The organism is Georgenia sp. Z1491 (genome assembly GCF_057652395.1).
In genome coordinates this window covers 3134359-3249701 of record NZ_CM172729.1, presented here as the reverse complement: position 1 = coordinate 3249701, position 115343 = coordinate 3134359, and the positions used below count along the sequence as shown (strand labels likewise).

The 115343-nt window shown below is 74.4% G+C and carries 101 protein-coding genes, 1 tRNA gene and 1 pseudogene (1 of these 103 running past the window's edge); 71 read left to right on the top strand and 32 right to left on the bottom strand.

Annotation, left to right across the window (positions count from 1 at the left end):
• On the top strand, nucleotides 1-364 hold the end of the coding sequence (locus tag AC24HA_RS14910; protein ID WP_425707812.1) for an acyl-CoA dehydrogenase family protein. 809 nt of this gene lie to the left of the window's left edge; 364 of the gene's 1173 nt are visible here — the last part of the coding sequence; its start codon lies beyond the left edge, outside the window; the stop codon is at nucleotides 362-364.
• 3 nt (nucleotides 365-367) lie between these two features.
• On the opposite strand, the gene AC24HA_RS14905 is transcribed toward AC24HA_RS14910, so the two are convergent.
• Entirely contained in the window at nucleotides 368-1219 is an 852-nt protein-coding gene (locus AC24HA_RS14905; RefSeq protein ID WP_425707813.1) for an aldo/keto reductase, read from the bottom strand.
• Between the two features lie 122 nt (nucleotides 1220-1341).
• On the opposite strand from AC24HA_RS14905, the gene AC24HA_RS14900 reads away from it, so the two are divergent.
• The gene (locus AC24HA_RS14900) at nucleotides 1342-1914 is read left to right on the top strand and encodes a GNAT family N-acetyltransferase (RefSeq protein WP_425707814.1); all 573 of its coding nucleotides are present in this window, start codon (nucleotides 1342-1344) and stop codon (nucleotides 1912-1914) included.
• Between the two features lie 174 nt (nucleotides 1915-2088).
• Here the strand turns inward: AC24HA_RS14900 and AC24HA_RS14895 are convergent, their stop codons facing one another.
• A complete protein-coding gene (locus AC24HA_RS14895; protein WP_425707815.1) occupies nucleotides 2089-2751 on the bottom strand; it encodes a potassium channel family protein in 663 nt (220 codons plus the stop codon).
• A gap of 112 nt (nucleotides 2752-2863) precedes the next feature.
• Nucleotides 2864-4243 (bottom strand): TrkH family potassium uptake protein, encoded by a 1380-nt coding sequence (locus AC24HA_RS14890; RefSeq protein ID WP_425707816.1) that lies wholly within the window; start codon nucleotides 4241-4243, stop codon nucleotides 2864-2866.
• A gap of 113 nt (nucleotides 4244-4356) precedes the next feature.
• Between AC24HA_RS14890 and AC24HA_RS14885 the strand changes: the two genes are divergently transcribed.
• The 4 genes from AC24HA_RS14885 (at nucleotide 4357) to AC24HA_RS14870 (ending at nucleotide 6600) form a co-directional block, all read left to right on the top strand.
• Nucleotides 4357-5646 (top strand): acetoin utilization protein AcuC, encoded by a 1290-nt coding sequence (locus tag AC24HA_RS14885; protein ID WP_425707817.1) that lies wholly within the window; start codon nucleotides 4357-4359, stop codon nucleotides 5644-5646.
• A 129-nt stretch (nucleotides 5647-5775) separates the two neighbouring features.
• Nucleotides 5776-5991, top strand: a complete 216-nt coding sequence (locus AC24HA_RS14880; RefSeq protein ID WP_425707818.1) for a helix-turn-helix domain-containing protein — start codon at nucleotides 5776-5778, stop codon at nucleotides 5989-5991.
• Between the two features lie 136 nt (nucleotides 5992-6127).
• Nucleotides 6128-6226 carry a 30S ribosomal protein bS22 gene (locus AC24HA_RS14875; protein ID WP_076808172.1) on the top strand — a complete coding sequence of 33 codons (99 nt, stop codon included), beginning with the start codon at nucleotides 6128-6130 and terminating at the stop codon, nucleotides 6224-6226.
• Nucleotides 6227-6381: 155 nt separating this feature from the next.
• Entirely contained in the window at nucleotides 6382-6600 is a 219-nt protein-coding gene (locus AC24HA_RS14870; protein WP_425707819.1) for a glutaredoxin family protein, read from the top strand.
• A gap of 214 nt (nucleotides 6601-6814) precedes the next feature.
• Here AC24HA_RS14870 and AC24HA_RS14865 read toward each other — a convergent pair whose 3' ends face one another.
• Entirely contained in the window at nucleotides 6815-7360 is a 546-nt protein-coding gene (locus AC24HA_RS14865) for a YceI family protein (protein WP_425707820.1), read from the bottom strand.
• A 145-nt stretch (nucleotides 7361-7505) separates the two neighbouring features.
• Between AC24HA_RS14865 and AC24HA_RS14860 the strand changes: the two genes are divergently transcribed.
• The 6 genes from AC24HA_RS14860 (at nucleotide 7506) to ccsB (ending at nucleotide 13302) form a co-directional block, all read left to right on the top strand.
• Complete coding sequence (locus AC24HA_RS14860; protein WP_425707821.1) at nucleotides 7506-8006, top strand: MarR family winged helix-turn-helix transcriptional regulator; 501 nt, start codon at nucleotides 7506-7508, stop codon at nucleotides 8004-8006.
• A gap of 133 nt (nucleotides 8007-8139) precedes the next feature.
• Nucleotides 8140-8925, top strand: a complete 786-nt coding sequence (locus AC24HA_RS14855) for a histidine phosphatase family protein (RefSeq protein ID WP_425707822.1) — start codon at nucleotides 8140-8142, stop codon at nucleotides 8923-8925.
• Complete coding sequence (locus AC24HA_RS14850; RefSeq protein WP_425707823.1) at nucleotides 8922-9518, top strand: TlpA family protein disulfide reductase; 597 nt, start codon at nucleotides 8922-8924, stop codon at nucleotides 9516-9518. The genes AC24HA_RS14855 and AC24HA_RS14850 overlap by 4 nt, the downstream gene beginning before the upstream one ends.
• Nucleotides 9519-9521: 3 nt before the next feature.
• A complete protein-coding gene (locus tag AC24HA_RS14845; protein ID WP_425707824.1) occupies nucleotides 9522-10400 on the top strand; it encodes a cytochrome c biogenesis CcdA family protein in 879 nt (292 codons plus the stop codon).
• Nucleotides 10397-12241, top strand: a complete 1845-nt coding sequence (gene resB, locus AC24HA_RS14840) for a cytochrome c biogenesis protein ResB (RefSeq protein WP_425707825.1) — start codon at nucleotides 10397-10399, stop codon at nucleotides 12239-12241. Before AC24HA_RS14845 ends, resB begins: the two co-directional genes overlap by 4 nt.
• Nucleotides 12242-12267: 26 nt before the next feature.
• Nucleotides 12268-13302, top strand: coding sequence for a c-type cytochrome biogenesis protein CcsB (gene ccsB, locus AC24HA_RS14835; protein WP_425707826.1), 1035 nt, complete (start codon nucleotides 12268-12270; stop codon nucleotides 13300-13302).
• Between the two features lie 27 nt (nucleotides 13303-13329).
• Here ccsB and AC24HA_RS14830 read toward each other — a convergent pair whose 3' ends face one another.
• Nucleotides 13330-13866: a PLD nuclease N-terminal domain-containing protein gene (locus tag AC24HA_RS14830; RefSeq protein WP_425707827.1), complete on the bottom strand. Its 537-nt coding sequence runs from the start codon at nucleotides 13864-13866 to the stop codon at nucleotides 13330-13332.
• A 102-nt stretch (nucleotides 13867-13968) separates the two neighbouring features.
• Here AC24HA_RS14830 and AC24HA_RS14825 point away from each other — a divergent pair, with 102 nt between their 5' ends.
• Nucleotides 13969-14463: a DUF4229 domain-containing protein gene (locus tag AC24HA_RS14825; RefSeq protein WP_425707828.1), complete on the top strand. Its 495-nt coding sequence runs from the start codon at nucleotides 13969-13971 to the stop codon at nucleotides 14461-14463.
• A gap of 16 nt (nucleotides 14464-14479) precedes the next feature.
• Here the strand turns inward: AC24HA_RS14825 and AC24HA_RS14820 are convergent, their stop codons facing one another.
• Nucleotides 14480-15376 (bottom strand): RDD family protein, encoded by an 897-nt coding sequence (locus AC24HA_RS14820; RefSeq protein ID WP_425707829.1) that lies wholly within the window; start codon nucleotides 15374-15376, stop codon nucleotides 14480-14482.
• A 19-nt stretch (nucleotides 15377-15395) separates the two neighbouring features.
• Between AC24HA_RS14820 and AC24HA_RS14815 the strand changes: the two genes are divergently transcribed.
• Nucleotides 15396-16394 (top strand): stage II sporulation protein M, encoded by a 999-nt coding sequence (locus AC24HA_RS14815; RefSeq protein WP_425707830.1) that lies wholly within the window; start codon nucleotides 15396-15398, stop codon nucleotides 16392-16394.
• Between the two features lie 46 nt (nucleotides 16395-16440).
• Here AC24HA_RS14815 and AC24HA_RS14810 read toward each other — a convergent pair whose 3' ends face one another.
• From AC24HA_RS14810 to AC24HA_RS14790, 5 genes are read right to left on the bottom strand one after another with little or no spacing between them, the layout of a single operon-like run.
• Nucleotides 16441-17760 (bottom strand): DUF58 domain-containing protein, encoded by a 1320-nt coding sequence (locus AC24HA_RS14810; RefSeq protein ID WP_425707831.1) that lies wholly within the window; start codon nucleotides 17758-17760, stop codon nucleotides 16441-16443.
• Nucleotides 17760-18968, bottom strand: coding sequence for an AAA family ATPase (locus AC24HA_RS14805; protein ID WP_425707832.1), 1209 nt, complete (start codon nucleotides 18966-18968; stop codon nucleotides 17760-17762). Before AC24HA_RS14805 ends, AC24HA_RS14810 begins: the two co-directional genes overlap by 1 nt.
• On the bottom strand, nucleotides 18965-20200 hold the full coding sequence (locus AC24HA_RS14800) for a DUF4350 domain-containing protein (RefSeq protein ID WP_425707833.1): 1236 nt from the start codon (nucleotides 20198-20200) through the stop codon (nucleotides 18965-18967). The genes AC24HA_RS14805 and AC24HA_RS14800 overlap by 4 nt, the downstream gene beginning before the upstream one ends.
• Nucleotides 20197-20904, bottom strand: a complete 708-nt coding sequence (locus AC24HA_RS14795) for a DUF4129 domain-containing protein (RefSeq protein WP_425707834.1) — start codon at nucleotides 20902-20904, stop codon at nucleotides 20197-20199. The genes AC24HA_RS14800 and AC24HA_RS14795 overlap by 4 nt, the downstream gene beginning before the upstream one ends.
• Nucleotides 20897-22240, bottom strand: a complete 1344-nt coding sequence (locus AC24HA_RS14790) for a DUF7847 domain-containing protein (protein WP_425707835.1) — start codon at nucleotides 22238-22240, stop codon at nucleotides 20897-20899. Before AC24HA_RS14790 ends, AC24HA_RS14795 begins: the two co-directional genes overlap by 8 nt.
• A gap of 95 nt (nucleotides 22241-22335) precedes the next feature.
• On the opposite strand from AC24HA_RS14790, the gene mtrA reads away from it, so the two are divergent.
• The 9 genes and pseudogenes from mtrA to AC24HA_RS14745 all read left to right on the top strand — a co-directional run bounded on the left by mtrA (nucleotide 22336) and on the right by AC24HA_RS14745 (nucleotide 35987).
• Nucleotides 22336-23019: an MtrAB system response regulator MtrA gene (gene mtrA, locus AC24HA_RS14785; protein ID WP_425707836.1), complete on the top strand. Its 684-nt coding sequence runs from the start codon at nucleotides 22336-22338 to the stop codon at nucleotides 23017-23019.
• Nucleotides 23016-24833 (top strand): MtrAB system histidine kinase MtrB, encoded by a 1818-nt coding sequence (gene mtrB, locus AC24HA_RS14780; protein ID WP_487563530.1) that lies wholly within the window; start codon nucleotides 23016-23018, stop codon nucleotides 24831-24833. The genes mtrA and mtrB overlap by 4 nt, the downstream gene beginning before the upstream one ends.
• A 161-nt stretch (nucleotides 24834-24994) precedes the next feature.
• A complete protein-coding gene (locus AC24HA_RS14775; RefSeq protein WP_425707838.1) occupies nucleotides 24995-26701 on the top strand; it encodes an LpqB family beta-propeller domain-containing protein in 1707 nt (568 codons plus the stop codon).
• Between the two features lie 831 nt (nucleotides 26702-27532).
• Nucleotides 27533-28297 (top strand): phosphoribosyltransferase family protein, encoded by a 765-nt coding sequence (locus AC24HA_RS14770; RefSeq protein WP_425707839.1) that lies wholly within the window; start codon nucleotides 27533-27535, stop codon nucleotides 28295-28297.
• Nucleotides 28298-28526: 229 nt separating this feature from the next.
• Complete coding sequence (gene hpf / locus AC24HA_RS14765) at nucleotides 28527-29171, top strand: ribosome hibernation-promoting factor, HPF/YfiA family (protein ID WP_425707840.1); 645 nt, start codon at nucleotides 28527-28529, stop codon at nucleotides 29169-29171.
• A 110-nt stretch (nucleotides 29172-29281) separates the two neighbouring features.
• Complete coding sequence (locus AC24HA_RS14760) at nucleotides 29282-30541, top strand: winged helix-turn-helix domain-containing protein (protein WP_425707841.1); 1260 nt, start codon at nucleotides 29282-29284, stop codon at nucleotides 30539-30541.
• A gap of 213 nt (nucleotides 30542-30754) precedes the next feature.
• Nucleotides 30755-33292 (top strand): annotated as a pseudogene (gene secA / locus AC24HA_RS14755) (preprotein translocase subunit SecA); the annotation flags it as partial.
• A gap of 833 nt (nucleotides 33293-34125) precedes the next feature.
• Nucleotides 34126-35289, top strand: a complete 1164-nt coding sequence (locus AC24HA_RS14750) for an LLM class flavin-dependent oxidoreductase (protein ID WP_425707842.1) — start codon at nucleotides 34126-34128, stop codon at nucleotides 35287-35289.
• The gene (locus tag AC24HA_RS14745; protein WP_425707843.1) at nucleotides 35286-35987 is read left to right on the top strand and encodes a CE1759 family FMN reductase; all 702 of its coding nucleotides are present in this window, start codon (nucleotides 35286-35288) and stop codon (nucleotides 35985-35987) included. The genes AC24HA_RS14750 and AC24HA_RS14745 overlap by 4 nt, the downstream gene beginning before the upstream one ends.
• A gap of 71 nt (nucleotides 35988-36058) precedes the next feature.
• Here the strand turns inward: AC24HA_RS14745 and AC24HA_RS14740 are convergent, their stop codons facing one another.
• Together AC24HA_RS14740 and AC24HA_RS14735 are read right to left on the bottom strand one after the other, a co-directional pair.
• On the bottom strand, nucleotides 36059-36646 hold the full coding sequence (locus tag AC24HA_RS14740; RefSeq protein ID WP_425707844.1) for an Rv3235 family protein: 588 nt from the start codon (nucleotides 36644-36646) through the stop codon (nucleotides 36059-36061).
• Nucleotides 36643-37686 carry a LysM peptidoglycan-binding domain-containing protein gene (locus tag AC24HA_RS14735; protein ID WP_425707845.1) on the bottom strand — a complete coding sequence of 348 codons (1044 nt, stop codon included), beginning with the start codon at nucleotides 37684-37686 and terminating at the stop codon, nucleotides 36643-36645. The genes AC24HA_RS14740 and AC24HA_RS14735 overlap by 4 nt, the downstream gene beginning before the upstream one ends.
• A 174-nt stretch (nucleotides 37687-37860) precedes the next feature.
• Here AC24HA_RS14735 and AC24HA_RS14730 point away from each other — a divergent pair, with 174 nt between their 5' ends.
• Complete coding sequence (locus AC24HA_RS14730) at nucleotides 37861-38376, top strand: hypothetical protein (protein ID WP_425707846.1); 516 nt, start codon at nucleotides 37861-37863, stop codon at nucleotides 38374-38376.
• A 34-nt stretch (nucleotides 38377-38410) separates the two neighbouring features.
• Here the strand turns inward: AC24HA_RS14730 and AC24HA_RS14725 are convergent, their stop codons facing one another.
• Nucleotides 38411-38641: a helix-turn-helix domain-containing protein gene (locus AC24HA_RS14725; protein ID WP_425707847.1), complete on the bottom strand. Its 231-nt coding sequence runs from the start codon at nucleotides 38639-38641 to the stop codon at nucleotides 38411-38413.
• 154 nt (nucleotides 38642-38795) lie between these two features.
• Between AC24HA_RS14725 and AC24HA_RS14720 the strand changes: the two genes are divergently transcribed.
• From AC24HA_RS14720 to AC24HA_RS14710, 3 genes are read left to right on the top strand one after another with little or no spacing between them, the layout of a single operon-like run.
• Nucleotides 38796-39455 (top strand): hypothetical protein, encoded by a 660-nt coding sequence (locus AC24HA_RS14720; protein ID WP_425707848.1) that lies wholly within the window; start codon nucleotides 38796-38798, stop codon nucleotides 39453-39455.
• Nucleotides 39452-41155, top strand: coding sequence for a CpaE/TadZ family protein (locus tag AC24HA_RS14715; protein ID WP_425707849.1), 1704 nt, complete (start codon nucleotides 39452-39454; stop codon nucleotides 41153-41155). Before AC24HA_RS14720 ends, AC24HA_RS14715 begins: the two co-directional genes overlap by 4 nt.
• 7 nt (nucleotides 41156-41162) lie before the next feature.
• Nucleotides 41163-41609: a DUF6912 family protein gene (locus AC24HA_RS14710; RefSeq protein ID WP_425707850.1), complete on the top strand. Its 447-nt coding sequence runs from the start codon at nucleotides 41163-41165 to the stop codon at nucleotides 41607-41609.
• 163 nt (nucleotides 41610-41772) lie between these two features.
• Here the strand turns inward: AC24HA_RS14710 and AC24HA_RS14705 are convergent, their stop codons facing one another.
• The 6 genes from AC24HA_RS14705 to AC24HA_RS14680 form a co-directional block, all read right to left on the bottom strand.
• Nucleotides 41773-44919, bottom strand: coding sequence for an AAA family ATPase (locus tag AC24HA_RS14705; RefSeq protein ID WP_425707851.1), 3147 nt, complete (start codon nucleotides 44917-44919; stop codon nucleotides 41773-41775).
• The gene (locus AC24HA_RS14700) at nucleotides 44919-46115 is read right to left on the bottom strand and encodes an exonuclease SbcCD subunit D (protein ID WP_425707852.1); all 1197 of its coding nucleotides are present in this window, start codon (nucleotides 46113-46115) and stop codon (nucleotides 44919-44921) included. The genes AC24HA_RS14705 and AC24HA_RS14700 overlap by 1 nt, the downstream gene beginning before the upstream one ends.
• A gap of 107 nt (nucleotides 46116-46222) precedes the next feature.
• Nucleotides 46223-47029: a histidinol-phosphatase gene (hisN, locus tag AC24HA_RS14695; protein ID WP_425707853.1), complete on the bottom strand. Its 807-nt coding sequence runs from the start codon at nucleotides 47027-47029 to the stop codon at nucleotides 46223-46225.
• The gene (gene rsgA / locus AC24HA_RS14690) at nucleotides 47026-48087 is read right to left on the bottom strand and encodes a ribosome small subunit-dependent GTPase A (RefSeq protein ID WP_425707854.1); all 1062 of its coding nucleotides are present in this window, start codon (nucleotides 48085-48087) and stop codon (nucleotides 47026-47028) included. The genes hisN and rsgA overlap by 4 nt, the downstream gene beginning before the upstream one ends.
• A gap of 13 nt (nucleotides 48088-48100) precedes the next feature.
• The gene (gene aroA / locus AC24HA_RS14685; protein WP_425707855.1) at nucleotides 48101-49402 is read right to left on the bottom strand and encodes a 3-phosphoshikimate 1-carboxyvinyltransferase; all 1302 of its coding nucleotides are present in this window, start codon (nucleotides 49400-49402) and stop codon (nucleotides 48101-48103) included.
• 60 nt (nucleotides 49403-49462) lie between these two features.
• A complete protein-coding gene (locus tag AC24HA_RS14680; protein ID WP_425707856.1) occupies nucleotides 49463-49957 on the bottom strand; it encodes a DoxX family protein in 495 nt (164 codons plus the stop codon).
• A 135-nt stretch (nucleotides 49958-50092) separates the two neighbouring features.
• Here AC24HA_RS14680 and AC24HA_RS14675 point away from each other — a divergent pair, with 135 nt between their 5' ends.
• From AC24HA_RS14675 to AC24HA_RS14655, 5 genes are all read left to right on the top strand, one after another.
• Nucleotides 50093-50752 carry a sigma-70 family RNA polymerase sigma factor gene (locus AC24HA_RS14675; protein WP_463648022.1) on the top strand — a complete coding sequence of 220 codons (660 nt, stop codon included), beginning with the start codon at nucleotides 50093-50095 and terminating at the stop codon, nucleotides 50750-50752.
• The gene (rsrA, locus tag AC24HA_RS14670) at nucleotides 50749-51069 is read left to right on the top strand and encodes a mycothiol system anti-sigma-R factor (protein WP_425707858.1); all 321 of its coding nucleotides are present in this window, start codon (nucleotides 50749-50751) and stop codon (nucleotides 51067-51069) included. Before AC24HA_RS14675 ends, rsrA begins: the two co-directional genes overlap by 4 nt.
• 162 nt (nucleotides 51070-51231) lie before the next feature.
• Complete coding sequence (locus AC24HA_RS14665; protein ID WP_425707921.1) at nucleotides 51232-51306, top strand: 50S ribosomal protein bL37; 75 nt, start codon at nucleotides 51232-51234, stop codon at nucleotides 51304-51306.
• A gap of 82 nt (nucleotides 51307-51388) precedes the next feature.
• Nucleotides 51389-52249 carry an SDR family oxidoreductase gene (locus AC24HA_RS14660; protein ID WP_425707859.1) on the top strand — a complete coding sequence of 287 codons (861 nt, stop codon included), beginning with the start codon at nucleotides 51389-51391 and terminating at the stop codon, nucleotides 52247-52249.
• A 50-nt stretch (nucleotides 52250-52299) separates the two neighbouring features.
• Entirely contained in the window at nucleotides 52300-53271 is a 972-nt protein-coding gene (locus AC24HA_RS14655) for a zinc-binding dehydrogenase (RefSeq protein ID WP_425707860.1), read from the top strand.
• A 525-nt stretch (nucleotides 53272-53796) separates the two neighbouring features.
• On the opposite strand, the gene AC24HA_RS14650 is transcribed toward AC24HA_RS14655, so the two are convergent.
• A complete protein-coding gene (locus AC24HA_RS14650) occupies nucleotides 53797-54393 on the bottom strand; it encodes a GDSL-type esterase/lipase family protein (protein ID WP_425707861.1) in 597 nt (198 codons plus the stop codon).
• Between the two features lie 109 nt (nucleotides 54394-54502).
• Complete coding sequence (locus AC24HA_RS14645; RefSeq protein ID WP_425707862.1) at nucleotides 54503-58393, bottom strand: multifunctional oxoglutarate decarboxylase/oxoglutarate dehydrogenase thiamine pyrophosphate-binding subunit/dihydrolipoyllysine-residue succinyltransferase subunit; 3891 nt, start codon at nucleotides 58391-58393, stop codon at nucleotides 54503-54505.
• 428 nt (nucleotides 58394-58821) lie between these two features.
• Here AC24HA_RS14645 and AC24HA_RS14640 point away from each other — a divergent pair, with 428 nt between their 5' ends.
• On the top strand, nucleotides 58822-59967 hold the full coding sequence (locus AC24HA_RS14640) for a M23 family metallopeptidase (protein WP_425707863.1): 1146 nt from the start codon (nucleotides 58822-58824) through the stop codon (nucleotides 59965-59967).
• Nucleotides 59968-59981: 14 nt separating this feature from the next.
• The gene (locus AC24HA_RS14635) at nucleotides 59982-60743 is read left to right on the top strand and encodes a glycerophosphodiester phosphodiesterase family protein (RefSeq protein WP_425707864.1); all 762 of its coding nucleotides are present in this window, start codon (nucleotides 59982-59984) and stop codon (nucleotides 60741-60743) included.
• 87 nt (nucleotides 60744-60830) lie between these two features.
• Here the strand turns inward: AC24HA_RS14635 and AC24HA_RS14630 are convergent.
• A tRNA-Arg gene (locus AC24HA_RS14630) sits at nucleotides 60831-60903 on the bottom strand.
• 197 nt (nucleotides 60904-61100) lie between these two features.
• Between AC24HA_RS14630 and AC24HA_RS14625 the strand changes: the two genes are divergently transcribed.
• From AC24HA_RS14625 to AC24HA_RS14495, 27 genes are all read left to right on the top strand, one after another.
• Nucleotides 61101-61616 (top strand): hypothetical protein, encoded by a 516-nt coding sequence (locus AC24HA_RS14625; protein ID WP_425707865.1) that lies wholly within the window; start codon nucleotides 61101-61103, stop codon nucleotides 61614-61616.
• A gap of 101 nt (nucleotides 61617-61717) precedes the next feature.
• On the top strand, nucleotides 61718-63397 hold the full coding sequence (gene argS, locus AC24HA_RS14620; RefSeq protein WP_425707866.1) for an arginine--tRNA ligase: 1680 nt from the start codon (nucleotides 61718-61720) through the stop codon (nucleotides 63395-63397).
• Nucleotides 63394-64791, top strand: a complete 1398-nt coding sequence (gene lysA / locus AC24HA_RS14615; protein WP_425707867.1) for a diaminopimelate decarboxylase — start codon at nucleotides 63394-63396, stop codon at nucleotides 64789-64791. The genes argS and lysA overlap by 4 nt, the downstream gene beginning before the upstream one ends.
• A gap of 214 nt (nucleotides 64792-65005) precedes the next feature.
• Complete coding sequence (locus AC24HA_RS14610; RefSeq protein WP_487563646.1) at nucleotides 65006-66316, top strand: homoserine dehydrogenase; 1311 nt, start codon at nucleotides 65006-65008, stop codon at nucleotides 66314-66316.
• Nucleotide 66317: 1 nt separating this feature from the next.
• Nucleotides 66318-67421 (top strand): threonine synthase, encoded by a 1104-nt coding sequence (thrC, locus tag AC24HA_RS14605; protein ID WP_425707869.1) that lies wholly within the window; start codon nucleotides 66318-66320, stop codon nucleotides 67419-67421.
• Nucleotides 67418-68329, top strand: a complete 912-nt coding sequence (gene thrB / locus AC24HA_RS14600; RefSeq protein WP_425707870.1) for a homoserine kinase — start codon at nucleotides 67418-67420, stop codon at nucleotides 68327-68329. The genes thrC and thrB overlap by 4 nt, the downstream gene beginning before the upstream one ends.
• A 268-nt stretch (nucleotides 68330-68597) precedes the next feature.
• The gene (gene rho, locus AC24HA_RS14595) at nucleotides 68598-70832 is read left to right on the top strand and encodes a transcription termination factor Rho (protein ID WP_425707871.1); all 2235 of its coding nucleotides are present in this window, start codon (nucleotides 68598-68600) and stop codon (nucleotides 70830-70832) included.
• 155 nt (nucleotides 70833-70987) lie between these two features.
• Nucleotides 70988-71206: a 50S ribosomal protein L31 gene (rpmE, locus tag AC24HA_RS14590; RefSeq protein WP_425707872.1), complete on the top strand. Its 219-nt coding sequence runs from the start codon at nucleotides 70988-70990 to the stop codon at nucleotides 71204-71206.
• Nucleotides 71207-71333: 127 nt separating this feature from the next.
• On the top strand, nucleotides 71334-72443 hold the full coding sequence (gene prfA, locus AC24HA_RS14585; RefSeq protein ID WP_425707873.1) for a peptide chain release factor 1: 1110 nt from the start codon (nucleotides 71334-71336) through the stop codon (nucleotides 72441-72443).
• A complete protein-coding gene (prmC, locus tag AC24HA_RS14580; RefSeq protein ID WP_425707874.1) occupies nucleotides 72440-73336 on the top strand; it encodes a peptide chain release factor N(5)-glutamine methyltransferase in 897 nt (298 codons plus the stop codon). Before prfA ends, prmC begins: the two co-directional genes overlap by 4 nt.
• Nucleotides 73333-74019, top strand: coding sequence for an L-threonylcarbamoyladenylate synthase (locus AC24HA_RS14575; protein WP_425707875.1), 687 nt, complete (start codon nucleotides 73333-73335; stop codon nucleotides 74017-74019). Before prmC ends, AC24HA_RS14575 begins: the two co-directional genes overlap by 4 nt.
• Nucleotides 74016-75128: an MraY family glycosyltransferase gene (locus AC24HA_RS14570; protein WP_425707876.1), complete on the top strand. Its 1113-nt coding sequence runs from the start codon at nucleotides 74016-74018 to the stop codon at nucleotides 75126-75128. Before AC24HA_RS14575 ends, AC24HA_RS14570 begins: the two co-directional genes overlap by 4 nt.
• A complete protein-coding gene (locus tag AC24HA_RS14565) occupies nucleotides 75125-75715 on the top strand; it encodes a Cg1360 family ATP-synthase-associated protein (RefSeq protein WP_425707877.1) in 591 nt (196 codons plus the stop codon). Before AC24HA_RS14570 ends, AC24HA_RS14565 begins: the two co-directional genes overlap by 4 nt.
• A 206-nt stretch (nucleotides 75716-75921) precedes the next feature.
• Nucleotides 75922-76740: a F0F1 ATP synthase subunit A gene (atpB, locus tag AC24HA_RS14560; protein WP_425707878.1), complete on the top strand. Its 819-nt coding sequence runs from the start codon at nucleotides 75922-75924 to the stop codon at nucleotides 76738-76740.
• Nucleotides 76741-76817: 77 nt separating this feature from the next.
• Nucleotides 76818-77021, top strand: coding sequence for an ATP synthase F0 subunit C (gene atpE, locus AC24HA_RS14555; protein ID WP_425707879.1), 204 nt, complete (start codon nucleotides 76818-76820; stop codon nucleotides 77019-77021).
• On the top strand, nucleotides 77021-77605 hold the full coding sequence (locus tag AC24HA_RS14550; RefSeq protein WP_425707880.1) for a F0F1 ATP synthase subunit B: 585 nt from the start codon (nucleotides 77021-77023) through the stop codon (nucleotides 77603-77605). Before atpE ends, AC24HA_RS14550 begins: the two co-directional genes overlap by 1 nt.
• Nucleotides 77606-77610: 5 nt before the next feature.
• Entirely contained in the window at nucleotides 77611-78423 is an 813-nt protein-coding gene (locus AC24HA_RS14545; protein WP_425707881.1) for a F0F1 ATP synthase subunit delta, read from the top strand.
• Between the two features lie 66 nt (nucleotides 78424-78489).
• Nucleotides 78490-80121 (top strand): F0F1 ATP synthase subunit alpha, encoded by a 1632-nt coding sequence (gene atpA, locus AC24HA_RS14540; protein WP_425707882.1) that lies wholly within the window; start codon nucleotides 78490-78492, stop codon nucleotides 80119-80121.
• A gap of 3 nt (nucleotides 80122-80124) precedes the next feature.
• Complete coding sequence (locus AC24HA_RS14535) at nucleotides 80125-81018, top strand: F0F1 ATP synthase subunit gamma (RefSeq protein ID WP_425707883.1); 894 nt, start codon at nucleotides 80125-80127, stop codon at nucleotides 81016-81018.
• Nucleotides 81019-81067: 49 nt separating this feature from the next.
• Complete coding sequence (gene atpD, locus AC24HA_RS14530) at nucleotides 81068-82531, top strand: F0F1 ATP synthase subunit beta (RefSeq protein ID WP_425707884.1); 1464 nt, start codon at nucleotides 81068-81070, stop codon at nucleotides 82529-82531.
• 1 nt (nucleotide 82532) lies between these two features.
• A complete protein-coding gene (locus AC24HA_RS14525) occupies nucleotides 82533-82847 on the top strand; it encodes a F0F1 ATP synthase subunit epsilon (protein WP_425707885.1) in 315 nt (104 codons plus the stop codon).
• 7 nt (nucleotides 82848-82854) lie between these two features.
• The gene (locus tag AC24HA_RS14520; RefSeq protein WP_425707886.1) at nucleotides 82855-83274 is read left to right on the top strand and encodes a DUF2550 family protein; all 420 of its coding nucleotides are present in this window, start codon (nucleotides 82855-82857) and stop codon (nucleotides 83272-83274) included.
• 101 nt (nucleotides 83275-83375) lie between these two features.
• Nucleotides 83376-84071, top strand: a complete 696-nt coding sequence (nucS, locus tag AC24HA_RS14515) for an endonuclease NucS (RefSeq protein WP_425707887.1) — start codon at nucleotides 83376-83378, stop codon at nucleotides 84069-84071.
• An 8-nt stretch (nucleotides 84072-84079) separates the two neighbouring features.
• The gene (locus AC24HA_RS14510) at nucleotides 84080-85102 is read left to right on the top strand and encodes a family 1 glycosylhydrolase (protein WP_425707888.1); all 1023 of its coding nucleotides are present in this window, start codon (nucleotides 84080-84082) and stop codon (nucleotides 85100-85102) included.
• Nucleotides 85102-85419 carry a hypothetical protein gene (locus AC24HA_RS14505; protein ID WP_425707889.1) on the top strand — a complete coding sequence of 106 codons (318 nt, stop codon included), beginning with the start codon at nucleotides 85102-85104 and terminating at the stop codon, nucleotides 85417-85419. Before AC24HA_RS14510 ends, AC24HA_RS14505 begins: the two co-directional genes overlap by 1 nt.
• A 92-nt stretch (nucleotides 85420-85511) precedes the next feature.
• Nucleotides 85512-86339 (top strand): alpha/beta fold hydrolase, encoded by an 828-nt coding sequence (locus tag AC24HA_RS14500; protein ID WP_425707890.1) that lies wholly within the window; start codon nucleotides 85512-85514, stop codon nucleotides 86337-86339.
• A 9-nt stretch (nucleotides 86340-86348) separates the two neighbouring features.
• Nucleotides 86349-86822 carry a GNAT family N-acetyltransferase gene (locus AC24HA_RS14495; protein ID WP_425707891.1) on the top strand — a complete coding sequence of 158 codons (474 nt, stop codon included), beginning with the start codon at nucleotides 86349-86351 and terminating at the stop codon, nucleotides 86820-86822.
• 61 nt (nucleotides 86823-86883) lie between these two features.
• Here AC24HA_RS14495 and AC24HA_RS14490 read toward each other — a convergent pair whose 3' ends face one another.
• Entirely contained in the window at nucleotides 86884-88194 is a 1311-nt protein-coding gene (locus AC24HA_RS14490) for a coiled-coil domain-containing protein (protein WP_425707892.1), read from the bottom strand.
• Nucleotides 88195-88397: 203 nt separating this feature from the next.
• Between AC24HA_RS14490 and AC24HA_RS14485 the strand changes: the two genes are divergently transcribed.
• The 3 genes from AC24HA_RS14485 to AC24HA_RS14475 all read left to right on the top strand — a co-directional run bounded on the left by AC24HA_RS14485 (nucleotide 88398) and on the right by AC24HA_RS14475 (nucleotide 92083).
• Nucleotides 88398-89948, top strand: coding sequence for a hypothetical protein (locus AC24HA_RS14485; RefSeq protein WP_425707893.1), 1551 nt, complete (start codon nucleotides 88398-88400; stop codon nucleotides 89946-89948).
• A 4-nt stretch (nucleotides 89949-89952) separates the two neighbouring features.
• The gene (locus AC24HA_RS14480; protein ID WP_425707894.1) at nucleotides 89953-91041 is read left to right on the top strand and encodes a DUF8094 domain-containing protein; all 1089 of its coding nucleotides are present in this window, start codon (nucleotides 89953-89955) and stop codon (nucleotides 91039-91041) included.
• A gap of 124 nt (nucleotides 91042-91165) precedes the next feature.
• A complete protein-coding gene (locus AC24HA_RS14475; protein WP_425707895.1) occupies nucleotides 91166-92083 on the top strand; it encodes a tetratricopeptide repeat protein in 918 nt (305 codons plus the stop codon).
• Nucleotides 92084-92125: 42 nt separating this feature from the next.
• On the opposite strand, the gene glgB is transcribed toward AC24HA_RS14475, so the two are convergent.
• Genes glgB through AC24HA_RS14460 form a run of 3 tightly spaced genes read right to left on the bottom strand, consistent with a single transcriptional unit; the run spans nucleotide 92126 to nucleotide 99827 of the window.
• Nucleotides 92126-95713 carry a 1,4-alpha-glucan branching protein GlgB gene (glgB, locus tag AC24HA_RS14470; RefSeq protein WP_425707896.1) on the bottom strand — a complete coding sequence of 1196 codons (3588 nt, stop codon included), beginning with the start codon at nucleotides 95711-95713 and terminating at the stop codon, nucleotides 92126-92128.
• Nucleotides 95713-97728 carry a maltose alpha-D-glucosyltransferase gene (treS, locus tag AC24HA_RS14465; RefSeq protein WP_425707897.1) on the bottom strand — a complete coding sequence of 672 codons (2016 nt, stop codon included), beginning with the start codon at nucleotides 97726-97728 and terminating at the stop codon, nucleotides 95713-95715. Before treS ends, glgB begins: the two co-directional genes overlap by 1 nt.
• Nucleotides 97725-99827: an alpha-1,4-glucan--maltose-1-phosphate maltosyltransferase gene (locus AC24HA_RS14460; protein ID WP_425707898.1), complete on the bottom strand. Its 2103-nt coding sequence runs from the start codon at nucleotides 99825-99827 to the stop codon at nucleotides 97725-97727. The genes treS and AC24HA_RS14460 overlap by 4 nt, the downstream gene beginning before the upstream one ends.
• 140 nt (nucleotides 99828-99967) lie before the next feature.
• On the opposite strand from AC24HA_RS14460, the gene glgP reads away from it, so the two are divergent.
• Nucleotides 99968-102553: an alpha-glucan family phosphorylase gene (gene glgP / locus AC24HA_RS14455; protein WP_425707899.1), complete on the top strand. Its 2586-nt coding sequence runs from the start codon at nucleotides 99968-99970 to the stop codon at nucleotides 102551-102553.
• 142 nt (nucleotides 102554-102695) lie between these two features.
• On the opposite strand, the gene trpS is transcribed toward glgP, so the two are convergent.
• The 3 genes from trpS to glgX all read right to left on the bottom strand — a co-directional run bounded on the left by trpS (nucleotide 102696) and on the right by glgX (nucleotide 106995).
• Nucleotides 102696-103790: a tryptophan--tRNA ligase gene (trpS, locus tag AC24HA_RS14450; RefSeq protein WP_425707900.1), complete on the bottom strand. Its 1095-nt coding sequence runs from the start codon at nucleotides 103788-103790 to the stop codon at nucleotides 102696-102698.
• Nucleotides 103791-103850: 60 nt separating this feature from the next.
• Complete coding sequence (locus tag AC24HA_RS14445) at nucleotides 103851-104654, bottom strand: alpha/beta hydrolase (RefSeq protein ID WP_425707901.1); 804 nt, start codon at nucleotides 104652-104654, stop codon at nucleotides 103851-103853.
• Nucleotides 104655-104775: 121 nt separating this feature from the next.
• A complete protein-coding gene (glgX, locus tag AC24HA_RS14440; RefSeq protein WP_487563645.1) occupies nucleotides 104776-106995 on the bottom strand; it encodes a glycogen debranching protein GlgX in 2220 nt (739 codons plus the stop codon).
• 170 nt (nucleotides 106996-107165) lie between these two features.
• Between glgX and AC24HA_RS14435 the strand changes: the two genes are divergently transcribed.
• The 3 genes from AC24HA_RS14435 to nudC all read left to right on the top strand — a co-directional run bounded on the left by AC24HA_RS14435 (nucleotide 107166) and on the right by nudC (nucleotide 110556).
• Nucleotides 107166-108380, top strand: a complete 1215-nt coding sequence (locus AC24HA_RS14435; protein WP_425707903.1) for a cysteine desulfurase family protein — start codon at nucleotides 107166-107168, stop codon at nucleotides 108378-108380.
• Between the two features lie 64 nt (nucleotides 108381-108444).
• Entirely contained in the window at nucleotides 108445-109539 is a 1095-nt protein-coding gene (mnmA, locus tag AC24HA_RS14430; protein WP_425707904.1) for a tRNA 2-thiouridine(34) synthase MnmA, read from the top strand.
• A gap of 60 nt (nucleotides 109540-109599) precedes the next feature.
• Nucleotides 109600-110556 (top strand): NAD(+) diphosphatase, encoded by a 957-nt coding sequence (nudC, locus tag AC24HA_RS14425; protein WP_425707905.1) that lies wholly within the window; start codon nucleotides 109600-109602, stop codon nucleotides 110554-110556.
• 44 nt (nucleotides 110557-110600) lie between these two features.
• On the opposite strand, the gene AC24HA_RS14420 is transcribed toward nudC, so the two are convergent.
• A complete protein-coding gene (locus tag AC24HA_RS14420; RefSeq protein ID WP_425707906.1) occupies nucleotides 110601-110861 on the bottom strand; it encodes a mycoredoxin in 261 nt (86 codons plus the stop codon).
• Nucleotides 110862-111093: 232 nt separating this feature from the next.
• On the opposite strand from AC24HA_RS14420, the gene AC24HA_RS14415 reads away from it, so the two are divergent.
• The 3 genes from AC24HA_RS14415 to AC24HA_RS14405 all read left to right on the top strand — a co-directional run bounded on the left by AC24HA_RS14415 (nucleotide 111094) and on the right by AC24HA_RS14405 (nucleotide 114044).
• Entirely contained in the window at nucleotides 111094-113214 is a 2121-nt protein-coding gene (locus tag AC24HA_RS14415; RefSeq protein ID WP_425707907.1) for an ATP-dependent DNA helicase UvrD2, read from the top strand.
• Between the two features lie 167 nt (nucleotides 113215-113381).
• Nucleotides 113382-113606, top strand: a complete 225-nt coding sequence (locus tag AC24HA_RS14410; protein ID WP_425707908.1) for a hypothetical protein — start codon at nucleotides 113382-113384, stop codon at nucleotides 113604-113606.
• A gap of 84 nt (nucleotides 113607-113690) precedes the next feature.
• Complete coding sequence (locus AC24HA_RS14405; RefSeq protein WP_425707909.1) at nucleotides 113691-114044, top strand: WhiB family transcriptional regulator; 354 nt, start codon at nucleotides 113691-113693, stop codon at nucleotides 114042-114044.
• Between the two features lie 154 nt (nucleotides 114045-114198).
• Here AC24HA_RS14405 and AC24HA_RS14400 read toward each other — a convergent pair whose 3' ends face one another.
• On the bottom strand, nucleotides 114199-115224 hold the full coding sequence (locus AC24HA_RS14400) for a hypothetical protein (protein ID WP_425707910.1): 1026 nt from the start codon (nucleotides 115222-115224) through the stop codon (nucleotides 114199-114201).
• Nucleotides 115225-115343 lie beyond the last annotated feature (119 nt).

Genomic DNA, 115343 nt, shown 5'->3' with positions numbered 1-115343 from the left:
CCTGAAGAACGACGCGCCCTACGCCCACGACCCCGACATCCGGTGGCGCCTCGCGGACGCGGCGATCGAGCTCGACGCGATCGAGCCGCAGCTCGTGGCGCTCGCCCGCGACGTCGACGCCGGGGCGGACCGCCCGCTGTGGATGCCGCAGCTCTCCGCGCTCAAGTCGCGGGCGACCGAGACGGCGCTGCGCGTCGTCGAGAAGGCGTTGCGCGCCTCCGGCGGATCGTCGTTCTACACCAGGGCGGAGCTCTCACGCCTGTACCGCGACGTCGTCGCGGGCCTGTTCCACCCCTCCGACGACGAGTCGGTCCACGCCGCCTGGGCGAACGCGCTGCTCGGGCCGGTGCCGTCGAAGGAGTGAGGGCTACTCCTCGCCGAACCGCTTCATCGTGGACGGGTGCATGCCGGTCCGGCCGGCCTCGCCCTTGTCGAGGGCGTCGATGCGCGCGGCCTGGTCGGCGGTGAGCTCGACCGTCAGCGAGGCGAGGTTCTCCTCGATCCGCGCCCGCGAGCTGGCCTTGGGGATGATCACGTGGTCGCGCCCGATGTGCCACGCGAGCACCACCTGCGCCGGCGTCGCCCCGACCTCGGCGGCGACCTCCTCCACCACCGGGTCGGAGAGGACCCGGCCGCGCGCGATCGGCGACCACGCCTGCACGGTGATGCCCTCGGAACGGCAGAAGTCGACGACCTCCTGGTTCTGCAGGTACGGGTGGATCTCGGCCTGGTCGAGGGCCGGCAGCGGGAGACCGGCGTCCTGGATCTCGCGCAGGTGCTCGGGCTGCCCGTTCGACATGCCGATCGACGTCACCAGCCCGGCGGCTCGGGCGTCCACGAGCACCTGCCAGGTCTCGGCCAGCGGGGTGGTCGAGCCCTCCGGGTAGGGCCAGTGGACGAGGAACAGGTCCAGGGAGTCGACCCCGAGGTCCTCCAACGAGCGTTCGATGCTCGCCCGGGCGGTGCCGGGGGCGTGGTTGGGGTTGTCGAGCTTGCTCGTGAGGAACAGGTCCTCGCGTGCGACGCCGCTGTCCGCGATGCCGCGCCCGACGCCGACCTCGTTGCCGTACATCTGGGCGGTGTCGATGTGCCGGTAGCCCACCTCGATCGCGGTGGCGACCAGGGGCGCCGCGTCGGCGTCGGGAATCTTGTAGGTGCCGAAACCGATCTGGGGGATCGCGTGGCCGTCACCCATGACGACGATGCCTGAGGAGATCATGCGGACCATCCTGGCAGGTGGCGTGGCTCTGCGCCGACCCCGGGCGACGAATGAGCGCGATCCGGCCCGGTGCGGGATATTCTCTCGGCCCGGCGGGCGGGCGCCGCCTACGGTCGGGCCCCATGACACAGCCAGTGACCCTCACGCGCCTCGATCCGACCGGCACGGACCGGGAGGAGCTCGTCGCGTTCATGACCGGCAACGAGTTCCCGTTCCACATGGTCGCGCGGCCGGACCGGGCACGGGTGGAGCGGTCGATCGCCGAGGGCGCCTACCGGGACGACGAGCACGACTCGTTCTGGGTCGACCACGCCGAGCTCGGCCGCATCGGCTTCCTGCGCCTGGAGGACCTTGAGGACGACGCGCCGCTGTTCGACCTGCGGCTGGCCGAGCGCTTCCGCGGCCGCGGACTCGGTGCCGACGTCGTGCGCGCGGCGACCGAGCTCGTGTTCCGCAGGTTCCCGGAGGTCCGCCGCTTCGAGGGACAGACCCGGGAGGACAACGTGGCGATGCGACGCACCTTCCTGCGCTGCGGCTTCCTCAAGGAGGCGCACTACCGGGAGGGCTGGCCCGTGGCGGGCGGCGAGCCCGTGGCGTCGGTGGCCTACGCGATCCTGCGGCGCGACTGGGAGTCGGGCACCACCACGACGTTCGTGTGGGAGGACCTGGACCTGCGGGTTTCCACGAATCCCTGAGCGGTGGCCGGAGACGGGAACTCATCGCTCCACCCGTGTCGTCGAGCTGGACCTTGAGGTGCCGAGCATGACCTCAGCACGGTCGAGCTCGGCGCGGCACGGTCGAGCTCGGCGCGGCACGGTCCAGCTAGGTGTCGAGGTCGGCGCACGCGCAGCCGCGTGCAACGCCCCGGCTCACGGTCGGTGGGCGAAGACCTCGAGCAGCTCGGTGTCGCCCGAGACGATGAGGGTGTCCTCGGCATCGATCCGCGTCTCGAGGGTCGTGTACTCGAACGGCTCGCCGGGGGACTTCTTGCCGATGACCGTGATGCCGTAGCGCGAGCGCAGCGACAGCTCGCCGATGGTGAACCCGTGGGTCTCGCGCGGCGGACGCATCTTCACCACTGCGAAACCGTCCTCCATCTCGATGTAGTCGAGCATCCGGCCCGAGACCATGTGGGCCACCCGCTGCCCGGCGTCGTACTCGGGGTAGACGACGTGGTGCGCGCCGATGCGCCGCAGGATCCGCCCGTGCTCGCCGGAGACCGCTTTGGCCCAGATCTGCGGCATCCCCAGGTCGACGAGGTTGCCGGTGATGAGCACCGACGCCTCCAGGTAGGAGCCCACGCCGACCACCGCCACGGGGAAGTCGGCGGCGCCGAGCTGCTCGAGCGCGTCCGCGGAGGTCGCGTCCGCCTCGACCAGCGGGAGTCGGCTCGACCACGTCTGCACGAGCTCGGGGTCCTTCTCGACCGCGAGCACCTCGCGGTCCAGGGACTCGAGCGTGGCCGCCAGGGCCGCGCCGAAGCGCCCCAGGCCGATGACGAGGACAGCGGAGTCCCGGGCCTGCTTGGCCATGAGGGTCCTTTCCGGGGTCGGGCGGTAACGGTCGGTGAGGCGGTTCGGGCGGTTCCGGTCGGGGCGACGTGCTGGTCGGGGAGTCGTGCGGACGGGGTGTCATTGTGGCCGCTCAGCCGATGACAGGACGCTCCTCGGGCATGCGGATGACGCGACGGCGCGAGCGGATGGCGAGCGCCGCCGCGAGCGTGATCGTGCCGATGCGGCCCGCGAACATCAGGGCGGCGAGCACGTACCTGGCCGAGTCGGGCAGGTGGGGCGTGATGCCGGTCGACAGGCCGCACGTGGCGAACGCGGAGATCACCTCGAACAGCACCTGGTCGAGCGTGAAGTCCGTGACCGAGAGCAGGACCAGGGTGGACAGCCCCACGAGCGTGGCGCCGAGGAAGGCGACGGCGACGGCGAGCCGCACGGTCTCGGTGGGGATGCGGCGGCCGAACGCCTCGATGTCCCGGTCGCCGCGTGCCTCGGCGACGATCGCGAGGACGAGGACGGCGAACGTCGTCACCTTGATGCCGCCGGCCGTGGACGCCGAGCCGCCCCCGACGAACATCATCGCGTCGGTCGCGAACAGCGTGGACTGCTGCATCTGCCCGACGTCGATGGTCGCGAGCCCCGACGACCGCGGCGTGATCGAGTGGACGAGCGTGGCGACGAGCCGGTCGGCGACCGGGAGCGCGCCGAGCGTGTCCGGGTTCCTCCACTCGAACAGGACGAGGGCCACGAGCGTGATGACGAGGAGCGCGACGAAGGTCGACAGCGTGAGCTTGGCGTGCAGCGTGATCCGGCCCGGCCTGCGCCGGTGGCGCCACAGGTCGAGCAGGACGGGGAAGCCGACGGCGCCGAGGAACGTGCCGACGACGACGACGAGACCCAGCCACCAGTCGCCGACGTACGGCACGAGGCCACCGTCGAGCACGACGAAGCCGGCGTTGTTGAAGATGGACAGCGCCATGAAGAAGCCGTGCCACAGGGCGGCCGGAACCGACTCGCCGAGGTCGAGGAACCGCGGGACGAGGATCGCGGCGAGCACGAGCTCGATGAGGACCGAGGCCACGACGACGGCCCGCACGAGGGAGCCGACCTCGCCGAGCCCGGTCGTGCCCGTCTCGGACGCGGTGAGCATCCGCTGGGTCAGCCCGATGCGCCGGGAGACCGCGAGGCCGAGGATCGAGGCGAGCGTCATCACACCGAGGCCGCCGACCTTGATGCTCACGAGGATGACCGCCTGACCGAACCCGGACCAGTAGGTCGCCGTGTCCACGGTGGTCAGCCCGGTCACGCACACGGCGGACACCGCCGTGAAGAGGGCGTCGACGAACGGCGCGCGCGTCCCGGTCGTCGTCGCCACGGGCAGCGAGAGCAGACCCGTCATCACCACGACTATCGCGGCGAACACGAGCAGGGCCATCCGTGCGGGGGAGCGGCGGGCGAGGTCGTCGACCTGGTCCCGTGCCAGCGCGAGCACGCGGCCCACGGCCGAGCGTCCCATCTGCCCTCCAGTACCGACGGCCGGGGCGGACCGCCGTCCCGGGCTGCCGCGTCGTCGTCCGGCGCGTGCGCAGCAGGCGAAACACTGCCACAGGCTCGGGGTAGGTTGCGGGCATGGCCGATGGTGCTCTCGTGTGGTCCCCCGACCTCGTCGGGTACAACTTCGGCGTCGGCCACCCCATGAGTCCGCTCCGGCTGCACCTGACGATCGAGCTGGCTCGAGCCCTGGGGCTGCTGGAGCCCGACGTCGTCGAGGTCCTCGAGCCCGAGGTCTGCGACGCCGAGCTCCTGGCCTCGGTGCACGAGCCGGGCTACGTCGACGCGGTGCGGGCGGCCGAGTCCGACGGGGCGACCGACGCGCGGCGCGGCATCGGCGGCGAGGACAACCCCGTGTTCGGTGCGATGCACTCCGCCTCGGCACGGCTCGTCGGGTCGACCGTGACCGCCGCGCGCGCGGTGTGGTCGGGGCGGGTGCGCCGCGCGTTCTCGCTCGCGGGCGGCATGCACCACGCGATGCCGGGCCACGCCTCGGGATTCTGCGTGTACAACGACGTCGCCGTCGCGATCCGCTACCTCAAGGAGGCGGGCGCCGGCAGGATCGTGTACCTCGACGTCGACGCGCACCACGGCGACGGCGTCGAGCGCGTGTTCTGGGACGACCCCGACGTGGTGACCGTCTCCGTACACGAGCACCCCTCGACCCTGTTCCCGGGGACCGGGTACCCGCAGGACGTCGGCGGCCCCGGCGCGCGGGGGTCCGCCGTCAACGTCGCACTGCCCGCCGGCACCTCGGACGAGCAGTGGCTGCGGGCGGTCGAGGCGGTCGCCTCGCCGATCGTCGAGGCGGTGCGGCCCGACGTCCTCGTCACGCAGCACGGGTCGGACTCCCACGGGAGCGACCCGTTGACGAACCTCGCCGTGTCCGTCGACGCTCAGCGGGCGGCCGCCGTGATGTTCGCCGGTCTCGCCGAGCGGTTCGCCGGCGGTCGGTGGGTCGCCACGGGCGGCGGCGGGTACGAGGTCGTCAACGTCGTGCCGCGCGCCTGGTCCCACGTGCTCGGCGTCGTCGCGGGCACGCCGCTGGACCCGGGAACCCCGGTCCCCGAGGAGTGGCGGCAGCTCGTGCACGACCTCGCCGAGGGCGCGGTCGCCACGACGATGTCCGACGCCGACCCGTTCACGGTGCCCGGCACCGACGCGGCGCCTGCGGCCGGCCCCGGCGGCCCGGCGGCACCGACGGCGGAGGCGCCGGCGGGGGGTGGGACGTCGTCGAGCGGGGTCCTTGGCGGGCCGGCCGGCCGGTTCGTCGACGGCTTCGACCCGGAGAACCCGGTCGACCGAGCGATCCTCGCGACCCGGCAGGCGGTCTTCCCGGAGCACGGCCTGGACCCGCTGACGGCGTAGCGCACGTCACGTTCGAGGTCGCGACACGCGCACGGATTGGCCGGGTGGCCCTCGGGCCCGCTATGTTCCTTCCTCAGGAGCCCCACGAGTCACGTGCGCGGCCGGGGGATCATCAGGAGCTGGGAGCACATGGTCGACAGCCAGGGGAGCAGCCGTTTCCTCACCGTCGCCGAGGTGGCGGAGTCTCTTCGCGTCTCCAAGATGACCGTCTATCGCATGGTCCACTCCGGCGAGATCCCCGCCGTCCGCGTGGGACGCTCGTTCCGGGTGCCCAACGCCGCCGTCGACCAGCTCATCGCCGAGGGCCTGCAGGGCTGGGACTCGGCCGAGGGCACCGGCTCCTGACCGCGCGGGTGCTCCTCCCGCGGCCCTGTGGCGGGTCTGACCCGGCCGGCGCCACGCTCCCTCCCGCCACCCGCTAGACTTGCCGGGTTTCCCGGACGCGGACGCGTCCGTACCCGAATCGGACTGAGGTGGACCCGTGGGATCTGTCGTCAAGAAGCGCCGCAAGCGCATGTCGAAGAAGAAGCACCGCAAGCTGCTGCGCAGGACGCGCCACCAGCGCCGCAACAAGAAGTGATCCGTCGCTTCCGTCGTCGATCGGACCCGGGCCCCGCAGGGGTGCCGGGTTCGTCGCGTTCCGGGGAGCGCTCGCCGGCGGTCGCGGCCTCCCCGCAGGCCTGGCTCGGCGGCCCGGCCGGTGACGGGGCGCGTGCGCCCGCGAGGCTCGAGGTCGTGTCGCGCGCCGGCTGCCACCTGTGCGAGCAGACCGCCGCACGTCTCGGACCGATCGCCGAGCGGCACGGGGCGGCCCTCGTGCTCCTCGACGTCGACGCCGACCCCGAGCTCGCGGACCTCTCCGACCACGTGCCGGTCGTCCGGGTCGACGGCGTGGAGGTCGACCGGCTGATGGTCGACGTCGGCCGGGTGGAGCGGGCGCTCGCCGCGCGCTGAGCGGGCCGCCCGGACCGGGCCCGCCGACCGCAGGTCGCCCTCCCCGCCACGTTCGTCGAGCGTGCGGTCGGCGGCCGTCGGGTGTGCCGGCTCGTGCCGCGCACCCGCGTGACCGGGAACCGCACACGCAGCGAACGGCTCGGGGTGGACACGACGGCGGCCGGCCACCCCGGGGTGACCGGCCGCCGTCGTGCTCAGCGGGAGAGGGTCAGGCTCAGGCCTGCGCGGCCGGCGGGACGGCCTCGACCTCGATGGTGATGTTGACCTTGTCGGAGACGAGGACGCCACCGGTCTCGAGGGCGGCGTTCCACGTGAGCCCGAAGTCCTTGCGGGAGATCGTCGTCGTCGCGGAGAAGCCGATGCGGTCCTGCCCGAACGGGTCGGTGGCCGCGCCGTTGTACTCGACGGCGAGCGCGACCGGCTGGGTGACACCCTTGATCGTCAGGTCGCCGTTGAGCGTGAACTCGTCGGCGTCGCCGTCGACGGAGGTCGACACGAAGGTCCACTCCGGGTTGTTCTCGGCGTCCCAGAAGTCGGCCGACCGCAGGTGGTTGTCGCGGTTCTCGTCCTTGGTGTCGACCGAGCCGGACTGGATCGTTACGTTCGCGGTGGACTGCGCGACGTCCTCGGCGACGACGAGCTCACCGGCGAAGTCGGTGAACTGGCCACGGACCTTCGAGATGCCCGCGTGGCGGACGGTGAAACCGACCTCCGAGTGCGAGGGCTCGATGGTGTAGGTACCGGCGGGGATGGTCGACATACTGCCTCCAGGGATGGATCGCGCCGGCTGCGCCGACGAAGTGGTTGAAGCGTGAACGATTGAACTGTAAACTACATCGGGACGGTGGCGCAAGCCCCGCGACCGTGGCTCCCGCGCCGCGGCGGTACCAGGATGGAGGACCTGGATGAACACGCGATGGCTCAGCCTCGACGAGCAACGGTCGTGGCGTCTCTTCCTGCGAGCCTCCGCGCAGGTTCTCGAGGACGTCAACCACGACCTCACGGTCAGTGCGCGGCTCTCCCTGCCGGAGTACGAGGTGCTCGTGCGTCTCTCCGAGGCGCCGGACCGGACGCGCCGCATGTCCTCGCTCGCCGAGGACCTCGTGCACTCGCGCTCGCGACTCACGCACACCGTCCGCAGGCTCGAGGACGCCGGCTACGTCGAGCGCCGCAACGACTGCTCGGACCGCCGCGGCGTCAACGCGCACCTCACCGACGCGGGGTACGCCCGCTTGTCCGAGGCCGCGCCCGGGCATGTCGACGCCGTGCGCTACAGGCTCGTCGACCGGCTCACCGAGGCGCAGATGACCGAGCTGGGCCAGATCATGGCCGCCCTGCTCGACGACGAGGAGATCGACCGGGAGGTGGCGCGCGCGAGGGAGCCCGACCTTCCTTCGCCGACCTGACCCGGCTGCCGTCGTCGCCGACCTGACCGGGCTGACCCACCTGACCGCGCTGCCATCGTGGAACCGGATCCGCCCGAGTCCGACGTCGCGGGCGCGTACCCGCGGGGGCCGCACAGTTTGCGACACTGTGACCATGCCCCACACCGTCGTCCACCTCCTACGTCACGGCGAGGTCCACAACCCCTCCGGCGTCCTGTACGGACGCCTCCCGGGGTACCACCTCTCGGAGCGCGGGCGCGCCATGGCCAGGGCCGTGGCCGCGCACCTGAGCGAGACCGGTCACGACGTGCGGCGCGTGGTGGCCTCCCCGCTCGAGCGCGCGCAGGAGACCGGGCGGCCCGTGGCCGAGGCGTTCGGCGTCGAGGTCGAGACCGACGAACGGCTGATCGAGGGCGGCAACGCGCTCGAGGGGACGGCGATCCGCGCCGACCCGCTCGCTCTCGCGCACCCGCGGCACTGGCCCCTGTACGTCGACCCGTTCCGCCCGAGCTGGGGCGAGGCGTACCGGGCGATAGCGGACCGGACGACCGACGCGGTGCGGTCCGTCCTCGCTCGCTCCGAGGGGGGTGAGGTGGTTCTCGTCTCCCACCAGCTGCCGATCTGGATCACCCGCCTCGTCGTCGAGCGCCGCCCCCTCGCGCACGACCCCCGGCGCCGGGAGTGCGCGCTGGCGTCCCTGACCTCCCTGCACTTCGACGACCGGCGCCTCGTCGGGATCACCTACGACGAGCCGGCCGCCGCGCTCGTGGCCGACGCGAGCGACGTCACGCCGGGCACCTCCCGTGCCGCGGTCAACACCGGGTCGGCCCGTCGGTCGGTCCGGTCCGGGACGCGGACCTCGCCGCCGCTGCCTCGGGCCGTGCCCACGCCCGAGACGGCCGACTCGGCGGCGGACGCCGGCGAGCAGGCCCGAGCGTGACGGGCCGCTCCTCCCTGCGACGCACCCTGCCGGCGGCGCTCGGTGCCCTCGGGCTCGCGGTCACGCTGACCGCGTGCGCACCCGAGGGCTCGTCGCCCGACGGCGGCTCCGTCGGCGCGGGCTACGAGGCCGGTGACGGCTCCTTCACCACCTGGGAGCCGGAGGAGCGGGGCGCCGCGGTCGAGCTGACCGGTACGTCCTACGACGACGAGCCGATCGACCTCGCCGAGGCGCGCGGCAGCGTCGCCGTCGTCAACTTCTGGTACGCAGCCTGCCCGCCGTGCCGCGTCGAGGCGCCCGACCTGGCCGCTCTCGCGAACGACATGGCCGACGAGATCGTCATGCTCGGCGTCAACCCGCGTGACGACACGGCGACCGCCCAGGCCTTCGAGAACACGTTCGACATCCCCTACCCGTCGGTCCACGACTCCGAGGCGCGTGCCGTCGCCGCGTTCGAGGGCCTGGTCCCGCTGTCCGCCATGCCGACCACCGTCGTGCTCGACCAGGAGGGTCGGGTCGCCGCCCGCATCCTCGGCCAGGCGGACCCGACCATCCTGCGCGGGCTCGTCGACGACGTCCTCGCCGAGGCCTGAGCCGTGGACGCCGTCGCCTCCGTGGGGGAGGTCGTCACCTCGGGATCGCTCCTGCTCGCGGTCCCGCTCGCCCTGCTCGCCGGGCTGATCTCCTTCTTCTCCCCGTGCGTCCTGCCGCTGCTGCCCGGCTACGTCGGCCTGCTCGGAGGGATGGCGGGCTCGACGACGGAGCGCTACCGGGAGGCGACCGCCGTCCCCGCGTCCGGCGCAGGCGGGAGCCCGGCAGGCGCTGGTGCGGGCCCGGTCGGCGCAGGTGCGGCGATCGCACGGCGCGAGGCCCAGGCGGCGGCGACGGGTCGCGCGTCCGGCCGCCGGGTCGCGCTCGGCGCGATCCTCTTCGTCTCCGGCTTCTCCGCGGTGTGGGTGGTGGCCGGCGTGGCCGTGGCCTCGCTGGGGATCGCCCTCGCCCCGGTGCTGCCGACCGTCCTGCGCGTGGCGGGCGTCGTCGTCATCCTGCTCGGGCTCGCGTTCGTCGGCCGGATCCCGTTCCTCCAGGCCGAGCGACGCCTCGACGTCGCCCCCCGCGCCGGCCTCGCCGGCGCGCCCGTGCTCGGCGCCGTGTTCGGGCTCGGCTGGGGACCGTGCATCGGCCCGACCCTGGCCGCCGTGCTCACCCTGGCCCTGTCCGAGCAGTCCGTGGCGCGCGGCCTCCTGCTCACGGTCGTGTACTGCCTCGGGCTCGGGGTCCCGTTCGTCGTCGCCGCCGTGGCCGTCGCCCGCTCGGCGCGCGCCCTGTCCGCCCTCAGGCGTCACGCCCGCACGATCCAGGTCGTCGGCGGCGTCGTCCTCATCGCTCTCGGGGTCCTGCTCGTCACCGGTGCCTGGGAGTGGATCGTGGGACGCCTGCAGGGCCTCGTCGCCGGGTGGGTGACGCCGCTGTGACCGCGGACCCCACCAACCTCTCCTCCAAGCCCGGCCAGGGCCGGGCGGGCCCCGACGACGACGCGGCAGCGGGTGACGGCAGCCGCGCCACCGGACCGTCCCTGTCCCTCGTGGGCTGGTTGCGGTGGGCGTGGCGCCAGCTGACGTCGATGCGCACGGCGATCCTCCTGCTCCTCCTGCTCGCCGTCGCCGCGCTCCCGGGCGCGTTCATCCCCCAGCAGGCCTCCGACCCCGCGGCCGTGTCGCAGTTCCGGGCCGAGCGTCCCGAGCTGTCCGGCTGGCTCGACCGGCTCGACCTGTTCGACATGTACGGGTCGATCTGGTTCCAGACCGTCTACGTGCTGCTGTTCGTCTCCCTGATCGGCTGCATCGTCCCGCGCATCGGCGTGCACGTGCGGTCGCTGCGGGCCGCGCCGCCGAAGGTTCCCGGCCGGCTGACCCGGTTCGCCGGGCACAGCGTCCGTCGCGACCCCACCCGTACGCCCGCCGAGCTCGGCGAGGCGGCGCGCCTCGCGCTGCGCCGCCGGTTCCGTGCGGTGGTCTCAGCGAAGGACGACGGCACGGTCGAGGTCTCGGCCGAGCGCGGCTACCTGCGGGAGACCGGGAACATCGTCTTCCACCTCGCCCTGCTCGCCGTCCTCGTCGCCTTCGGGCTCGGGCAGATGATCTCCTACCGCGGCCAGGCCATCGTCGTCGAGGGGGAGAGCTTCGCGAACTCCGTGGTCGACTACGACTCCTTCACCGCCGGCTCGCTCGTGCGCACGGGCTCCCTCGACCCGTTCGTCGTCCGCCTGGACGAGTTCAGCTCCGAGTTCACGCTCGACGCCCAGGCCCGCGACTTCCTCGCCGAGGTGTCGGTGACGCGTGCCGACGGCACCGCGGAGGCCGGCGACATCGCCGTCAACCATCCGCTCAACGTCGATGGCACGAACATCTACCTCTCCGGCAACGGCTACGCACCCCGCCTGACCGTGCACGACGGCGCGGGCGAGGTCGCGTTCTCCCAGCCGGTGCCGTTCCTGCCCGAGGACGGGGTCTACACCTCGAGAGGCGTCGTCAAGGTCCCGGACGTCTCGGGCGACCAGGAGCAGCTCGGCCTCACCGGGACCTTCCTGCCCACCGCGATCGTCGACACCGCCGGCACGCCCGTCTCGATCCATCCGCAGCCGGAGGATCCCCTGCTCGTGCTCACGCTGTGGGTGGGCGACCTCGGGCTCGACGAGGGCGAGCCCCAGAACGTCTACGTCCTCGACACCGACCGGATGCGGCAGGTCTACGAGCCCGCGGCCGACGGCTCGGCCGGGTCCGCCGAGGGTGGGCAGGTGCCGCTGACGATCTACCTCGGCCCAGGTGACACGGTCGAGCTGCCCGAGGGGCTCGGCTCGATCACGTTCGAGGAGGAGCTGCCGCGGTTCGTCGCCCTCGACCTGCGCAACGACCCCACGCTGCCCTACCTCCTGGCGGCCTCGATCGCGGCGATGCTCGGCCTGTTCGGCTCGCTGTTCGTCCCCCGCCGACGGGTGTGGGTGCGGCTGACCTCCGACGGCGACGGCACGCGGCTCGAGACCGCCGCGCTCGCACGGGGGGACGACCCCGGAACCGAGCGCGAGGTCGAGCGGCTCCTCGCCGCGCTCGACCTCGAGGAGGACTCCTCGGACGGTGACGTGGGCGACGACGCGTCCGCGGACCGGTGGGACGGGACGGGTGACACCCCGGCGCCCGAGGGGACGACCTCCGACGACGGCGCCGCCCCGCCGTCCCGCGGGCCGGACCGGCGCCCGCGACCGCGCCCCGCTCCGGAAAAGGGGTTGGGGCACAATGACATCACCGAGCGCCCTTAGGGCGCCCCGACGACGAAGGACGACGCATGCCCGAGTCCACGCTGGCTCAGATCTCCACGGTGGCCATCTACGGCGCGATGGGGGCCTACGTCATCTCGCTGCTGGCGTTCGCCGTCGACCTGGCGAGATTCATGGACAGCTCGGACAAGGGCCGTCGCTTCGCGCGGATCGGCGTGTCCTCGATGGTTGCCGGTTTCGTCATCCACGTCGTCGGGGTGATCACGCGGGCGATCGCGACCGAGCGCGTCCCGTGGGCCAACATGTACGAGTTCTCGATCGTGTTCACGCTCATCGCCGTGGGGATCTTCCTGCTCCTCAACCGGTCGCGCGACCTGCGTGTCCTCGGTGCGGGTGTCGCCGGGCTCGTGGTCCTGTCCCTGGGCCTCGCGGTCTCGGTGCTCTACGTCCGGGCGGACGGCATCCCGCCGGCGCTCGACAGCTACTGGCTGATCATCCACGTCTTCGTCGCCACGCTCGCCGTCGGCGTCCTCGCGGTCTCCGCGATCCTCTCGCTCGTCCAGCTGCTGCAGGAGCGCGCCGAGATCGGCCGTGCGCGTCGGGCCGAGGCGCGTGCCACCGCCGACTCGGCCGCCCTGGTCGCCGCCGACGGGCGCGCGGCGGCACCGACCACGCGGTCGGCCGCGGGTACGGGTGCGGCGGGGCCCGACTCCGGCGGGACCGACCCCGCAGGCGCGCCGAGATCCGGCCTCGCCGGATTCCGCGACCGTCTCTCCGAGCGCCTGCCGAGCTCCGCGGAGCTCGAGCGCACGGCCTTCCAGCTCATCGCCGTCGGCTTCATGCTGTGGACGTTCACGCTCATCGCCGGCGCCATCTGGGCCGAGCACGCGTGGGGCCGCCCGTGGGGTTGGGACGTCAAGGAGGTCTGGTCGCTGCTGATCTGGATCGTCTACGCCGCGTTCCTCCACGCGCGCCTGACCCGGGGCTGGCAGGGGCGGCGGGCGGCCTACCTCTCGCTCGCGGGCTTCGCGCTCATCCTCGGCAACTACTACGTGGTCAACCTGTTCCTCAACTCGCGGCACTCCTACTCGGGGATCGGGTAGCACCGGCGCCGACCGGCGGTCGTCCGGTCAGGCCGGCGAGCCCGGGCTCTCGCGGGGGTCGACGGCGAGCCCTCCCGCCGGGCCGGGGTCGCCGTCGTCGTCGCCCGGGCCGTCCGCGTCGGAGCGGCGATCCGTGCCGGGGTCGCCGTCGTCCGGTGCGTCGGCGGCGGTCGTCGGCTCGGCCGCCGTGGCCCGCGGGTTCTCACGCTCGGCATCGCGCGCACGCTGGCGGCGCTCGCGCTCGGCACGGCGTCGGTCGGCCTCCAGTCGGGCGAGGAACTCGGGGTCGTCGTCCGGCGCCACCGGTCGGCGGGGTTGGCGGGTCGGGCCGGCGCCGAAGGAGCCGGTGCCGCCGGTACGGTCCGGCCCGCCCGTCGCGCGTGCCAGCGTGCGGGAGAGCACGAGCCAGGCGACCGCGCCGATCACGGGCAGCAGCAGGATGAGGACGATCCAGACTCCCTTGGGGATGCGCGCCGGCATCCGTTCGTCGTCCGAGCGGGCACAGTCGATCAGCGCGAAGACGATGACGCCGACCGCGATGACGATGGGGATGGCACGTTGCACCCCTTCAGGGTAGGTCGACGGACGCGGCGGCGAGGCGCGACGCTGGTCACCGCCGGCCGGTGACCGCGACCCGGGGGCCGGGGACGGACGTAGCCTGGGCCGGTGGCCATCGCAAAGTACGCGCTCGCACGGGTCGTCGTGCTGCTCGGTGTCGCAGGGGTGCTCTACCTGGCCGGTGCCCGGTCCTGGCTCCTGTGGCTCGGCGCGCTCCTGCTCGCCGCCATGGTGTCCTACGTGGTGCTGCCGGGCGTCCGGGACGATGCCGCGGGCAGCCTCGCCCGGCAGGACGACCGCCGGACCAGGGTCGACGACGACGCCGACGAGGAGGACGCCATGCTCGACGACCGGGCCGGTGACGACGTGGGGGCGGACGACGACCGGGCCGAGGACGACGACGCGCGAGGACCCGACGACGTGCGTCCGGACGACGACCCGGGGCCGGGCGACGCCGCGGGGCCGCGCGACGCCGCGGCGGAGCAGGCCCGCGGCGAGACGATGTCGGACGGCGACGGGTCCACGCTGGAACGGGTCCCGGAAGCCGTCGAGGACGCACCCACGCGCAGCGACTCCGACGAGGCCGACCGCCGGAGCGACTGAGAGCCTCGGCGCGCGGTCAGGCGTAGTCCTGGACCTCGTGCGGCAGGCGCAGCATGAGCGCGGCGGCGCGGTCCTCCTGTGCCTGGGCGGTGGCGAGCCGCTCGCGCTCGGCGTCGCGACGCACCACGAGGACGGCGGCGAGGAAGCGCTCCGGGTGCGCGCCCGGCGGGGCCGGGCGCGAGGCGTACGGCTCGATCTGGGCCGCGAGCGAGCGGGAGACGGCGGCCCGCGTCTGCGGCGTCATCAGCGCCGTGCGCCCGAGGAGGTCGCGGGCGGCCGCCGCCAGCGCCGCCGGCAGGGGCCGCACCGTGAGCCCCTCGGCCCAGGGGCCGAGCTCCGGTGGCATCACCAGCGGCAGCCGCAACGCCTCCGACGCGCGCACCGACACCACGATGGTCCCCGCCAGCCGGTCGCCGAGCCGCTGACCGCGGCCGGAGGCCAGCGAGGCGATGATCGCGCCGCCGCCGAGGGTGAGCCACAGCTCGCCGACCCCCGCGAGCGCCCGCACGGAGGTGTGGCGCAGGCGCACCGGTCCGCCGTCGTCGCGGACCACGCGGGTCCCGGTGGCGATGCGACCCAGCGAGCGCCCCCGGGTGAGCGCCTCGACGGCCATCGGTGCGCCCACCCACCACAGGGCGAGGAACGAGATGACCAGCGCCTGGAGCTGCGCCTCGTTGATCCCGTCGTCGAGCAGGCCGACGACCAGCAGCAGCGACGCGAGCAGCCCGAGCAGGTGGGCCAGGCCGTCCAGCAGGCCGGACAGGACGCGGGTCGCGAAACCGGTCGGCGCCAGGTCGAGGGCGACGGCCTCGGAGGTGACGACGACGTCGCCCGCGAGGCCCGCGGTCGTCAGCGCCCCGGCCTGGTCGCGCGCGGGTCCGCGGCGAGCGTCGGGAGCGGGAGGGGCGGCCACGTGTGGCAGGGTACTGCGCGTGGATGCCGAGGCGTTGGGAGCCGTGCGGTCCGGCCGCTGGGAGCGGCTCGACGACCTCGCGGGGCGCCGCAGGCTCACCGGTCAGGAGGCCGACGAGCTCGTCCGTCTCTACCAGGCCACGTCCGCCGACCTGTCGCGCGTGCGCACCCGGTCCGCCGACCGGTACGTCACCGGTCACCTGTCCGACGTCCTTGCCCGCGCGCGCGGACGCATCGCGGGCACCCACGAGGTCAGCCTGCGGGCCGTACGCAACCTCTTCGTCGTGACGATGCCGCTGGCCCTGTACCGGGTGCGGTGGTGGACGCACGGAGTGACCGCGGCGTTCCTGCTCGTGGCCCTGGCCGTCGGCTGGTTCTACGCCACCACGCCCGGGGCGCTCGCCGAGCTCGGCTCGACCAGCCAGCTCCAGAGCTACGCCGACGAGCAGTTCGCCGCCTACTACTCGAACTATCCCTCGCACGACTTCGCCGCACAGGTCTGGACGAACAACGCTTGGATCGCCGCCCAGACGATCGGCCTGGGCATCACCGGCGTGTGGCCGGTTCAGGTCCTCGCCGTCAATGCGGTCGGCATCGGCCAGGCCGGCGCGATCATGTCGGAGTACGGCGACCTCGGGGTGTTCTTCTCCCTCCTCGCGCCGCACGGCCTGCTCGAGCTCACCGCGATCTTCGTGGCGGGCGGCGCGGGGCTCCGACTGTTCTGGACCCTGCTCGTGCCCGGTCGCCGCACCCGGCAGACGGCACTCGCGGTCGAGGGGCGCACCACCGTCACCGTCGCCGGCGCGCTCGTCGTCGTCCTGCTCGTCTCGGGCCTGGTGGAGGGGTACGTCACCGGGACGACGGTGCTGGACTGGTGGGTGAAGATCGTCATCGGCGCGGTCGTCTGGCTGGGGTTCTGGGTGTGGACGATGTGGGCCGGCGGCCGGGCCCATCGGGACGAGCTCAGCGCCGACCTCGCCGACGACGCGGCCGGCTACCGCGTCGCCGAGGCCGGCTGACCGCCGCTCGTCCGGCCCGGGCCGCCGCACAGGCGGACCCGGCCCCTCACAGCCGGCCGGCGGCCTTGAGGGCGAGGTAGGCGTCGGCCAGGCGCGGCGCGATCTCGTCGGGGTGGCCCTGCACGACGTCGGCGCCCGCCTGCCGTACCCGGGTCGCCACGGCGTCCCGCTCGAGACCGGTGCGCTCCGCGGCGGCCGCGTCGTGCACCGAGCCGGAGTCCCCCCGGTCGCTGCGCAGCTCCTCGACGGCCGGGTCCTCGACCCCGGCGACGACGACGGTGTGGTCGCGCGCCAGACGCCGCACCACGGGCAGGAGACCGGAGCTCATCGTCGAGGGGTCCACGGCCGTGAGCAGGACGACGAGCGCCCGCTGGGAGAGCGTCTCGCCCACGGTCTGCGCGACGGTCGTCCAGTCCGTCTCCAGCAGGGCGGGCTCGACGACGGCGAGCCCGTCGGCGAGACTGCTCATGAGCCTCGCCCCGGCCACGCCGGTGATCCGCGCGCGGACCTCGGCGTCGACGGCGACGACGTCCACCCTGTCGCCCGCGTGGGAGGCGAGCGCGGCGAGGAGGAGGACTGCCTCGATCGAGGCGTCGAGGCGGGGTGCGTCGCCCAGGCGCGCCGCGGACAGCCGGCCGGAGTCGACGACGACGAGCACCCGGCGGTCCCGCTCGGGGCGCCAGGTCCGCACGTGGACGTCGCCGCGCCTGGCGGTCGCGCGCCAGTCGATCGACCGCACGTCGTCCCCGAGGACGTACTCCCGCAGCGAGTCGAACTCGGTGCCCTGCCCCCGCACGAGCACGCTCGCCCGGCCGTCCATCTCGCGCAGCCGTGCGAGCCGGGAGGGCAGGTGCCGGCGGGAGCGGAAGGCGGGCAGCACCCGCACCGCGGCGGGGACGTCGAGGGTGGCCTGGCGCGCACCCAGACCCAGCGGGCCGACGAGACGCACGGTGACACCTCCGGCCACCCGTTCGCCACGGCGCGTGGGGACCAGGACGGTGCGCAGGCGGCGACGCTCGCCGGCGGGGACGTCGAGGCGGTGCCGGTCCGCGTCGGTCCTGCCCGGACCGGCCACGTCGCCGAACCCGGCGGACGGCGGCCAGGCGTCCCGCAGGACGCCGCGCACCCGCCGTCGCGAGTCGTTGGACACGGTCACCGTGACGGTCGCCGCGTTGCCCAGGCGCACGGCCCGGGGAGCGTCCCGGTCGACGCGCAGCTCCTTCGGGCTGGGCGCGAGCAGGGCGTCGGCGAGCACCACCACGACGACGACCGCGATCCAGATCGCGAGCGTCGTCCAGGTGGGGTGCAGCGCCACGGCCACCACCCCGAGCGCGGCGAACGCCGCGGCGAGCGGGGTGGGCAGCATCAGCGTGGGACCTGGACCGAGGACAGGAGGCCCTGCAGGACGCCGACGGCGGTGACGCCCTCGAGCTCGGCCTCGGCGTGCAGCGCGACCCGGTGGCGCAGTGTGGGCACGGCGAGCGCCTTGACGTCGTCGGGGGTGACGTAGGTGCGTCCCGTGAGCCAGGCCCAGCCGCGCGCGGTGGCCAGCAGTGCCGTCGCACCGCGGGGCGAGACGCCGAGCGAGAGTGCGGGGGAGCTGCGGGTGGCCCGCACGAGGTCGACGACGTAGCCCAGGACCTCGGGCGCGACCTCCACGCGCGCGACCTCGGCGCGTGCGACGGCGAGGTCCGCGGGGCCGGCGACCGGACCGACCCCGGCGCCGGCGAGGTTGCGCGGGTCGAACGCGGCGGCGTGGCGGCGCAGCACCTCGATCTCCTCCTCGCGGGCCGGCAGGTCGAGGACGAGCTTGAGCAGGAAGCGGTCGAGCTGCGCCTCGGGCAGCGGATAGGTCCCCTCGTGCTCGACCGGGTTCTGGGTGGCGATCACCATGAACGGGTCCGGCAGGCGGCGGGCCTCGCCGTCGGTGGTGACCTGCCGCTCCTCCATCGCCTCCAGCAGTGCGGACTGGGTCTTGGGCGGCGTGCGGTTGATCTCGTCGGCGAGCATGAGGTTGGTGAACACGGGGCCCGGGCGGAACGAGAACTCCGCGGCGCGCGCGTCGTAGATCAGCGAGCCCGTGATGTCGCCGGGCATGAGGTCGGGCGTGAACTGGACGCGCTTGGTGTCCATCTCCAGGGCCGTCGCCAGCGTGCGGACCAGGAGGGTCTTCGCGACGCCGGGGACGCCCTCGAGGAGCACGTGACCGCCGGCCACCAGTGCGATGAGCATCCCGGTGACGGCGCCCTCCTGGCCGACCACCGCCTTGCCGACCTCGGCCCGCAGCGCGCCGAGGCGGTCGCGGGCGGCCCGGGCCTCGTCGGACTCCTGGTGGCCGCGGGCGGAGCGGGGGCCGGGTGCGGCCGGGGCACCCGGTGCGCCGGGCCCGCCGGCGTGGCCGGGCGCGCCGCCCTGTCCGGGCCCGCCGGCGTGACCGGGCGTGCCGCCCTGCTCGTAGGCGCCGGCCGGTGTGCCGGCGGGAGCGCCGGCGTTGCCGGGTCCGGCCGGTCGGCCGGGCGCCCAGGCGCCGCTGTCCCGGGGGGCGAACCTCTCGTCGTCGGGGTGGTGGGTCACGGTCGGTGAACCTCGCTCTCCAGGGTGTCCAGGTCGGTGGCAAGCTGAGTGAGCTCCGCGCCGGTGCCGGGCGGGGCGCCGTACAGGAGGTCGCGCACGCGGGCCTCGTCGCGTCCGCTCGCCCGGGCGACGGCGTCGGTGAGGTCGACGCGGTGCACGGAGCGGGGCAGTCCGAGCCGGCGTGCGAGCCGCGCGGCGGCCCCCGCGCGCAGGCCTGCCGCGGCGTGGGCGGTCGCGCCGTAGCGACGGTACAGCGCGCCGCGGCCTCGCACGGTCTCGGCCGAGCGCACGACGACGGGCAGCGGTTCGGGGATCACGCGGCCGAGGCGGCGGCCGCGCGCGACGGCGAGGACGATCACCGCGAAGGCGGTCGCCCAGCCGACCATGACGAGCCAGTCGGGCGAGAGCGTCGCCGGCGGCACGCCCTCGGAGAGGTCGACCGCCTCGACGGTTGCGGTCGGGGTGAACCAGACGAGCCTCTCGTGGTGACCCAGGGACCTGAGGACGAGCGCCGCGTGGCCGTCCTCGTCGAGCGCCGCGTTCGACATGAGGCGGCCGTCGGCGTGGACCCGCACGGAACGGTCGCCGTCGGACCAGACGGCATAGGCCGCGGCGTCGCCCGACGCGAAGCAGGTGGTGACGTCCGGGTCGTCCGAGGTCAGCCCGCCCCGGAAGGGGCCGATGCGGCTCGCGGCCTCGGCGTCCGGGTCGTCGCAGTCGGCCTGGACGGGGGCCTGGCTCCCGCCGCCCACGGTCTCGATCGGCGCGCCGGTACCGCGCAGCGTGGGAGCGGCGGGGTCGACGAGGACGAGGTCGGCCCCGGTGCCGGCCAGCTGCGCGGCCGCGTCCTCGGTCAGGTGTCTGGACGCCGTGACGACGAGCGTCGTCCCGGCGTCGGCGAGGTCGACCGCCTCGCGCTGCGAACCGATCACCTGGACGTCGACGCCCTGGTCGCGCAGGATCTCCGCGGTCGCCTGCGCGCCCTCCGGCTGCGGGTTGCGGGCGGAGAGCGGGTCCGCGTCCCGGCCCGACGACCGATCGACGGTGACGAGCACGAGGATCGCCAGGGCGAGGACGACGATCCCCACGCGCAGCAGCCGCTTCCACCGGGCGGGGCGGCCGGTCGGTGCGCCGTCGGTGCTCGTCGCCACCTCGGGGACGAGGTCCGCGGGTGCGGGGCCGTCGGGGGCGGAGTCGGTGGGCGCGGGCCCGGCCGGGGCGGACGCGCTCATGCCAGCACCCCGTCCAGCGACGGTGGCAGCTCCGCGGCGCGGGACTCCTGGGCCCCCTGGCCGGCCGCGCGCCGCGCGCGCCGGACGGCGTCGTCGAGCGCGCGGAGCCGTTCGTCGTCGCCCGCGGCGGCCCGGGTGTCGCCGTAGCGGACGGCGTCGAACAGGCGACCGCCCCACGTGAGCTCGCCGGAGATCTCGGGCAGTGCGCGTGAGCCCAGGTCCGCGGCCTCGTGCGCCGTCAGGCCGGGGCGGTCCTCGATGAACGCGCGCTCGTCGAGCGAGCGCACGATGGCCCGGAACCGCTCGATCACGGCGCGGGAGTAGTCCCCGGACCGTGCGGCGGCGTCGGCGGCGGCGCGCAGGTCGCGCGAGTCGCGGTCGTCCTCGAAGAGCACCCCGGCCGGCTCCTCGACGCGCGCCCGGCGCCGTGCCCGGACCGGTCCGGAGAGCACGAGCGCGAGGACGACCACCACCGCGATGGCGCCGACGACGACGAGCGGCAGGATCTGGACGGGGATCGCGCCGCCCCCCTGGCCGAGTCCGTCGAACAGGTCCCCGACCCGGTCGAGGAGCCGGGAGAGGAACCCGGGGGAGTCGTCGTACATGCGGCGGGAGAGCTCCTCGACCGCCCAGTCGTGCGCCTCGGGCGCGTCGGGCGTGACGGGGACGTCCGCCGGCCACCGGGTGGGCGGGAGGTCAGGCACGGTTCGAGGCGGCGCGCGCGAGCTGGACGTCGAGCCCCTCGCGGCGCATCCGCTGGTCGATGTAGACGAGGGAGGCCACGCCGGCCGTGAACGGGGTGATGATGAGGTTGACGAGCACCGAGGCCAGCGAGGTGAGGACGATGACCAAGGCGTCGGACAGCCCCATCGCACCCCCGACGAGCCCGATCGGCAGGGACACGACGCCGCCGACCACGACGGCGATGATGGCGGCGAGGATGTAGATCCCCACGATCCGCCAGGTCGAGCCCGACGACAACGACCACGAGCGGGAGACGGCCCGCCCGGGGCCGGCCTTCTCCAGGACCACGGCCGGGTAGGACAGGGACAGGCGGGTCATGACGATGAAGGCGGGGATCGCCGAGCCGATGGCGATGAGGAGGGTGACGGCGACCGCCGTGACCATCCCCCCGGTCGAGGACCCCGACGTCGAGCCGGCGATCGCGGCGACGAACGCGAAACCGACGACCGACATGACGATGACGGTGACGAACATCAGAGCGAAGGCGATGAGGCCGAGCAGGAGGCTGAGCCCGACGAGCGAGAGGATCCGCCCCTTGACGGCCTGCCACACCTGGCCGATGGTCGCGCGCTCGCCGATCGCCGAGCGGCTGACCGAGACCACGAGGGCGCCCGTCGCGATGAGGGAGGTCAGCGCACCGACGACGAGGAGCGCGAAGCTCGTCAGCCCCTGGACCCCGGCCGACTCCTCGATCGTCAGCGACTGGCTCGCGTTCGTCGACGCCCAGCTCGCCGCGAGGGACAGCACCACGGTGAGCACGCTGACCACACCCGAGTAGAAGAACATCGTGCCCGGGTTGTGCCTGACGGCCCGGAAGGCGCCCTCGATGACCTCGCCGACGCGCAGCGGTCGGAGCGCCACGATGCCCGGCTGACCGCCCGCCAGACTGTCGGCGACCCAGGCGCCCGAGCCCGGGGCGTCGGCGGCGCCGTACTGCCCGTAGCCGGACGGGCCGCCCGCCGGGGGAGCGCCCCACTCGACGGGTGGTGGCGTCGTGCCGGCGCCGTACTGGCCGTACTGGTCGTAGGTGGGCTGCTGCCCGGGTGGCGGGGTCGTGCCGGCGCCGTACTGGCCGTAGGTGGGCTGCTGACCGGGAGGCGGCGTCGTGCCGGCGCCGTACTGCCCGTACTGCCCGTAGGTGGGCTGCTGACCGGGAGGCGGCGTCGTGCCGGTGCCGTACTGCCCGTACGCCGGCGGCCCGCCGGCTGCGCCGGGGTCGCCGGCACCCCAACCGTGCTGACCGGGGTCGCCCCACGGGCCCTGGTCCGGCCCTCGCCCCGTGCCACCCTGCGTCATCCCGCCTCCGTCTCGGTCCACTGCGCGCCATCGTGCCACGCATCCACGGCGCGCCCGCCCGCAGAAGTACCCGGTCCGTGTAGGACACTGGTCGTATGAGTTCTCGCCTCCTTGTCGTCGACGACGACGTCGCCCTGGCCGAGATGATCGGGATCGTCATGCAGTCGGAGGGGTTCGACGTCGTGCATGTCGCCGACGGTGCCGCGGCCCCCGAGACGTTCCGGCAGACGCACCCGGACATCGTCCTGCTCGACCTCATGCTCCCCGGGCTCGACGGCATCCAGATCTGCCGCATCATCCGGGCGGAGTCCGACGTCCCCATCGTCATGCTCACGGCACGGTCGGACACGCTCGACGTCGTCGCCGGTCTCGAGGCCGGTGCGGACGACTACGTGCAGAAGCCGTTCAAGCCCAAGGAGCTCGTGGCCCGGATCCGGGCGCGGCTGCGCCGGCAGGACGACGTCGACCCCGAGCGTCTGCGCATCAGCGACCTCGACATCGACGTCGCCGCCCACGAGGTCCGACGCGGCGAGGAGCTCATCGCGCTCACGCCGCTGGAGTTCGACCTCGTCGTCGCGCTCGCGCGCAAGCCGCGCCAGGTCTTCACGCGCGAGCAGCTCCTCGAGACGGTGTGGGGCTACCGGCACTCGGCGGACACCCGGCTCGTCAACGTCCATGTCCAGCGCCTGCGGGCCAAGGTGGAGCTCGACCCGGACAACCCGCAGGTGGTCGTCACCGTGCGGGGCGTCGGGTACCGGGCGGGACCCGTCCAGGCGTGAGTCCCTCCGACGAGGCGGCGGGCAGCGACCGTCCGTCGGCCACGTCGGACGGCCGGGACGACGACGCCGGAGCGAACCGGACGCCCGGGCCCGGCGCGTCGGGATCGGGGCCCGGGACTGCGACCGGTGGGCCCGCGCGCGGGCGGATCGGTGCGACGCCGCCCCGACGGTCGTGGCGCGCCCGCGTGCGGCGCCGTGCCCTCGATCTCGCCCGCAGCTGGCGCGGCTCGCTGGCCGTACGCGTGGTCACGGTGACCGTGATCGGCGGGCTGCTCGGCCTGAGCATCATCGGCGCGGTGATCTCCGTCGAGATCCGCGACCGTCTGTTCGACGGCAGGCTCGAGCAGGTCATCGCCGACGCCGCCGAGCGGGCCAGCGAGGCGCAGGCGGACATGGACGACTCCACCGCCTCCACGCCCAGCCAGGTGCAGACGCTCGCGACGGACATCGTCGAGCTCAGCCAGGGGGCGACCGCCGGGGTCGTCGGCACCGTCATCACCCGCGACGAGCAGCATGCGACCGGGCCGACGATCCCCGAGCCGACCAGCTCGACCGTCATCCGGGACGCCATCACCGAGGAGATGCACGCGGCCGTCGAGCCCGGCTCGTCGCTGCACTGGCAGTCGGTCACGCTGACCATCGACGGCGAGGAGGTGCCGGCGATCGTCGTCGGCGCGCCGGTCCTCCTGCCGATCGCCGGGGAGTACGAGCTCTACACCGTTTACGGTCTCCAGCCCGAGCAGCAGATGATCGCCGTCGTCACGTCCGTGCTCGGGGTCGCGGCGCTCGCGCTCGTCGCCCTCGTCGCGGCGATGGTCGCGCTTGTGCTGCGCTGGGTGCTGCGGCCGATCCGGCAGGCGTCGCGCACGGCCGAGCGGCTCGCGGCCGGGCTCCTCGACGAGCGGATGGACGTGCGCGGGTCCGACGAGGTGGCGCGGCTGGCCGAGTCGTTCAACGAGATGGCGGACTCGCTGCAGCAGCAGATCAGCGACATGTCCGAGCTCTCCCGCCTCCAGCAGCGGTTCGTCTCGGACGTGTCCCACGAGCTGCGCACGCCGCTGACGACGATCCGCATGGCGGCGGACCTCATCCACGACCGGCGCGACGACTTCGACCCGCCCGTGCGCCGCTCCGCCGAGCTGCTGGTCGCGCAGATCGAGCGGTTCGACCACATGCTCGCCGACCTGCTCGAGATCTCCCGCTTCGACGCGGGCGCCGCCATCCTCGAGGTGGGACCCACGGACCTCGCCGAGCTGGTGGACGGGGTCGTCGAGGGGCATGCCATCCTCGCCGAGCGCAAGGGCTCCGTCGTGTCCGTGCACCGTGCGACGCCGAGCTGCACGGCCGAGGTCGACGCGCGCCGGATCGAGCGAGTCCTGCGCAACCTGCTCGTCAACGCGATCGAGCACTCGGAGGGACGGCCGATCGAGATCACGGTCGCCGAGGACGAGCGCACGGCCGCGGTCCTCGTCCGGGACCACGGCGTGGGCATGTCGGAGGAACAGGCCGACCGGGTCTTCGACCGGTTCTGGCGCGGCGACACGGCGCGTACCCGCACCACCGGTGGCACCGGGCTCGGCCTGTCGATCGCCCAGGAGGACGTCGGGCTGCACGGCGGCACGCTTGCCGCGGCCGGACGCACGGGGCAGGGCGCCGCGTTCCTGCTCACCCTCCCGCGCCAGGACGGCAGCCCGGTCGGGCCGTCCCCGATCGAGCTGTGGCCCGGAGACTCCACCGTCGAGCCGACCCTGGCCGCCCCGCTCGTCGGGCTCGCCGGGCCGACAGGTGGCGAGCGCATCGAGGAGGGGCGATGACGACAGGATCGGCGGCGAGGGCCGTGTCGGGTGCGTCTGCGGTGTCGGGTGCGTCGGGTGTGTCGCCGGCGGGGACCCTGTCGGCTGCGGCCACCCGTGCGCCGGGTGGTGCGGGTACGCCGACCGGGCCGGCCCGAGGGCTCGTCCGAGGTGTGCGTGGCGTGCGACGTGTCCGGGCCGTGCGCAGGGTCGCGTCCCGCCTGGTGGCCCTGCTGCTGGCCCTGGCGGTCCTCGCGGGCTGCGCGCAGCTGCCCGGCTCCGGCCCGGTGAACGCCGCCGACCCGACGGTGAGCGCCGCACCCTCGCTCGGTCTGTATGCGCGGGGACCCCAGGCGGGCGCCACGCCCGACGAGATCGTGCGCGGGTTCCTCGCCGCGAGCGCGACCGGCTTCGCCGACGACTTCTCGGTCGCGCGGGAGTTCCTCGGGGGCGGCGCCACCTCGGCGTGGCAGCCGCTCGCGCAGGTGCGCGTGTACGCGGACTCCGAGGAGCCGGAGATCGCCACCACCGATGACGGCGGCGTGTCCGTGACGACGCAGATGTTCGCGGTGATCGACGGCTCGGGACACTACGCCGAGGCCGCGAGCGACCAGGACATCCGCACGGACTTCACGCTCGCGAGGGACGACGACGGCGAGTGGCGGATCATCGACCTCGAGGACGGCGTGCTGCTCTCCGCCGAGTCGTTCTCCGTCCAGTACGTCGCGGCACCGCTGTACTTCCCCGCGGCCGACGGCGAGACCGTCGTCGCCGACCTGCGGCACTATCCGCGCCAGAACCTCGCCTCCTCGCTGGTCCAGGGCGTGCTCGGTGGCCCGTCGGCCTGGCTCGAGCCGGCCGTCATGACGCCTGCCCCTGTCTCCACGCGTCTCCTGCTCAGCTCCGTGGACGTCGCCGACGGCGTGGCGACCGTCGACCTGACCGACGACGTCCTCGAGGCCTCTAACCGCGAGCGCGAGCTCCTCGTGGCACAGCTCCGGCGGACGCTGTCGGCGGTCCCGGGGGTCTCCGACGTCACGGTGACCGTCGGCGGGAACGCGCTTGCCATCGGCTCGGTGCCGGAGCTTCCGGCCTACCCCTACACGCCCCAGCCGCTGCTGGCGGTGGCCGATGACGAGCTCGTCGAGCTCGACGGCGGGCTGGAGGTGCGCGTGACCGGCGCGGCGGCGCCCCGCACCGGGGTGGTCTCGGCCCCGGCCGGCTCGCCGGCGGACCCGCCCGACGGACAGGTCTACCTCGACGGCCCGACCCGCATGATGGCGGCACCGACGGCCGGCCGCAGCGCCCGCCTCGTCGTGTCCGGGACCGAGCTCGTCGCCCCCTCGATGGACCGTTACGGCTGGGCGTGGACCGGCGAGCGGACCAACGCAGGCACCCTGCGCGCCGCCCTGCCGAGCGGCGGTACTTCCGAGATCGACGCACCCTGGCTCGACGGGTCGGTCGTGCGCGCCGTGCGCGTCTCGCGGGAGGGAGCCAGGGCGGCGGTGATCCGCGAGCAGGGCGGCTCGATCCTCGTCGAGGTCTCGGGCGTCCAGCGCGGTCCCGACGACGAGCCGCGCTCGCTCGGCACCTCGCAGGCGCGGGTCGGGGTCGGTCTCGTCGACGCGACGGACCTCGCCTGGATCGATGCCACGACGCTCGTGGTGCTCGGCCGCACGGCCACGGACCCGGCCCCCCGGCCTTATCTCGTCAGCATCGGAGGGGACACCGAGCCGCTGCCCGTCCTCCAGGGCGCCGTGGCGCTCACGGCCGGCCGGGGCGGGACGAGCGTGGTGCTGCAGACCTCGGACCTCGGCATCTACGAGCGCACCGGTGCCTCGTGGACGCGTATCGCGGAGGGACTGTCCGACCCGACCTTCCCCGGTTGACCCCCTCACACCCGCCATATCGGCGAGTGAGCGGCGTTCTGCCTGGCGAGTGAGCGGGGTTCGGTCGGGCGTCAGGGCGAGTGAGCGGGGTTCGGTCGGGTACGTGGGCGCGGGTGTGCCTGGCGGTCAGCGCGGTTCCGTCGGGCGCCAGGGCGTGCCCTCGCGAACAGCCCGCTGCCGCGTCGCGAGGGGCGCCGTATCCGCGGCTTCGCCGCGAAGGTGCGTTCTGTCCTCACGGTCGCCGAGGCAGTGACCAAAGTGGTGAGTCAGTGCCCCGCGTCGGTTGACTCGGCGGATACCTGACTGACTCACCGCCTGTCCGGCGGGGGGGGGGGGGGGGGGGGGACGGGGATCAGGCTCTCGGCAGTATGTCCGCCGCCCGCCGCCCGCCGCCCGCCGCCCGCCGCCCGCCGCCCGCCGCCCGCCGCCCGCCGTCGGCCGTCCGCCGTCACGGGCCCACAGGTGCCTCTGCCACGCCCCCGCCCACGGGGTCGGTACGCCGCCTGCTCAGGCCCCGGCCGGAGCGGTGATCCTCTTCCGGTGAGGGATCGCCAGAGTGTGCGCGGGAGATTGCCAGGGCCGCTCGACCGGGTGGGGTCGGACCGCGCGCGCGGGAGGTCGCCGGGGCTGCCTGCCGGCTCGGGGTCCGACCGTGTGCTCGAGACGTTGACCGGGCCACTCGCCCGGTCGGTGGCCGATCGTGTGCGAAGCAGCTCGCCGGCCCGGTCGGCGGGCCGGTCCGCGCTCCGCGACGTCCTCGAGCTCGTCGTGCCGGCGGAGTGTTCCGGTTGCGGCACGTGGGGCACCGCGCTGTGCCGGACATGCCGCTCGTTGCTGGCCGCCGGACCGCGCGAGTGCACCGACGGAGCGCCCCTGCTCGCCGGGTTCGACGAGCCGGTCCTGCGCACCTGGGCGATCGGCGACTACCGCGGTCCGCTGCGCCGCATCGTCGTCGACTGGAAGACCGGGCGCTGCGGCCACCTGAGGCGCAGCCTGCCCGCCGCCGGCCGGGGCGCCGGCGCCAGGCTGTGGCCGCACGTCGCGGACGCGATCAGCGGGACCACGCTGCTGGTGGTCCCGGCGCCCTCCGGCCCCGCACGCCGACGCCACGGCATGCTCGTCGCCGCCGAGCTGGCCGACGCCGTGGCCGCGGGCATGGCCGACGCGTCCTCCGGACGGGTCGCTGCCGCGTCGGAGAACGGGCTCGCCGGCTTGCTGCCGCGAGACGCCGACGCGTCCTCCGGACGGGTCGCTGCCGCGCCGGAGAACGGGCTCGCGGGCACGCCGTCGGGAGACGCAGGCGCGACCTCCGCACCGCCGGTGGCACGGCCGCTGCACGTGGCGTCCGTGGATCTCCTGCGGCGCGCGGGCGGACCGGCGCGCCAGCGCGGTTCCTCGGCGCGCGGGCGCGTGGCGAACCGCAGCCGGGCACCGGTCCTCCGGGCGTCGGTCCCGACCGGCACCGCGGTCCTGCTCGTCGACGACGTCGTTACCACCGGCGCCACGCTCGCCGCCTGTGCAGGGGCGCTGCGCGCGGCCGGCGCCGTCGTCGTGGGGGCGCTCGTCGTCGCCGGTGCGCCCGCCCCCGGACGGTGATCCAGCGCCCCCGCCGCCCGGTGTCCCCGGGTGTCCGGCCGGTGTCCGGGACGCGTCGGACCAGGTAACGTTGCTGCATGGAGCCACCCGGGACGCGGATGCGCGGCGGGTGGCTGCGTCGTCCCCGAGGCGGGAGGAGGTGCTCGGCATCCTGACCGGCGCCGTGCGCGCCGAGGCACCACCGGCGGGCCCGTCACGCTCGCCCTCGCACCGACCGATGGAGGTCACCATGGAGATCGTCGTCAAGGGCCGCGGCACGGATGTCGCCGACCGCTTCCGTTCGCACGTGGAGGACAAGCTCGCCAAGGTCACACAGCTCGCTCCGCGCACGCAGCGCGTCGACGTCGAGCTCACGCTCGAGAAGAACCCGAGACTGTCCGACCAGGCCGAACGGATCGAGATCACGCTGCGCGACAAGGGCCCCGTGATCCGTGCCGAGGCGAGCGCCGCCGACAGGTACGCGGCGCTCGACCTCGCCACCGGCAAGCTCCTCGAGCGGCTGCGACGGCACCACGACCGGCGCAAGGACAAGCAGCGTCACGCCAACCGGTCGCTCCCCGCGACGCCTCCTCCCGAGCCCACGGAGGAGAGCGTCCCGGACGGCCTCGCGACCGATGCGCCGATCGCAGAGCACCCCGCGCCGTCGACGAGCCCGGGCGAGGCGGTCGAGACCCAGCTGGGCGACTCGCCGGTCATCGTCCGGGACAAGCTGCACAAGGCCGAGCCGATGACGGTCGACCAGGCCCTGTACGAGATGGAGATGGTCGGCCACCCGTTCTACCTCTTCGTCGACTCCGAGACCCGCCAGCCCTGCGTCGTCTACCGCCGCAAGGGTTGGGCCTACGGAGTGATCAGGCTCGACGCCACCTGCTGAGACCCCGACGGCGGGCTCCGGACCGCCGGAACCGCCCGTGCCCGTGCCGCCCCGCGAGGTGGCACGGGCACGGGCGCCGTCGTGTCGGTGCCCGGTGCGACGATGGTGCGGTGCAGCCCCAGGAGATCTCGATCCGCCAGGTACGGCGAGCCGCCGTCGCTGCCCAGGGCCTGGCCCGGCGCCGCCCCGCCCGCCCCGGGCGCCGGCACGTCGCCCGCGCTGTCGCCGACACGGCGCTGCTGCAGATCGACTCCGTCAACGTCCTCGCTCGCGCCCACCAGCTGCCGGTGCTCGCGCGGGTCGGCGCGTACGACACGTCGATCCTCGACCGTGTCACCGGCCGGTCGCCCCGGCTGCTGGTCGAGACCTGGTGCCACGAGGCCTCCCTCGTCCCGCCGCGTACCTACGCCCTCCAGGCGGCCCGGCGCTCGGCCGCGGAGGACCGGTGGCAGGACCGGGGGTTCGGCGACCCGGCCCTCATGGCCGACGTCGAGGCCGCGATCACCGACCACGGCGCGGCGACGTCGACCGACCTGCACGACCTCCTCGCGCACGAACGTGCGGAAAAGACTGCCTGGGGGTGGAACTGGTCCCCGCTCAAGGTCGCCCTGAGCCGGATGTGGCGCACCGGCCGCCTCGCCGTCGCCCGGCGGAGCTCGTCGTTCGAGCAGGTCCTCGACCTTCCGGGGCGCGTCCTTCCGCCCGAGGCGCTCGCCGCCGCGCCCCCGTGGCCGGAGGCGGTCCGTGAGCTCACTCTCGTCGCGGCCCGCGCGCACGGGGTCGCGGGCGTCCGGGCGCTCGCCGACTACCACCGGCTCCCCGTCCGCGAGACGGCCACCGCGGTGCGCGCGCTGGTCGAGGACGGTGAGCTCGTCGAGGTCCGCGTGCGCGGGCTGCGGCGACCCGCCTACCGGCCCGCGGAGGTGACGGTGCCGGCCGACCCGGTGCGCGCCCGCGCCCTGCTCGCCCCGTTCGACCCGCTCGTGTTCGAACGGGAGCGGCTCGCCGACCTGTGGGGTATGCACTACCGGATCGGTATCTACACCCCCGCTCACCTGCGCTCCCACGGCTACTACGTGCTGCCGTTCCTCCTCGGCGAGCACCTCGTGGCCCGCGTCGACCTCAAGGCCGACCGGGCGGCGGGCGTGCTTCTGGTCAAGGAGGTCCACGCCGAGGACCCGGGGCAGGTGCCGGACCTGCCGAGCCGGGGGGCGGGAGCGTGGCCGTCCCGCGAGCGGATCGCCGAGGAGCTCGCGGCCGAGCTCGGCGAGGTCGCGCGCTGGCTCGGCGCCGACCGCGTGGACGCGAGCGGCGGCGTCGGGGACCTCGCCCGGGACCTGCACCCGGCCGTGCTGCGCTCCGCCTCCTGACCGGGGCGGTCACCGTCCGGCCCGGCCGGGTGCCTGGGCGGTCACCGTCCGGTCCGGCCGGGTGGCGCGGGCCGTCGTGGTCCGCAGTGGCCGGGCTTCGCCCCCGTGCCCCCGTGCCCCCGGGGTCGCCGCGGCGCGCCTACCATGGCGGGTGGCGCGGCACCTCGGCGCGCCCGCCCCAAGGGGCGACGAACGACCTCACGGAGTGCCGCTGTGGCAACCATCCTCGACAAGATCCTGCGCATGGGCGAGGGCCGAGTCGTCAAGCGGCTCGGCGCGATCGCCGACCAGGTCGACGCGCTCGAGGACTCCTTCGTCGACCTGACCGACGAGGAGCTGGGGGAGCAGACGACCGAGTTCCGCGAGCGGATCGAGGACGGCGAGACGCTCGACGATCTCCTCCCGGAGGCGTTCGCCGTCGTGCGGGAGGCGGCCCGTCGCGTGCTCGGCCAGCGGCACTACCGCGTGCAGATCATGGGTGGCGCCGCGCTGCACCAGGGCGACATCGCCGAGATGAAGACCGGTGAGGGTAAGACGCTCGTCGCCACGCTCCCGAGCTACCTGAACGCGCTGTCCGGCAAGGGTGTCCACGTCGTCACGGTCAACGACTACCTCGCCACCTACCAGTCCGAGCTCATGGGGCGCGTCCACCGCTTCCTCGGGCTGAGCACCGGCTGCATCGTCTCGGGCCAGACCCCGGCCCAGCGCCGCGAGCAGTACGCCGCCGACATCACGTACGGCACGAACAACGAGTTCGGTTTCGACTACCTGCGCGACAACATGGCGCTGAGCACCGACGACCTCGTCCAGCGCGGACACAACTTCGTCATCGTCGACGAGGTGGACTCGATCCTCATCGACGAGGCACGCACCCCGCTCATCATCTCGGGCCCGGCCGAGGGGGACGTCAACCCGTGGTACGCCGCCTTCGCCAAGATCTCGCCGAAGCTGGAGCGGGACGTCGACTACGACGTCGACGAGAAGAAGCGCACGGTCGGCATCCTCGAGCCCGGCATCGAGAAGGTCGAGGACCTGCTCGGCATCGACAACCTCTACGAGTCGCTCAACACGCCGCTCATCTCGTTCCTCAACAACTCCCTGCGCGCCAAGGAGCTGTACCAGAACGACAAGGACTACATCGTCGAGAACGGCGAGGTGACGATCGTCGACGAGCACACCGGGCGTCGCCTGCGCGGGCGCCGGTACAACGAGGGCATGCACCAGGCCATCGAGGCCAAGGAGGGCGTGCGCATCAAGGCGGAGAACCAGACGCTGGCGACGATCACGCTGCAGAACTACTTCCGTCTCTACGACACCCTCTCCGGCATGACCGGTACGGCCGAGACCGAGGCCGCGGAGTTCTCCTCGACCTACAAGATCGGCGTCGTCCCGATCCCGTCGAACAAGCCGATGATCCGCAAGGACGAGGGCGACCTCGTCTACAAGAACATCGAGCAGAAGTACCGGGCGATCGTCAAGGACGTGAAGGAGCGCCACGAGACCGGCCAGCCGGTCCTCCTCGGTACGACGTCGGTGGAGAAGTCCGAGCGGCTCTCCGAGCTGCTGTCCGAGGCCGGGGTCGAGCACGACGTCCTCAACGCCAAGCAGCACGAGCGCGAGGCCGCCATCGTCTCCGAGGCGGGCCGCAAGGGCGCCGTCACCGTCGCCACGAACATGGCCGGTCGCGGTACCGACATCATGCTCGGCGGCAACCCCGAGCACATCGCCCAGAACGTCCTGCGCGACCGCGGCCTCGACCCGGTGGAGAACGCCGAGGAGTACGAGGCGGCCTGGACCGAGACGCTGGCGGCCGCCCAGGAGCAGGTCAAGGACGAGCACCAGGAGGTCCTCGACGCGGGCGGGCTCTACGTGCTCGGCACCGAGCGGCACGAGTCGCGACGCATCGACAACCAGCTGCGCGGTCGTTCGGGACGTCAGGGCGACCCCGGCGAGTCCCGGTTCTACCTCTCGCTCGAGGACGACCTCATGCGGCTGTTCGGGTCCGGGCCGACGGCCCGCCTCATGGACAACGACGCCTACCCGGACGACATGGCGCTCGAGCACAAGTGGGTCTCGAGCGGCATCCGGCGTGCCCAGGAGGCCATCGAGGCCCGCAACTTCGAGCAGCGCAAGAACGTCCTGAAGTACGACGACGTGATGAACCGGCAGCGCACCGTGATCTACGAGCAGCGCCGCCGCGTGCTGCACGGCGAGGACATCGAGGAGCAGGTGCGCGGGTTCGCGACCGACCTCGTCGACGCCATCGTCGACCAGCACAGCGCGGACGGCTCCCTCGAGGACTCCGACGTCGAGAAGATCCTCGGCGAGCTGGGCGCCTACTACCCGGTGGGGATCACCGAGGACGATCTCGTCGAGCAGGCCGGGCACAGCGCCCGCGTGACCCCCGAGATGCTCCGCACCGAGCTGCGCTCGGACATCCTCGTGGCGTACGACGCGCGCGAGGAGGAGGTGGGGGAGGACCTCATGCGTCGGCTCGAGCGCCGCGTCGTCCTGTCCGTCCTCGATCGCCACTGGCGGGAGAACCTCTACGAGATGGACTACCTGCGGCAGGGCATCTCGCTGCGGGCGGCCGGACAGCGCGACCCGCTCGTGGAGTACCAGCGCGAGGGCTTCACCTTCTTCCAGGCGATGAACGAGGCGATCCGCGAGGACACCGTCCGCTACGTCTTCAACCTCGAGATCAACCCCACCGACCAGCCGGTCGACGCAGCCTCCGCGGCGGCCGCGGCCACCTCGACCGTCGGCCGCGCCGCCACCGGGTCCGGCGCGTCGACCACGCTCCGGGCGGGTGCGGGCGCCGCGGCGACGCGCAAGGCCGCGGCGGCAGGCTCGGCGTTCGCGGCCTCTGCGCTCGGTGGGAGCACGCCCTCGATCCCGACGCCCGGCGCGGCCGCCGGTGCGGCTGCTGGTGCGGCTGCTGGTGCGGCCGCGGGAGGTGCCGCGTCCGGTGGCGCCCGGCCCGGGGGCGGCGCGCCCGACGACGCCACGGGTGCAGCAGCGTCGAGGGAGGCCGGCACCGCCGGCGATCCCGGGCCCGCACCCTCCGCGGACGCCGCGGGCGTGGGTGCCGACCTGACGTCGACCGGCGAGGACCCGCAGGACGACCCCGCCGCGCCGGTCCCCACGGACGACGAGCTGCTCGGTCTCGAGGCACCCCGCCGCCCCACGGGTCTGACCTACTCGGGCACGAGCTCGTCGACGTCGGGCGCGGACGAGGACGACGACGCACCCACGCGCCGGCCGGCACGCGGCAGCGCGGCCGGTACTGCCGCCGCGGGCGGGAGCGACGGACTCAACCGCGCCCAGCGCCGCGCCCAGGCCAAGAAGGCGAAGCGACAGGGCTAGAGCGGCCGCCCGGCAGCGCCGGCCGAGCCCGCACCGCCGGGCCGAGATCGCACGACGACGACGGCGACCCGCACGAGCGGGTCGCCGTCGTCGTGCGCTGCCCGTGCTGCGGGAGGTGTGTCCTGCGCCGCTTTGCAGCGGGAATGAATGCGAGGGACCCACCGTTGGCGCTAGTGTCGATGCAAACGCATCAATATGTCGATCAGGAGGACGGCGACATGCAGTTCGGGATCTTCAGCGTCAGCGACGTCACCGCCGACCCGACCACGGGGCGCGCCCCGTCGGACACGGAGCGGGTGCGCGCGATGCTCACCATTGCGAAGCACGCCGACGACGCCGGGCTCGACGTCTTCGCGACGGGCGAGCACCACAACCCGCCCTTCGTCGCGTCCTCGCCGACCACGATGCTCGGCTACCTCGCCGCGGCGACGACGAACATCACGCTGTCGACCGCGACCACGCTCATCACGACGAACGACCCGGTGAAGATCGCGGAGGACTACGCGATGCTCCAGGTCATCTCGGACGGCCGGATGGACCTCATGATGGGGCGGGGCAACACCGGGCCCGTGTACCCCTGGTTCGGCAAGGACATCCGCGAGGGCATCAACCTCGCGATCGAGAACTACGCCCTGCTGCGCCGCCTGTGGACCGAGGACGTCGTCGACTGGAGCGGCCGGTTCCGCACCCCCCTGCAGGGCTTCACCGCCACCCCGCGCCCGCTGGACGGCGTCGCCCCGTTCGTCTGGCACGGCTCGATCCGCAGCCCCGAGATCGCCGAGCAGGCCGCCTACTACGGTGACGGCTTCTTCCACAACAACATCTTCTGGCCGATGCGGCACACGAAGCGGATGGTGCAGTTCTACCGCGAGCGCTTCGAGCACCACGGCCACGGCGACGCGGACCAGGCGATCGTCGGCCTCGGCGGACAGGTGTTCATGCGCGCCAACAGCCAGGACGCGAAGACCGAGTTCCGTCCGTACTTCGACAACGCCCCCGTCTACGGGCACGGCCCCACGATGGAGGAGTTCACCGCGGAGACCCCGCTGACCGTCGGCTCGCCGCAGGAGGTCATCGACCGCTACGGGAAGATGTGGCAGGACGTCGGCCACTACCAGCGCCAGCTCTTCCTCATCGACCACGCGGGACTGCCGCTGAAGACGGTCCTCGAGCAGATCGACCTGCTGGCGACCGAGGTCGTGCCCGTCCTGCGCCGGGAGGCCGAGTCGATCCGTCCGGCCCACGTGCCGGCGGACCCGCCGAGCCACGCCGAGCGCGTGGCGGCCGCCCGGGAGCAGGGCACGGCGGGCGCGGCCCACGTGGGCGCCGTCGGCGACGACGCCACCGGACGCCGGGCCGAGGACGCGGCGGTGCGGGCATGAGCGAGGGGTTCGACCTCGACCTCACCGGCGACGCGTTCGACGACCGGCCAGGTGTCCCCGAGGGGGCCGGCGGGACCGAGCGCCGGATCGTCACGGTCTCGGCCGGGACGTCCGACCCCTCGACCACCCGGATGCTCGCCGACCGGCTCGGCCGGGCGGCCGTGACCGGGCTGAGCCAGAGGGGCGTGCGCGCGACCCTCATGACCCTCGACCTGCGGACGATCGCCCACGACCTGCTCGACACCATGCTCACCGGCGTGCGCAGCACGGCCGTGGAGGAGGCCATGGACGCGGTCCGCGGCGCCGACGGACTCGTGGTGACGACGCCCGTCTACTCGGGCTCGTACTCCGGGCTGCTCAAGATGTTCCTCGACGTCCTCGACCGGGGCTCGATCGACGGCACCCCGGTGCTGCTGTCCGCCACCGGCGGCACCCCACGGCACTCGCTCGCGATCGACTACGCGCTGCGTCCGCTCGTCGCGTACCTGCGCGGGAGCGCGATGCCGACCGCTGTGTACGCCGCGACGGACGACTGGGCCGCGGGTGCAGGCGAGCCGGGCGGCCCGGACCTTCCCGGGCGCATCGTGCGCGCCGGGGAGGAGCTCGCTCACGCCGTGGCCGGCAGTGCCCCCAGGCAGGCAAAGGACGAGTTCGACGACGTGCCCGACTTCTCGTCGATGCTCAGCGCCCTGCGCTGAGCTCCGGGGGGCCGGTTCTTCGCTCAGCGGGTCCTCCGCTCAGCAGGTCCTTCGCTCGGCGGGTCCGTCGCTCACCCGATCTCGAGGGCGACGGCCCGCCACCTCCCGCGGAAGACCTCGATCCGGACCGCGGCGGCGCGGACCTTGGTGCCGTCATGGACGACCACGCTGACCTCGCGCGCGCGTTCGCTGGGCGTAGATCCGATCGTGCGGCGGACCACGACGTGGGTGAACCGGTCCGGGCGACCCTGGAGCCGGCCCGCGAGCCCGGCGCGCCGCGAGAGGGACTCGTAGAGCGGCGGCGCGAGCCAGCGGGCGAGCTGGGCCGGTGACCGGGTGCCGAGCAGCGCCTCGACGGCGTGCTGCACGATCCCGGCGGCGAGCCGCTCGAGGTCGGCCTCGTCGGCCCGCGGAGGCTCCTCGTCCCGCCCGGGCGCAGGACCGTCCTCGAACATCTCCGCGCCCGGCCGGTGCTCGGCGGCGAAGCGGACCCGGTCCCACGGCCGTTCGAGCGACGTCCGGGGCAACGGCGGGGGCACCGCCGGCACCGTGCGGCGCCGCACGCGCGACACGGAGCCCGGCGGGCCCTGCGCGGCGACGATCCTCGGCCGGGAGGGTAGCGGCACCGGCACGACGTCGTGGGTGGGCTGGGCGCTCATCGGGTCTCCTCGAGGGTCGGGGGCGTCAGCTCGACGCCGGCGCGGACGAGATCGGGGTCGGCGCCGATGACCTCGGCGTTCGTGCTGTACCAGTCCGGCCAGGCGGCCGCGACGTCCGCGGTGCTCGCGGACGGACCGAGGTGGTCCGCCGCGATCGACCAGAGCGAGTCGCCGGCCGCGACGACGTAGACCGCCTCGGCCGTCGCCGGCTCGGGAGCCGGCTCCGGCGACGCGGTCGGCGCGAGCTCGGGCTCTGGTGCAGGTGCGGGCTCCGGCCCCGGTGCGGGGGCCGGTGAGTCGACGAGGGGTGATGCCGACGATCCGGTCACGTCCGGCACCGCGGGGACCGCGGGCAGGTCGGGACCCGGTACCGGGGGGCCGGCGTCGTCCCGCGGACCTGCCTCGTCCCCCGGTCCTGCCTCGCCCCCTGTCCCGGCCTCGTCGTCGGACGCGGGCGCCGACGGCGCATCGGTCGGCGACTCCGGAGCGTCGGGCACGGCCGCCGCGGGACCGACGGCGAGCCCCAGCGAGAGCCCGGCGACCGCGCTCCCGGCCGCGATGCGCCGCACGACCGGTGCGCCGGCCCTGCCCACCACGAGGGCGAGCCCGCTGCGCAGCCGGGCCCCGGCCCCGGAGCGGGGGAGCAGCGCGACGACGAGCCCCAGGAACGCGGTGCATGCGTACCAGGCCGCGCAGGCCGCGCCGACGGCGAGAAGGCCGGCGGCGACGGCGTCCGGCAGGTCCTGCGGTCCGTGCGCGGGGAGCGCCGCCAGTGCCGCGACGGCGTCCCGTGCGGCGTTCGCGAGCACGAGCGTGAGCGGCACCGTGGACGCCGCGGTCGCGGCGAGCGCGAGGAGTTCGCCGCCGGCGCGGACGGCCGTCGTCGCGCGCCGACCGGTAACCGGGGCACTCGTCGCACGCCGGTCGGGCCGCCGTACCGCCGGTGCGGCGCCGTGTCCCTGTCGTACCGCCGGTGCGGCGCCGTGCCCCTGTCGTCGCCCGCCGGACGCCGAAGTCGTCCCGTCCTTGATCGTCGTCATGCCCCCCACCGTCCCGATGAACGTGTCCGTTCGTGCTGGTTCGTGTCGAATGATGCCGGAACGATGGCACAGGTGTGACGAGATGCGCAAGAGTGACGGCGTGTCGCTGAAGGATCCGCCAGAGCGGGGCGCCGAACCGGCTCGCGCGGCCGTGGCTCCGCCTAGGTTGTTTCCGTGGCATGGGAGGACCTGCTGCTCGCCGACCTCTCGGGCGAGCTCGAGGCAGAACGACGCGCGGAGCAGCTGCTCGAGGCGGGCGAGCTCGCCGAGGCCGAGGCCGCCACCGTGACGCTCGAGGACCGGTGGCGGGCACGCATCGGCGCCGAGCTCGCCCTCGTGCTACCCGGCCGCGACGACGTCGTCGGCACGGTCCTCGACGCGAACGCCCACTGGCTCCTGCTCGCCGAGGGCGAGCGTCGGGCGCTCGTGCCCTCCCGCGCGGTCGTCGGCGTCCGCGGGCTCGCCCGAAGCGCCGGTGCCGCCGGCGTCGTCGCCGCGCGCTACTCGTTCGCGGCCGCGCTCCGGCGCATCGCGAGGTCAGGGGCGGTCGTGCGGCTCGACGACGCGGCGGGCGGCCGCACGGGGCGGATCCTGCGCGTAGGGGCCGACCACCTCGACCTGCGCGCCGACCCGGGCGACCACGTCGTGGCCGTGGCGCTCGCGCACGTGCACGTGGTCCGTACCGCATGACCGCGGCACGGGGGAGTCGTGGCGGGGGGTCGGATCAGCGACCGGTGCCGGACTCCTCGTCGACGTGCTCGTCGACCGGCCGGGCCGCGGCCTGCTCGTACAGCCGGGCGATGTACGCCTCGAGCTGGACGTCCTCGACCCGCCACAGGCCCTTGCCGCCGATCTGCACGCCGACGAGCTCCTTGCTCCGCAGCAGCGCGCGCACCTGGGACACCGAGAGATTGAGCTGCTCGGCGACGTCGGCGATGGTGAGGAAGCGGGCCACGGCTCCAGTATCGCCGCAGCGCCCGCCGGGCGCGTGGAGGGTGTGGACAGCCGTGTCGACCGCGCGGCCGGCCTCGTGCTGTGGACGAGGCGTGCATGGCCGGCGGCCGGTCGCGAGGATGCGGTGAGGACCGGATGAGCGAGGGGGAACTCGGATGACGGACAACGCTGGGACCGCGCGACGGATGCGCCGACCGGGCTGGCGCGACCCACGGCTCGGCGTGGGCGTGCTGCTCGTCGCCGTCTCGGTCGGCATCGGGGCGTGGGCGGTGGACCGCGCGGGAGGGACCACCCAGGTGTGGGCGGCCTCGGAGGTCGTCACGCCGGGCGAGCGCCTTGCCGACGCGGGCCTGGAGGTCGTCGAGGTCAACGTCGGTGACGCGGGCGACCACTACCTCGTCGCCGAGGGCGAGATCCCGGCCGACCTCGTCGCGACCCGCCTGGTGGGGGCGGGCGAGCTCGTGCCGATGGCGGCCACCGGTGAGTCGACGGACGAGGACATGCGTCCCGTGGTCGTCCCGGTCGACGCAGCGCTCCCGTCGGGGCTCGGCGCAGGCTCGACGGTCGACCTGTGGCGGGCGCCGCAGGCGGCGGTCGGCGACCGCGGCGAGGAGGTGGCGCCGCCCGTCGTGCTCGCGCCGGAGGTTCTCGTGGTCACCATCGGTACCGACGACGGCGTGTTCGCCGCCTCGGGAGGAGCGAGCGTCGAGCTGCTGGTCCCGGCCGACCTGGTCGAGGACGTGCTCGGCGCGGTCGCCGCGGGCGAGGAGCTCACCGTGGTCCCGCACCACTCGGTCCCCGTGGAGGGCTCGTGACCCACGGCATCCTCCTCGCCCTCACGGACGGCGAGGCCGACGTCGTCCGCGCGATCGACACGCCCGGGTCCGGAGCCAAGGTCGTCCGGCGGTGCGCGGACCTGGCCGAGCTGCTCGGCGGGGTCGGGGCGGGCATCGGCACCGTCGCCGTGCTCAGCAGCCACATGCCCGGCGTCGACCGTGCGTCCGTCGGCAGGATCACGGCGGCCGGCGCCCGCGTGCTGCTCGTCGGCCCGGGCCCCGACGCCGGCCGGCTCGCCCAGCTCGGTGCGGACGCGGTCGCCGCCGAGTCCGACCCGGCCGGGACCGTCGCCGCGATGGCGATCGCCCTCGCGCGCGGCGAGACCGTTCGCGGCCGGCCGGGTGCCGCGGCGCCCGGCGCCCACGACGGGCAGGGCGGGACGCCCGTTCCCGACGTCGTGCCGGAGGCGTGGACCCGCTCGGTGGCCACGCCCACGGGTCGCGGCGCCGGGGACGACCAGGCCCAGGAGCGTCCGCCCGGGTCCGCGGACGGCGCGCCGTCGACCGGCGACAAGGACGGGGCGGGACGTCCGACCAGCCGACGGGCGCTCCACCGGCCCGACGCCGCACCCCGCGCGGCACCGGAACCGCCCGGAAGCGTTCCGACGCCCGACGAGGCGCCCCGGTCGAACGAGGCGCCCCGGCCGGATGATCCCGCGGCGGAAGGCACCCCGCCCCACGACGGCGTGATCTCGGAGGTCCCCTGGTGGCTGTCGACGGGCGCTCAGACGACCTCGGCGCCCGCCGAGGCGACGACGAGCACGCCGGAGGACGTCGTCGACGAGGCCGCGCCGCCGACGGTGCCTCCGCCGGAGGAGCCGGGCCGGATCGTCGTCGTGTGGGGCGCGCGCGGAGCGCCCGGGCGCACGACCGTGGCCGTCAACCTCGCTGCCGAGGCGGCGGCGCTCGGAACGCGCGCCGTCGTCGTGGACGCCGACACCGAGGCGCCCGCGCTGGCGCAGGTGCTCGGGCTGCCCGACGACATCTCCTCGATCGCCGCCGTCGCCCGCCATGCCGCGCACGGCAGGCTCGACGCCGACGTCGCTCGCTCCGCCCTCGCCGAGGTGGCGGACGGGCTCACGGCGCTCACGGGCCTGACCCGGCCGGACCGCTGGCGTGAGCTCGAGAGCGCCGCCCTGGAGTCCGTGTGGGAGGTGCTGCGGGAGGTCGCGCCGCTCGTCGTCGTCGACGTGGGCGCCGGGGCCGAGCAGGGGGACGGCACCGACTTCGGCCCGGTCCGTCACCAGGCCACGCTCTCTGCGCTCGCCGCGGCCGACGAGGTCGTCGTCGTCGGGGCCGGGGACCCCGTCGGCGTGCGGCGCCTCGTCCTCGCGCTGACGGAGCTGCGGGAACGGGACCTCGCTCCCGACGCCCGCAGGACGGTCGTCGTCAACCGCGTGCGTCGGGCCTCGGCCGGCCCCGACCACGAGCGCGCGGTCCGCGAGGCCCTGTGGCGCTACGGCGGCGACCAGGAGCCGCATCTGGTCCCGGACGACCCGGGAACCGCGGACGGCGCGCTCCTCGCGGGTGCCACGTGGCGCGAGCAGGCGCCGTCCGGCGGCGCCCGGCGCGCGGTGGAGTCCCTCGCCCGGCACCTCCTCGCGCTCCCGGAGGGCCGCGACGCGCGCTCCCGGTGGTGGCGGCGCGGCGCACGCGTGGCCCGGACGGGAAGAGGATGATCGACCCGTGCGCATCTACCTGCCCGCCACGCCCGCCGAGCTCGCCGCCACCCCCGGCGCGGTCCACGCGCACGCCGTGACGCGTGACCTCGCCGCCGCCGTGCCCGACGAGGACGAGGAGGGCCTGGAGCTCGTCGCCTTCCTCGCCGCCGCCGACGACTCGGTGCGCCGCCGCTCCGAGCTCGACGCGCCCGGTGCGGCTCGCAGGGTCGTCGTCTCGGCCGACGTGGCCGACGGCGCGGCGATCCCCGTGCCGGGCGGGCTCCCGAGCCTCGTCCGCCTCGAGGCACCGGTCGGCTGGGACGCCGTCGCGGCGATCCACGTCGACGAGGCGTCCGTACAGGTCGACGTCGAGGCCGCCGCGGCGGGGGACGACGAGGTCTTCGAACGTGTCGCCGAGCTCGACCTGATGTGGTTCGACCCGAGCGAGCGGGCGACGATCCTCGAGGGCTGAGCGAGGGGGCGTCCGCCCGGTCGCACCGCCGATCGGTCTCAGGCCGGTCAGGCCCCGGAGCGGGGCCCGACCGCCGTGGTCAGCCGCCCGACCGCCGTGGTCAGCCGCCCGGCCGCCGTGGTCAGCCGCCCGGCCGCCGTGGTCAGCCGCCCGGCCGCCGCGGTCAGCCGCCCGCCCGCACGGTCAGCGTGGAGCCCCGTCCGTCGGGTCGGTGGCGGACGTTGACCTGGTCGCCGATGCGCTGCTTCATCTCGCCCACGTGGCTGATGAGCCCTACCGTGCGCCCGTGGTCGCGCAGGGCGCCCAGCTCGTTCATCACCGAGTCGAGGGTCTCGGGGTCGAGCGTGCCGAAGCCCTCGTCGACGAACAGCGTGCCGAGCTCGATGCCGCCGGACTCGGCACCGACGACGTCCGCGAGCCCCAGCGCGAGGGACAACGAGACGTAGAAGGTCTCGCCGCCGGACAGGGTGCGGGTCGCCCGCGGCGCGGAGGTGTGCGTGTCGAGAACGCTGAGGCCGAGGCCGACGGCGCGCGCACGCACCCCCTCCTCCCGCTCGTCGGTGCGCTCGAGCAGGTAGCGCCCCGACGACATCGTCGTCAGGCGGTCGTTGGCCGCCGCCAGCACCTCCTCGAACCGGCGCAGCAGCACGTAGGTGGCCAGGGTGATGCCCGTGCGGGACTCGCGTCCGGCGGCGAGGTCCGCGACCCGGACCAGGGGGGTGTCCGACTCCGCGTCGGCGGCGTGCCGGGCGATCTCGTCGCGCAGGGTCCGGGCCGCCGCCGTCGTGTCCTCCAGGGTGCGGCGGGCCGCGTCGTGCGCCGCGGACGCCTGCTCGAGCTCCGCCGCGCGGGCCTCCCGTGCCGCCTGGGCCTGCCCGGGGTCGGCCGTCGACCGCTCGGTGAGCGCGGCGATCTCGTCCTCGGCGAGGCCCGCGGCGACCCGCGCGGTGCCGGCCTCGTGGGCGGAGACCCGTCGCTGCGCCGCGAGCCGGTCGTCCTCGGTGAGGACGGCCGCCCGAGCGCTCTCGGCGTCGGCGAGGTCCGAGCCGGTCAGGTGTGCGTCGGCCTCCGCGCGCGCGGCCTCGGCGGACCGCCTGCGGTCGAGCAGCTCGCGCACGGCGCCGGCGAGCGCTCGTGCGCGAGCTGCGCGGGCGCCGAGCGCGGCGGCCCGGTCGGCGACGGACGCGTGCCCCTCCCGGGCGTCGCGGACCGCGCGGTCGTCGTCCTCCAGCGATGTGCGCATGGCGTCCAGCCCGGCCGCGAGCGCGGCACGCTCGGACTCGTCCGCGGCACGGAGCTCCGACTCGCGGGCTGCTCGGGCGTCGTGCTCGGCCAGTGCGGTGTCCAGCCGGGCGACCTCCGCGACCTGCTGCTCGGCCGCGCCCACGGCGGCCCGGGCGGCGGCGAGGGTATCGGTGGCGTCGTCGACGCTCAGCTCGCCCGCCGCCGCGGTCGCCGCCGTGAGCTGCTCCTCGGCGGCGGCCAGGGTCGAGGACGCCGCGGACAACGCGCGGTCGGCGCCGGCCCGGGACTGCTCGGCGGCCGCGAGGTCCTCGTCGCTCACCGGCCGGTCGGAGCCCGGCCGGGGGGCGGGGTGGTCCGTGGAACCGCACACCGGGCACGGGGCATCGTCGACGAGGTCGCGTGCCAGGCGCCCGGCGACCTCGTCCCGCCAGCGGGCGCGCAGCTCGTTCTCGCGTGCCTGCGCGGACTCGGCGGCCGTGCGCGCGGCCGTCAGCGCCTCGCTCGCGGCGTCGCGCTCCGTCCGTCGCCGCTCGGCGAGCCGGGCGGCGGCGAGCCGACCCTCCGCGTCGGTGACCGCCGCCCGGGCACCCGAGAGCCCGGCGGCCGCGACCTGCGCCGCCCGGCGCTGCTCGAGCAGCTCCGCCCGCGCGCCGGGCAGGGACCGGATCGCCTCCGCGCGGCCCGAGATCCGGCGGTCGAGGTCGGCGATGCCCGCCTCGCTCCTCGCGATCCGCGCGCGCCGGTCCGCGAGGCCGGCCTCCGTGGCGACCAGGGCCGCCAGGCGCCCCTGCTCGGTCGCGGCACGCTCCCGCTCGGCGTCGAGCGCGTCGGCACGGGCGGCGAGGTCCCCGTCCCCGGACCGGGCGGCCGCGACGAGCCCGGCCGGGGCACCCCCGGGGGCCTGCCCGTCCGGCTCTCCCTCGGGAAACTGCTCAGCGGCAGCGACGAGCCCGTCCGGGGCACCATCGGCGGACCGCTCGGCCAGAGTGACGAGCTCGTCCAGCGCGTGGTCGCGCGCCCGCTCGGCCCGATCGGCGGCGTCGAGCGCGACCACGACCGGTCGTGCGGCGGCGTCCGAGGTCAGCGCCGTCCGGCTCAGCTCGACCTCGCCGGCCGCGGCCTCGAGCGTCGCCCGCTCGGCGAGCAGCGCGGTACGCCGCGTGATCGCGCGGTGCAGCGCGCGCTGGGCGTCGAGGTGCTCCTGGGCCGCCCGGTCCGCGGCGCGGGCCGCCTCGTGCGTGTCTGCCGCCGCCGCCCGCCGTGTCGAGAGCTCCGCCAGCAGCGGGCCGAGCACCTCCTCCGCAGCGTCCGGGTCGATCGACTCCGCGGCCGTGACCAGCCGATCGCGCCCGCCCTCGTCCAGGCGGCCGTGCTCCGCGACGGCCGTCGCCCGCCGGCCCGCCGCCTCGGCCGCCCTCTGCGCGGCCGCACGGGAGGCACGGGCCCGGTCCGCGAGGATCGACTGGACGTCCTCGTACAGGGACGTGGCGAAGATCTGCTGGAGGACCTGCTGCCGCTCGGCGACGCCGGCGCGGAGGAAACGCGCGAACTGCCCCTGCGGCAGCACGACCGTCTGCGTGAACTGCTCCTTGGTCAGCCCGAGGATCGAGCCGAGCTCGGTGCCGACCTCCTGGACGTGCGCCGAGACCTGCTCGCCCGGCGGTTCCTCGCCCTCGGGCACCGCGGAGAGGTCGTCGGAGGCGAGCCGCCACAGGCGCGCCGTCGGGTTGACCGTCGTCATGCCCGTGCCGCGTTGCTTGGGTCGCTGGTAGGCGGGCGTCCGGCGCACCCGGTACACGCCCCGTGAGGTGGACAGCACGAGGTCCACGACGGGCTCCACGCCCGGCTCGGCGTGCTGCGAGTGCATCCGGCTGCGGTGCGACCCGCCCGTGTCCGCGACGTCCCCGTACAGCGCGAAGACGATCGCGTCGACGATCGTCGTCTTGCCCGCCCCGGTCGGCCCCTCGAGCAGGAACAGGCCGGACGCCCCGAGCCGGTCGATGTCGATCGTGTGCCGACCGGCGAACGGGCCGACGGCCTCGAGCGTGAGCCGGTGCAGGCGCATCAGGCGGACCGCCGCATCGCCTCGGCGGCCTCGACCGCCGCGCGGAGCGCGTCCCGCTCCGGTGCGGTCGCCTCGGCGCCGCCGGCGTCGGCGACGAACTGCGCGGCGATCTCGACGGGGTCCTCCGCGGCGGTCACCCGCAGCGGCCCGACCACCGGTGTCGCGCCATCGGGCTCGTGGAAGAGGACCAGCAGGTGGGGGAGGTGCTCGAGGATCCGGGACCGCATGTGGGCGGGGCGCGTGGCGTCCGTGACCCGCACGCGCACGTGGTCCCCGGCGTGGTGGTCGAACGACCCGGAGGTGAGCTCGTCGATCGTGCCGGTCAGGGTCGCCAGGCGCCGCAGCACGGGGGCCTCGACGAGCTCGGTCGACACCTCCCCGCCCGCCAGGTCGACCAGCACGCTGGACTTCACGTGGTGCTCCTCGGAGAAGGAGAACGCCACCGGCGAGCCCGAGTACCGGGCCGGGACCCGCCCGCCGACGCGCTGGGGGCCGTGCAGGTGCCCGAGCGCCGCGTAGTCGACGTCCGCGGTGCCGGACGCCAGGACCCCCGAGGGCACGACCTCGATCCCGCCGACCCGCAGGTCCCGCTCGGACTCGCTCGCCTCGCCGCCCGCGACGAACGCGTGCGCCATGACCACCGCCGGCACGCGGGTGGCGTCGCCGGCCCTGCGGCGCGCGAGGTCGGCGTGCACCCGCGCCATCGCCGCCGTGACGACGCCCTCGTGGCTGCGCGGCGGCCGGACCGGCTCGCCGTCGTCGCCGGGCTCGGCGAGGTCGGCGCGCGCCATGTCCGGATCGAGGTAGGGCAGCGGGTACACGTACGCGCCCACGCCGCCCTCGGCGTCCGGGAGGAGGGTGGGCCGGCCGACGTCGGGCACCCGGGTGCGGATCGACAGGCGCTCGTCGAGCAGGGCGGCCGAGAACCCGAGGCGCACGGCGGAGTCGTGGTTGCCGGGGGTGAGGACCACCCGCGTGAGCTCGGTCAGCCGCGCGAGGGCCTCCCCGAGCAGCGTGACGGAGTCCGCCGGCGGGATCGCCCGGTCGTAGACGTCGCCCGCGACGACGACGGCGTCGACCCGCTCCGAGCGCACGACCTCGACGAGGTGGTCGAGGTAGGCGGCGTGCGCCTCCGTGAGGTCCACGCCGTGCAGGGTCCGGCCCAGGTGCCAGTCGGAGGTGTGCAGGATCCGCATGGTGCTCACGGTAGGCGGACCGGCCGACATCGCCCGCGGCGTCCACAGCCTGTCCGTCCGCCCCGGGGACGGGCCCGCCCGCCCCGGGTACGGGCCCGGCGGCGGCCTCAGTCCTCCTGGCCGGACAGGATCTCGAGCACGAGGTCGTGCAGGTGCCCGTTCGTGGCGACGGCGTCGGTCCCCCAGGGACCGTCCTCGCCGTCGAGGGAGGTGAACCGTCCTCCCGCCTCGGTGATGATCGGGACGAGCGCCACCATGTCGTGCAGCGCGAGCTCGGGCTCGGTCGCCACGTCGACAGCGCCCTCGGCCAGCAGCATGTAGCTCCAGAAGTCGCCGTACGCGCGGGTGCGCCAGCACTCCTGGGCGAGGGAGAGGAAGGCGCGCAGGCGGCCGCGCTCGGCCCAGCCGCCGAGGGACGAGTAGGACAGGGAGGCGTCGGACACGTCGCTCACCCGGGAGACCTGGAGCTGGCGCGCCGAGGAGAGCGAGCGTCCGGTCCACGCCCCCGTCCCGCTGCCGGCCCACCAGCGCCGCTGCAGCGCCGGCGCCGAGACGACCCCGAGCACGACCTCGCCGTCCTCGACGAGCCCGATGAGGGTGGCCCACACCGGCACGCCGCGCACGAAGTTCTTGGTCCCGTCGATCGGGTCGACCACCCACTGTCGCTGCGAGTGCCCGGTCGCCCCCATCTCCTCGCCGATGATCGCGTCGCGCGGCCGCGTGCGGGCCAGCTGGGCGCGCACGAGCTCCTCAGCACCGCGGTCGGCGTCCGTCACGGGGGTGAGGTCCGGCTTCGCGGTGACCTCGAGGTCGACGGCGCCGAAGCGGGCCGTCGTGTGGGCGTCCACCTGGTCGGCGATCACGTGGGCGAGGCGCAGGTCGTCGTCGATACGCCTGGTGGGGCCGGTGCTCATCGCTCGACCGTACCCGGAACCCCGTGCAACGCCGCGGCCAACCGCCGGAACGACTCCAGGCGCGCCGCCCGGGCCTCGGCCGTCGCGCCGTCGGCCTCGGCCACCCAGTCGTCGAGCGCGCAGTCCGGGGAGTCGTCGGCGTGCGTGCACCCGCGCGGGCACAGCTCCGCGGCCCCGGCGAGGTCGGTGAAGCCGGCGAGCAGGGAGTCGGCGGAGACGTGGGCGAGCCCGAACGAGCGCACGCCCGGGGTGTCGATGACCCATCCGCCGCCCGGCAGCTCGAGCGCGACGGCGGAGCTCGAGGTGTGCCGACCGCGACCCGTCACCTCGTTGACGTGGCTCGTGGCCCGCTCGGCGCCCTCGACGAGCGCGTTGACGAGCGTGGACTTGCCGACCCCGGAGTGCCCGACGAGCACGGTCGTACGCCCCGCCAGCAGACCACGCATCTCCTGAAGCCCGCGCACCGCCCCGTCCGCCCCGGGCGCCTCGCCCATCCCGCCGACGACGACGTGGCCCACCTCGAGCGCCGCGTACCCCGCGAGCAGCTCGTCGGGCCCCGTCAGGTCGGACTTCGTCAGCACGAGGAGGGGGTCCATGCCGGCGTCGTAGGCCGCCACGAGGAACCGGTCGATCATCCGCGGCCGCGGGGGCGGGTCGGCCAGCGCCGTGACGACCGCGAGCTGGTCGGCGTTGGCCACGACCGGCCGCTCGACGCCGACCGTGTCGCCGTCCTCCGCGCTGCGCCGCAGCACCGTGCGGCGCTCCGCCACGCCGACCATCCGGGCGAGCGTGTCGACCTCGCCGCTGACGTCGCCGACGAGGGCGACCTCGTCCCCGACGACGACGGCCGTGCGCGTGCGGTTGAGCTCGCGCGCCTTGACGGCGGTGACCCGTGTCCCGTCCGCGGTCCCCACCCGGTAGCGGCCGCGGTCGACGGCCAGGACGGTGCCCGGCGTGGCGTCGTCGTGGGCGGGGCGGGTCTTCGTGCGCGGGCGCGTGCCCCTGCCGGGGCGCACGCGGACCCGTTCGTCGTCCGTCCCGACGTCGCGCCGGCTCACCGCCTCGCCCCGCTCATCCCAGGAGCGCGTTCCAGCGGGGGACGAAGTCCGGGATGGTCTTCGCGGTGGTCCCGACGTCGCGGATCCCGACCCCGTCGACCCGCAGGCCCAGGATCGCGGCGAACGTCGCCATCCGGTGGTCGCCGTAGGTCTGAACCGTCCCGCCGTGGAGGAACGCGGGCTCGATCACGAGGCCGTCCTCGGTCTCGTGGGCGCTGCCGCCGAGGCGGCGCAGCTCGGTGACGATCGCGGCCAGCCGGTCCGTCTCGTGGCCGCGCAGGTGCGCGATCCCGCGCAGCCGGGAGGGTGTCATCGCGAGGGCCGCGACCGCGGCGAGGGTGGGGGTGAGCTCTCCGACGTCGTGCAGGTCGATGTCGACGCCGCGCAGCTCGCGCTCGTCGGGGCCGGTGACCGACAGGACGTCCTCCGCCGGCCAGTCGACCTCGGCGCCCATCATCGCCAGCAGGCCGGGCATCGCGTCCCCGGCCTGGGTCGTGCTCGTGGGCCAACCCGGGACGCGCACGGTCCCGGCGGTGACCGCGGCGGCCGCGAGGAACGGGCCGGCGTTGGACAGGTCCGGCTCGATCGTGACCTCACCGCCGCGGACCGGCCCGGGGGCGACCACCCAGCGCACCGGGACGCCGTCGGACTCGTGCACCTCGACCTCGACGCCGCGCTCGCGCAGCGTCTCGACCGTCATCGTCACGTGGGGCAGCGACGGCATCGGCGGGCCGACGTGACGCAGGTCGACGCCCCGGTCGAACGCCGGGGCGACGAGCAGGATCGCGGAGACGAACTGCGAGGACGTCGAGGCGTCGACGGTGAGCGGGCCGCCCTCGAGACGTCCGCGGCCGTGGACCGTCAGCGGGAGGACCTCGGCGCCGGGTCCGCCCGCGGCGTCGACCTCGACGCCGAGCCCGCGCAACGCCGCGACGAGCGGGCCCATCGGCCGCACCCGGGCGTGCTCGTCGCCGTCGAGGCGCGTGGCACCGGGGGCGAGCGCGGCCAGCGGCGGGACGAACCGCATGACCGTGCCGGCGAGGCCGCAGTCGATCGACGTGCCGCCGACGACCGGGCCGGGCGTGACCCGCCAGTCGGTGCCCACGTCGTCGATGCGGGCCCCCAGTGCGCGCAGGGCCTCCGCCATGAGCAGCGTGTCGCGCGAGCGCAGCGGGCGACGCAGCAGCGTGGGTGAGTCGGCGATCGCGGCCAGCAGCAGGGCCCGGTTGGTCTGGGACTTCGAGCCCGGGACGTCGGCCGTGGCGTCCAGGGGTCCGCCGGAGCGGGGGGCGGGCCAGATGTCGGTGGTGGTCACGTGCCCAGGGTAGAGCCAGGCCGGGCGGCCGGACCCGGGTCCCGCCGCCCCGTGCGGGCGTCAGTCGGTGTACTTGTCCTTCACCTCGGCCTTGGCGGCCCTGATGTCGCGGCGCTGCTCGAGCGTGTTGCTCATCCGCCACCGCAGCGACGGCTCGCCGTCCCGGTCGGCGGCGGCCGTGAACAGGCCACCCACGAGGCCGGCGTACGCGAGCAGGTCGGAGGTCATCTCCTTGCGCTCCTCGCCCTGCGCGGTCCACACGGGGTTGCGGGCGAGCGCCACCGGCGCCGTGACCAGCGCGAGGGTGAAGGCCGCCGTGCGGGGCCTGCGGCCCGTGGCCAGCGCCAGCGCGGACACGGTCGTGACGACGCCGAGCGCACGCGTGAGGAGCTCCGGCGCCGCGGTGACCTGCTCGGGGACACCGAGCTTCTCCAGGGTCGGGCGGACGCGCTCCACCTTCTCGGCGTGGCGCTGCGGCTGCGTGATGGCCCCGATGCCGTCGGCGAGGAAGGGCGCGGCGAGCAGCGGGCGGGCGATGATCGAGTGGAGGCTCATGTCACCATTGTTGCCACATCGGGCGGCCCGAGGCACGCGGGCGGAATAGATCCGCACGTCGGACCCGTTGTCGACCGTATGACCACGGCAACTCTCGCCCGTCCCGCGGCCGCCCGCGGTCTAGTCTGGGCCGGGATGACCACCGACGACGCGCCGGGCCCCGGCGCCGTGACCACACCCGACGAGGTCGGGGACGATCCCGACCGCGCGCCCGCGGGCGAGACCGACGACGAGCGGGCGGCCCGTTTCGAGCTCGAGGCGCTCCCGTTCCTCGACCAGCTGTACGGCGCCGCCATGCGGATGACCCGTAACCCGGCCGACGCCGAGGACCTCGTGCAGGAGTCGTTCACCAAGGCGTTCGCCGCGTTCCACCAGTACCGCCCGGGCACGAACCTCAAGGCGTGGCTGTACCGGATCCTCACGAACACCTACATCAACACGTACCGCAAGAAGCAGCGCGAGCCCCTGCAGACGGACGCCGACGCGGTCGAGGACTGGCAGATGCACGCGGCGGCCTCCCACACCTCCACCGGGCTGCGCTCGGCGGAGACCGAGGCGCTGGAGTCGCTGCCCGACTCGGAGGTGAAGGACGCCCTCGCCGGCCTGCAGGAGGACTTCCGGCTGGCCGTGTACCTGGCCGACGTCGAGGGATTCGCGTACAAGGAGATCGCCGAGATCATGGGGACGCCGATCGGGACGGTGATGTCCCGCCTGCACCGGGGCCGCCGCCAGCTCCGCGAGCTCCTCGCCGACCACGCCCGGGACCTCGGGATCCGTACGGAGGTGACGAAGTGACCACGCCCTACGACGACGACGGGCTGGCCGACCGCATCACGCGGGCCGTCGAGGCCGACGTGCCCGCGGGGCCGTGCTCCTGCGAGGAGCTGAGCGAGCAGGTGTACGAGTTCCTCGACGCCGAGCTCGGCGACGCCCACCGCGAGCGGCTCCGGCGTCATGTCCTGACCTGCGAGACCTGCCGCGGGGAGGTCGACGCCGCCGCGCACGTCAAGGCGATCCTCCAGCGCTCGTGCACGGAGCAGGCGCCCGCCTCGCTGCGAGCGCGCATCGTCTCGCAGCTCTCGGTCGTCAGCATCGCCGTCGAGCGCCGCTGAACGGCGGGGTACCCGGTCCCCACGCGCCGGCGGGCGTTGCGTCCCCGGCTCCCACGCGCCGGTGAGCGGGGTCCGCCCCGCGCGGCCGGCCCGGCGTGTGGGAGGATGGCCCGTCCAGTCCTCCCGCGGCGCGGGAACGATACGAACCTCGAGGAGTCACGCATGTCCAAGCGCGGACGCAAGCGGAAGGCCCGCAAGAGCAGCTCGGCCAACCACGGCAAGCGGCCCAACGCCTGAGCAGGTCCGAAGGCCCCCGACGACGTCGGGGGCCTTCGCCGTACCCCGGACGATCCCCACCCGCCGCAGCAGAGGAGCTCTCGTGCCGCACCTCGAGTCCCTTCCCGCCCTGGCCGTCACCGGGGCCACCGGGCACATCGGCTCGCTCGTCGCCCGGCAGCTGGCGGACGCCGGCCTCGCCCAGCGCCTGCTCGTCCGCCGGCCCGGGAGCGCGCCCGACCTGCCGAGTGCCGCGGTGGTGGGGTGCACCTACGAGGACTCCAGCGTGTCGCGCGCGGCGCTCGACGGGGTCGACGTCCTGTTCATGGTCTCCGGCGCCGAGCACCCGGACCGGCTCGACCAGCACCGCGGGTTCGTCGACGCGGCCGTCGCTGCCGGCGTCGGGCACGTCGTCTACCTGTCCTTCTTCGGTGCGGCGCCCGACGCCACGTTCACCCTGGCCCGGGACCACTGGGCCACCGAGCAGCACATCATCGCCGCGGGCCCGAGGTACACGTTCCTGCGCAACGCCTTCTACACCGACTTCTTCGAGGCGATGACCGGCGCGGACGGCGTCCTGCGCGGGCCCGCCGGCACGGGGCGCGTCGCGTCCGTCACCCGCGCGGACGTCGCTCGGGTCGCAGCGGCCGTCCTGCAGCGACCGCAGGACCACCAGGGCGCGACCTACGACGTCACCGGGCCCGAGGAGCTCTCCCTGACCGAGGTCGCCGCGACCATCACCGAGGTGACCGGCCGGTCGGTGGTCTACCACGACGAGTCGATCGCCGAGGCCTACGAGTCGCGCCGGGCGTGGGACGCTCCCGAGTGGCAGTACGACGCCTGGGTGTCGACGTACACGGCGATCGCGGCCGGCGAGCTGGTGCCGGCGAGCGACCACGTCCTGCGGGTCACCGGACGCCCGCCCGAGAGCCTCCGCGACCACCTCGGGTCGGTCGAGGGCTGACGGTCCACGGCGGCGGGCGTCGTCGACCGGACCGGACCTACCCTGGTGGCATGCGCGCCGCCTACGCCGCCCGTCAGGACCAGGACGACCCGCTGGAGGGGCTCGTCGTCGGGGAGATCGAGCCTCCGACGGCCCCGCCCGGCTGGGTGCGCGTGACCGTGCGCGCCGCCGCGCTCAACCACCACGACCTGTGGTCGCTGCGCGGGGTCGGGCTGCCGTCCGACCGCCTGCCGATGGTGCTCGGCTGTGACGCCGCGGGCGTCACCGAGGACGGGCGGGAGGTGATCGTCCACGCCGTCGTCGGCGACCCGGCGTGGACCGGTGACGAGACCCTCGACCCGGCGCGGACCCTGCTGTCCGAGCTCCACCTCGGCACGTTCGCCGAGCACGTGCTCGTGCCGGCGCGCAACGTCGTGGACAAGGCGCCCGAGCTGACGTTCGCCGAGGCCGCGTGCCTGCCCACGGCGTGGCTGACGGCCTACCGGATGCTGACGACCGTGGGCCGCGTGCGCGCGGGGGACACCGTGCTCGTCCAGGGGGCCACCGGTGGTGTGGCGGGCGCGGCGATCACGCTGGCGCGGCTCATGGGCGCCCGCGTGGCCGCGACCTCACGCAGCGAGGCAGGACGGGCGCTCGCCGCCGACCTCGGTGCCCACGAGGTGCTCGAGAGCGGCGAACGCCTCTCCGGGCGGGCCGACCTCGTCGTGGAGTCGGTGGGGCAGGCCACCTGGGCGCACTCGCTGCGCTCGCTGCGGCCCGGCGGCTCGGTGGTCGTCTGCGGGGCCACCTCCGGCGACGCGCCGCCGGCCGAGCTGAACCGGGTGTTCTTCCGGTCGCTCAACGTGCTCGGGTCGACCATGGGCACGCGCGACGAGCTCGAGGCGCTGCAGCGGGCACTCGTCACCACGGGCGTCCGGCCGCGCGTGGAGGTCATCGGTGGTCTGGACGCCGTGCCGACCGGACTTCGGCGCATGGCCCGCGGCGAGATCGCCGGCAAGCTCGTGGTCGAGCCGTCGGTCTGACCCGTATCGCGCCGAGGGCGCGGGTCTGTGCCGAGGGCGCGGGTGCGCGCAGAGGGCGCGGGTCTGTGCCGAGGGCGCGGGTGCGCGCAGAGGGCGCGGGCAAGTCGCCGAGGACGCGGGTTTGTGCCGAGGACGCGGGGTCCGGACCGAGGGCACGAGCAAGTCGCCGAGTGGACATCCGCCGGCAGTACTCTCGGCGCCTACGTCGTGTCCTCGGCATATACATCGTGCTCTCGGCGCCTGGGGCACCGTCGTCGGACTGGACCACAGGGCCGCGAGCCTGACAGCACCCGGCCGACAGTGGTCAACGTGTTGCTGACGGCCTGCACTTGTCTACGTGTCCCTTACGGGCTGACAGCTACCGTGCGCGGTCCGGCTCGGACATGTCGGGCCCATCGCGACGTTCCGGAGAGCCGCGGTGCACAGCCCGTCAGGAGGTGCTCAGCCCGTTCCGCGGCGCTCAGTCCCTCAGGCGGTGCACAGCCCGTCAGACGGTGCACAGCCCGTCAGACGGTGCACAGCCCGTCAGGCGGCGCGGTCCTCGGCGCCGAGCCAGGCGTGCCAGCCCTCGTGGAGCACGAGCCACGCGAGCAGTCCGTATCCGGCCTGACCCGGCACGGTGCCGTCTCCGGCGTACATGTCGGCGAGCCACTGCTCGTGCGAGCGCAGCGGCTGGAAGGTCTCGACGTAGGGGACGTGCCGCCTGCGGCAGACGTCCGCGAACGCATCGGAGACGGTCGCGAGCGCGCGCTCGTCGACCCGCAGGCGCGGCGGCGGACCGACGACGAAGCAGCGCACGTCCGAGGCCGAGGCGGCGTCGAGCACGTTGGCGAGGTTGAGGCGCGACCGGGCGGTCGAGACGCCGGAGAGGACATCGGCCGCGGACAGGCCCACGACGAGCCGGTTGTCGGTCCGGGGTCCGAACCGCGTGGCAGTCTCGGTCTCCCAGCGCGCGGACAGGCCGGTGGACGTCTCGCCGGGCACCGGCAGTGCGGCGACGAAGGGGTCGGTCGCGTGCCGTGTGCGTGCCAGCACCCTGCCGACCCAGCCCAGGGCCCGGGCGTCGCCCTGCCCCGCCACCAGCTCGTCGCCGAGCACGCAGATCCGCACGCCGTCGCTCATACCCCTCCTTCTGCTCGCCCCGCCGTGCGCGGGGTCGTCCCATCCTGCCCCACGGCGGCCGGCACGCACGTGGGCGGCCGCACGAGCGGACGCCCACCCGCGGCCCGGGTCAGCGCCGGAAGGCGTCCGCCATGAGCGTCGCGTTCTCCGCGGCGTGCGTCTTGGCGGACCCGGCCGACGGCGAGGCGGCCGCCGGGCGGGAGACGAGCTTCATCGGACGGTCGGAGATGTGCAGGTTCGCGGCGAGGAACGGCCACGCACCCTGGTTGGCCGGCTCGTCCTGGACCCACACGAGCTCGGCGTCGCCGAACGGCTCGAGGGCGGCGAGCACCTCCTCGGTGGGGACCGGGTAGAGCTGCTCGAGGCGGATGATCGCGGTGCGCTCGTCGCCGGCCTTCTTCCGCGCCGCCGCGAGGTCGTAGTACACGCGGCCCGAGCACAGCAGCACCCGGTCGACCTGGCCGCCGGCCGCCAGGACCTGCTCGTCGACCTCACCGATGACCCGCCGGAGATGGCCCTCGGTGAAGTCCTCCACCGACGCGGCCGCCGCCTTGAGGCGGAGCAGCTGCTTGGGGGAGAAGACCACCATCGGCCGGCGCGGCTGCGCGTAGGCCTGCTGGCGCAGGAAGTGGAAGTAGCTGCCCGGGGTCGAGGGCTGCACGAGCAGCAGGTTGTCCTGCGCGGCCAGCGTGAGGAACCGCTCGATGCGCGCCGAGGAATGGTCCGGCCCCTGGCCCTCGTAGCCGTGGGGGAGCAGCAGCACGAGCGAGGAGGACTGGCCCCACTTCTGCTCGGCGGAGGACACGAACTCGTCGATGATGGTCTGGGCGCCGTTGACGAAGTCGCCGAACTGCGCCTCCCACAGCACGAGCGCGTCGGGTCGCTCGATCGAGTACCCGTACTCGAAGCCCATGGCGGCGAACTCGCTCAGCGAGGAGTCGTAGATCCACAGCTTGGCCTGGTCGGGGGTGAGGAAGCGCAGCGGCGTCCACTCCTTGCCGTCGACGTGGTCGTGGAAGACCGCGTGGCGCTGGACGAACGTGCCGCGGCGCGAGTCCTGCCCGGCGAGCCGCACGGGCGTGCCCTCCATCATCAGGGAGCCGAAGGCGATGAGCTCGCCCATGCCCCAGTCGATGCCGCCCTCCCTCGACATGGTCGCGCGCCGCTCGGTGAGCTGCTTGAGCTTGGGGTGCAGCGTGAAGCCGTCCGGCACGCGCTCGTGCGCCTCGCCGATCCGCTCGACCACCGCGCGGTTGACCGCGGTCGTCCAGCCGACCATGAGGCCGGCGTCCTCCTGCTGGGCGGAGGGCTTCTCGAGGCCGGCCACCGAGTCGCCGCCGCTGCGGGACTCCCGCTCCTTGGAGGCGGCGAAGCCCTCGTCGAGGGTGCGCTGGAACTCGTCGACCGCCTGCGCGCTCTGCTCCTCGGTGATGTCGCCGCGCCCGATGAGCGACTCCTGGTACAGGGTCCGCACCGTCTTCTTCTCGTCGATGAGGCGGTACATCACGGGCTGCGTCATCGAGGGGTCGTCGCCCTCGTTGTGACCGCGTCGGCGGTAGCACACGAGGTCGATGACGACGTCCTTGTGGAACTCCTCCCGGAACTCGAACGCGAGCTCGGCGACCCGGGCGACCGCCTCGGGGTCGTCCCCGTTGACGTGCAGCACCGGGATCTGCAGACCCTTGACGACGTCGGAGGCGTAGTACGAGGAACGCGACGACGCCGGCGAGGTGGTGAAGCCGATCTGGTTGTTGACGATGATGTGCACCGTGCCGCCCACCCGGTAGCCGGGCAGCTGGGACAGGTTGAGGGTCTCGGTGACCACGCCCTGGCCGGCGAACGAGGCGTCGCCGTGGATGAGCACCGGCAGCACCGAGTAGCCCTTGTCGCCAAGGTCGATCCGGTCCTGCTTGGCGCGCACGACGCCTACGAGCACGGGGTCGACCGCCTCGAGGTGCGAGGGGTTGGCGGCCAGGTACACGCTCGTCACCGCGCCGTCGGGCGCCTCGTGCTTTCCCTCCGTGCCGAGGTGGTACTTGACGTCGCCCGAGCCCGCGAGGTCGAAGTTGCCCTCGAACTCCCCGAAGATCTGCGTGTAGGACTTGCCCGCGACGTTGGCGAGCACGTTGAGGCGCCCGCGGTGGGGCATGCCGATCGCGACGGAGTCCAGCCCCGCCTCGGCCGCGCCGTTGAGGATCGTGTCGAGCAGCGGGATGAGCGACTCGCCGCCCTCGAGCGAGAACCGCTTCTGGCCGACGAACTTCGTCTGCAGGTAGGTCTCGAACGCCTCGGCCTTGTTGAGCATCGACAGGATGCGCAGCTGCTGCTCGGAGTCCGGCTTGGCGTAGGGCCGCTCGAGGCGCTCCTGGAACCACGTGCGCTGGGCGCGGTCGGCGAGGTGCATGTACTCGATGCCGACGGTGCGGCAGTAGGCGTCGCGCAGGTTGTTGAGGATCTCCCGCAGCGTGGCCCGGTTGCTCCCGCCGAAGCCGCCGGTGGGGTACTTCCGTTCGAGGTCCCACAGGGACAGCCCGTAGTTCGTGATGTCGAGGTCCGGGTGGTGGCGCTGGCGGTAGGAGATCGGGTCCGTGTTGGCCATGAGGTGGCCGCGCGAGCGGTACGCGTGGATGAGCTCCGCGATCCGGGCGGGCTTGCCCAGCTCGTTCTCGGCGTCGAACTCCGTGTCCTTCTTCCAGCGCACGGGCTCGTAGGGCACCTGCAGGGCGACGAAGACGCGGTCGTAGAACCCGTCCTCGCCGAGCAGCTTGGTCGCGATCGCCCGGAGGAACTCGCCCGACGCCGCGCCCTGGATGATCCGGTGGTCGTAGGTGGAGGTGAGCGTGAGGATCTTCGAGACGCCGAGGCGGGCGATCGCCTGCTCCGAGGCGCCCTGGTACTCGGCGGGGTAGTCCATCGCGCCGACACCGACGATGACCCCCTGCCCGTTCATGAGGCGGGGAATCGAGTGGACGGTGCCGATCCCGCCCGGGTTCGTCAGGGTCGCGGTGGTGCCCTGGAAGTCCTCGACCGTGAGGTCGTTCGTGCGCGCCTTCTGCACGAGCTCCTCGTAGCCGGCGACGAACCCGGCGAAGTCGAGGGTGTCGGCCTTCTTCACGCTGGGGACGACGAGCGTGCGCGTGCCGTCGGGCCGGGGCAGGTCGACCGCGAGGCCGAAGTTGATGTGCGCGGGGCGGACCAGGGCCGGCTTGCCGTCCTCGGTGCTGCCGTAGGAGTAGTTCATGTCGGGCACCTCGGCGAGCGCCTCGACCATCGCGTAGCCGATGAGGTGCGTGAACGAGACCTTCCCGCCGCGGGAGCGCGCGAGGTGGGAGTTGATGACGAGCCGGTTGTCCACGAGAACCTTGGCCGGGACGGCCCGCACCGAGGTGGCGACCGGGATCTCGAGCGAGGTCTCCATGTTCTTGGCCGTGCGCTGGCTCGCGCCCCGCAGCTTGACGACCTCGTCCTCCGCGCCCTCGGTGTTGTACCGGGCGATCGGCTTGGACGAGTCGCGGTAGGTGGCGGTCGCGGCCTGGGCCTCCACCGGCGGTGCGGGCGGCAGGTCGCCGCGGATGACCTGCACGGCCGAGTCGGACACGCGTCCGCGCGGGTCGGAGGGGCGGGTCTCGGGGGTCGGGGCGGAGGTGACGCGGTCGGGGTCCGTGCGGCTCGGCGTGGCCGGGGTCGAGGTGGTCGCGTCGTCGCTGGTGGTCTCGTCGTCGGAGACCGACGACGACGGGGCGCCCGCTGCCGGCGCGGCGTCCGTCGAGGCCCGTGCCGCGTCCGGTCCGGCCGTGGTGCGCGTGCCCGAGCCGCTCTCGTCGGTGCCGGGCCCGGCGGCGCGGACGGGCGTGCCGGCGGCCGGGCCCTCAGGGTCACGCTCGGCGAAGAAGGTCTGCCACGACTCGTCGACCGACGTGGGGTCCTGGCGGTACTTCTCGTACAGCTCCTCGATGAGCCATGCGTTCGGGCCGAAGTTGTCGTGAGCCTGGGTGGACACCGTGGGAAACCGCCTTGTTCCGAGTCGTGGGGGAGCGCGTTCTGCCGCAGTTCAGCGTATGCCGAACGGGTGCCAGAACCCCACTCCCGGGCCGCTCCGGAGCCAAGTTCACCCGCCGACGGAGCCCGCGAGGAGCCGGTTGTCAAGCAGCGGTCAAGACCCACCCTCGCTCGTGCCGGGCGATGGTCCCGATTGCCCAGCCTCGGTGGACCTCGTCGCCCTGTGGACGACCGGTCCGACGTGGGCCCGACCGGCGGTAGCCTCGGCCTCGTCGGCGCGGGTGTGCTTGGTCACCGAGGCGCCCGAGCCCCTGGACCCTCCGGTCCGGGACAGTTACCGTATCGTGATCAACCGCTGCCAGACGTGGCCCGACCATGTCGCTGGCGCGGACCTGTGCCCGACAACCCCCGCGAGAGGTCCTTGCCGTCATGTCTGAACCCGCCCTCCCGAGCGCCCGGCTCAGGCGACGGGACCTGCGGGCGGCGCACGGCCACGAGGGTCGGATCGCTGCGGTGACCAGCCAGGACGCTCGGACCACGCACGCGGCCGGGCCCGCCGGGGAGGTCGCGGCCGGCGACGGTACGACGCCCGCCGTCGAGGGTGGACGGTCGGCCGCCCCCCGTGTCCGTCGCCGTGACCTTCGTGAGACATCCGTCAAGGCCACGCCGGCGCGGCCGGCCACGCCGGTCCGGCCGACCGACGCCCCGGCGGACGCCGCGCCCGTCGCCCGCCGGTCACCGTCCGGCGCCCACCCGACGCGACGCGAGCTCCGGGCCCGCACGCGCCCGGCGCGTCGTCGTTCCCGGGCCGTCCGTACCTCCGTCGTGGCCGCGGCCGCCGCGGTCGGCACCCTCGGTGTCGCCCTCCCGGCGTTCCAGCACTCGGGTGCCACCGCCGAGGCGCAGCTCCTGGCCGGCCCGCAGGTGGAGGCGCTGACCGCCCCGACCTACTCGGTCCTCAACGACGGCGCGGACACGGGCACGACCGTCTCCTCGGAGCTGCTCGCCAGCGGGGGAGCCGACGCGCGCGCCACCTACGCGGCGGCGAGCCGCACCGAGGCCCGCTCCGAGCTGCGGTGCTCGCCCGACGTCGCCGCCTCGGGCACCCGTGCGGCGCTGGCCTCGGAGGAGACCGTGGTCCGGCCGCTGGAGTCGGGCACCTACCGGGACACCTCGGGCTACGGCTGGCGCACCCACCCGATCACCGGGTCCCCGAGCTTCCACACCGGCGACGACTGGGCCGCCCCCTTCGGCACCCCGATCCACGCCGTCGCCGACGGTGTCGTCACGCACGCCGGCGAGGGCATCGAGGGCCGCTCCGGGACGCTGGTGATCATCGAGCACGAGGTCGACGGCCGCACGTTCGAGACCTGGTCCACGCACATGTCGCCGTCGGGCGTGCACGTCCAGGTCGGGGACACCGTCTCCGCCGGCCAGCACATCGCCGACGTCGGCTCCTGGGGCAACTCCACCGGTCCGCACCTCCACCTCGAGGTCCATGTCGACGGCGAGACCGTCGCACCGAACGACTACCTCGCCTCGCTCGGCGCCGTCGAACCCTCCGAGGCCTGCTGACCGTGGTCGCCCACGTGTTCGACGGCCCCGGCCCGGTCGCGATCGCCCACCGCGGCGGCCGTCACGAGGTGCCCGAGAACACGGCTGCCGCGGCGGCGCACGCCGCCGCCCTCGGCGTCGTCATGGAGACGGACGCCCGGCTCACGGCCGACGGGGAGGTGGTCCTCTTCCACGACGACGACCTCGCGCGCACGACGACGGCCGACGGCCCCCTCGAGGCCCGCACGTGGGCGGAGGTCCGCGCGCTGTCCGTCGAGGGCGGGGGACCTCCTGCCCGGCTCGTCGACGTCCTCGCCGCGCATCCCGACCTCCGGCTCAACATCGACGCCAAGACGGACGAGGTGGCCGTGCCCCTCACGGACGTGCTCCACGACGCCGGTGCCACAGCTCGCGTCTGCCTCGCCGCCTTCTCCGACGACCGACTCGCGCGCATGCGCGAGCGGCTCGACGTGGCCGCCTCGCTGGGGCCCGCGTCCGTGGCGCGCCTCGTCGTCGGCTCCGTCCTGCCCGTCGTCGGCCACCGGCTCGTGCGGCGCCTGCCCGGGCCGGAGGACGGCGTCGTCGCGGTCCAGGTACCCGAGCGCCACCGCGGGATCCCGGTCGTGACCACCCGGTTCGTCGCCGCGGCCCACCGGCGCGGGCTGCAGGTCCACGTGTGGACGGTCGACGACCGCGCGGACATGGAGCGGCTCCTGGACCTGGGTGTCGACGGGATCATCACCGACCGTCCGAGCCTGCTCATCGACGTCCTGGACCGGCGCGGTCCCTGGCACTGAGCGGGTCCGGCGGGTCCGCACGGGCAGAGGTCCGCTCACTCGTCGGGCGGAAGTCCGCTCACTCGCGGGGTGGGGTGGGCGCGAAAGTACCCCCGACTGGATTCGAACCAGCGACCTTCTGCTCCGGAGGCAGACGCTCTATCCACTGAGCTACGGGGGCATACGCCCGCAGGCGCCCGAGCATCCTATCCCGCCGCGGGCCGCGCTCCGACGCAGCTGGGAGTGCTCCCGACCACGTACCCTGTCCACCGGTGTCCCGACGGGGCGCCGCGGCCGCGGCCGGTGGGGACGAGCTCGAGGGGCGCACGGATGGTGGTACGGGCGGGGGGACGGTCCGACACCCGGCTCATCGTCACCATGATCGTCTCGACCGTGGTGCTGCTCGCCGTCATCGTCGGAGGCACCTTCATCCTCGACGCGGCACGCGGGCCGGCCCTCGACGACCGTGACCTCGGTCCGCGCATCGAGACCAGCATCGTCTACACCGACGACGAGGGTGCGGCCACGACCTACTCCCTCACGGGCGACTGGGAGACGTGGGACGGCGCGACCACGGGCGGCGCCGTCGAGGGCTGGCAGGGCACGTACTCCTCGGGCACGAGCTCGGTGTCCTACGGCGCCGCCCGCTTCACGTCACAGGAGGCCGTCGACGAGTTCACGCAGTCGCTCGCGGACGAGCTCGTCGCCGCCGGCGCCACCGTGCGCCAGCAGGAGGACACGAACACCGACGGCACCGGCACGCTGCGGATCCTCGACACCACAGACCCCGCCGCCCCGGTGCAGTACCTGTGGGACAACGGCCGCGGCCTGGTCTTCACGCTCGCCGGCGAGGCGTGGCCCGTCTACGAGATGTACGTCGCCCACCCGCTGTAGTCGGCATCCCCGGCCGCGGGCCCGCACCATGTAGTCGGTCTCGCACCGCCGCGGGCGTCACCCGTCGCCGAGCGCCCCCCGCGCAGAACTAACCTGGGACCGTGACCCCCGAAGCTCTCGCCGACCTCATCGCCGCCCAGCTGGCGGCGCTCGCCGCCGACGGAACGATCGCGCTGCCCGCCGACGCCGTCCCGTCCACCGTCAAGGTCGAGCGACCCCGGCAGCGCGAGCACGGCGACTGGGCCACCAACGTCGCCATGCAGCTCGCGAAGCGGGCGGGGACCGCGCCGCGCGACCTGGCCACGCACCTCGCCGACCGCCTGGCCGCGCAGGACGGCGTGGCGGCGGCGGAGGTGGCGGGCCCGGGGTTCCTCAACATCCGGCTCGAGGCCGGCGCGGCGGGCGAGCTCGCCCGCACGATCGTCGAGGCGGGCGAGGGCTACGGCCGCTCGACGCGCCACGCCGGTCGGCGCATCAACCTCGAGTTCGTCTCCGCCAACCCCACCGGGCCGATCCACATCGGCGGCGTGCGGTGGGCCGCCGTGGGCGACTCGCTCGCCCGCATCCTCACGGCGACCGGCGCCGACGTCACGCGCGAGTACTACTTCAACGACCACGGCGCCCAGATCGACCGGTTCGCCCGCTCCCTGCTCGCGCGCGCCCGCGGCCAGGAGGCACCCGAGGACGGGTACGGCGGGCAGTACATCGCCGACATCGCCGACGCCGTCACCGCCGACGCCCTCGCCGCCGGCGGGCCCGAGCCCGCCACGCTCCCGGACGCCGAGGCGCAGGAGGCGTTCCGCTCCCGCGGCGTGGAGCGGATGTTCGCCGAGATCAAGGCGGCGCTGCACGACTTCGGCGTCGACTTCGACGTCTACTTCCACGAGGACAGCCTCCACGACTCCGGCGCCGTGGAGCGGGCGCTCACGCGCCTGCGCGAGGCCGGGCACGTGTTCGAGGCCGACGGCGCCACCTGGCTGCGCACCACGTCGTTCGGGGACGACAAGGACCGGGTCGTCGTCAAGTCCGACGGCGAGACGGCCTACATCGCCGGCGACATCGCCTACTACCTCGACAAGCGCGAGCGCGGCTTCGACGAGGTGGTCATCATGCTCGGCGCCGACCACCACGGGTACGTCGGCCGCATGATGGCGGTGTGCGCCGCGTTCGGGGACGAGCCGGGGGTCAACCTCCAGCTCCTCATCGGCCAGATGGTCAACCTGCTCAAGGACGGCCGGCCGCTGAGGATGTCGAAGCGGGCCGGCACGGTCGTCACCCTCGAGGACCTCGTCGACGCCGTGGGCGTCGACGCCGCGCGCTACTCGCTGGCCCGCTCGTCCACGGACACCTCGATCGACCTCGACCTCGACCTGCTCGTGGCCCGGTCGAACGACAACCCCGTCTACTACGTGCAGTACGCCCACGCCCGTACCTGCGCGGTCGCCCGCAACGCGGCCGAGCACGGCGTGCGCCGCGACCTCGCCTTCGTCCCCGAGCTCCTCGACGACCCGGCGGACGCCGCCCTGCTCGGCGTGCTCGGCTCGTTCCCGCAGATCGTCACCATGGCCGGCGAGCTGCGCGAGCCGCACCGGGTGGCCCGCTACCTCGAGGACCTCGCCACGGCCTACCACCACTGGTACGGCCGCGTGCGGGTCACCCCGCGCGGCGAGGCCGAGGTCGAGGACGCCCACCACACCCGGCTGTGGCTCAACGACGCCACCGCCCAGGTCGTCGCGACCGGCCTCGGTCTGCTCGGTGTCTCCGCCCCGGAGCGCATGTGAGCGACCACGGCACCGAGCTCGCCACGCTCGCCGCCCCGGAGCCCGACGGCAGTGCCGCCGGGCCGTGGTCGACGACCACCCGGCGGGACGAGGCCGGCGGGCTCGAGGTCGGCGGCGTCGCCCTGACCGACCTCGCCCGCGAGCACGGCACGCCCGCCTACGTCCTCGACCTCGCCGACCTGCGCGGCAGGGCCCAGGCGTGGGCGGACGCGTTCGCGCGGCACTTCGCCCCCGGGCGGGGCCTGGCGGGCGCCGACGTCTACTACGCGGGCAAGGCGCTGCTCACCGTCGGCGTCGCTCGGATCGTCCACGCTGCCGGCCTGCGGGTCGACACCTCCACGGGGGGCGAGCTCGCCACCGCGCTGCGCGCCGGCGTCCCGGGGCCGTCGATCGGGCTGCACGGGAACAACAAGTCCGACGCGGAGATCGCCGCAGCGATCGACGCCGGCGTGGGCCGGATCGTCGTGGACTCCCTCGCCGAGATCGACCGGGTGACGATGATCGCCGCCGAGCGCGGCACCTCGGCCCCCGTCATGGTGCGCGTGACGACCGGCGTCCATGCCGGCGGCCACGAGTTCATCGCCACCGCCCACGAGGACCAGAAGTTCGGGCTGTCGCTCGCGTCGGGCGCAGCCCGGGAGGCCGTCGGGAAGATCCTCGCCGAGCCCGCCCTGGAGCTCGTCGGCCTGCACAGCCACATCGGCAGCCAGATCCTCGACCTCGCGGGCTTCGAGGCCGCGGCGCGCGCGGTCCTCGCGCTGCGCGAGGACGTGCGGGCCGCGACCGGCCGAGTCCTGCCGGAGGTCGACCTCGGCGGCGGCTACGGCATCCGGTACACCGGCGCGGACGCCGCCGGCCCCACACCCGACGACGTCGCCGCCACCCTCGCCGCGGTCGTCGCCACCGAGTGCGCCCGCATCGGCTCGCCCGTGCCGCGCGTGTCGGTCGAGCCGGGACGCTCCGTCGTCGGGCCGGCCGGCCTCACGCTCTACCGGGTGGGCACGATCAAGGACGTCGCGCTCGACGACGGCGCCTCCCGGCGCTACGTCTCGGTCGACGGCGGTATGTCCGACCACATCCGCACGGCCCTGTACGGCGCCGACTACACGGCCGCCCTCGCGTCGCGCCCCGGTGACGGCGGGTCCGTGGCGACCCGCGTGGTGGGCAAGCACTGCGAGTCCGGGGACATCGTCGTCCGCGACGTCGCCCTCCCCGCCGGCACCGCCCGCGGGGACCTGCTCGCGGTGCCCGTGACCGGCGCGTACGGACGCTCGATGTCCAGCCAGTACAACCTCGTCCCGCGACCGCCGGTGATCGGCGTCGAGGACGGCCGGGCCCGGGTGATGGTCCGGCGCGAGACGATCGAGGACCTGCTCGCCCTCGACGAGGACTGACCGCCCGTCGCGCCGGGTCCGTGCCGGGCGGTGCCCTCCCGGACGGCCCGGTGCGGCGGCGCCCCGCACACATATGCTGACGTCGCACCCCCGGGCTCCCGGCGGCGCAGCCCCTACCGTCGAGGATGTGAGAGCACCCGTGACCACCCCGCCCTCCGAGGTCCGCGTCGCCCTGCTGGGCGCCGGGACGGTCGGTGCCCAGGTCGTCCGACTCATGAACGAGCGGGCGGACGACCTCGCCGCCCGGGCCGGTGCGCCCCTGCGGCTCGTCGGCATCGCGGTCACCGACGTCGAGCGTGAGCGCGAGCCGTGGATCCCGCGGGACCTGCTCACCACGGACGCCGAGGGCCTGATCGCGGACGCGGACGTCGTCGTCGAGCTCATCGGCGGGATCGACCCGCCCCGGGCGCTCGTGCACGCCGCGATGGCCGCGGGCGCCACGGTCGTCACCGGCAACAAGGCGCTCGTCGCCGCCCACGGCCCCGAGCTGCACGACGCCGCCGCGGCCGCCGACGTCGACCTCTACTACGAGGCCGCCGTCGCGGGAGCCATCCCCATCGTCTACGCCCTGCGCGAGTCGCTCGCGGGGGACACGGTCACCGAGGTGCTCGGCATCGTCAACGGGACGACGAACTACGTGCTCGACGAGATGGCCACGAACGGCAGCACGTTCGACGACGCCGTCGCCCAGGCCCAGGCGCTCGGCTTCGCCGAGGCGGACCCGAGCGCGGACGTCGACGGCCACGACTCGGCCGCCAAGGCTGCTCTGCTGGCGTCCCTCGCGTTCCACACCCGCGTCCCCCTGGAGAACGTCCCGGTCGAAGGCATCCGCGGCGTCACCGTCGAGGAGATGGCGGCCGCCCAGGAGACCGGGTACGCGCTCAAGCTGCTGGCCGTCGCCCGGCGCACGACCTCGCCCGACGGCATCTCCGTGCGGGTCGGGCCGACGCTCATCCCTGCGGACCACCCGCTCGCCACCGTGCGCGGGGCGTTCAACGCCGTCGTCGTCGAGTCCGAGGCCGCGGGCCGGCTCATGTTCTACGGGCAGGGCGCAGGCGGCGCACCGACCGCCTCCGCGGTCCTGTCCGACCTCGTGGCGGCGGCAGGCCACAGGGTCCGCGGCGGGCAGGCTCCCCGGGAGTCCGCCTACGCCCGGCTCGCACCCCTGCCTGCGAGCTCCCAGCGGATCACCGCGCGGTTCGACCTCGAGATCGACGACCGACCGGGCATGCTCGCGCTCGTCGCCGCCGTCCTCGCCCGCCACGGGATCTCGATCGAGGCGGTCCGCCAGGCCGCGCACACCGACCCGACCGCCTACGGCGACGAGCTCTACGACGTGTTCGACGACGCGTACGACGGCGGGTCGGACCGCGACCGGGACCCCGCCGCGAGCCGGGAGAGCGCGACGCTGACGATCACCACCCACCGCACCGACGAGGGCACCCTCGCCGCGTGCCTCGCCGAGCTCGCCGGTGCGGACGGGGTCCGCGCCGTCCTGCCCGTGCGCCGAGTCGAAGGAGTCTGACGTGGCCCAGCCGTGGCGCGGCATCATCACCGAGTACGCCGACCGTCTCCCGGTCGAGGACGACCGTCCCGTCAGCCTCGGCGAGGGCGGTACGCCGCTCGTCGAGGCCCCCGCGCTGTCCGAGCGCACCGGCGCCGAGGTGTGGGTCAAGGTCGAGGGTGCGAACCCGACCGGCTCCTTCAAGGACCGCGGCATGACGATGGCGATGACCAAGGTGCTCGCCACGGACGCCGAGGTCGTCGTCTGCGCCTCGACGGGCAACACCTCCGCCTCCGCGGCCGCCTACGCGGTGCGAGCCGGGCTGACGTGCGCCGTCGTGCTGCCCGCCGGGAAGATCGCCGCCGGCAAGCTCGCCCAGGCCGCCGTCCACGGCGCCACGCTCCTCGCGATCGACGGCTCGTTCGACGATTGCCTGCGCATCGTGCGGCAGATGGCAGACGCCTACCCGGTCGCGCTGGTCAACTCGGTCAACCCCTACCGCCTGCAGGGGCAGAAGACCGCGGCGTTCGAGGTCGTCGACGCCCTCGGGGACGCCCCGGACATCCACGTCCTGCCGGTCGGCAACGCGGGCAACATCTCGGCCTACTGGATGGGCTACAACGAGTACGCCGGCCGCACGACGGCGGCGTCGATGGACGGCACCACGGAGGGGCGCGCGCCGGTCGCGACCCGGGTCCCGCAGATGTGGGGCGTGCAGGCCGACGGCTCGGCGCCCTTCGTCAAGGGCGCGGTCGTCGAGCACCCCGAGACCGTCGCCACCGCGATCCGCATCGGCAACCCGGCGTCGTGGGACCTCGCCGTCGCCGCCCGCGACGACTCGTCGGGGCGGATCGACTCCGTCACCGACCCGGAGATCCTCGAGGCCCAGGCGCTGCTCGCCGCCGAGGTCGGCGTGTTCTGCGAGCCCGCCTCGGCCGCGTCCGTCGCCGGCCTCCTGGCCGCCGCGCGCCGCGGCGAGGTGCCTGCCGGCGCCCGCGTCGTCTGCACCGTCACCGGCAACGGACTCAAGGACACCGAGACGGCGCTCGGGCACACCGGGATGGCCCTCACCGAGGTCCCCGGCACGCTCGAGGCCGCGGCCGAGGCGCTCGGCCTCCGCTCGTGACCCGGGTCGGCGCCGGCGCGGTCGGCGTCCGGGTCCCCGCGACGTCCGCCAACCTCGGCCCGGGCTTCGACGCGCTCGGGCTGGCGCTCGGCATCCACGACGACCTCGAGGTGCGCACCACCACCGGAGCCACCCGGGTCGACGTGAGAGGGGAGGGCGCCGGCTCCCTGCCCAGCGGCGAGGACCACCTCGTCGTGCGCGCGGTCCGGCTCGGGCTCGAGGCCGCGGGCGCCGAGCAGGTCGGGCTCGAGCTGCGCTGCACCAACCGGGTCCCGCACGGCCGTGGCATGGGCTCGTCCGCGGCCGCCGTGATCGCCGGCCTCCTCGCGGCCCGCGGACTCCTCGCCGAGGAGGCCGCGGACGACGGCGGGCCGCTCGACGACGGCGCGATCCTCGCGCTCGCCACCGAGATCGAGGGGCACCCGGACAACGCGGCACCCGCGCTCCTCGGCGGCGCCACCGTGGCGTGGATCGACGACGACGAGGGACCCACCGCGGTCCGGCTCGCCCTCGACCCGACGATCGACCCCACCGTGCTCGTCCCCGACGAGCAGCTGTCCACCTCCACCGCGCGCGCCGCGCTGCCGGCGGCCGTGCCGCACCGGGACGCCGCGCGGGCCGCCGGCCGCGCCGCGCTGCTCGTCCACGCCCTGGCCGGCGCGCCCGAGCGGCTCCTGGCCGCCACCGCGGACACGCTCCACCAGGAGCACCGCCGTGCAGCGATGCCCGCGACCCTCGCGCTCGTCGACGACCTGCGGGCCCGAGGCCTGCCCGCGGTCGTCTCCGGGGCGGGACCGACCGTGCTCGTCCTTGCCCCGGTCGACCGGGCAGCCGTCCCGAGCGGCTGGCGCGTCCTCATGCCCTCGGTGGACCTCGTCGGCGCCCGCGTCCGTCCCCTCGCCGGCTGACGACCGGGGTGGGGGACCTCTCCCCGCCCCGCCGGCGGTCGGGTGCCCCGATCGCTCTCGAGGCCTGTTATCATCGAGCCACCGGCACGTGCCGGACAGGCCGTCCGCCTCGCGCGACTCCCTCGTCCCACGCAGCCGGGCAGCCTCCATGATTCCGACCGCATCCGAGCGTGTCGTGCAACGGGAGCGCAGACCTATCTCCCCGGCACCGAGCCGGGTGTGCAGCGAACCCGGTCAAAGCCGGGCGCCGACCGAGGAAAGGCACCTCGTGACAGACACCATCGACGCCGCCCGACAGGGCGCGCTCACCACACTCAAGCTCACCGAGCTGCAGGCGATCGCCTCCCAGATGGGACTCAAGGGCACCGCCCGCATGCGGAAGAGCGACCTCGTCGAGGCGATCCGCGCCGGCCGGTCCGCCGCGTCGGGCTCCGCGCCGGCCGGCGAGGCTCCGGCCGCGGCGACCACGGCGGCCGGCGAGGCTCCGGCCGCGGCGACCACGGCGGGCTCCGCCTCGGGCGACGAGCCGTCGACCGACCGGTCCTCGTCCCGCGGCGCGCGCGCCCAGGACCGGCAGGATCAGGGCTCGCAGGACGAGGGCTCTCAGGACCAGGGTTCGCAGGGTGCCGGCGCCGAGCAGGGCGGGACGTCCCCCGAGCCCCGCCAGCGCCGCTCGCGCCGGGCCGTCTCGGCCCCGACCGGGTCCGGCGCCGGGGCCGACGCCCTGCCCGACCTCGGTATCGAGCTCCCGGACCGCCCCGCCGCCGGCGAGGGCACCGGCCAGGGCGGGCCGGTGCTCCAGGCTCCCGGCGACTCCGCGGACTCCCGCGGCCGGCGGGGCGATGACGCCCGGTCCGGCGGCGGTCGTCAGGGCGCGCGCGACCAGGGGCGCGCCCAGCAGGACGGTTCCGACCCGCGGCGTGACCAGCAGGGCGGCTCCGACCAGAACGGCTCGCAGCAGGGTGGCTCCCGGCAGGCTGGTTCCCGGCAGAACGGCTCCCAGCAGAACGGCTCCGACCAGGGACGTTCCCAGCAGGGCGATCGCGGCCAGCAGCGACGCGGCAACGACTCCGGCGGGCCCGACTTCACGCTCGACGACCTCGGCGAGGCGGCGTCCCGTCGCCGCGAGGGCTCCGGGCAGAACAACCAGCGCGGCAACGACTGGGACGACGACGGCGGCCCCGGCGGGCGTCGCCGGCGCAACCGCGACCGGAACCGCGACCGGCGCCGTCGTGGTCGCGGCAACCAGGACCAGGACATCGTCGTGGAGGAGACCGAGGTCTCCGCGGACGACGTGCTGCTGCCCGTCGCCGGCATCGTCGACATCCTCGACCAGTACGCGTTCGTGCGGACCTCCGGGTACCTGCCGGGCTCGAGCGACGTCTACGTCACCCTCAACCAGGTGCGGAAGTTCGGCCTGCGCCGCGGCGACGCGGTCACCGGTGCCGTGCGCCAGACCGGCGACGACAACGGCGGCCAGGGCTCCGGCGGGCACGGGGGTGGCGGCCGCGGCGGCCGGAACCAGAAGCAGAAGTTCAACCCGCTCGTCCGCCTCGACACCGTCAACGGCATGACCGTCGAGCGGGCCCGGCAGCGCCCCGAGTTCGGCAAGCTCACCCCGCTCTACCCCCAGGACCAGCTCCGCCTGGAGACGACGCCGAAGGCGATCACGCCGCGCGTCATCGACCTCGTCTCGCCGATCGGCAAGGGCCAGCGCGGGCTCATCGTCTCGCCGCCCAAGGCCGGCAAGACGATCATCATGCAGCAGATCGCCAACGCGATCGCGGTGAACAACCCCGACGTGCACCTCATGGTCGTCCTCGTCGACGAGCGCCCGGAGGAGGTCACCGACATGCAGCGCCTGGTCAAGGGTGAGGTCATCGCCTCGACCTTCGACCGGCCCGCCTCCGACCACACCGTCGTCGCCGAGCTCGCCATCGAGCGCGCCAAGCGACTGGTCGAGCTCGGCCAGGACGTGGTCGTGCTGCTCGACTCGCTGACCCGGCTCTCGCGCGCCTACAACCTCGCCGCCCCCGCCTCGGGGCGCATCCTGTCCGGTGGCGTGGACGCCGCGGCCCTCTACCCGCCGAAGAAGTTCTTCGGCGCGGCCCGCAACATCGAGCACGGCGGCTCGCTGACCATCCTCGCCTCGGCGCTGGTCGAGACCGGCTCGAAGATGGACGAGGTGATCTTCGAGGAGTTCAAGGGCACCGGCAACATGGAGCTGCGCCTGTCGCGCCAGCTGGCCGACAAGCGGATCTTCCCCGCCGTCGACGTCAACGCCTCCGGCACGCGCCGCGAGGAGCTGCTCATGGCGCCCGAGGAGCTGAAGATCATGTGGAAGCTCCGCCGCGTCATGGGTGCGCTCGACCTGCAGCAGTCCTCGGACCTGCTGCTCGGCAAGCTGCGCGAGACCACGTCCAACGCGGAGTTCCTCATGACGGTGCAGAAGAACACGCCCACCACGCCGTCGAACTCCGACCCGGACTACGCCATCCAGTAGCGACGACCCGGCGTGCGTCGCCCCGGCGACGCACGTCACGTGGCCCGCCCCTGACACGGGCAGCCACGGCCTGGCAGAATGTCCCGTCGGCCTCCGGTTCACGCCACGCACCAGCGCGGCGACCCGGTCCGCCGTGAAACCCCTTGGAGATCCACATGAAGCAGGGCATCCACCCCGACTACGTCGCCACCACGGTGACGTGCACGTGCGGGAACACCTTCGAGACGCGGTCGACCGCCACGTCCGGCTCGATCAACGTCGAGGTGTGCAGCGCGTGCCACCCGTTCTACACGGGCAAGCAGAAGATCCTCGACACCGGTGGTCGCGTGGCCCGCTTCGAGGCCCGCTACGGCAAGAAGAAGTCCGCCAGCTAGCTTCCACGACGCGCCGGTGGCGGCGCCGCCCCACCGGCGGCGTCGCCACCGGCGCTCGTTCGTCCCCGCACCCGCGCGCCCGCCGCGCGGGCATCCGCCGCACCGCGTTCCTCGCCGGAAGGACCCCATGAGCAGCCCCGAGCTCACCGAGGCGCTGTCGCCGCTGCTCGCGGAGCACGCTGAGCTCGAGGTCGCCCTGGCGGACCCCGACGTCCACTCCGACGCCGGCCGCGCCCGTGCCCTGGCCCGTCGCTACGCCGAGCTGTCCCGCGTGAGTGCCGCGGCCGCCGCGGAGCAGGCCGCCCGCGAGGACCTCGCCGCCGCCGTGGAGCTCATCGAGCTCTCGACGGGCGAGGAGGCCGACCAGCTCCGCGCCGAGCTCGCCGACCTCGAGGCGGTGCACGCCGACGCCCTCGAGCACCTGCGTGACGTCCTGCTGCCGCGGGACCCCGACGACTCCCGCGACGTCATCCTCGAGATCAAGGCCGGCGAGGGCGGGGACGAGTCCGCCCTCTTCGCCGGCGACCTGCTGCGGATGTACACCCGCTACGCGGAGCGGCGCGGCTGGACCACCCAGGTCCTCAGCCTCACCGAGACCGGGCTCGGCGGCGTCAAGGACGCGGCCCTGTCCGTGCGCACGCGCGGCGACGTCGCGCCGGAGGACGGCGCGTGGGCGAGCCTGAAGTACGAGGGCGGCGTGCACCGCGTGCAGCGCGTCCCCGTCACCGAGTCCGCGGGACGCATCCACACCTCCGCCGCCGGCGTCCTCGCGCTGCCCGAGGTCGACGACCCGGGCGAGATCGAGATCGACCCGAACGACCTGCGGATCGACGTCTACCGGTCCTCCGGCCCCGGCGGCCAGTCCGTCAACACCACCGACTCGGCCGTGCGGATCACCCACGAGCCCACCGGCATCGTCGTGTCCATGCAGGACGAGAAGTCCCAGCTGCAGAACCGCGAGGCCGCGATGCGGGTGCTGCGCGCGCGCCTCCTCGCCGAGCGCAACGCGCGGCTCGAGGCCGAGGCGGCCGACGCCCGCCGCTCCCAGGTGCGCACCGTGGACCGCTCCGAGCGGATTCGCACCTACAACTTCCCCGAGAACCGCATCGCCGACCACCGCACCGGGTTCAAGGCGTACAACCTCGACCAGGTGCTCGACGGCGACCTCGGCCCCGTCGTCGCCTCCGCCGTCGAGGCCGACGAGGCGGCCCGCCTGGCCGACGCCTCCGGGTCGTGAACCCCGCGGCGCCCACCTGGCGCGCGGCCGTCTCGGGCGCCGCCCGGCTGCTCGCGGAGGCCGGGGTGCCGAGCCCGGAGGTCGACGCCCGCCTGCTCGCCGAGCACGTCGCCGGCCTCTCCCCGCTGCTCATGGCGCCCGCCCCCACGCCCGACCAGGTCGGCGACTACGCCCACGCGGTCGAGCGCCGCGCCGCCCGCGAGCCGCTGCAGCACATCACCGGCCGGATGCACTTCCGCCGGCTCGAGCTGCACGCCGGGCCCGGCGCGTTCGTCGTGCGGCCCGAGACCGAGCTCGTCGCCGGCGCCGCGGTCGACGCCGCGCGTGCAGCCGCCCGCGACGGTCGTCGGCCCGTCGTCGTCGACCTGTGCACCGGCTCCGGGGCGATCGCCCTGGCCGTGGCCACCGAGGTCGCCACCGCCGAGGTCCACGCCGTCGAGCTCTCGGCCGACGCACTGGCGATCGCCCGGCGCAACGTCGAGCGGCACGCCCCGCGGGTGCGGCTCGCGCGGGGGGACGCGCGCAGCGCCCTGCCGGAGCTGGAGGGGACGTGCGACGTCGTCGTGTCCAACCCGCCCTACGTGCCCGACGACGCGGTTCCGCGCGACCCGGAGGTGCGCGTCCACGACCCCTCGCGGGCCCTGTACGGCGGGGGTTCCGACGGACTCGACGTGCCGCGCGCCGTGCTCGCGCGCGCCCGGGACCTGCTCGCGCCCGGCGGCGTCGCGATCGTGGAGCACTCCGAGGAGCAGGGGGCCGCGCTGCGCGACCACGCCCGCGCGCTCGGCCTGGCCGAGGCGCGCACCCACCGGGACCTCACCGGTCGCGAGCGGTTCCTCACGGCGAGCGCGCCCGGGCACCCGGGGGCAGGCGTGGAACACTCGGCCCCGTGACCGTCTTCGACACGTCCTCCGCGCGCGAGCGCGCGGTCGGCCTCGACGCCGCCGTGTCGGCGCTCGGCCGCGGTGAGCTCGTCGTGCTGCCGACGGACACCGTCTACGGGGTCGCCGCCAACGCCTTCGACCCGGCCGCCGTCGAGGTGCTCCAGGCCGCCAAGGGACGCGGCCGCGACAAGCCGCCCCCCGTTCTCGTCGGCGACCTCGCCGTCCTGCCCGCCCTGACCACGCACCTGCCTCACTCCGCCCACGCGCTGGCCGAACGCTTCTGGCCCGGAGCCCTCACGCTCGTGTGCCGGTCCCAGCCCGCGCTGAGCTGGGACCTGGGCGACACCCGGGGCACCGTGGCCGTGCGGATGCCCGACGACGAGCTGGCGCGAGAGCTCCTGCGCCGCGCAGGGCCGACCGCGGTCTCCTCGGCGAACCGCACCGGCCACCCGCCGCCCGGCACATGCGCCGACGCACGCGAGCAGCTGGGCGGGTCGGTCGCCGTCTACCTGGACGCGGGCGCGGTCGGCGCCGGCGAGCCGTCGACCATCCTCGACCTCACCGGGGAGACCGTGCGGGTCCTGCGGCTCGGCGCGCTGTCCCTCGCCACGCTCGCCGAGGTCGTGCCCGAGCTCGCCGAGACCGGGGACGCCGGTCCGGGCGGTGAGGCGGGCTCGCCCGCCCCGGCATGAGGACCTACCTGCTCGTCACGGCGCTCGCCGCCGTCGTCACCTACCTGCTCACCCCGGTCCTGCGGCGCGTCGCCGTCCGCGTGGGTGCGCTGACCGCCGTGCGGGACCGCGACGTCCACGCGGTGCCCACCCCGCGGCTCGGCGGCCTCGCGATGCTTCTCGGGTTCGGCGGAGCGATGCTGCTCGCCTCGCGCATCCCGTACCTCGAGGACGTGTTCGCCCAGTCCTCGCAGGCGTGGGGCATCCTCCTCGGCGCGTGCGTCATCTGCCTGATCGGCGTGGCCGACGACGTGTGGGACCTCGACTGGCTGACGAAGCTCGCCGGCCAGTTCCTCGCGGCGGGCCTCATGGCCTGGCAGGGCGTCCAGCTCATCACGTTCCCGATCTTCGGCCTGACCATCGGCTCCTCGGGCTTCTCGCTGCTGGCGACGGTGCTCATCGTCGTCGTCGTGGTCAACGCCGTGAACTTCGTCGACGGTCTCGACGGGCTGGCCGCAGGCATGATCCTCATCGGCGCCTCGTCGTTCTTCCTGTTCACCTACCTGCTGGCGCGGGACGCCTCGCCGGGCAACTACGCGAACGTCGCCTCGGCGATCCTCGCCGCGCTCGCCGGGGCGTGCCTGGGCTTCCTCCCGCACAACCTGCACCCCGCCCGCATCTTCATGGGCGACTCCGGCGCGATGTTCCTCGGCCTCGTGCTCTCCGGTGCGGCCATCGTCGTCACGGGCCAGATCGACCCCTCGGCCGTATCCACGAGCCGCGCCCTGCCGGCGTTCGTGCCGATCCTCATCCCCGTCGCCGTGCTCGCGGTCCCGCTCATCGAGATCGTCACCTCGGTGGTGCGCCGCGTGGTCGACGGACGCTCCCCGTTCGACGCGGACGCCTCGCACCTCCACCACCGGCTGCTCCGGCTCGGGCACAGCCACCGCGCCGCGGTCGCAATCCTCCACCTGTGGACCGCGGTCGTGTCCGGCACCGCGGTCTCCCTCGCCTTCTTCCCCCTCGCGCAGGTCGCGATCGGCGCCGGCGGTGCCGCGCTCGTCGCGCTCGTGCTCACCGCGCGTCTCCTGCCCGCCCACCGCAAGTCCAGCCCCAGGAGCTCCACGTGACCGACCCGACCACCAACGACCCGACGGCCGACGACGGCGCGGACCAGACCCGACGGACCCCGGGCGCGGACGAGGCCCCACCGACGTCGGACGCAGGCACCGACGCGGATGCAGGCACCGGCTCGGAGGCGGCCGCCCCGCGGCCGAGGGACCCCAACGACCCCGCTCTGCCGCCGGAGCTCTTCACCGGCATCCTCAAACGGCTCGTGCTCTTCCTCCTCGTCGTCGCGGCCCTGTCCATCGGGATCGGGCTTCTCGTCGGCGGGACGCGTGGCATGTGGGGCGGCGTCATCGGCACCGGCCTCGCCGCGATCTTCGCCGTGACCACCGTCGTGGCCGTCCGGGCGGCCGCGAAGCGCCCGCTCGACCTCATGGTCATCGCCGTCATGGGCTCGTGGTTGCTCAAGACCGTGCTGGTCATCCTCGTCCTGCTCGCGGTGCGCGACGCCGACTTCTTCCACCGCGGGGTGCTCTTCGGCTCCGCCGCGATCGCGGTCCTCGGCTCGGTCCTCATCGACTCCCACGCCGTGATGACGGCGCGGATCCCCTACACCTCACCGCCGGCGAGGCCCGACGTCGAGGACTGACGTCGAGGTCCGCGGGGGCGTCCGTCGGCCCGACGCCGGACGGCCCAGAACGTGACGGGTGTCGCGTCGTGGGCCCCGAGATCGGGGGTGGAGGGCCAGTCGGAATGGGTTAGTCTGACTGCCGTCGGTGCGCTACGAGGGAGCTCTCGAGGTGTGCCGCACGCGCCGCCCACCATGACCCCGGGAGACGACCTGTGCTGAATGCGTTGACGAACGCCGCCACTGCCGCGCACGTCCGCATCGTCACCGCCGAGGGGGGCGAGGGCTGGCACGCGCCGGGTCTCGAGGAGTTCTTCCCCGAGCCGTTCCTCTTCGAGGGCACGCCGTTCGCCCTCAACCGGATCATGCTGGTCCGATTCGTCGCCGTGGCCGCCCTGGTCCTCGTCATCTGGCTGGGTACCCGGAGGCTGCGGCTCGTGCCCGGCCGGGCTCAGTCACTGATGGAGCTCGCCCAGGAGTTCGTGCGCCGCAACATCGCCTTCGACTCGCTCGGCGAACGGCTGGGCCGCAAGTACACGCCCCTGCTCACCGTGATCTTCGTCGGCGTCCTGTTCTTCAACATGACGGGCGTGATCCCGTTCCTCAACATCGCGGGAACGTCAGTCGTCGGTCTTCCGCTGACGTTCGCGATCATCGCGTGGATCGCCTTCATGTACGCCGGCATCAGGGAGCGCGGCGCGGGGAAGTTCTTCGGCGGCCAGCTCTTCCCGGCGGGCGTGCCGAAGCCGATCTACATCATCCTCACGCCCATCGAGTTCATCTCGACCTTCCTCCTGCGGCCGGTGACGCTCACCATCCGTCTGCTGGCCAACATGATGTCCGGGCACATCCTGCTCGTGCTGTGCTTCTCGGCCACGCACTTCTTCTTCTTCCAGGCGAGCGGCGTGATGGCCGGCCTCGGCGGTGTCACTCTCGTGGCCGGGCTGGGATTCACGCTGTTCGAGATCTTCATCAGCGCGCTGCAGGCCTACATCTTCACGCTGCTCTCCGCCGTGTACATCCAGCTCTCCGTGTCCGACCACTAGGCCGGACCCGCATCCGGCCACGGCCGGCACACTCCACACCAGACCGATCCACACCCACACAAGTAAGGAACCACCACATGGACGGCTCGCTCTCCGCAGTTGGTTACGGCCTCGGCACGATCGGCCCCGGCATCGGCATCGGCTACCTCGTCGGCAAGACCCAGGAGGCCACCGCCCGCCAGCCCGAGGTCGCGGGCCGCCTGATGACCAACATGTTCATCGGTGCCGCGTTCGCCGAGGCTCTCGGTCTGCTCGGCCTCATCGCGGGCCTCATCTTCTGATGCCTGCCAGCGGCAACGTCGTCGCGGGGGTGAGGGACGGTCTCGACCTCCTCATCCCGGCCTGGTACGACATCATCTGGTCGCTGGTGGTCGTCGCAGTCATCGCCTTCGCGGTCGTCCGCTGGGGCGTACCGCGCCTCACCGGCATCCTCGACGAGCGGTCCGACAAGATCGCCGAGGGCCTGCGCAAGGCGGAGGACGCCGAGGCGATGCTCGCCAACGCCGAGGAGTCCTCGGCCAGCGAGCTGGCCGAGGCGCGCCGCGAGGCGGCCGGCATCCGCGAGCGGGCCAACGCCCGCGGCAAGGAGATCGAGGCCGAGGCCCAGCGCAAGGCGCAGGACGAGGCCGAGCGCACCACGGCCGCGGCCGAGCGCCAGATCGAGGCGGAGCGCCGTCAGGCCGCGCAGAGCCTGCGCAGCGACGTCGGCACGCTCGCCGTGGAGCTGGCCTCGCGGATCGTGGGGGAGTCCCTCGCGGACTCCGCCGCCCAGTCCCGCGTGGTCGACCGGTTCCTCGACGACCTCGAGCAGCAGAACACCGCCGGCGCCACCACCCGCACCACCAGCACGACCCAGGAGGGCTGATCGTCATGCGCGCCTCCAGCTCCGTCGCCCTCGGGCAGGCTCAGGGTCGCTGGGACCCGGTCGTCCGGGAGGCCGATGACGCGTTCGACCTCGCGGGGACGGTCTTCGCGGTCGCGGACCTGCTCGCCGAGAGCACGGCCGTGCGGCGCGCGATGACCGACCCGTCCCGCTCCGGCGAGGACCGGGCCGCGCTCGCGGTGCGCGTCCTGGGCGACTCCGTGGACGGCCGCGTGACCGATCTCGTCGCCGGGCTGGCGCGCGAGCGCTGGTCGGCGGACCTGGACATCGTCGAGGCCCTCGAGACCCTCGGGCAGGACACGGTCCTCGCGGCGGCCGAGCGGGGCGACGGGCTCGACGCGCTCGGCGCGGAGCTGCTCGACGTGCGCGGCGTCATCGCCGGCTCGCCCGACCTCGAGGTGGCGCTGGCCGAGGAGGCGCGGGACCTGGCCGGTCGCCGCGAGCTCCTGACCCGGGTGCTCGGCGAGCGCATCTCGCCGGCGGCGCTGCTCATCGCCCGCCGCGGTGTCGGCTCGCTCCACGAGCGCTCGGTGCTCAGCGCGCTGACCCACGCCGCCGAACGCGCGGCCGAGCGGCGCGACCGCAAGGTCGCCCGCGTCACGGCGGCCGTCCCACTCACGGGCGAGCAGCGCGAGCGGCTCGTCGCCGCGCTCGCCCGCGAGCACGGCAGCGACATCGCGCTGCACGTCGACATCGACCCCGCGATCATCGGGGGTCTGCGCGTCGAGGTCGGTCACACGATCCTGGACGGCACCGTCCGCACGCGCCTGGACGAGGCGCACCGGCGCATCGCCGGCTGATCGACCCCACACGCAGGAACACAATCGGGCCCCACGAGGGACCGGACGAGGACAAGGACACTTGAGATGGCAGAGCTGACGATCCGCCCCGACGAGATCCGGGCGGCCCTGGACAGCTTCGTGAGCTCCTACGAGCCGGGGGCCGCGAGCACGGACGAGATCGGCCACGTGATCTCCGCCGCGGACGGTATCGCGACCGTCGAGGGCCTCCCCGGCGCGATGGCCAACGAGCTGCTGCGCTTCGAGGACGGTACGCTCGGCCTGGCGATGAACCTCGAGGAGCGCCACATCGGTGTCGTCGTCCTCGGCGAGTACACCGCCATCGAGGAGGGCCAGGAGGTGCACCGCACCGGCGAGGTGCTCTCGGTCCCGGTCGGAGACGGCTACCTCGGTCGCGTGGTCGACCCGCTCGGCAAGCCGATCGACGGCCTCGGCGAGATCACCGAGCTCCAGGGGCGCCGCGCGCTCGAGCTCCAGGCCCCCGGCGTCATGGCCCGCAAGTCGGTCCACGAGCCGCTGCAGACGGGCCTCAAGGCCATCGACGCGATGATCCCGATCGGTCGCGGCCAGCGTCAGCTCATCATCGGCGACCGCAAGACCGGCAAGACGGCGATCGCCCTGGACGCGATCCTCAACCAGAAGGCCAACTGGGACTCGGGCGACCCGGCCAAGCAGGTCCGCTGCGTCTACGTCGCCATCGGCCAGAAGGGCTCGACGATCGCGGCGGTCCGCAAGACGCTCGAGGACGCCGGCGCGCTGGAGTACACGACGATCGTCGCCTCGCCCGCGTCGGACCCGGCCGGCTTCAAGTACATCGCCCCCTACACGGGCTCGGCCATCGGCCAGCACTGGATGTACGGCGGCAAGCACGTCCTCATCGTGTTCGACGACCTGTCGAAGCAGGCCGAGGCCTACCGCGCCGTGTCCCTGCTGCTGCGCCGCCCGCCGGGCCGTGAGGCCTACCCGGGCGACGTCTTCTACCTGCACTCCCGGCTGCTCGAGCGCTGCGCGAAGCTGAACGACGAGCTCGGCTCCGGGTCGATGACCGGTCTGCCGATCATCGAGACCAAGGGCAACGACGTCTCGGCGTACATCCCGACCAACGTCATCTCGATCACCGACGGCCAGATCTTTCTGCAGTCGGACCTGTTCAACTCGAACCAGCGTCCCGCCGTCGACGTCGGCATCTCGGTGTCCCGGGTCGGTGGTGACGCGCAGATCAAGGCGATGAAGAAGGTCGCGGGCACGCTGAAGATCACGCTCGCCCAGTACCGAGCCATGGCCTCGTTCGCCATGTTCGCCTCGGACCTGGACCCGACGACCCGCCAGCAGCTCACCCGCGGCGAGCGCCTCATGGAGCTGCTCAAGCAGCAGCAGTCCAGCCCGTACCCGGTGGAGGACCAGGTCGTCTCCATCTGGGCGGGAACGAACGGCTACCTCGACGACGTCGAGGTGAGCGACGTGTCCCGCTTCGAGACCGAGCTGATCGACCACCTGCGCTCGACCACCTCCGTGCTCGACGCGATCGTCTCCACCGGCAAGCTCGACGACGACACCCTCCAGGCGCTGCAGGCCGGCGTCGAGGACTTCCGCTCCGGGTTCACCACCGGGGAGGGCAAGCTGCTCGAGGAGGTCGAGGGCGAGGAGGAGTCCGAGGCCGAGGTCGCGCAGGAGCAGATCGTCAGGGCCAAGGCCTGATCCATGGCGGGACAGCAGCGCGTCTACAAGCAGAAGATCCGGGCGACCCAGACGCTCAAGAAGGTCTTCCGCGCGATGGAGCTCATCGCGGCCTCACGGATCGGCAAGGCCCGGGACGCCGCGCTCGGGTCCGACCCCTACACCGCCGCGCTCATCCGCGCGGTGTCGGCCGTCGCGTCGCACGCGGATCTCGACCACCCGCTGATCTCGGGTCGCGACGACACCACGGACGTCGCGGTGCTCGTCGTTACCTCCGACCGCGGCATGGCGGGCGCCTACTCGGCGACCGTGCTGCGGGAGGCCGAGCGCCTGCTCGAGGAGCTGGAGGCCGAGGGCAAGACCCCCCGGCTGTACGTCTTCGGCCGCCGGGGCGAGAGCTACTTCAAGTTCCGCGGTCGCGAGGTCGTGGCGACCTGGACCGGTGAGTCCGACAGCCCCTCGGTCGCGGTCTCCCAGGAGATCGCGCAGACCCTGCTCGGCGCCTACCGGGCCGAGCCGGGCGAGGGCGGGGTGAGCGAGCTGCACGTCGTGTTCACCCGGTTCCAGTCGATGGTCACGCAGGTCGTCCAGCGTCGCCGCGTCCTTCCGCTCGAGGTGGTCGAGGGTGTCGCCGAGCCGACGTCGAAGGCGCTGCCGCTCTACGAGTTCGAGCCGAGCCCCGAGGACGTGCTCGACCAGCTCCTCCCGATGTACGTCTCCAACCGCATCCGCGCCCAGCTGCTCATGGCGGCGGCCTCCGAGCTGGCCTCGCGCCAGCGCGCGATGCACACGGCGACCGAGAACGCGGAGGACATCATCCGCGACTACACGCGGCTGGCGAACCAGGCGCGGCAGGGTGAGATCACCCAGGAGATCTCCGAGATCGTCTCGGGCGTCGACGCGCTGAGCGCGAGCTGACCCACCCGACCCCCACACTTCCGAGCACCCGAGACCGAGGACGAAACTCATGACCGCCACCCAGTCCGAGACGCCGCAGGCCGAGACCGCCGGCGTCGGCCGCATCGCCCGAGTGATCGGTGCCGTCGTCGACGTCGAGTTCCCGGCCGGCCAGATCCCCGAGGTCTACAACGCGCTGAAGACCACGCTCCACCTGCCCGGGCAGGAGGAGGCCGCCGAGATCACGCTCGAGACCGCCCAGCACCTCGGCGACCACCTCGTGCGCGCCATCGCGCTCAAGCCGACCGACGGCCTCGTCCGCGGCGGCGAGGTCCGCGACACCGGTGCGCCGATCTCGGTGCCCGTCGGCGACGTGACCAAGGGGCACGTCTTCGACGTCACCGGCGAGCCGCTCAACCTCGCGGAGGGCGAGACCCTCGAGGTGACCGAGCGCTGGCCCATCCACCGCCAGCCCCCGCGGTTCGACGAGCTCGAGGGCTCGACGACGATGTTCGAGACCGGCATCAAGGTCATCGACCTGCTCACCCCGTACGTCCAGGGCGGGAAGATCGGCCTGTTCGGTGGCGCCGGCGTCGGCAAGACGGTCCTCATCCAGGAGATGATCCAGCGCGTCGCGCAGGACCACGGCGGTGTGTCGGTGTTCGCCGGTGTCGGTGAGCGTACCCGTGAGGGCAACGACCTCATCGAGGAGATGGACGACGCCGGGGTCTTCGACAAGACCGCCCTCGTGTTCGGCCAGATGGACGAGCCCCCGGGTACGCGCCTGCGCGTCGCCCTCTCGGCGCTGACGATGGCGGAGTACTTCCGCGACGTCCAGCAGCAGGAGGTGCTGCTGTTCATCGACAACATCTTCCGCTTCACGCAGGCGGGCTCCGAGGTCTCCACGCTGCTCGGCCGTGTCCCCTCCGCCGTGGGCTACCAGCCCACCCTCGCGGACGAGATGGGCCAGCTCCAGGAGCGCATCACCTCCACCCGCGGCCACTCGATCACCTCGCTGCAGGCGATCTACGTCCCCGCGGACGACTACACGGACCCCGCCCCGGCGACCACGTTCGCGCACCTGGACTCCACCACGGAGCTCTCCCGCGACATCGCCTCGCGCGGCCTGTACCCGGCCGTGGACCCGCTGACCTCCACCTCGCGCATCCTCGCGCCGGAGTTCGTGGGCCAGGAGCACTACGAGGTCGCCACGCGCGTGAAGTCGATCCTGCAGAAGAACAAGGAGCTGCAGGACATCATCGCGATCCTCGGCGTCGACGAGCTCGGCGAGGAGGACAAGGTGACGGTCGCGCGTGCGCGCCGCATCGAGCAGTACCTGTCGCAGAACACCTACACCGCCATCAAGTTCACGGGCGTGGAGGGCTCGACCGTGCCGGTCGCCGAGACCGTCGAGGCGTTCAAGCGCATCGCGGACGGCCAGTACGACCACGTGCCGGAGCAGGCGTTCTTCAACATCGGCGGTATCGAGGACCTCGAGCGCGCATGGTCCAAGATCCAGGCCGACGAGCGCTGACGTGGCCGGCAACGGATCGCTGACCGTCGACGTCGTCTCGCCGACCGGGGTGCTGTGGTCGGGGGAGGCGTCCTCCGTCGTCGTGCCCGCCGCCGAGGGAGAGCTCGGCGTGCTGCCGGGGCGCGAGCCGGTGCTCGCGGTGCTCCTGCCCGGCACGGCGAGGGTGACGTCGGACGGGTCGACGGTCTCCCTCGACGTGCACGGGGGATTCGTCTCGGTCGACGACGACGTCGTCACCGTCGTCGTGGCCGACGAGGACGCCGAGGTCGGCGTGCTCGACGCCGAGCCGGCGTCGGACGATAGCACGCTCGCCTAGGCCGCCGATGCCGCGCACCGGATGGTTGGTGGTCCTGGGGATCCTTGCCGTCCTCGCCGTGTGCGCGGCCCTGGCGTGCGCCCTGCTGTGGCGGGCGCTGCGCCTCTACCGGCGCGGCGGCACGGTCGAGTGCCGCCTGCGCACCGGTGAGGACCGGTGGCGACGCGGGCTCGCCCAGCTCGGTGCGACCGACCTCCTGTGGTACCAGTTCGCCTCGTTGGCGGTGCGGCCCCGGTTGCGCATGGACCGCACCGCGCTCGAGCTGCGCGGGTACGACCCCCGGCCCCCCGACCCGGGTGGCCGCCCGGTCGTCCAGCTCACCCTCAGCGACGGACGGCGCACCGCGCAGCTGCGCCTGGCCCCGTCCGCCGTGCAGGCGCTCGTGGGCTGGAGCGAGGGCGCCCCGCCCCGTGTCCGCGGTACCTGAGGCTCCTCACCGCAGTACCTGAGGCTCCGTGCGCGTCCGCAGCGCCCGGGGCCCGCCGCGCGCGGACCGGGCGCCGGCGCGGCGGGGTAACGTGGTCGACCGTGCGTACCGTCTTCGCCCGTTGCTCCGTCGACTACTCGGGCCGGCTGTCGGCGCACCTCCCGCTCGCCCCGCGCCTCATCATGGTCAAGGCGGACGGCTCGGTGCTCATCCACTCCGACGGCGGCAGCTACAAGCCGCTGAACTGGATGACGGCGCCCTGCACCCTCAAGGAGCGCGAGCCCGACGCGGTCGAGACCGAGAGCGGCACCACGCTCGTGTGGGAGGTCAGCGCCGCGAAGACCGACGACCGGCTCGTGGTGCGGCTGCACGAGGTCATCTCGGACACGAGCGTCGAGCTCGGCGTCGACCCGGGCCTGGTCAAGGACGGCGTCGAGGCCCACCTCCAGGTGCTGCTGGCGGAGCAGGTCGAGCTCCTCGGTGCCGGGCACCGCCTCGTGCGCCGCGAGCACCCCACGCCGATCGGCCCGGTCGACCTGCTCGTGCGGGACCCCGAGGGCGGGGCCGTGGCGGTCGAGATCAAGCGGGTCGGCGGCATCGACGGAGTCGAGCAGCTCACCCGCTACCTCGACCTCCTGGGCCGGGACCCGCTGCTCAGCCCGATCCGCGGGGTGTTCGCGGCGCAGCAGATCAAGCCCCAGGCGCGCACGCTCGCCGAGGACCGCGGAATCCGGTGCCTCGTGCTGGACTACGACGCGATGCGCGGGGTCGACGACGTCGACTCCCGCCTGTTCTAGGAGGCGCCGTGAGCACCAGCGCCCCCGGCGCACGGCCCGCCGCCGACGACGAACGGCCCGGCGCCGACCTTCTCCCCGCCGGCGGCTGGCTCGCCCCCGGGGCCGTCGAGCTGGTCGACGCCGAGGACTCCCTCGTGGACGGCGGCGCGGCCGCCGCGGAGGTGTTCGCCGCGCAGATCGCTCGCGCGGCCGACGCCGGACGGGCCTGCGTCGTCGTCCTCGCGCCGGACCCCGACCCGACGCGGGAGAGCGTCGGCCGCCGTGCCGAGCTCGCCCGGGCCGCCGTGGCTGCGGCCGGGACCCACGACGTCGCCGCCTGGCTCACCGTGCGCGACCCGCTCCGGGTCGCCCGGACCGCCGGCGCCGGCGACGTGGGCCGCACGCTCGCCGCCCTGCACCACGCGCTGCTCGGCCACGGCGCCGCGGCGACCGCCCTGCGCGAGGCGGGCGCCGGCGTCGTCGGGACCGCCGTGCACCTCGAGGTGACCCGCCCCGCCGACCCGTCCTCGGCCCCGGACCTCGCCGCCGCGCTCGAGGCCGACCTCCTGACCAACCACGTCGTGCTGGGACCGCTGCTCGACGGCAGCTACCCCGTCGAGGCCCGCGCGGCGACCGCGCCGGCGGGGTGGGACCACGTCCGCCCCGGCGACCTCGTGGCGATCCGCCGCGGGCTCGACGTCCTCGTCGTCGAGCACTCCGGCACCCGCACCGCCCGGCGCGCGGGCCGAGACCGGGCGGACGCCACCGGTGCGGGGACCACGGTGCGGCCGGCCGGGACCCCCGGCGCGGACGACGTCGAGCTCGTCCACGCCGGCAGGACACCGGGCGGCCGGGAGGCGGACCCGTCCGGCCTCTACGAGGTCCTCGCCGCGCTGGACAACGCCTACCTCGGCACCCCGCTGCTCGGACTGGTCCCCACCGGTGCGGGCGAGGTCGGCCACGGCCCCGGGCTCGCCGCGCACGAGGAGGCCGCGCGCCGGGCGGCGACGGACGGTGCGGACGTCCGCGGACTGCTCGCCACGGCGTCCTGATGGCGCGTAACCGGCGCTCGGGGAAGCGCCCCTATTCCGGCGGGCACGTCCCGTTGGACATGGACCGCCTCGGCTCCCTCCCGCGTCAGGAGGCGGGCCCGGGCGGCGAGGACTTCAAGGTCCGCACGGTGCGCAGCTCGGACAAGACCTACCGCTGCCCCGGCTGCGACCAGGAGATCGGCCCCGGCACCTCGCACGTCGTCGCCTGGCCGGCCGAGCACATCTGGGGAGCGGAGGCCGGCGCGGAGGACCGCCGCCACTGGCACACCGCCTGCTGGCGGGCCCGGGGCGCCAGGCGCCCCACGCGGCGGCGGTAGCCGGGGCGACCCGGCTCGACGAAGCTCGCCCGCTGCGCTCCCGGACACCCGCCGGGCTGGCCGCTTCTGCGGCAGGGTGGAACGCTGATGCCATGACCACGCTCGCCGTCCACCGCCACGGTCCCACCGGGGACGTCCCGCTCGTCCTCCTCCATGCGTTCCCGCTCGACTCGCGCATGTATGCGGGTCTCCTGCCGCACCTCACCGACCTCCCGACCCTCAGCGTCGACTCTCCCGGGTTCGGCGACTCGCCCTCCCCGGCCGACGTCGCCGACGCCCTGGCCTGGACCGACGGACCCCGTCTGGAGATGGTCGCGCGGGCCGTCCTCGCCGCGCTCGACGAGCAGGGCGTCGACCGCTTCGTTCTCGCCGGTACGTCGATCGGCGGCTACGTCTCGATGCGGCTCGCCGCGCTGGCCCCCGAGCGGCTCGCCGGCATCGGGCTCATCGACACGAAGGCCGCGCCCGACCCCGGTGAGGCGCGCGAGAGGCGCGAGCGGCTCGCCGTCGACGTCCTGGGTCCGCCCGGAGTCTCGGCGCTCGCCCCCACGCTCGGCCCGCTCCTCGGCACGACGACGGCGAACGACGCGCCCGGCCTGACCGACGCGGTCGCCGGGTGGGCGGCGGAGGCCACGCCGGAGGGGGTCGCGTTCGCCGCGCGGGCGATGGCCGCCCGGCCGGACTCGACGGACGACCTGCGGGCGTTGGGCCGGCGGGGGGTCGCCGCGCTCGTGCTGCGGGGGGCCGAGGACTCGCTGGCGACCGGGGACGACGCGCTGGACATGGCCGACGCCCTGGGCACCGAGGTCCTCGAGATCGCGTCCGTCGGCCACCTGGCGCCGCTGGAGGCGCCGGAGGCCGTCGGAGGTGCCCTGCGTGACCTCCACGAGCGCGCGGTCGGTCTCGCGCGGGAGCCGTAGGGTGGCGCGGTGACCACCGCGAAGATCCGCCCTGCGACCGTGCTCGACGCGGAGGTGATCGCCGAGCTGCACGCCAGGGCCTGGCGGGCGACCTACGGCGGCGCGGTCGACGCCGACCGGCTCGACGAGCGTCTGGCCGACTACCCGCGGACGTGGCGGGAGCTGCTGGCCGACGACGGCGGGGGAGCGGCCACCTGGCTCGCCCACCGCGACGGCGCGGCGGTGGGGTTCCTGCGGGCGAGCGCGGTCGGCGGTGGCGAGGTCCGGTCCCTGCGGCTGGAGTCGATGTACCTCGACGTCGACGAGCAGGGGAGCGGCACGGCCGACAACCTCATGACGATGGCGCTCGGCGACGCCCCGGCGTTCCTGTGGGTGTGGCGGGACCAGGAGCGCGCGCGTGCCTTCTACCGCCGCCACGGGTTCGTCGAGGACGGCGAGACCGGGTCCTTCGAGACGTTGCCGACCGTGCGGATGGTCCGCTGAGCCTCAGGCTCGTCGGGCGCGCCGCCCGCCGGCCCCCTCCGGCGCCTGCCCGGTCCGCCGATCAGCCCTGCCGCTGATCGGTCCCGCCGGTGGTCTCGTCCGGTGCGACAGTCTCGTCCGGGCCCGGCGCGCCTGCGTCGTCGGCGCCTGCCTCTTCGGCGCCTCCGTCGAGGTCCGACTCGTCCGGCCTCGGGCCGTCGTCCGGGCCGGCGCCCTCGTCGAGGTCCGGCTCCTCCGCCCGGTCAGCGTCGGCCGGAGTCGTGTCGTCCACCGGGTCGATGTCCACGTCCGCGACCTGCGCGTCCGTCCGGTCCGCGGTGGCACCCGACGTGCGGGGCCCGCCCGGCGGGTCCGCGAGGACGGCGTCGGCCCGTGCGGCCGCCCCGATCCCGTCCTCGGCGCCGGTCTCGACGACCTCGTGCAGGGCCCGCCGGATCTGCTCGAGGTACTCGGTGAGCAGCGTGCCTCGCTCCTCGAGGCGCGCGACCTCGGCCCCGGCACCGACGCGGGCCCGGTCGGCCTCCTCGGCCACGTCGATGCGGGTCCGCTCGGCCTCCTCGCGGGCCGCGGTGAGCAGGCGCTCGGCCTCCTCGCTCGCCTCGGAGACACGGAACCGCGACTCCTCGTCCGCCTCCCGCGTGACCTCCTCGGCGAGCGTGAGCGCCTGGGCGGCACGGCGCTCGGCATCGTTCGCCCGCTGCTCGGCCTGCTCGACGGCCTGGGCCCGGGCCGTGGTCGCGGCCTCGTGCGCGGCCGCGAGGTCGCGCTCGGCGTTCGCCCGGGTGACGGCCAGCTCCTCGGTGGCGGTCGCGCGTGCCAGACCGAGCTCCCGCTCGAGGTCGGCCCTGCGCGTGATCTCCTCGGCCTCGATCTCTCGGCGGATCGCCGAGACGCGGCGCTCGGCCGCGGTGAGCAGCTCCTCCGCGCGAACCTCGGCGTCCTGCACGCGGGCCGAGGCCTCGGACTCCGAGCGCGAGGTCAGCAGGTCGGCCGCGCGCCGGGCGTCGCCGACGACGGCGGCGGCCTCGCGCTCGGAGCGCTCGCCGAGCCGGTCGGCCGAGGCCTGGGCGCGCTCCGTCGTCCGGCGCGCGTCCCTCTCCGCCTGCTCGACGACCTCGTTCGCCTGCTGCTCGGCCGCGGAGAGCAGGTGGGCCGTGCGCGAACCGAGGCCGGCGTAGGTCGGCGTCCCGGACTCGGCCAGCTGGCCCCGGACGTCCTCGAGCTCGGTGGTCAGCCGCAGCACGCGGGCGTCGAGGTTCTCCACGTGGTCGCGGGCCGCCGCGAGCCGGCTCGTGAGGTCGTTGATGCGGTGGTCGACCTGGGCGCGGTCGTAGCCCCGCATGACGACGGGGAAGCTGGCCTGCTCGTCCATGACGGTCCTCACGGTCGGGGAGGGCCCGGATCGTGGCTCATGGCCACGTCACGGGCGGGTTACCGGCGCCAGGGTACGTCGCCGACGTGAGTCGGCGGTCGGGCGTGTGCCGTTCCACGCTCCGTGGGGCGCCATCACGCCGTACCCTGGTCAGTCGAACCGGGTCGCCGTCGGCGGCCGCCGACCGGAAGGACGCCCGCCCCGTGATCCGACGCATCCTCGCGGCACTGCTCGCCGTCCTCGGTGTGACCGCGATCGTCCTGGCGATCCTGTCCGCCACGTCCTGGCGGGACGAGGACGAGCTCACGGCCTCGTTGGCGGAACGGCCCGGTACCCCCATCCTGCTCACCGACCCGGGTGTCCTCGAGATGGGCGCCGACGAGGTGACCGTCACGCTCACCGCCGATCCCGGCGAGGAGATCTGGTACACGTTCGTGCCGACCAGCCGCGTGACGGAGTGGGTCGGCGACGCAGAGCGCACCTCGGTCACCGGCCTCGAGTCGCGCACCGAGCTGGCGAGCGCCGTGGCCGGCACGGAGAGCACGGTCCCGCACCCGTCGGGCTCCGACCTGTTCCGCGACGCCGACGTCGGCACCGGTGAGGTCACCCTCGACCGGGCGGGCGAGCCGGGCGGACAGACGCTGTTCGCCGTCGTCGACGGCACCGCGGACGCGCCGTCGCTCACCCTGTCCTGGCCCCAGGAGGTCGAGACCCCCTACCTCGTGCCCGGTCTCGTCGCCGGCGGCGTCCTGCTCCTCGTCGCGCTCGCGCTGCTCCTGTGGCCCTCCCGCCGGCCCGGGCGCGACGGCGGCCGAGGCGCCGGCGCCGACGCTCCCGCCGGGGTCCACGACGACCGGCCGGCCGTGGACGACGAGCTGGCCGCCTCCCGCACCGGCAGCGGTGCGTACGACGCGGCGCCCGCCGCGGGGCGCCCGACGACGGACCCCTACGCGCCCGAGGTCGCCGACGCGCGCGGGAGCGCCGCGTCGGCCGACGACGCGGGCACCCACGACCGGTCCGGCACGGAGGGCTCCGGCACCTCCGCCACCCACGGCGCCGCGTTCGCGGGTGCCGGCGCTGCGAGTGCGACGGCGGCGCTCGGCACGGCGGCGTTCGCGCCGCGCGAGGACGACGCCGAGACCATCGACGTCGTCGAGCATGTGGACGCCCCGACCGATGCGGCGGACGCCGAGCCCGAGGCGGTCGACGCCGCGCTCGCGCCGGAGATGGCCGCGCTGGCCGCGCGGGAGCGTGCGGGGGAGTCCCTGCGCCGCCACGAGCGCCGCGTCCTCGCCGAGGCGCGCCGCGAGGCGCACGACGACCTGCGGGCCGGCGTCGACACCGAGGTCCGCGAGGACCTGCGTTCCGCCGGCTCCTCGCGCGGCGCGGGGATCCTGCCCTACTCGCCGCGCGCGGACGCGCACCGCGGATCAGCCGACGCGCCCGGGGCGGACACGCCGACCTCGACCGTCGACGCCGATCAGGCACTCGCCGACGCGGAGGCCGCCCAGGCCGCCGGCCGACCCCTTACCCGGCGCGAGCGCCGTGCGCTCGACCGCCGCGCGCGGCTCGGCGACGCTCCCGGAGCCGCCACTTCCACGGGCGAGCCGGACGCCGGCGGCGACGCCGGCCCCGCGCACAGCGACGGGACCCCGACCACCATGTCGTCCGGCGCCGCCACGACGACGACGGACGACGAATGGCGCGACCTGTGGGGCTTCGGTCCTCGGAGCGCTCCCGAGAACCGGAGGTGACGTGATGAACCGCCGCACCACGACCACACTTGCTGTCCTGCTCTCCGCAGGCCTTCTCGCCGGCTGCGGGTCCGAGGGGGAGGAGGAGCTGCCGACGCCGAACGCGGAGGCCCCCTCCGACGCCGGCGGCCCGTCGCTCGACCAGGAGACGCTTGAGGCCGTGCTCGAGGGCGTGGCGACGTCGGTCGCCGACGCGGACGAGGCCCAGGATCCCGAGCTGCTGCGCGAACGCGTGATGGGCCCGGCCTTCCGGCTGCGCTCGGCCGAGTACCGGATCGCCGAGGCGACCGGTGGCACGGTCCAGCCGGACCCGCTCTCGCTCGACACCCAGGTCGACATCGTTGGCGGCAGCCAGGAGTACCCGCGGGTGGCGATGGCGGTGAGCCAGATCCCCGACGGCTCGAACCTCCCGCTGCTCCTCACGCTCGCGACCTCCGACGTGCGCGACAACTACCGGCTGTGGTCGTGGGTCGAGCTGTTCCCGGGCGTGACCGTGCCGGAGACTCTCGCGCCGGACATCGGCGCCGAGGCCGTGCCCACCGACGACGACTCGCTCGTGCTCTCGCCGGCCGAGGTCGTCGACGCCTACGCCCAGCTGATCTCGGACCCCGAGGGCAGTCAGGCCGAGCGGTTCGGCCCCGACGAGTTCCGCTCGGACGTGTTCGCCGAGACCGCCGGCCTCAACGAGGCCGTGTCCGCCGCGGGTACTGCGACCGTCTCCGCCGAGCCGGTGATCGACGGGCCGCTGTCGCTGCAGACCGTCGAGGGCGGTGCGATCGTCGTCGGCGTGATCCGCACGACCACGACGGTGACGAAGACCGAGCCCGAGGGCACGCTCACGGTCGGCGGTGTCTTCGGCGACCTGCTCGGCGACGACGGGGTGGTCGAGGACGAGGTGAGCGCCATCGCCCAGGTGAGCGTGGCCTTCCACGTCCCCTCCGCCGAGGCGGAGGACCAGACGATCGAGGTGCTCGGCGCGACGTCGGTGCTCACCGAGGCGATCTCGTCGGGCCAGTCCGTGGTCGAGTCCCCGTCCGGCGGGTCGGAGTCGGCGTCGGAGTCCGCGTCGGAGTCCGCCACCGACGCGGGCTGACCGTCGGGCGAGCGCTGACCGTCGGGCGAGCGCCGACCGTCGGGCGAGGGCCGACCCCGCGCGCGTGATCCGCTCTGCGCAAAGTGTGCTGCGCGACCCGGCCCGGTCGGGGGACAATGGCGGCATGTCTCAGCCCTCCCTCTACGGTGCCGTCGACCTGTCCGCCCTCGCCGCCCCGGCTGCGCCGGCGGGCGGCGAGCCCGCGAGCGACCCGAACGGGCTCGTCGTCGACCTGACCGAGGAGCTCCTCGGCGAGGTCGTCGCCCGGTCCCAGGAGCTTCCGGTCCTCGTCGCCATCCTGTCCGCCCGTGCCCAGGGCTCGAACGAGCTGCGCGCAACGCTCGAGACCCTCGTGCGGGAGCAGGGCGGCCGGATCCAGCTGGCGGTGGTCGACGGGGACGCGCAGCCGCGTATCGCGCAGGCGCTCCAGGTCTCCCAGGTCCCCTCCGTCGTGGCCCTCCTCGGCGGCCGGCCGATGCCGCTGTTCACCGGCAGCCCGCCGGTCGACCAGCTGCGCCCGGTGATGTCGGAGCTGCTCACCGTCGCCGAGCAGAACGGCCTCACGGGTCGCCTCGACGTCGGTGAGGAGGGTGACGAGACGCCCGTCGAGCCGGAGCCCGAGCCGCTGCCGCCGCTGCACGCGGAGGGGGTGGCCGCGATCGAGCGCGGCGACCTCGAGGCCGCCGCCGAGGCCTACCGAAAGGCGCTCGCGCAGAACCCGAAGGACGCCGAGGCCGTCTCGGCGCTCGCGCAGGTCACCCTGGCTCGCCGGCTCGCGCAGGTCGAGGACCCGCAGGCCGCGCTCGCGGCCGGCGACGCCGAGGGCGCGGATCTCGAGACCCGGCTCGTCGCGGCCGACGTCGAGATGGTGTCGGGGCGCGTGGCGGCGGCCTTCGACCGCCTCGTCGGCGTCGTGCGTCGCACGGCCGGCGACGAGCGCGAGACGGTGCGCAAGCGGCTGCTCGAGCTGTTCGACGTCCAGGGCCCGGCGGACCCGGACGTGGCCAGGGCCCGCCGGCTGCTCGCCAGCGCGCTGTACTGACCGGTGCGGACGCTCGCCCGACGACGTCGGGCGAGCGCCGGGTCACTCCTTCGGCGGCAGCTGCTCGCCGACCGGCTCGAGCCAGATCGCGGACAGGGCCGGCACCCGCAGCGTGATCGACCTCGATCGCCCGTTCCAGGGGACGTCGCGCGCGACCTGGTCGCCGGTGTTGATGATCCCCGAGCCGCCGAAGCGCTCGTCGTCGGTGTTGAGGATCTCGCGCCACCGCGAGCTGCCGGGCACCGCGTCGGGGACGCCCACCCGGTAGCCCTCGTGGGCGGTGCCGGCGAAGTTGACGACGACCATCACGTGGTCGTCGCCGTCGACCGAGCGACGCAGGTAGGTCAGCACGTTGTGGTCGCCGTCGCCGGCCTCGATCCACTCGAAGCCCTCCGGGCGGAAGTCCTGCGACCACATGGCCGGCCGCTCACGGTAGACGGTGTTGAGCTCGTGGACGAGCTGCACGATCGCGTCGTGCTCGGGCTGCTGGGCCTGGGCCCAGTCCAGGCCGGCGCCCTCGTTCCACTCGGTGCCCTGCGCGAACTCCTGACCCATGAACAGCAGCTGCTTGCCCGGGTGCGACCACTGGTAGCCGAGCAGGGCGCGGACGCCGGCCCGTTGCTGCCAGTAGTCGCCCGGCATCTTCGCCAGCAGCGACCCCTTGCCGTGCACGACCTCGTCGTGGCTGATCGGCAGGATGAACTGCTCCGAGTAGGCGTAGACCATCGAGAAGGTGAGCTCGCCGTGGTGGTACCGGCGGTTGATCGGCTCCTCCGCGAGGTAGCGGAGGGTGTCGTTCATCCAGCCCATGTTCCACTTGAGGCCGAACCCGATGCCGCCGGCGGAGGTCATCGCCGTGATGCCGGGCCACGCGGTGGACTCCTCGGCGATCATCATCACCCCCGGCGAGCGCCGGTAGGCGGTCGCGTTGGTCTCCTGGAGGAAGCTGATCGCCTCGAGGTTCTCGCGCCCGCCGCGGGCGTTGGGCCGCCACCGGCCGGGCTCGCGGGAGTAGTCGAGGTAGAGCATCGACGCGACGGCGTCCACCCGCAGGCCATCGACGTGGAACTCCTCGAGCCAGTAGGTGGCGTTGGCGACGAGGAAGTTGCGCACCTCGCGGCGGCCGTAGTTGAAGACGTAGGTGCCCCAGTCGGGCTGCTCACCGCGCAGCGGGTCCGGATCCTCGTACAGGGCGGTCCCGTCGAAGCGGGCGAGCGCGAAGGAGTCCTTGGGGAAGTGCGCCGGCACCCAGTCGACGATGACGCCGATGCCCTCCCGGTGGAGGGTGTCGATGAGGAACCGGAGCTCGTCCGGCGAGCCGAGGCGTGACGTCGCGGCGTAGTACCCGGTGACCTGGTAGCCCCAGGAGCCGCCGAACGGGTGCTCGGCCACGGGCATGAGCTCGACGTGCGTGAAGCCGAGGTACTTCACGTGCGTCACGAGCTCGTCGGCGAGCTCGACGTAGCTCAGCCCCGGCCGCCACGACGGCAGGTGCACCTCGTAGATCGAGATCGGCCCGGCGTGCGGGTCGGTGGCGGCGCGGTCGGCCATCCACGCCTCGTCGCCCCACACGTAGGAGGAGGTCTCGACGACGGACGCCGTGCTCGGCGGCACCTCGGCCCGGCGGGCCATCGGGTCGGCCTTGTCGACCCAGTGCCCCTCGGGGGTGCGGATCTGGAACTTGTACCGCTGCCCGGCGCCGACCCCGGGGACGAAGAGCTCCCACACGCCGGAGCCGCCCAGCGAGCGCATGGCGTGGCGGCGGCCCTCCCAGCCGTTGTGGTCGCCGACCACGCGCACGGCGCGGGCGTTGGGCGCCCACACCGTGAAGGAGACGCCGGAGACCTCACCGAGGACGGAGGGGAACGTGCGGACGTGCGCGCCGAGCGCGGTCCACAGGGTCTCGTGCCGGCCCTCGCCGATGAGGTGGAGATCGACCTCGCCGATCGTGGGCAGGAACCGGTAGGGGTCGTCGACGGTCGTCGTCCGGCCGTCGTAGGTGACCTCGAGCCGGTAGTCCGGGACCGAGCCGGTCGGGAGCACGACGGTCCAGATGCCGCCGTGCTCGTGCTCGGCCGGGAAGCGGCCCTCGGTGGTGACCACCGTGACGGCCTCGGCCAGGTGCGCGAGCGCCCGGATCGTCACGCCCTCGGCGCCCGGGTGGGCGCCGAGCACCGAGTGCGGGTCGTGGTGCGTGCCGTCGGCGACCGCGGTGAGCACGTCGGCGTGGACGGCGGCTGGTTCGGCGCTCATGGACCCATTGTTCCCCACGGCGGCGCTTCCCGCGCCGCGGTCGGCGAGCAGGGCGCGCAGGCCGTCGAGCGGCACGCCCAGCCAGTCGGGCCGGTAGCGCGCCTCGTAGTCGATCTCGTACAGCGCCTTGGCGACCTCGGCGGTGTCGAGGAGCGGGCCGCGCACGGAGCGCCCGGCGACGGACTCCCACCCGGCGACGAAGGAACGGCGCGCGGCGGTGGCCCACGCGCGGGTGGCGGCCGGGTCGGCGCCGCCCGCCCGCGCGGTGCCGGCCGCGTAGTCGAAGGAGCGCAGCATCCCGGCGACGTCGCGCTCGGGGATGTCCGGCAGCCGGCGCTCCGTCAGCGACCGCAGCGGCTCGCCCTCGAAGTCGAGCACGACCCAGCCGCGTCCGGGCACGTCGAGGACCTGACCGAGGTGCAGGTCGCCGTGGATGCGCTGGAGCACGGGCCAGGCCGCCTCGACGCCGTGGCCGACGACCTCCCGCACGCGCTCGGCGCGCCCACCGACCTCCGCGGCGGCCGCTCCGGCCCGGCGCAGCCGCTCCTCGACCTCGGCAGTCAGCGCCCGGCGTGCCTCCGAGCCCGGGACGGCGGTGCCGAGGGTGAACAGCCGCGCGTGGATCTCGCCGACGGTCGCACCGAGCGCGCGGGCGCGCGCGGTGAAGTCGGTGCCCGACCGGGCGGCCTCGACGGCCACCTCCCAGGCGTCGCTCGCCCCGGCCAGGTACTCCGTGGCGACGGCAAGGTGCCCCGACGCGGGGGCCCCGTCGTCCTGCCACGTGCCCCTCAGGGCGCCGACGACCCGGGGGACGGTCGTCGAGCCGGCGCGCGAGAGGGCGCCGGTGAGCTCGGCGTCGGGGTTGTCCCCGGCGTCGAGCACGCGGAAGATCTTGACGATGACCGGGGACGCGTCCTGGCCCGGCGCCGGGTCGACGACGAGGGAGGAGTTGGACTGCTCGCCGGTCAGCGGCCGGCTGTCCCCGGCGGGCAGCGCGGAGGTCTCGCCGGGCTCGGCGCCCAGGCCCTCGACCTCGGCGGTGCCGGCCACCGCGCTCAGCGCGAGCCGGCCGAACAGGGGGTCCGCAGGGGCGTCGTAGATCCACCGGGTGCCGAGCTCGGAGTGCTCGACGACCTCGACGAGGCCGGAGTCGTCGGCCAGCGGGGCGCCGCGGTAGGTCAGCGGCACGAGGTAGACGACCGGCTCCTCGGCGTCGTCGCGCAGCATCCACCACTCCACCCCGACCTCGCCGGCCGGGTCCTCCAGGCGCGCCCCGCCGACCCGGGTGAGCCTCGGGTCGGCGGAGCCGCGGTACCACCGCTGGCGCGCGACCCATCGGGGGAGGAAGTCGTCGAACGCGGGGGAGACGGTCGGCATCAGGTGTCCTTCGGGTCCTCGGGTTCGGAGCCAGGGTCCGTGGCCTGGTCGCGGGCGGCGACCGCCTCCTCGACGGGGGAGAGCTCGGAGCGGTCCTCGGGCAGGGGTGGCGTGGGCCCCGCCGCGATCCCGGCGTCGAGGCCGGGGAACATCCCGGTCGTCGGCCGACGGGTGGGCATCGCCGGGGTCGTCGGGGCCGTACGGACGCCCGAGCCCGGGTACGACGGGCCGGTGGCCACGCTCGGCGGGCCCTGGAAGTCCGCGTGCGCCGTGTCCGTGCGCCCCTCCAGCGGCGCCGTCGGCACCGTCCCGGGACGCGTGAGCTCGAGCCAGAAGAAGTCGCGCGAGCCGAGCGTGAGCTCGAGCGTGCCGTCCGGGCCGACCGCCGGGAACCGGGCGCCGCCGAACACGTCGGTCGCCTCCCAGCCCGCGTGCTCGGGCACGTCGACCCGGGCCGTGCGCGGGGTGTTGGCGAGGTTGGACACGCACAGCACCGTGGTGGCGACGTTCGACCGCGTGAACGCGAGCACCGCCTCGTTGTCGACGTCGCGGGGCACGAAGTCGCCGTCGCCGAACACGGGGTAGCGGCGCCGCACCTCCAGCATGCCGCGCACCCAGTGCAGAAGCGAGGTGGGCTGGGCGAGCTGGGACTCGACGTTGACCGCCGTGTACGTGCTCACGAGCGACTGGACGACGGGCAGGTAGAGCCGGCCCGGGTCCTGGGCGGTGGAGAAGCCCGCGTTGCGGTCCGGCGTCCACTGCATGGGCGTGCGCACGCCGTCGCGGTCGTTCAACCAGATGTTGTCCCCCATCCCGATCTCGTCCCCGTAGTACAGGTACGGCGACCCGGGCAGGGACAGCAGGAGCGCGTTCGCGAGCTCGAGCTCGGCGCGGGAGTGGCCCAGCAGCGGCGCGAGGCGGCGACGGATGCCGACGTTCGCCCGCATGCGCGGGTCCTCCGCGTACCAGCCGTACATGGCGGCGCGCTCCTCGGTGCTCACCATCTCGAGCGTGAGCTCGTCGTGGTTGCGCAGGAACGTCGCCCACTGGGCGCCCTGGGGCAGGTCGGGGGTGGCGGCGAGGATGTCCCGGATCGCCGACGCCCGCTGGTCGCGCAGCGCGTAGAAGATGCGCGGCATGACGGGGAAGTGGAAGCACATGTGGCACTCGGGCGCCTCGGGCGTGCCGTAGTAGTCCACGACGTCCTCGGGCCACTGGTTCGCCTCGGCGAGGACGAGCGTGCCGGGGAACTCGTCGTCGATCATCGCCCGCAGCCGGGCGAGGAACGCGTGGGTGGCCGGGAGGTTCTCGCAGTTCGTCCCCTCCTCCTCGAACAGGTAGGGCACGGCGTCGAGCCGGAACCCGTCGACCCCGCGGCGCGCCCAGAACCGCACGACGTCGAAGATCGCCTCCTGCACCGCCGGGTTCTCGTAGTTGAGGTCCGGCTGGTGGGAGAAGAACCGGTGCCAGAAGTACTGGCGGCGCACGGTGTCGAACGTCCAGTTCGACTCCTCCGTGTCGACGAAGATGATCCGCGCGCCGGAGTACCGCTCGTTGGTGTCGCTCCACACGTAGAAGTCGCCGTACGGGCCGTCGGGGTTGTTCCGCGAGGCCTGGAACCAGGGGTGGGCGTCGGACGTGTGGTTGGCGACGACGTCGATGAGGACCCGGATCCCGCGGGCGTGCGCCTCGGAGACGAACTCGTCGAAGTCGTCCAGCGAGCCGTACTGCGGGTCGACGGCGGTGAAGTCGGCGACGTCGTAACCGCCGTCGCGCTGCGGCGAGGGGTAGAACGGCGGGACCCACAGGCAGTCGATGCCCAGCCACTGGAGGTAGTCCAGGCGCGAGGTCAGCCCGCGGAAGTCGCCCGTGCCGTCCGCCGTGCTGTCGGAGAACGTCTTGACGTAGACCTCGTAGAACACCGCGGTCCGGTACCACTCCGGGTCGTCGGACAGGCCCGGCCGCGTAGCGGCGGGCGCGTCCTCGGGCAGGTCGGGGATCGTCGGCGCGCTCATCGCAGCACCGTCAGCACGTGGGCGGTGCGCTCGGACGGCGTGAGTCGCACGTACGGGCTGGCGCCCCACTCGTAGACGGCGCCGTCGAGCTCGTCGCGGACCGTGAGGACGTGCTGCTCGGGTCCTGCTCCCGTCGGCACGTCGATGCCGATCGCGGCCAGGTCGAGATGGACGAGGCCGTCGCGCGTGGTGAACGGGTCGAGGTTGGCCACGACGATGACGGTGTCCTCGTGCCCGGTGGGTGACTGGTCCGCCGGCAGGTGGCGGGAGAACGCGAGGATCTGGTCGCTCGTCGTGGCGTGCAGGGCCACGTTGCGCAGCCGCTGCAGCGCCGGGTGCGCCCGGCGGGCGACGTTGAGCTTGCGCAGCAGCGGGGCGATCCCGCGGACCTCGTCCTGGGAGTGGTCCCGGGCCTTGAGCTCGTACTTCTCGTTGTCGACCTGCTCCTCCGCCCCGGGACGCGGCACGTTCTCGACCAGCTCGTACCCGGAGTAGATGCCCCACGTGGGCGAGCCGGTCGCGGCGAGGACCGCGCGGACGGCGAACGCGGCCGCGCCCCCCTGCTGCATGTACGGCGTGAGGATGTCGTGCGTGGTCGGCCAGAACGCCGGCCGCATGTGGGTGTCGGTCTCGTGCGCGACCTCGAGGAGGTAGTCGCCGAGCTCCTCCTTCGTGTTCCGCCACGTGAAGTACGTGTAGCTCTGGTGGAAGCCGATGGCGCCGAGGGTGCGCATCATCGCCGGCCTGGTGAAGGCCTCGGCGAGGAAGACGACCTCGGGGTGCCGGGCGTGGAAGTCGGTGAGGACGCGGTGCCAGAAGTCCAGCGGCTTCGTGTGCGGGTTGTCGACCCGGAATAGCGTCACGCCGTGGTCGACCCACGTCTGCAGGACGTCGCGGACGGCCGAGTAGATGCCCTCGGGGTCGTTGTCGAAGTTCAGCGGGTAGATGTCCTGGTACTTCTTCGGCGGGTTCTCCGCGAAGGCGATCGACCCGTCGGCCCGCGTGGTGAACCACTCGGGGTGCTCCGTGACCCACGGGTGGTCCGGGGACGCCTGGAGCGCCACGTCGAGGGCGACCTCCATGCCGAGACCGCGCGCCCGGTCGACGAAGTGGTCGAAGTCGTCGAAGGTCCCGAGCTCCGGGTGGATGGCGTCGTGCCCGCCCTCGGGCGAGCCGATGCCGTACGGGGAGCCGGGGTCCCCCGGCTCGGCGCCGAGGGTGTTGTTGCGGCCCTTGCGGTTCGTCGTGCCGATCGGGTGGACCGGGGTGAGGTAGACGACGTCGAAGCCCAGGTCGGCGATGCGCGGCAGGTCCTCGGCGGCCGTGCGCAGCGTGCCGGAGACCATCTGCCCGGTCACGGGGTCGCGGTAGGCGCCCGTCGAGCGCGGGAAGATCTCGTACCAGGACCCGTAGAGGGCCTTGAGGCGGTCGACCTGCAGCGGGTAGGTAGCCGACGGCGAGAGCGCGTCCCGCAGCGGGGCCCGCTCGAGCAGGGACCGCACGTCCTCGGATGTCGCGCGCACCATCCGCTCGCCGGGGGCGAGGGTCTCGTCGGCGAGCACGGCCGCGGCGGCGAGCAGGAGGTCGCGGTCGGCGGCGGGGCGCTCGAGCTCGGCGGCGCGGGTGAGCACGACGGCACCCTCGGCGAGCATGAGGTCGACGTCGACGCCCGCCTCGATCTTCACCTCGGCGTCGTGGATCCAGGTCCCCACGGGGTCCGACCAGGCCTCGACGCGGAACGACCAGTCGCCGGGGGCGTCGGGGGTCAGCCACGCCTCGAGGCGGTCGAGCCCGGGCGCGACGTCGACCATGCGGGCGCTCGAGTGCACGGAGCCGTCGGGCCGCAGCAGCACGGCGGTCGCCCCGAGCAGGTCGTGCCCCTCGCGGAAGACGGTCGCGGAGATGGGCAGCGCCTCGCCGGCGGTCGCCTTCGCGGGCCAGCGGCCGTCCTCGATCACGGGCGCGACCTCGACGACGGGTATGCGCCCGACGGGGGCGAACGCCGCCGGTGCCGGTGGTCGGGCCGAGGCGGGCCAGGGGGTCAGCGGGGCGGCCCGTCCGGGGGTGCGCGTGGACTCGGGTGGCTGCGTGTGGCTCACGTCCGCCAACCTACCGAGTCGCCCGGACGTCCGCGGCCCGAACGACGTCCGGGCCGCTGACCCGGGCGTCGGCGGGGACCCGCCGGGCCGGACCTGCAACAGGACAGAAACCCGACAACGGACCGGCTAGGCTCGCCCGCGTGAGAGCCATCCGCCGTTTCACGGTCCGCACCGTCCTCCCCGAGGCGCTCGCGCCTCTCGACACCCTCGCGACGAACCTGCGCTGGTCCTGGCACGAACCGACCCGCGCCCTGTTCGAGTCGTTCGACCCCGAGGCGTGGACGGAGGTGCACGAGGACCCGATCCGGCTCCTCGGCGCGCTCCCGCGCACCCGGCTCGACGAGCTCGCCGCCGACCCGGACGTGGTCGCGCGCGTGCGCGAGCTCGATGCCGACCTGGCGACCTACATGACCGAGCCCCGCTGGTACCAGACCGAGGGCCCGGCGGACCGGCCGGCCGCGGTCGCCTACTTCTCCGCCGAGTACGGCATCACCTCCGTGCTGCCCCAGTACTCCGGCGGCCTCGGCATCCTCGCCGGGGACCACCTGAAGTCCGCCTCCGACCTGGGCGTGCCGATCGTCGGCGTCGGGCTGCTGTACGGCGCCGGCTACTTCAAGCAGTCGCTCACCCGCGAGGGCTGGCAGCACGAGACCTACCCGCTGGTCGACCCGGACAACCTGCCGCTCGCGCTCCTGCGCGAGCCGGACGGCACACCGTCGCGGGTCGAGCTGGCGCTGCCCGGCGGCCGCACGCTGCGCGCCCAGGTGTGGGTCGCCCAGGTCGGCCGCGTGCCGCTGCTCCTGCTGGACTCCGACGTGCCCGACAACGACGAGCGCGAGCGCAAGGTCACCGACCGGCTCTACGGGGGCTCCGCCGAGCACCGGCTCGAGCAGGAGCTGCTCCTGGGCATGGGCGGCGTGCGCGCCGTCCGCCTGTACTCACGCCTCACCGGTGCGCCGGCGCCGGAGGTCTACCACTGCAACGAGGGCCACGCCGGGTTCCTCTCGGTCGAGCGCATCCGCGAGCACGTCCAGGGCGAGGGGCTGGACCTCGGCGCCGCCCTGGAGTCGGTCCGGGCGGCGACCGTGTTCACCACGCACACGCCCGTCCCCGCCGGCATCGACCGGTTCTCCCGCGAGCTCGTCTCCCGGTACTTCGGCGGCGAGGTGGCCATCCCCGGCGTCGGGCTGGAGGAGATCCTCGCCCTGGGCGCCGAGGACTTCGAGGGCGGCAACCCCGAGGTCTTCAACATGGCGGTCATGGGCCTGCGCGTGGCGCGCAGGGCCAACGGCGTGGCCGAGCTGCACGGCTCGGTCTCCCGCGGCATGTTCGCCCACCTGTGGCCGGGGTTCGACGTCACCGAGGTGCCGATCACCTCGGTGACCAACGGCGTCCACGGGCCCACGTGGGTGGACCCGCTGTTCGCGGAGCGGGCGACGGAGCGTCTCGGCGAGCGCTCGCTCACCTTCGGCGAGGGCTGGGAGCGGACCGAGGCCGAGGGCGGGTTCTCCGACCTCGAGCTGTGGCAGACCCGCAACGAGCTGCGCCGCAAGCTCGTCGACTCCGCCCGCGAGCGGCTGCGCAAGTCGTGGCTCGACCGCGGTGCCTCGCCGGCCGAGCTCGGCTGGACCGCCGACGCGCTCGACCCGGACGTCCTGACGATCGGGTTCGCGCGCCGCGTGCCGACCTACAAGCGCCTCACCCTCATGCTCAAGGATCCCGAGCGCCTCACGCGCCTGCTCACCGACCCGGAGCGCCCGATCCAGATCGTCGTGGCCGGCAAGTCGCACCCCGACGACGAGCCCGGCGTCGGCCTCATCCAGCAGTTCGTCACCTTCGCCGACCAGGCGGGCGTGCGGGACCGGCTCGTGTTCCTCCCGAACTACGACATCGCCATGGCGGGCACGCTCATGCCCGGCTGCGACGTGTGGCTCAACAACCCGCTGCGTCCGCTCGAGGCGTCGGGGACCTCGGGCATGAAGTGCGCGATCAACGGCGCGCTCAACCTGTCGATCCTCGACGGCTGGTGGGACGAGATGTTCGACGGCGTCAACGGCTGGGCGATCCCCACCGCGGACGGCGTCGAGGACACCGAGCACCGCGACACCCTCGAGGCCGCCGCGCTGTACGACCAGCTCGAGAACGTCGTCGTGCCCCGGTTCTACGACCGGGACGAGGACGGCGTGCCCGCGCACTGGATGGAGCAGGTGCGGCACACCCTGTCCACGCTCGGGCCGAAGGTGCAGGCCACGCGCATGCTGCGCGACTACGTCGAGCAGCTCTACACGCCGGTCGCCGTGGCCGGCCGTGCGCTGAACGGCACCGACCGGTTCGAGGGCGCCAAGGAGCTCGCCACGTGGAAGCGCCGCGTGCGCACCGCGTGGGCGTCCGTCCGGGTCGACACGGTCGACGCCCACGACTTCCCGGACGTCGTCAAGGTCGGCGACTCGATCAGCGTGACGACCGCGGTCGCGCTGGGCGACCTCGCGCCGGAGGACGTCCAGGTGCAGGTGGTCTCCGGCCGGGTCGACGACTCCGACGAGCTGGGCGACCTCACCGTGACGCCGCTGGCGCACGAGGGCAGCGTCGACGGGCGCCACACGTTCGCCGGCGACGTCACGCTGGACCACGCCGGCTCGTTCGGCTACTCGGTCCGGGTCGTCCCGCAGCACCGCCTGCTCGACGGCGTCACCGAGCTCGGTCTCGCGGCCTCCGCCCAGGGCTGACCACCTCCTTCGACGAGTGAGGGGATTTCTCCGCGGGTGAGCGGGGTCCTGCCTCACTCACGACCGAGCCCGTCGGTGCGTGCGTCTGCAGGCACTGACGGGCTCGGTCGTCCGGGCCGAGAAGGCCCGAGCAGGTGGTCGGTCAGTAGTCCATCTGCATCGCGGCGCGGACGTCGGCCAGGGTGGCCTCGGCGACGGCGCTCGCCCGCTCGTTTCCCTCACGCAGGATCTGGCTGAGCTGGGCAGGGTCGGCCGCATAGGTCGTGCGGCGCTCGCGGATCGGCCCGAAGTGGTCGTTGACCGCCTCCGTCACGAGCTTCTTCAGGCCGCCACCGCCCGCGTCGCCCAGCTCCTCGGCCACGTCGACCGGGTCCCGGCCCAGGCACAGCGCGGCCAGCTGGACGAGGTTGGAGACCTCCGGCCGTCCCGCGGGGTCGAACGTGATGTGCCGGTCGGCGTCGGTGACGGCCTTCTTGATGATCCGCGCCGTGGTGTCGGCGTCCATCCCGATCTCGATCGTGTTGCCCTTGGACTTGCTCATCTTCGCGCCGTCCATGCCGAGCAGGAGGGGGGCGGGGGAGAGCAGCGCGTCGGCCTGCGGGAAGATGGGCCGCTCGGGATCGACCCGGCCGTAGCGCTCGTCGAACCGGCGGGCGACGAGGCGCGTGAGCTCGATGTGGGGGAGCTGGTCCTTGCCCACCGGCACGAGGTTCGCCCGGCAGAACAGGATGTCGGCCGCCTGGTGCACGGGGAACGTGAGCATGAGCCCGGACATCGGCCGGGAGGACCCGGCGAGCTCGTCCTTGACCGTGGGGTTGCGGCGCAGCTCGGCGTCGGTGACGAGCGAGAGGAACGGGAGCAGGAGCTGGTTGAGCGCCGTCACGCTCGAGTGCGTGAAGATCGTCGAGCGGGCGGGGTCGATGCCGACGGCGAGGTAGTCCGCGAGCGCGGAGAGCACGTTGTCCTTGAGGTCGCCGACGCCGTCCCGGTCGTAGATCACCTGGTAGTCCGCCACCAGCACGTAGGACTCCACGCCGAGGTCCTGCAGGCGCACCCGGTTCGCCAGCGAACCGAAGTAGTGCCCGATGTGCAGCTGACCCGTGGGGCGGTCGCCCGTGAGCACGCGGTACCGCTCGGGGTGCTCCGCGAGGTCGGCCTCGATCGCGTCGCTGCGCGACTGGGAGCGGGCGAGGCTGGCGGAATCGGTGGTGGAGAGCTCGTCGATCGTGTCGGTCACGGGCTCAGACTAGGCGCTCCGGCGCGGCGGCCCGGCGGTGGGTCCGCGGGCCGCCGGCGCTCAGCCGGGTAGGACGCGGTCCACGAACGCGGTGACGTCGCGAAGGACCTCCTCCTTGTTCGTCTCGTTGAAGATCTCGTGCTGTGCGCCCGGGTAGGTGCCGCTCTCGGTGGCCGGCCCGGCGACGGCCGCCACGCCCGCCTGGCTCGGCCCGATGGGCACAAGCCGGTCGTCCTCGCCGTGCAGGTACAGCACCGGGAGGTCGCCGAGCGATCCGTGCTCGGTGATCCGGGCCATCGCGGTGTTCAGCGCCTCGAGGGTCTCCCGCCTGAAGTCGCCGTGCCACACGAGGGGGTCGTCGGCGTAGATGCGCCCGATCTCGGGGTCCCGGGAGAGCGTCCCGGGGTCGATCGGGGTCGGCGGGATCGGGTCCTGGGGGAGGAGGTCGTCGACGACGGCCCAGCTGCCGAGCACGGGGCCGGACAGGACGAGGGCGGTGAGCTCGGCGGCGTGGAGCTGCGCGTACCGGGTGGCGATGAGACCGCCCATGGAGTGCCCGATCATGATCACGGGGACGTCCGGGTGGTCGGCCCGCGCGGAGGAGACGAGCTGGTGGAGGTCGGCCACCACGTCGTCGTAGTCGCGCACGAGCACCCGCTCGCCCTCGCTCTGCCCGTGTCCCGCGTGGTCGAGCCCGTAGACGACGGCCCCGTGCGCTCCCAGGGTGGCGGCGACCCACTCGTACCGGCCGATGTGCTCCCCGTAGCCGTGGACCAGCACGGCCACGTAGCGGGGGTGGTCGACCCCCCGCCACACCCGTGCGGCGACCTGCCCGGCGTGCCCCTCGTACGTCCACGCGTCCATGCGTCCTCGTTCCGTCGTGCCCTGCCCGCGCCGGCGCGGACGCACCGGGCGACCGGCGTCGTCGCCGGAGGCTGTCTGTGGGCCCAGCGTAGCAACGGTGACCCGGGTCACGGGCGACGGGTCATCCGTCGCCGGCGGGCCCGGTCCGCTCCCCGCCCGCCAGGTAGAGGCGCATGGACAGCGGGGCGAGCAGCACGACCTCGCCGGGCGCTGCAGTCAGCGACCACGGGTCGCGGTCCTGCTCGGCCTCGGCGTACGAGGGGGACTCCCACTCCGAGCTCCAGGCGAGCTCGAGGTCGACGCCGCGCCCCTCGGGGAGCCGCACCGACTCGTAGTCGAGCGAGCTCGACAGCACCACGAGGACGTCCGCGTGCCCACCGCCGCCCGAGCGCAGCATCTGCAGGACCCGGACACGCGGGTCGTGCCAGCGGTGCGCGCCCATCTCCCGGGCGTCGGCGTCGAGCCAGGCCAGGTCGGGCACCCGGTCGCCGTCCGCGACGCGCCCGGTGTAGAAGCGCTCGGGGCGCAGGACCGGCTGCTCGCGTCGCAGTCGAAGCAGGTGCCGGGTGGTCGCGAGGAGGTCCTCCCGCCATCGACCAAGGTTCCAGTCGAGGTAGGACGTCGCGTTGTCCTGCGAGTATGAGTTGTTGTTCCCGCGCTGCGTGCGTCCGATCTCGTCGCCGGCCGTGAGCATGGGCGTCCCGGGCGAGAGCAGCAGCGTGCCCAGGAGGTTGCGGATCGAGCGGCGCCTGAGCGGGAGGACGTCGGCGGCCGGGGAGTCGCTCGGCACGGGCCCCTCGGCCCCGTGGTTCCACGACCGGTTGTCGACCGTCCCGTCCCGGTTGTCCTCGAGGTTGGCGGAGTTGTCCTTGTGCTCGTAGGCGACGAGGTCGGCGAGGGTGAATCCGTCGTGCGCGGTGACATAGCTGATCGATGCGTGCGGTCCGCGCCCGCCCGGCACCTGCCCGTACCCGAACATGTCGGCCGACCCGGACAGCCGGGTCGCGAGGTCCCGCAGGTCGCGGCCGCTCCCGCCCTTCGCGGCGGCGCCGGGGTCGGCCAGCCAGAACGTGCGTACGGCGTCGCGGAAGCGGTCGTTCCACTCCGCGACGGGGGCGGCGAACTGGCCCGTCCGCCACCCGTCCGGGCCGAGGTCCCAGGGCTCCGCGACGTGCTTGACCTCGCGCAGCACCGGGTCCGTCGCCAGGGCCACCAGGAGCGGGTGGTAGGCCGTGAACTGGTCGGCGTTGCGCCCGAGCGTGACCGCGAGGTCGTAGCGGAAGCCGTCGACGCCGACCTCGCTCGCCCAGTACCGCAGCGAGTCCAGGACCATGCGGACGACCTCGGTACGCCTGAGGTCGAGGGTGTTGCCGCACCCGGTCATGTCGAGCATGCGCCCGCGGTCGTGGTCGTCGTGCAGGTAGTAGCCCGACGAGTCGAGCCCGCGCCAGGACACGCTCGGCCCGGCGACCCCGCCCTCGCAGGTGTGGTTGTAGACGACGTCGAGGAGGACCTCGATGCCCGCCGCATGCAGCAGCGCGACCATGCCCTTGACCTCGGCGAGCACGGCGGCCGGGCCGGCGGCACGCGCGGCGGCGGTCGCGTAGGAGGGCTCGGGCGCGAGGAACCCCAGCGTGTTGTAGCCCCAGTAGTTGGTCAGGCCCTTGGCGACCAGGTGCGGCTCGTCCATCTTCGCGTGGATCGGCAGCAGCTCGACCGCGGTGACGCCGAGCGAGCGCAGGTGATCGATCGTCGCCGGGTGCGCGAGACCGGCGTAGGTGCCCCGCAGCCGGTCCGGCACGCCGGGGAGCGTCATCGTCAGGCCGCGGACGTGCGCCTCGTAGATCACCGTGTCGCGCCACGGCGTCCTCGGGGACGGGACCGCCCCGTCGAACCGGTCGTCGACGACGACGGCGTGCGCGACGTCAGCGGCCGAGTCCCGCGGGTCCGGCGAGCCGGTGCCGTCGACCGGGGCGAGGTCCTCGCCGACCACGTGCGCGTAGACGGCCGGCGTGAGCCGCGTCGTCCCGGCGATCCCGCGCGCGTACGGGTCGAGGAGCAGCTTGGCCGGGTTGTGCCGCTGACCGCGCGGCGGGCTCCAGGGGCCGTGCACGCGCAGGCCGTAGCGCTGCCCGGCACGGACGCCGGGAACGTGCCCGTGCCAGACGCCGTGGACGGGGCCGCGCAGGGAGTGGCGGCGCTCGGTGAGGCTGCCGTCGGGCGCGACGTCGACGAGGCACAGGTCGACCCGGGTGGCCCGGGAGGAGTAGACGCCGACGTCGATGCCGTCGCCGACCAGGTGCACACCGCGGCGGTCCGGGCGCGACGCCGGGGCGGGCACCGGCTGCGCGCCGACGTCCTCGTAGAGCCGGGGGACCGTGGTGCGTGGGGCGGGGGTGCGGGGGGCGTCGGCGCGTGGGGTGGGCGCCGAGAAGTTCCTGGTACTCACGGTCCCATCCAACCTCAGCAGGGCGGGCGGTCCGGCCCGACGGGCTGCCTACGCTGGGAACCGTGCGCCACTACCTCGACCACGCCGCCGCGACCGACCTCCTCCCGGAGGCCGCCGCCGCGCACGCGGACGAGCTGGCTCGGCAGGTCGCGGCGCCGGGCAACCCGTCGAGCGGGCACGCCGCGGGGCGCGCGGCCCGGGCCCGCTGGGAGGAGGCACGCGAGCGGATCGCCGCGGCCCTGGACGCGGACGCCGCCGAGGTGATCCTCACCTCGGGCGCGACGGAGGCCGACACGCTCGCGTTGACCGGCGTGGTGCGCGCCGCGCACCTGGCCCGCAGGACCCCGCGCTGCGTGGCGCACTCCGCGGTCGAGCACCCCTCCGTGCTGAGCACTGCCCGGCACCTCGAGGACGACGGCCTCTCGGTCGCCCACCAGCTCCCCGTGCTCCCCGACGGACGGCTCGACCTCGACGCCGCCCGCGAGGTCCTGTCCTGCCCGCCGGCCCTGTACTCCGTGACCGCCGTGTGCCACGAGACCGGCGTGGTCCAGCCGCTCCGCGAGCTCGTGACGATCGCCCGCACCGCGGCCGACCGGGAGCGCCCGCGCGGCGTGCCCGTGCACACCGACGCCTCCCAGGCGCTCGGCGTCCTGCCCGTCCGGTTCCACGCCGACGACCTCGACGCGTGCACGATCGCCGGGCCGAAGATCGGCGGGCCGGTGGGGACGGGTGCCCTCATCGCCCGGCGTGACCTGGAGCTGGCCCCGGTCGGGGGCGGTGGCGGCCAGCAGCGCTCGGTCCGGTCCGGCACCCTCGACGTCGCGGGGGCCACGGCGCTCGCCGTCGCCGTCGAGCACGCGGTGGCCACGCGTGAGGCGCACGCCGCCCGGATGTCCGCACTGCGCGCCGAGCTCGTGTCCGGGATCGCGTCACGGATCCCCGGACTCGTCGTCACCGGCCCCGACCCGGACCGGCCGGAGAGCGCGGAGGTGAGCCCCGCCGTCGTGCACGTGCGGATCCCCGGCGCGGACCCGGACGCGCTCCTGCTCGCCCTCGACGCCGCGGGGATCGACGCCTCGCCGGGCGCGGCCTGCACCACCGGCGTCCTCGGTGCGAGCGACGTCCTGCTCGCCATGGGCCTGTCCGAGGCCGACGCGCGCACCGGCCTGCGCCTCTCGATGGGCCGCACCACCACCGCGGACGACGTCGTGGCCGTCGTCCGCGCACTGCCCGGCGCGGCCGAGTCCGCCCGGGCGGTGGGCGCCCTCTCGTCCTGAGTCGCTGCTGCCCGGGCCGCGGTGCGCGACAATGGCTGGCGCCCACCGACCCGGAAGGATCCCCATGCGCGTGCTCGCCGCCCTCAGCGGAGGCGTCGACTCCGCCGTCGCCGCGGCCCGCGCCGTCGAGGCCGGCCACGACGTGGTCGGCATCCACATGGCGCTGTCCCGCAACCGCGCCGAGCACCGGTCCGGCTCCCGCGGCTGCTGCTCGATCGAGGACGCCTCCGACGCCCGCCGCGCGGCCGACATCCTCGGCATCCCGTACTACGTGTGGGACCTGTCCGAGCAGTTCGACGACCTCGTGGTCAAGGACTTCCTCGAGGAGTACCAGGCGGGCCGCACGCCCAACCCGTGCGTGCGCTGCAACGAGCACGTGAAGTTCTCCGTCCTCGCCGACCGCGGCCGGGCCCTCGGCTTCGACGCCGTCGCCACCGGCCACTACGCGCGCCTCGAGCACACGGGCGCCGGGCCCCGGCTGTTCCGCTCCGCCGAGCCGGACAAGGACCAGAGCTACGTGCTCGCCGTCGCCGGCCGCGAGGGGCTCGGCCGCGCGCTGTTCCCCCTCGGGGACGTGCGCGCGAAGGCCGACGTCCGCGCCGAGGCCGAGGCCCGGGGCCTGCCGGTCGCCACCAAGCCCGACTCCTACGACATCTGCTTCGTCGCCGACGGCGACACCGCCGGCTTCCTGCGCTCCCGCCTCGGTGAGCAGCCCGGCGAGATCGTGGGCACCGACGGCGAGGTCCTCGGCGAGCACGACGGCGCGTACGCCTACACGGTGGGGCAGCGCAAGGGTCTCGGCCTCACGCGGCCCGCCGCGGACGGCCGGCCGCGCTACGTGCTCGACGTCGACACCTCGACCGCGCGCGTCGTCGTCGGTCCCGCCGAGCTGCTCTCCACCCGGCGGATCGAGGCGGGCGACGTCGTGTGGCTCGCCGACGACCACCCCGCCGAGGTCCCCACCGAGGCCGCCGTGCAGATCCGCGCCCACGGGGCGGCGCACCCGGCCGTGGTCACGCGCGACCGTGACGAGCACGGGGCCGAGCGCCTGGGCATCGACCTGCGCGAGCCGATCCGGGGCGTCGCCGCCGGTCAGAGCGCGGTGGTCTACCTGGGCGACCGCGTCCTCGGCCAGGCGACGATCAGCTCGCGGGGCTGACCGGCCACGCTCTCCGGTCGGGCCCCTCCGGCCGGGTCGGTTCGGGCCTACCGTGGGGCCATGCCGATGCTCGACGACCTGCCCCTCGCCCGCTCCACCGTCGACCAGGCCGCGGAGCGGCGGAACGAGGACGGCCTCTACGACCGGCTCCGTCAGGAGCCCGGCACCAGGGTGCTGCTCGTGCGGCGCGGCGAGGTCGCCGTCGACGGCGACGCGCTGGTCCTTCTCACGCCCGGCCAGCTGCCGAGCATCGGCTGGGACGCGGAGCGCATCCACCTCCTCGGGGCGGACGCCGACGGCACCTATCTCTCGGCCGACCTTCCGGACGACCTGGGCGACGTGCGGGACCTCGACGGCGTGCCGGTCGTCGAGGACGCGGCGCTCGTCGAGGCGGTGCACGGCCTGGAGTTCGCCCACCTGCGCGACGTCGGCGACGCGCTGTCCGACCGGGACGCGGGCCTCGCCACGACGGCCGTCGCCCTGTCGACCTGGCACCACCGGCACCCCCGCTGCCCGCGGTGCGGGGAGCCGACGGAGGTGCAGGCGGCGGGCTGGGTCCGGCGCTGCACGACCGACGAGGAGCAGCACTTCCCGCGCACGGACCCGGCCGTCATCGTCGCCCTCGTCGACGACCGCGACCGCCTCCTGCTCGGTCACGCCGCGCACTGGCCCGCGGGCCGGTTCTCCACGCTCGCGGGCTACGTCGAGTCGGGCGAGGCCGCCGAGGAGGCCGTGCGCCGGGAGATCATGGAGGAGGCGGGCGTGCGCGTCGTCGACATGGAGTACCGGGGCTCGCAGCCGTGGCCGTTCCCGTGCTCCCTCATGCTCGGCTACACCGCCCGGATCGAGGGTGTGGAGGACGCGCGGCCGGACGGCGAGGAGGTCACCGAGCTGCGCCTGTTCACGCGCGACGAGCTCGCGGCGGCGGTCCGGGTGGGCGACGTCTACCTGCCGATGCGCAGCTCGATCGCCCGCTCGCTCATCGAGGACTGGTACGGCGGCGAGCTCCTCGGCTGAGCCGAGGCGCCGCGCTCCTCGCGCGGTGTGCCGCCGCGCGGGTGTCAGCCGGCCAGGTGCGCGCGGACCTCGCTGAGCGAGGGGTTCGTCGCCGTCGAGCCGTCCGCGAACAGGACGGTGGGCACCACCTGGTCGCCGCCGTTGACCTCGGCCACCAGCGCGGCGGCGTCGGGCGTCCGCTCGATGTCGACCTCGGTGAACTCGACGCCGGCGGAGGTCATCTGCTTCTTGAGGTTGCGGCAGTACCCGCACCAGGTCGTCGTGAACATCGTGACCGTGCCGGGCCGGGGGGTGGGGACCGTCATCGTCGTCCTTCGCGTGGGGGAGGGGGCGGGGCGTCGTTCGTCGCCGACGGGGGTCGACCATGACGACGACCCCACCGTACGCCGATGCCTCAGCAGCGCGTCAGCGTGTCGCGTGGACCGGGTTCGGGATCGGACTCGGGACGGTCGCGGACCAGGGACGCAGAGCGCCGCGGAGGTCCGGTGATCCACAGGCGGGGCGTCGGTGTCGTCGCCCCCTGAGACACTGGGGGCGATGTCCGACCCGCTGACCGAACCCGCCGACCCGACCCGTGACCCGTCCGCGCCCGAGCCCGCCGCCGGTGAGCCCGCGGAGCTCCTCGAGGCGCTCGACCCGGACCAGCGGGCGGTCGCCGAGCACCTGACCGGACCGATGTCCGTGCTCGCCGGCGCCGGCACGGGCAAGACACGGGCCATCACCTACCGCATCGCCTACGGCGTGCGCACCGGCGCGTACGACCCGCGGCGGATGCTCGCCGTCACGTTCACCGCGCGCGCCGCCGGCGAGCTCCGCTCCCGCCTGCGGGACCTCGGCGCCGGCGCCGTCCAGGCCCGCACGTTCCATGCCGCGGCCCTGCGCCAGCTGTCGTACTTCTGGCCGCGCGTCGTCGGCGGGGCGGTCCCGCAGATCGCTCCGCACAAGGCGAGCCTCGTCGCCGAGGCCGCGGGCCGGCTCGGGCTCGGTGCCGACCGGGTGACCGTGCGCGACCTCGCCGCCGAGGTCGAGTGGTCCAAGGTCAGCCTGGTGACCCCCGAGGACTACCCGCGCGTCGCCGCGAAGACCGACCGGGACGAGGTCGGCGGCCACGACCGCGCCACGATCGCCCGGCTCCTCGAGCTGTACGAGTCGGTCAAGACCGAGCGGGGCGTCATCGACTTCGAGGACGTCCTGCTCTCGATGGTCGCGATGCTCATCGAGCGCACCGACGTCCGTGACGAGGTGCGCGGGCAGTACAACCGGTTCGTCGTCGACGAGTACCAGGACGTCTCGCCGCTGCAGCAGCGTCTCCTCGACCTCTGGCTGGGCGACAGCAAGGAGCTGTGCGTCGTCGGGGACGTGAGCCAGACGATCTACTCGTTCACGGGGGCGACCCCGCGCTTCCTCACCGAGTTCCCCAGGCGGTACCCGGGCGCCGCCGTCGTGCGGCTCGTGCGGGACTACCGCTCCACGCCCCAGGTCGTGCGCGTGGCCAACGAGATCCTCGCCCGCGCCGGCCGTGACCGGGACCGGGCCGCCGTCGAGCTCGTCGCGCAGCGGCCCAGCTCCGTGCCGGTGCGGTACGAGACCTACGACGACGACGCCGCCGAGGCTGCCGGGGTCGCCGGCCGGATCGGGGAGCTCGCCAAGGAGGGGGTCTCCCTCAGCGAGATGGCGGTCCTGTTCCGGACCAACGCCCAGTCCGAGGCGCTCGAGCAGGCGCTCGCGGAGCAGGGCATCGGTTACCTCCTGCGGGGCGGCGAGCGCTTCTTCTCCCGGCGTGAGGTCCGCGAGGCGATCGTGCTGCTGCGCGGCGCCGTCCGCTCGATGGCCGACGCCGAGCTCGGACCTACCGTGCGGGACCTGCTCTCCGGCGCCGGGTGGTCGCCCGAGCCGCCCGCCCAGCGCGGCGCCGCCCGCGAGAGGTGGGACGCGCTGAACTCCCTCGTCCAGCTGGCCGACGACCTGGCCGCGACCAGGCGGGCCGATCTGGGCGACTTCGTCGCCGAGCTCGACGAGCGCGCCTCGGCCCAGCACGCGCCCACGGTGGAGGGCGTGACCCTGGCGTCGTTCCACGCGGCCAAAGGGCTGGAGTGGGACGCCGTGTTCCTCGTCGGCGTGTCCGAGGGGCTCCTGCCGATCTCCCACGCGGGCGACTACGCGGAGATCGCCGAGGAGCGCCGCCTGCTCTATGTCGGGGTCACGCGTGCCCGCGAGCACCTCGAGCTGAGCTTCGCCCGCGCGCGTCAGGTCGGCGGACGCGCGAGCCGCAAGCGGTCGCGGTTCCTCGACGGCATGTGGCCGGAGGAGGAGCGCGCCGGTCGTGGCGCAGGAGGTGACCGGGTCGGCAAGCGGGCCGCCGCACGGGCCCGGGCGGAGACCTTCGCGACCGAGCACCCGGAGGCGGTCGAGCTCTTCGAGGGGCTGCGCGCCTGGCGGGCCGACGCCGCCCGACTGCGCGGCTGGCCGGCCTACTCGGTGCTGCCGGACGCGACCCTCCAGCAGATCGCCGTGCACCGTCCGGCGGACCTGCGCCAGCTCGGTCTCATCCGGGGCGTGGGCGCCACCAAGCTCGACCGGTTCGGTGGCCAGGTGCTGGCGGTCGTCCGTGGCGAGGACGTCGACGTCGAGGAGTGGCTCGCCCGCACCGAGGGGTGAGGCGTGCGGCACGAGGCCGCCTGATAGGGGCCGCCTCGGACGGGTCCGACGATCTCTTCCGTTAATTCCCTTGTGCCGCGCCACCGTGCCGCCTAATGTCACATCTGTCCGTGTCGAACGGGATCGGGTCTAGCCAGCCACGACGGTCCCCCGCTGAGGAGAAGGAGGTGCTCGGGATGATGAACACCAGCTACGCGATCGATTGCGATCTCGCCGTGACTGCTGCCAACGCGCGTGACGCGCTCGCGGGCACCGTCGGCACCCTCCTCGCGGGTGGTGTCGCTCCCTTCATGGGGAGTCGTGGCGGCGAGGCACCGGGGGTGAACTCCGCCCTCGCTCGCCCGCGAACCTGCGCGCGCCCCACGGCGCACCTCCGTCCCGACCTGGGCTGACACGCTCCGCGTGCGCCGTCGGGACATCCCGACGGCCTAGTCGCCGTCCCCCACCAGGAGACCGACGCACGACCGGAGCACCCGATGAGCACGCAGACCACTGCGTACCTGGCCCCGTCCACCAGAAGCGACGCGACGAACCGTCCCGTCCCCGTCACGATCGGCCTCGCGCCGCCCTTGCCCGCCGACGACGCGGGCACCGACGAGCTGCCCTGCCTGACCTCGGACGACCCCGACCTGTGGTTCGCCGAGCGCACGGCCGACGTCGAGCTCGCCAAGTCCCGGTGCGCGCCCTGTCCCCTGCGGGAGGCCTGCCTGGCCGGCGCCGTCGAGCGCGGAGAGCCGTGGGGCGTGTGGGGCGGAGAGGTCTTCGTCGACGGCGTCGTCGTGGCCGTCAAGCGCGGCCGCGGACGCCCGCGGAAGGACGCCGCCGCGTGAGGCGGGCGGCGGGAACACGTCTCCCGCCGCCCGCCTCACCTCGACCACGGCCGGGCGCCTGTCGCCGCGCCCGTGCCGGAACCGAGCGCGCTGCCCCCGTTTCCACCCCGGGTGCACCGCACCGCGCTCGACCCGGGCGCGCCGCCCTCGAGCCCTACCCGGGTACGGGGGCGGTGCACCCGCACTCCGGGTGCACCGCCCACTCCCGCCTGATCTCCTCGCCGTCGAGGTCCAGCTCGAGCGACGCCCCGGTGAGCGCGTGCGGCGTGCCCGGCGCATCGAGGTACGCCGTGGCGGCGCCCACCGCCGTGGCGGCCGCCCAGCTCGCCTGCGCGTAGGACTCCGCGGGCTCGGGCAGCACCCGCAGCTGGGTGGCGACCGCCGGCCACGCCCGCTCGGCCGCGGCGCGGGCGACGTCGAGGCACCGCATGCACGGACCCCGCCCGGGCACGACCAGCGGTCCGACGGTGGTCGCCAGCTCGCCCACGACGACGACGAGATGCGCGACGTCCTCCTGCGCGAGCCGACGCAGCAGCGGGGGATCGCTCACCCTGGGCGTCGTCACCACCACGAGATCGGGACGGGTCCCGGGGGCGGCGCCGATCCGGAGCGCGGGCACGGCCGCCCGGAGGTCGTCCACCACGCACGACTCCCGCGTCCGACCGACGTCCGGCGCCCGGTAGGGCAGCACGTCGGTGGACAGCACCGGTGCCGGGTCCGAGACGAGGAGCGTGCCGACGCCCGCCGCGGCGAGGCCGGTCGCCGTCAGGGCGCCGGTGCGACCGAGACCGGTGACGCCGACGACCGTGCGCTCCCGCACCGTGTCGGCCGCGGGCAGACCTGCCAGACCCGCCCGGTCGCGCCACTGGGCGTCACCCGTGGCACCGTCGCCCGCCGGGCGGCGGCCCGAGCCGTGCCCGATGATCTCGGACGCCTGGTGGGTGAGGACACCGGCGCGCGTGAGCAGCTCGACGAGGTGGTCCACCTGGCTCTTCGTCAGTCCGGCCGTCGCCCCGTACCGGTGCAGGTCTGCCCTCGTGGGCGCCCGGTCGAGCGCCTCGAGCAGCCGCTGCTCGGCGCCGGTGAGCCCGTCGAGGACCACCGCGCACCGCGGGTCGGTCCCCACCTGCGAGGACCCGGCGCCCCGCCACAGCACGTCCATCCCGGACACCAGTCGCATCTCGACCACCCCCGGGACGCAGGTTGCCAGCCCGGCGGGTGGCCGGGTCGGCGTCGTCCCCAGGTGGTGGGTGGCTGTGGACCTGGCGCCGTGACGACCCGGTGCGGTGCGGACCGGGA

Coding starts and splice junctions, on each gene's coding strand:
- AC24HA_RS14905 (WP_425707813.1), bottom strand. CDS start 1,219: ATGATCTCCTCAGGCATCGTCGTCATGGGTGACGGCCACGCGATCCCC.
- AC24HA_RS14900 (WP_425707814.1), top strand. CDS start 1,342: ATGACACAGCCAGTGACCCTCACGCGCCTCGATCCGACCGGCACGGAC.
- AC24HA_RS14895 (WP_425707815.1), bottom strand. CDS start 2,751: ATGGCCAAGCAGGCCCGGGACTCCGCTGTCCTCGTCATCGGCCTGGGG.
- AC24HA_RS14890 (WP_425707816.1), bottom strand. CDS start 4,243: ATGGGACGCTCGGCCGTGGGCCGCGTGCTCGCGCTGGCACGGGACCAG.
- AC24HA_RS14885 (WP_425707817.1), top strand. CDS start 4,357: ATGGCCGATGGTGCTCTCGTGTGGTCCCCCGACCTCGTCGGGTACAAC.
- AC24HA_RS14880 (WP_425707818.1), top strand. CDS start 5,776: ATGGTCGACAGCCAGGGGAGCAGCCGTTTCCTCACCGTCGCCGAGGTG.
- AC24HA_RS14865 (WP_425707820.1), bottom strand. CDS start 7,360: ATGTCGACCATCCCCGCCGGTACCTACACCATCGAGCCCTCGCACTCG.
- AC24HA_RS14860 (WP_425707821.1), top strand. CDS start 7,506: ATGAACACGCGATGGCTCAGCCTCGACGAGCAACGGTCGTGGCGTCTC.
- AC24HA_RS14855 (WP_425707822.1), top strand. CDS start 8,140: ATGCCCCACACCGTCGTCCACCTCCTACGTCACGGCGAGGTCCACAAC.
- ccsB (WP_425707826.1), top strand. CDS start 12,268: ATGCCCGAGTCCACGCTGGCTCAGATCTCCACGGTGGCCATCTACGGC.
- AC24HA_RS14810 (WP_425707831.1), bottom strand. CDS start 17,760: ATGCTGCCCACCCCGCTCGCCGCGGCGTTCGCCGCGCTCGGGGTGGTG.
- AC24HA_RS14800 (WP_425707833.1), bottom strand. CDS start 20,200: ATGAGCGCGTCCGCCCCGGCCGGGCCCGCGCCCACCGACTCCGCCCCC.
- AC24HA_RS14790 (WP_425707835.1), bottom strand. CDS start 22,240: ATGACGCAGGGTGGCACGGGGCGAGGGCCGGACCAGGGCCCGTGGGGC.
- mtrA (WP_425707836.1), top strand. CDS start 22,336: ATGAGTTCTCGCCTCCTTGTCGTCGACGACGACGTCGCCCTGGCCGAG.
- hpf (WP_425707840.1), top strand. CDS start 28,527: ATGGAGATCGTCGTCAAGGGCCGCGGCACGGATGTCGCCGACCGCTTC.
- AC24HA_RS14750 (WP_425707842.1), top strand. CDS start 34,126: ATGCAGTTCGGGATCTTCAGCGTCAGCGACGTCACCGCCGACCCGACC.
- AC24HA_RS14745 (WP_425707843.1), top strand. CDS start 35,286: ATGAGCGAGGGGTTCGACCTCGACCTCACCGGCGACGCGTTCGACGAC.
- AC24HA_RS14740 (WP_425707844.1), bottom strand. CDS start 36,646: ATGAGCGCCCAGCCCACCCACGACGTCGTGCCGGTGCCGCTACCCTCC.
- AC24HA_RS14735 (WP_425707845.1), bottom strand. CDS start 37,686: ATGACGACGATCAAGGACGGGACGACTTCGGCGTCCGGCGGGCGACGA.
- AC24HA_RS14720 (WP_425707848.1), top strand. CDS start 38,796: ATGACGGACAACGCTGGGACCGCGCGACGGATGCGCCGACCGGGCTGG.
- AC24HA_RS14705 (WP_425707851.1), bottom strand. CDS start 44,919: ATGCGCCTGCACCGGCTCACGCTCGAGGCCGTCGGCCCGTTCGCCGGT.
- AC24HA_RS14700 (WP_425707852.1), bottom strand. CDS start 46,115: ATGCGGATCCTGCACACCTCCGACTGGCACCTGGGCCGGACCCTGCAC.
- hisN (WP_425707853.1), bottom strand. CDS start 47,029: ATGAGCACCGGCCCCACCAGGCGTATCGACGACGACCTGCGCCTCGCC.
- AC24HA_RS14680 (WP_425707856.1), bottom strand. CDS start 49,957: ATGAGCCTCCACTCGATCATCGCCCGCCCGCTGCTCGCCGCGCCCTTC.
- AC24HA_RS14675 (WP_463648022.1), top strand. CDS start 50,093: ATGACCACCGACGACGCGCCGGGCCCCGGCGCCGTGACCACACCCGAC.
- AC24HA_RS14655 (WP_425707860.1), top strand. CDS start 52,300: ATGCGCGCCGCCTACGCCGCCCGTCAGGACCAGGACGACCCGCTGGAG.
- AC24HA_RS14650 (WP_425707861.1), bottom strand. CDS start 54,393: ATGAGCGACGGCGTGCGGATCTGCGTGCTCGGCGACGAGCTGGTGGCG.
- AC24HA_RS14640 (WP_425707863.1), top strand. CDS start 58,822: ATGTCTGAACCCGCCCTCCCGAGCGCCCGGCTCAGGCGACGGGACCTG.
- AC24HA_RS14625 (WP_425707865.1), top strand. CDS start 61,101: ATGATCGTCTCGACCGTGGTGCTGCTCGCCGTCATCGTCGGAGGCACC.
- AC24HA_RS14610 (WP_487563646.1), top strand. CDS start 65,006: ATGAACGAGCGGGCGGACGACCTCGCCGCCCGGGCCGGTGCGCCCCTG.
- rpmE (WP_425707872.1), top strand. CDS start 70,988: ATGAAGCAGGGCATCCACCCCGACTACGTCGCCACCACGGTGACGTGC.
- prfA (WP_425707873.1), top strand. CDS start 71,334: ATGAGCAGCCCCGAGCTCACCGAGGCGCTGTCGCCGCTGCTCGCGGAG.
- AC24HA_RS14570 (WP_425707876.1), top strand. CDS start 74,016: ATGAGGACCTACCTGCTCGTCACGGCGCTCGCCGCCGTCGTCACCTAC.
- atpE (WP_425707879.1), top strand. CDS start 76,818: ATGGACGGCTCGCTCTCCGCAGTTGGTTACGGCCTCGGCACGATCGGC.
- AC24HA_RS14550 (WP_425707880.1), top strand. CDS start 77,021: ATGCCTGCCAGCGGCAACGTCGTCGCGGGGGTGAGGGACGGTCTCGAC.
- AC24HA_RS14545 (WP_425707881.1), top strand. CDS start 77,611: ATGCGCGCCTCCAGCTCCGTCGCCCTCGGGCAGGCTCAGGGTCGCTGG.
- atpA (WP_425707882.1), top strand. CDS start 78,490: ATGGCAGAGCTGACGATCCGCCCCGACGAGATCCGGGCGGCCCTGGAC.
- AC24HA_RS14535 (WP_425707883.1), top strand. CDS start 80,125: ATGGCGGGACAGCAGCGCGTCTACAAGCAGAAGATCCGGGCGACCCAG.
- atpD (WP_425707884.1), top strand. CDS start 81,068: ATGACCGCCACCCAGTCCGAGACGCCGCAGGCCGAGACCGCCGGCGTC.
- AC24HA_RS14520 (WP_425707886.1), top strand. CDS start 82,855: ATGCCGCGCACCGGATGGTTGGTGGTCCTGGGGATCCTTGCCGTCCTC.
- AC24HA_RS14505 (WP_425707889.1), top strand. CDS start 85,102: ATGGCGCGTAACCGGCGCTCGGGGAAGCGCCCCTATTCCGGCGGGCAC.
- AC24HA_RS14500 (WP_425707890.1), top strand. CDS start 85,512: ATGACCACGCTCGCCGTCCACCGCCACGGTCCCACCGGGGACGTCCCG.
- AC24HA_RS14490 (WP_425707892.1), bottom strand. CDS start 88,194: ATGGACGAGCAGGCCAGCTTCCCCGTCGTCATGCGGGGCTACGACCGC.
- AC24HA_RS14480 (WP_425707894.1), top strand. CDS start 89,953: ATGAACCGCCGCACCACGACCACACTTGCTGTCCTGCTCTCCGCAGGC.
- AC24HA_RS14475 (WP_425707895.1), top strand. CDS start 91,166: ATGTCTCAGCCCTCCCTCTACGGTGCCGTCGACCTGTCCGCCCTCGCC.
- glgB (WP_425707896.1), bottom strand. CDS start 95,713: ATGCCGACCGTCTCCCCCGCGTTCGACGACTTCCTCCCCCGATGGGTC.
- treS (WP_425707897.1), bottom strand. CDS start 97,728: ATGAGCGCGCCGACGATCCCCGACCTGCCCGAGGACGCGCCCGCCGCT.
- AC24HA_RS14445 (WP_425707901.1), bottom strand. CDS start 104,654: ATGGACGCGTGGACGTACGAGGGGCACGCCGGGCAGGTCGCCGCACGG.
- mnmA (WP_425707904.1), top strand. CDS start 108,445: ATGCGCGTGCTCGCCGCCCTCAGCGGAGGCGTCGACTCCGCCGTCGCC.
- nudC (WP_425707905.1), top strand. CDS start 109,600: ATGCCGATGCTCGACGACCTGCCCCTCGCCCGCTCCACCGTCGACCAG.
- AC24HA_RS14420 (WP_425707906.1), bottom strand. CDS start 110,861: ATGACGGTCCCCACCCCCCGGCCCGGCACGGTCACGATGTTCACGACG.
- AC24HA_RS14415 (WP_425707907.1), top strand. CDS start 111,094: ATGTCCGACCCGCTGACCGAACCCGCCGACCCGACCCGTGACCCGTCC.
- AC24HA_RS14405 (WP_425707909.1), top strand. CDS start 113,691: ATGAGCACGCAGACCACTGCGTACCTGGCCCCGTCCACCAGAAGCGAC.
- AC24HA_RS14400 (WP_425707910.1), bottom strand. CDS start 115,224: ATGCGACTGGTGTCCGGGATGGACGTGCTGTGGCGGGGCGCCGGGTCC.